At 40.7% G+C, this 115,343-nt stretch carries 101 protein-coding genes and 1 tRNA gene (2 of these 102 cut by a window edge); 53 read left to right on the top strand and 49 right to left on the bottom strand.

Features of this window, described 5'->3' with window-relative positions; translation table 11 throughout:
• Positions 1 to 52, top strand: partial view of an SLC13 family permease gene (locus tag FCN14_RS13915; RefSeq protein ID WP_138431899.1) — the final stretch only. Its footprint begins 1,763 nt before the window's first position; the window shows 52 of its 1,815 coding nt (coding positions 1,764–1,815); the start codon falls outside the window, past its left edge; the stop codon is at positions 50 to 52.
• Between the two features lie 36 nt (positions 53 to 88).
• Here the strand turns inward: FCN14_RS13915 and FCN14_RS16130 are convergent, their stop codons facing one another.
• Positions 89 to 253, bottom strand: coding sequence for a lmo0937 family membrane protein (locus FCN14_RS16130; RefSeq protein WP_138431898.1), 165 nt, complete (start codon positions 251 to 253; stop codon positions 89 to 91).
• A 79-nt stretch (positions 254 to 332) separates the two neighbouring features.
• Positions 333 to 911, bottom strand: coding sequence for an Ig-like domain-containing domain (locus tag FCN14_RS13905; RefSeq protein WP_138431897.1), 579 nt, complete (start codon positions 909 to 911; stop codon positions 333 to 335).
• A 421-nt stretch (positions 912 to 1,332) separates the two neighbouring features.
• Between FCN14_RS13905 and FCN14_RS16035 the strand changes: the two genes are divergently transcribed.
• Together FCN14_RS16035 and FCN14_RS13895 are read left to right on the top strand one after the other, a co-directional pair.
• Positions 1,333 to 1,458 (top strand): hypothetical protein, encoded by a 126-nt coding sequence (locus FCN14_RS16035; protein WP_281280662.1) that lies wholly within the window; start codon positions 1,333 to 1,335, stop codon positions 1,456 to 1,458.
• A 204-nt stretch (positions 1,459 to 1,662) separates the two neighbouring features.
• Complete coding sequence (locus FCN14_RS13895; RefSeq protein ID WP_138431895.1) at positions 1,663 to 3,159, top strand: M48 family metalloprotease; 1,497 nt, start codon at positions 1,663 to 1,665, stop codon at positions 3,157 to 3,159.
• 266 nt (positions 3,160 to 3,425) lie between these two features.
• Here FCN14_RS13895 and FCN14_RS13890 read toward each other — a convergent pair whose 3' ends face one another.
• From FCN14_RS13890 to FCN14_RS13865, 6 genes are all read right to left on the bottom strand, one after another.
• Complete coding sequence (locus tag FCN14_RS13890) at positions 3,426 to 3,887, bottom strand: sll1863 family stress response protein (RefSeq protein ID WP_138431894.1); 462 nt, start codon at positions 3,885 to 3,887, stop codon at positions 3,426 to 3,428.
• Positions 3,888 to 3,889: 2 nt separating this feature from the next.
• Entirely contained in the window at positions 3,890 to 4,543 is a 654-nt protein-coding gene (locus FCN14_RS13885; protein ID WP_138431893.1) for a DUF2959 family protein, read from the bottom strand.
• A 191-nt stretch (positions 4,544 to 4,734) separates the two neighbouring features.
• Entirely contained in the window at positions 4,735 to 5,259 is a 525-nt protein-coding gene (locus FCN14_RS13880) for a hypothetical protein (RefSeq protein ID WP_138431892.1), read from the bottom strand.
• Positions 5,260 to 5,273: 14 nt separating this feature from the next.
• Entirely contained in the window at positions 5,274 to 5,516 is a 243-nt protein-coding gene (locus tag FCN14_RS13875) for a YtxH domain-containing protein (protein WP_138431891.1), read from the bottom strand.
• 32 nt (positions 5,517 to 5,548) lie between these two features.
• Positions 5,549 to 5,704, bottom strand: coding sequence for a lmo0937 family membrane protein (locus tag FCN14_RS13870; RefSeq protein WP_138431890.1), 156 nt, complete (start codon positions 5,702 to 5,704; stop codon positions 5,549 to 5,551).
• A 64-nt stretch (positions 5,705 to 5,768) separates the two neighbouring features.
• A complete protein-coding gene (locus FCN14_RS13865; protein ID WP_138431889.1) occupies positions 5,769 to 6,416 on the bottom strand; it encodes a DUF2959 family protein in 648 nt (215 codons plus the stop codon).
• A 318-nt stretch (positions 6,417 to 6,734) separates the two neighbouring features.
• Between FCN14_RS13865 and FCN14_RS13860 the strand changes: the two genes are divergently transcribed.
• Both FCN14_RS13860 and FCN14_RS13855 read left to right on the top strand, forming a co-directional pair.
• Positions 6,735 to 7,295: a helix-turn-helix domain-containing protein gene (locus FCN14_RS13860; protein WP_138431888.1), complete on the top strand. Its 561-nt coding sequence runs from the start codon at positions 6,735 to 6,737 to the stop codon at positions 7,293 to 7,295.
• Positions 7,296 to 7,382: 87 nt separating this feature from the next.
• Complete coding sequence (locus tag FCN14_RS13855; protein WP_138431887.1) at positions 7,383 to 9,089, top strand: phosphoglucose isomerase-related protein; 1,707 nt, start codon at positions 7,383 to 7,385, stop codon at positions 9,087 to 9,089.
• A gap of 12 nt (positions 9,090 to 9,101) precedes the next feature.
• On the opposite strand, the gene FCN14_RS13850 is transcribed toward FCN14_RS13855, so the two are convergent.
• On the bottom strand, positions 9,102 to 10,340 hold the full coding sequence (locus FCN14_RS13850) for a sensor histidine kinase (protein ID WP_138431886.1): 1,239 nt from the start codon (positions 10,338 to 10,340) through the stop codon (positions 9,102 to 9,104).
• Between the two features lie 157 nt (positions 10,341 to 10,497).
• On the bottom strand, positions 10,498 to 11,604 hold the full coding sequence (locus FCN14_RS13845) for a fatty acid desaturase family protein (protein WP_138431885.1): 1,107 nt from the start codon (positions 11,602 to 11,604) through the stop codon (positions 10,498 to 10,500).
• 386 nt (positions 11,605 to 11,990) lie between these two features.
• Here FCN14_RS13845 and FCN14_RS13840 point away from each other — a divergent pair, with 386 nt between their 5' ends.
• The 10 genes from FCN14_RS13840 to FCN14_RS13795 all read left to right on the top strand — a co-directional run bounded on the left by FCN14_RS13840 (position 11,991) and on the right by FCN14_RS13795 (position 19,967).
• The gene (locus FCN14_RS13840) at positions 11,991 to 12,341 is read left to right on the top strand and encodes a cupin domain-containing protein (RefSeq protein WP_138431884.1); all 351 of its coding nucleotides are present in this window, start codon (positions 11,991 to 11,993) and stop codon (positions 12,339 to 12,341) included.
• Complete coding sequence (locus tag FCN14_RS13835; RefSeq protein WP_138431883.1) at positions 12,338 to 12,694, top strand: hypothetical protein; 357 nt, start codon at positions 12,338 to 12,340, stop codon at positions 12,692 to 12,694. Before FCN14_RS13840 ends, FCN14_RS13835 begins: the two co-directional genes overlap by 4 nt.
• Before the next feature lie 147 nt (positions 12,695 to 12,841).
• Complete coding sequence (locus FCN14_RS13830) at positions 12,842 to 13,435, top strand: sigma-54 factor interaction domain-containing protein (RefSeq protein WP_138431882.1); 594 nt, start codon at positions 12,842 to 12,844, stop codon at positions 13,433 to 13,435.
• Entirely contained in the window at positions 13,422 to 13,826 is a 405-nt protein-coding gene (locus tag FCN14_RS13825; RefSeq protein ID WP_171032945.1) for an AAA-type ATPase lid domain-containing protein, read from the top strand. The genes FCN14_RS13830 and FCN14_RS13825 overlap by 14 nt, the downstream gene beginning before the upstream one ends.
• A gap of 69 nt (positions 13,827 to 13,895) precedes the next feature.
• Entirely contained in the window at positions 13,896 to 15,383 is a 1,488-nt protein-coding gene (locus FCN14_RS13820) for a formate/nitrite transporter family protein (protein ID WP_138431880.1), read from the top strand.
• 440 nt (positions 15,384 to 15,823) lie between these two features.
• Positions 15,824 to 17,110 (top strand): tyrosine-type recombinase/integrase, encoded by a 1,287-nt coding sequence (locus FCN14_RS13815; RefSeq protein WP_138431879.1) that lies wholly within the window; start codon positions 15,824 to 15,826, stop codon positions 17,108 to 17,110.
• A gap of 5 nt (positions 17,111 to 17,115) precedes the next feature.
• A complete protein-coding gene (locus FCN14_RS13810) occupies positions 17,116 to 18,081 on the top strand; it encodes a hypothetical protein (RefSeq protein ID WP_138431878.1) in 966 nt (321 codons plus the stop codon).
• 76 nt (positions 18,082 to 18,157) lie between these two features.
• Positions 18,158 to 18,364, top strand: coding sequence for a helix-turn-helix transcriptional regulator (locus FCN14_RS13805; protein ID WP_138431877.1), 207 nt, complete (start codon positions 18,158 to 18,160; stop codon positions 18,362 to 18,364).
• Between the two features lie 27 nt (positions 18,365 to 18,391).
• Positions 18,392 to 19,186 (top strand): hypothetical protein, encoded by a 795-nt coding sequence (locus FCN14_RS13800; RefSeq protein WP_138431876.1) that lies wholly within the window; start codon positions 18,392 to 18,394, stop codon positions 19,184 to 19,186.
• 79 nt (positions 19,187 to 19,265) lie between these two features.
• Positions 19,266 to 19,967: a hypothetical protein gene (locus FCN14_RS13795; RefSeq protein WP_138431875.1), complete on the top strand. Its 702-nt coding sequence runs from the start codon at positions 19,266 to 19,268 to the stop codon at positions 19,965 to 19,967.
• A 56-nt stretch (positions 19,968 to 20,023) separates the two neighbouring features.
• On the opposite strand, the gene FCN14_RS13790 is transcribed toward FCN14_RS13795, so the two are convergent.
• Genes FCN14_RS13790 through FCN14_RS13775 form a run of 4 tightly spaced genes read right to left on the bottom strand, consistent with a single transcriptional unit; the run spans position 20,024 to position 23,822 of the window.
• On the bottom strand, positions 20,024 to 20,299 hold the full coding sequence (locus tag FCN14_RS13790) for a hypothetical protein (protein ID WP_138431874.1): 276 nt from the start codon (positions 20,297 to 20,299) through the stop codon (positions 20,024 to 20,026).
• A gap of 14 nt (positions 20,300 to 20,313) precedes the next feature.
• The gene (locus FCN14_RS13785; RefSeq protein WP_138431873.1) at positions 20,314 to 20,931 is read right to left on the bottom strand and encodes a hypothetical protein; all 618 of its coding nucleotides are present in this window, start codon (positions 20,929 to 20,931) and stop codon (positions 20,314 to 20,316) included.
• A 39-nt stretch (positions 20,932 to 20,970) separates the two neighbouring features.
• A complete protein-coding gene (locus FCN14_RS13780; protein ID WP_171032943.1) occupies positions 20,971 to 22,212 on the bottom strand; it encodes an McrC family protein in 1,242 nt (413 codons plus the stop codon).
• Positions 22,213 to 22,223: 11 nt separating this feature from the next.
• Positions 22,224 to 23,822, bottom strand: coding sequence for an McrB family protein (locus tag FCN14_RS13775; RefSeq protein ID WP_138431871.1), 1,599 nt, complete (start codon positions 23,820 to 23,822; stop codon positions 22,224 to 22,226).
• Positions 23,823 to 23,896: 74 nt separating this feature from the next.
• Between FCN14_RS13775 and FCN14_RS13770 the strand changes: the two genes are divergently transcribed.
• Positions 23,897 to 24,895, top strand: coding sequence for an HIT domain-containing protein (locus tag FCN14_RS13770; RefSeq protein ID WP_212747652.1), 999 nt, complete (start codon positions 23,897 to 23,899; stop codon positions 24,893 to 24,895).
• A 5-nt stretch (positions 24,896 to 24,900) separates the two neighbouring features.
• Here the strand turns inward: FCN14_RS13770 and FCN14_RS13765 are convergent, their stop codons facing one another.
• Positions 24,901 to 25,251 (bottom strand): nucleotide pyrophosphohydrolase, encoded by a 351-nt coding sequence (locus FCN14_RS13765; protein WP_138431870.1) that lies wholly within the window; start codon positions 25,249 to 25,251, stop codon positions 24,901 to 24,903.
• 550 nt (positions 25,252 to 25,801) lie between these two features.
• Here FCN14_RS13765 and FCN14_RS13760 point away from each other — a divergent pair.
• From FCN14_RS13760 to mcrC, 4 genes are all read left to right on the top strand, one after another.
• Complete coding sequence (locus FCN14_RS13760) at positions 25,802 to 26,344, top strand: hypothetical protein (protein WP_138431869.1); 543 nt, start codon at positions 25,802 to 25,804, stop codon at positions 26,342 to 26,344.
• An 816-nt stretch (positions 26,345 to 27,160) separates the two neighbouring features.
• Positions 27,161 to 29,770, top strand: a complete 2,610-nt coding sequence (locus FCN14_RS13755) for an NACHT domain-containing protein (RefSeq protein WP_138431868.1) — start codon at positions 27,161 to 27,163, stop codon at positions 29,768 to 29,770.
• Between the two features lies 1 nt (position 29,771).
• Entirely contained in the window at positions 29,772 to 32,381 is a 2,610-nt protein-coding gene (locus FCN14_RS15815) for an AAA family ATPase (protein ID WP_171032941.1), read from the top strand.
• Between the two features lie 4 nt (positions 32,382 to 32,385).
• Positions 32,386 to 33,414, top strand: a complete 1,029-nt coding sequence (gene mcrC / locus FCN14_RS13745) for a 5-methylcytosine-specific restriction endonuclease system specificity protein McrC (RefSeq protein ID WP_138431867.1) — start codon at positions 32,386 to 32,388, stop codon at positions 33,412 to 33,414.
• 122 nt (positions 33,415 to 33,536) lie between these two features.
• On the opposite strand, the gene FCN14_RS13740 is transcribed toward mcrC, so the two are convergent.
• The 7 genes from FCN14_RS13740 to FCN14_RS13710 all read right to left on the bottom strand — a co-directional run bounded on the left by FCN14_RS13740 (position 33,537) and on the right by FCN14_RS13710 (position 38,566).
• Positions 33,537 to 33,875: an ASCH domain-containing protein gene (locus tag FCN14_RS13740; RefSeq protein WP_138431866.1), complete on the bottom strand. Its 339-nt coding sequence runs from the start codon at positions 33,873 to 33,875 to the stop codon at positions 33,537 to 33,539.
• A complete protein-coding gene (locus FCN14_RS13735) occupies positions 33,868 to 34,221 on the bottom strand; it encodes a hypothetical protein (protein ID WP_138431865.1) in 354 nt (117 codons plus the stop codon). The genes FCN14_RS13740 and FCN14_RS13735 overlap by 8 nt, the downstream gene beginning before the upstream one ends.
• On the bottom strand, positions 34,205 to 35,119 hold the full coding sequence (locus FCN14_RS13730; RefSeq protein ID WP_138431864.1) for a GNAT family N-acetyltransferase: 915 nt from the start codon (positions 35,117 to 35,119) through the stop codon (positions 34,205 to 34,207). The genes FCN14_RS13735 and FCN14_RS13730 overlap by 17 nt, the downstream gene beginning before the upstream one ends.
• Positions 35,116 to 35,586: a hypothetical protein gene (locus FCN14_RS13725; protein ID WP_138431863.1), complete on the bottom strand. Its 471-nt coding sequence runs from the start codon at positions 35,584 to 35,586 to the stop codon at positions 35,116 to 35,118. The genes FCN14_RS13730 and FCN14_RS13725 overlap by 4 nt, the downstream gene beginning before the upstream one ends.
• A 3-nt stretch (positions 35,587 to 35,589) precedes the next feature.
• Positions 35,590 to 36,927, bottom strand: coding sequence for a RuBisCO large subunit C-terminal-like domain-containing protein (locus FCN14_RS13720; RefSeq protein WP_138431862.1), 1,338 nt, complete (start codon positions 36,925 to 36,927; stop codon positions 35,590 to 35,592).
• Positions 36,928 to 37,145: 218 nt separating this feature from the next.
• Positions 37,146 to 37,219, bottom strand: a tRNA-Arg gene (locus tag FCN14_RS13715).
• Positions 37,220 to 37,543: 324 nt separating this feature from the next.
• Entirely contained in the window at positions 37,544 to 38,566 is a 1,023-nt protein-coding gene (locus FCN14_RS13710) for an RluA family pseudouridine synthase (protein ID WP_138431861.1), read from the bottom strand.
• Between the two features lie 336 nt (positions 38,567 to 38,902).
• Here FCN14_RS13710 and recN point away from each other — a divergent pair, with 336 nt between their 5' ends.
• Positions 38,903 to 40,615: a DNA repair protein RecN gene (gene recN, locus FCN14_RS13705; RefSeq protein WP_138431860.1), complete on the top strand. Its 1,713-nt coding sequence runs from the start codon at positions 38,903 to 38,905 to the stop codon at positions 40,613 to 40,615.
• A gap of 103 nt (positions 40,616 to 40,718) precedes the next feature.
• On the top strand, positions 40,719 to 41,102 hold the full coding sequence (locus FCN14_RS13700; RefSeq protein ID WP_138431859.1) for a rhodanese-like domain-containing protein: 384 nt from the start codon (positions 40,719 to 40,721) through the stop codon (positions 41,100 to 41,102).
• 101 nt (positions 41,103 to 41,203) lie between these two features.
• Here FCN14_RS13700 and FCN14_RS13695 read toward each other — a convergent pair whose 3' ends face one another.
• The 5 genes from FCN14_RS13695 to FCN14_RS13675 all read right to left on the bottom strand — a co-directional run bounded on the left by FCN14_RS13695 (position 41,204) and on the right by FCN14_RS13675 (position 50,740).
• The gene (locus FCN14_RS13695; protein WP_138431858.1) at positions 41,204 to 41,617 is read right to left on the bottom strand and encodes a cupredoxin domain-containing protein; all 414 of its coding nucleotides are present in this window, start codon (positions 41,615 to 41,617) and stop codon (positions 41,204 to 41,206) included.
• Positions 41,618 to 41,894: 277 nt separating this feature from the next.
• Positions 41,895 to 44,750: an FAD-binding and (Fe-S)-binding domain-containing protein gene (locus FCN14_RS13690; protein ID WP_246043175.1), complete on the bottom strand. Its 2,856-nt coding sequence runs from the start codon at positions 44,748 to 44,750 to the stop codon at positions 41,895 to 41,897.
• Positions 44,751 to 44,997: 247 nt separating this feature from the next.
• Complete coding sequence (gene lhgO, locus FCN14_RS13685; RefSeq protein ID WP_138431857.1) at positions 44,998 to 46,200, bottom strand: L-2-hydroxyglutarate oxidase; 1,203 nt, start codon at positions 46,198 to 46,200, stop codon at positions 44,998 to 45,000.
• 123 nt (positions 46,201 to 46,323) lie between these two features.
• Positions 46,324 to 47,697, bottom strand: coding sequence for a RagB/SusD family nutrient uptake outer membrane protein (locus FCN14_RS13680; protein WP_138431856.1), 1,374 nt, complete (start codon positions 47,695 to 47,697; stop codon positions 46,324 to 46,326).
• Positions 47,698 to 47,716: 19 nt separating this feature from the next.
• Positions 47,717 to 50,740, bottom strand: coding sequence for a SusC/RagA family TonB-linked outer membrane protein (locus tag FCN14_RS13675; protein ID WP_138431855.1), 3,024 nt, complete (start codon positions 50,738 to 50,740; stop codon positions 47,717 to 47,719).
• A 229-nt stretch (positions 50,741 to 50,969) separates the two neighbouring features.
• On the opposite strand from FCN14_RS13675, the gene FCN14_RS13670 reads away from it, so the two are divergent.
• On the top strand, positions 50,970 to 51,542 hold the full coding sequence (locus tag FCN14_RS13670; protein WP_138431854.1) for a TlpA family protein disulfide reductase: 573 nt from the start codon (positions 50,970 to 50,972) through the stop codon (positions 51,540 to 51,542).
• 134 nt (positions 51,543 to 51,676) lie between these two features.
• A complete protein-coding gene (gene ahcY / locus FCN14_RS13665; RefSeq protein WP_138431853.1) occupies positions 51,677 to 52,990 on the top strand; it encodes an adenosylhomocysteinase in 1,314 nt (437 codons plus the stop codon).
• A gap of 287 nt (positions 52,991 to 53,277) precedes the next feature.
• Here the strand turns inward: ahcY and FCN14_RS13660 are convergent, their stop codons facing one another.
• Positions 53,278 to 54,273, bottom strand: a complete 996-nt coding sequence (locus FCN14_RS13660) for a carboxypeptidase regulatory-like domain-containing protein (protein ID WP_138431852.1) — start codon at positions 54,271 to 54,273, stop codon at positions 53,278 to 53,280.
• Between the two features lie 147 nt (positions 54,274 to 54,420).
• On the opposite strand from FCN14_RS13660, the gene gldC reads away from it, so the two are divergent.
• Entirely contained in the window at positions 54,421 to 54,759 is a 339-nt protein-coding gene (gene gldC / locus FCN14_RS13655) for a gliding motility protein GldC (RefSeq protein ID WP_138431851.1), read from the top strand.
• Between the two features lie 78 nt (positions 54,760 to 54,837).
• Here the strand turns inward: gldC and amrB are convergent, their stop codons facing one another.
• Positions 54,838 to 56,082 carry an AmmeMemoRadiSam system protein B gene (gene amrB / locus FCN14_RS13650; protein WP_138431850.1) on the bottom strand — a complete coding sequence of 415 codons (1,245 nt, stop codon included), beginning with the start codon at positions 56,080 to 56,082 and terminating at the stop codon, positions 54,838 to 54,840.
• A 1-nt stretch (position 56,083) separates the two neighbouring features.
• Entirely contained in the window at positions 56,084 to 56,797 is a 714-nt protein-coding gene (gene nth / locus FCN14_RS13645) for an endonuclease III (protein ID WP_138431849.1), read from the bottom strand.
• Between the two features lie 120 nt (positions 56,798 to 56,917).
• On the opposite strand from nth, the gene FCN14_RS13640 reads away from it, so the two are divergent.
• Positions 56,918 to 58,204 carry a spinster family MFS transporter gene (locus FCN14_RS13640; protein WP_138431848.1) on the top strand — a complete coding sequence of 429 codons (1,287 nt, stop codon included), beginning with the start codon at positions 56,918 to 56,920 and terminating at the stop codon, positions 58,202 to 58,204.
• 246 nt (positions 58,205 to 58,450) lie between these two features.
• On the opposite strand, the gene FCN14_RS13635 is transcribed toward FCN14_RS13640, so the two are convergent.
• The 3 genes from FCN14_RS13635 to FCN14_RS13625 are packed head-to-tail and all read right to left on the bottom strand — an operon-like array spanning position 58,451 to position 61,343.
• A complete protein-coding gene (locus FCN14_RS13635) occupies positions 58,451 to 59,872 on the bottom strand; it encodes an NAD(P)(+) transhydrogenase (Re/Si-specific) subunit beta (RefSeq protein ID WP_138431847.1) in 1,422 nt (473 codons plus the stop codon).
• On the bottom strand, positions 59,865 to 60,158 hold the full coding sequence (locus FCN14_RS13630) for an NAD(P) transhydrogenase subunit alpha part 2 (protein ID WP_138431846.1): 294 nt from the start codon (positions 60,156 to 60,158) through the stop codon (positions 59,865 to 59,867). The genes FCN14_RS13635 and FCN14_RS13630 overlap by 8 nt, the downstream gene beginning before the upstream one ends.
• A 54-nt stretch (positions 60,159 to 60,212) precedes the next feature.
• Positions 60,213 to 61,343: a Re/Si-specific NAD(P)(+) transhydrogenase subunit alpha gene (locus FCN14_RS13625; protein WP_138431845.1), complete on the bottom strand. Its 1,131-nt coding sequence runs from the start codon at positions 61,341 to 61,343 to the stop codon at positions 60,213 to 60,215.
• A 223-nt stretch (positions 61,344 to 61,566) separates the two neighbouring features.
• On the opposite strand from FCN14_RS13625, the gene trxB reads away from it, so the two are divergent.
• Positions 61,567 to 62,538 carry a thioredoxin-disulfide reductase gene (gene trxB, locus FCN14_RS13620; protein ID WP_138431844.1) on the top strand — a complete coding sequence of 324 codons (972 nt, stop codon included), beginning with the start codon at positions 61,567 to 61,569 and terminating at the stop codon, positions 62,536 to 62,538.
• A 51-nt stretch (positions 62,539 to 62,589) separates the two neighbouring features.
• On the opposite strand, the gene FCN14_RS13615 is transcribed toward trxB, so the two are convergent.
• Positions 62,590 to 63,012 carry a DUF4342 domain-containing protein gene (locus FCN14_RS13615; RefSeq protein WP_138431843.1) on the bottom strand — a complete coding sequence of 141 codons (423 nt, stop codon included), beginning with the start codon at positions 63,010 to 63,012 and terminating at the stop codon, positions 62,590 to 62,592.
• A 123-nt stretch (positions 63,013 to 63,135) separates the two neighbouring features.
• On the opposite strand from FCN14_RS13615, the gene FCN14_RS13610 reads away from it, so the two are divergent.
• The 11 genes from FCN14_RS13610 to FCN14_RS13560 all read left to right on the top strand — a co-directional run bounded on the left by FCN14_RS13610 (position 63,136) and on the right by FCN14_RS13560 (position 79,973).
• Complete coding sequence (locus FCN14_RS13610) at positions 63,136 to 64,680, top strand: YifB family Mg chelatase-like AAA ATPase (protein ID WP_138431842.1); 1,545 nt, start codon at positions 63,136 to 63,138, stop codon at positions 64,678 to 64,680.
• Between the two features lie 439 nt (positions 64,681 to 65,119).
• Positions 65,120 to 68,407: a SusC/RagA family TonB-linked outer membrane protein gene (locus FCN14_RS13605; RefSeq protein WP_171032940.1), complete on the top strand. Its 3,288-nt coding sequence runs from the start codon at positions 65,120 to 65,122 to the stop codon at positions 68,405 to 68,407.
• A gap of 51 nt (positions 68,408 to 68,458) precedes the next feature.
• A complete protein-coding gene (locus FCN14_RS13600; protein WP_171032939.1) occupies positions 68,459 to 69,937 on the top strand; it encodes a SusD/RagB family nutrient-binding outer membrane lipoprotein in 1,479 nt (492 codons plus the stop codon).
• Positions 69,938 to 70,088: 151 nt separating this feature from the next.
• Positions 70,089 to 72,524, top strand: coding sequence for a replication restart helicase PriA (priA, locus tag FCN14_RS13595; RefSeq protein ID WP_138431839.1), 2,436 nt, complete (start codon positions 70,089 to 70,091; stop codon positions 72,522 to 72,524).
• Between the two features lie 93 nt (positions 72,525 to 72,617).
• Complete coding sequence (locus FCN14_RS13590) at positions 72,618 to 74,564, top strand: CBS domain-containing protein (protein WP_138431838.1); 1,947 nt, start codon at positions 72,618 to 72,620, stop codon at positions 74,562 to 74,564.
• Complete coding sequence (locus tag FCN14_RS13585; RefSeq protein ID WP_138431837.1) at positions 74,554 to 75,507, top strand: succinylglutamate desuccinylase/aspartoacylase domain-containing protein; 954 nt, start codon at positions 74,554 to 74,556, stop codon at positions 75,505 to 75,507. Before FCN14_RS13590 ends, FCN14_RS13585 begins: the two co-directional genes overlap by 11 nt.
• Positions 75,508 to 75,584: 77 nt before the next feature.
• A complete protein-coding gene (gene scpB, locus FCN14_RS13580; protein WP_138431836.1) occupies positions 75,585 to 76,430 on the top strand; it encodes an SMC-Scp complex subunit ScpB in 846 nt (281 codons plus the stop codon).
• Positions 76,408 to 77,211, top strand: coding sequence for a pseudouridine synthase (locus FCN14_RS13575; RefSeq protein ID WP_138431835.1), 804 nt, complete (start codon positions 76,408 to 76,410; stop codon positions 77,209 to 77,211). The genes scpB and FCN14_RS13575 overlap by 23 nt, the downstream gene beginning before the upstream one ends.
• 68 nt (positions 77,212 to 77,279) lie before the next feature.
• Positions 77,280 to 78,155, top strand: coding sequence for an alpha/beta hydrolase family protein (locus FCN14_RS13570; RefSeq protein ID WP_138431834.1), 876 nt, complete (start codon positions 77,280 to 77,282; stop codon positions 78,153 to 78,155).
• Positions 78,156 to 78,191: 36 nt separating this feature from the next.
• On the top strand, positions 78,192 to 79,349 hold the full coding sequence (locus FCN14_RS13565; protein ID WP_138431833.1) for a tetratricopeptide repeat protein: 1,158 nt from the start codon (positions 78,192 to 78,194) through the stop codon (positions 79,347 to 79,349).
• A 132-nt stretch (positions 79,350 to 79,481) separates the two neighbouring features.
• The gene (locus FCN14_RS13560; protein ID WP_138431832.1) at positions 79,482 to 79,973 is read left to right on the top strand and encodes a metallophosphoesterase; all 492 of its coding nucleotides are present in this window, start codon (positions 79,482 to 79,484) and stop codon (positions 79,971 to 79,973) included.
• A 40-nt stretch (positions 79,974 to 80,013) separates the two neighbouring features.
• Here FCN14_RS13560 and FCN14_RS13555 read toward each other — a convergent pair whose 3' ends face one another.
• From FCN14_RS13555 to FCN14_RS13520, 8 genes are all read right to left on the bottom strand, one after another.
• Positions 80,014 to 81,015: an isocitrate/isopropylmalate dehydrogenase family protein gene (locus tag FCN14_RS13555; RefSeq protein WP_138431831.1), complete on the bottom strand. Its 1,002-nt coding sequence runs from the start codon at positions 81,013 to 81,015 to the stop codon at positions 80,014 to 80,016.
• A gap of 97 nt (positions 81,016 to 81,112) precedes the next feature.
• Entirely contained in the window at positions 81,113 to 82,105 is a 993-nt protein-coding gene (locus FCN14_RS13550) for a zinc-dependent alcohol dehydrogenase family protein (protein ID WP_138431830.1), read from the bottom strand.
• A 22-nt stretch (positions 82,106 to 82,127) separates the two neighbouring features.
• Complete coding sequence (locus FCN14_RS13545; RefSeq protein WP_138431829.1) at positions 82,128 to 82,565, bottom strand: DoxX family protein; 438 nt, start codon at positions 82,563 to 82,565, stop codon at positions 82,128 to 82,130.
• A gap of 13 nt (positions 82,566 to 82,578) precedes the next feature.
• Positions 82,579 to 83,706 (bottom strand): PQQ-dependent sugar dehydrogenase, encoded by a 1,128-nt coding sequence (locus tag FCN14_RS13540; RefSeq protein WP_138431828.1) that lies wholly within the window; start codon positions 83,704 to 83,706, stop codon positions 82,579 to 82,581.
• A 392-nt stretch (positions 83,707 to 84,098) separates the two neighbouring features.
• Positions 84,099 to 84,698 (bottom strand): DJ-1/PfpI family protein, encoded by a 600-nt coding sequence (locus tag FCN14_RS13535; protein ID WP_138431827.1) that lies wholly within the window; start codon positions 84,696 to 84,698, stop codon positions 84,099 to 84,101.
• Between the two features lie 75 nt (positions 84,699 to 84,773).
• The gene (locus FCN14_RS13530; protein WP_138431826.1) at positions 84,774 to 85,235 is read right to left on the bottom strand and encodes an NUDIX hydrolase; all 462 of its coding nucleotides are present in this window, start codon (positions 85,233 to 85,235) and stop codon (positions 84,774 to 84,776) included.
• A gap of 57 nt (positions 85,236 to 85,292) precedes the next feature.
• Positions 85,293 to 86,015: an SDR family NAD(P)-dependent oxidoreductase gene (locus tag FCN14_RS13525; protein ID WP_138431825.1), complete on the bottom strand. Its 723-nt coding sequence runs from the start codon at positions 86,013 to 86,015 to the stop codon at positions 85,293 to 85,295.
• The gene (locus FCN14_RS13520) at positions 86,012 to 86,959 is read right to left on the bottom strand and encodes a cobalamin-binding protein (RefSeq protein ID WP_138431824.1); all 948 of its coding nucleotides are present in this window, start codon (positions 86,957 to 86,959) and stop codon (positions 86,012 to 86,014) included. Before FCN14_RS13520 ends, FCN14_RS13525 begins: the two co-directional genes overlap by 4 nt.
• A gap of 356 nt (positions 86,960 to 87,315) precedes the next feature.
• Here FCN14_RS13520 and FCN14_RS13515 point away from each other — a divergent pair, with 356 nt between their 5' ends.
• On the top strand, positions 87,316 to 87,822 hold the full coding sequence (locus FCN14_RS13515) for a DUF4168 domain-containing protein (RefSeq protein WP_138431823.1): 507 nt from the start codon (positions 87,316 to 87,318) through the stop codon (positions 87,820 to 87,822).
• 54 nt (positions 87,823 to 87,876) lie between these two features.
• On the opposite strand, the gene FCN14_RS13510 is transcribed toward FCN14_RS13515, so the two are convergent.
• Entirely contained in the window at positions 87,877 to 88,482 is a 606-nt protein-coding gene (locus FCN14_RS13510; RefSeq protein ID WP_138431822.1) for a DNA-3-methyladenine glycosylase, read from the bottom strand.
• A 1-nt stretch (position 88,483) separates the two neighbouring features.
• Complete coding sequence (locus FCN14_RS13505) at positions 88,484 to 89,389, bottom strand: YihY/virulence factor BrkB family protein (RefSeq protein ID WP_138431821.1); 906 nt, start codon at positions 89,387 to 89,389, stop codon at positions 88,484 to 88,486.
• A gap of 122 nt (positions 89,390 to 89,511) precedes the next feature.
• Between FCN14_RS13505 and mutS the strand changes: the two genes are divergently transcribed.
• The 9 genes from mutS (at position 89,512) to FCN14_RS13460 (ending at position 102,493) form a co-directional block, all read left to right on the top strand.
• A complete protein-coding gene (gene mutS, locus FCN14_RS13500; RefSeq protein WP_138431820.1) occupies positions 89,512 to 92,190 on the top strand; it encodes a DNA mismatch repair protein MutS in 2,679 nt (892 codons plus the stop codon).
• A gap of 301 nt (positions 92,191 to 92,491) precedes the next feature.
• The gene (locus FCN14_RS13495; RefSeq protein ID WP_138431819.1) at positions 92,492 to 92,956 is read left to right on the top strand and encodes a GbsR/MarR family transcriptional regulator; all 465 of its coding nucleotides are present in this window, start codon (positions 92,492 to 92,494) and stop codon (positions 92,954 to 92,956) included.
• A 55-nt stretch (positions 92,957 to 93,011) separates the two neighbouring features.
• Positions 93,012 to 93,965, top strand: a complete 954-nt coding sequence (locus tag FCN14_RS13490; RefSeq protein ID WP_138431818.1) for an alpha/beta fold hydrolase — start codon at positions 93,012 to 93,014, stop codon at positions 93,963 to 93,965.
• 15 nt (positions 93,966 to 93,980) lie between these two features.
• Complete coding sequence (gene fabG / locus FCN14_RS13485) at positions 93,981 to 94,724, top strand: 3-oxoacyl-ACP reductase FabG (protein ID WP_138431817.1); 744 nt, start codon at positions 93,981 to 93,983, stop codon at positions 94,722 to 94,724.
• Entirely contained in the window at positions 94,724 to 95,713 is a 990-nt protein-coding gene (locus tag FCN14_RS13480) for a 3-oxoacyl-ACP synthase III family protein (RefSeq protein ID WP_138431816.1), read from the top strand. The genes fabG and FCN14_RS13480 overlap by 1 nt, the downstream gene beginning before the upstream one ends.
• A gap of 43 nt (positions 95,714 to 95,756) precedes the next feature.
• Complete coding sequence (locus tag FCN14_RS13475; protein ID WP_212747651.1) at positions 95,757 to 97,325, top strand: sodium/pantothenate symporter; 1,569 nt, start codon at positions 95,757 to 95,759, stop codon at positions 97,323 to 97,325.
• Position 97,326: 1 nt separating this feature from the next.
• Positions 97,327 to 98,826, top strand: a complete 1,500-nt coding sequence (locus tag FCN14_RS13470) for a class I adenylate-forming enzyme family protein (protein ID WP_138431814.1) — start codon at positions 97,327 to 97,329, stop codon at positions 98,824 to 98,826.
• The gene (locus FCN14_RS13465) at positions 98,819 to 99,904 is read left to right on the top strand and encodes an alpha/beta hydrolase (protein ID WP_138431813.1); all 1,086 of its coding nucleotides are present in this window, start codon (positions 98,819 to 98,821) and stop codon (positions 99,902 to 99,904) included. The genes FCN14_RS13470 and FCN14_RS13465 overlap by 8 nt, the downstream gene beginning before the upstream one ends.
• Before the next feature lie 75 nt (positions 99,905 to 99,979).
• Positions 99,980 to 102,493, top strand: a complete 2,514-nt coding sequence (locus FCN14_RS13460) for a TonB-dependent receptor (protein ID WP_138431812.1) — start codon at positions 99,980 to 99,982, stop codon at positions 102,491 to 102,493.
• Between the two features lie 80 nt (positions 102,494 to 102,573).
• On the opposite strand, the gene FCN14_RS13455 is transcribed toward FCN14_RS13460, so the two are convergent.
• Both FCN14_RS13455 and FCN14_RS13450 read right to left on the bottom strand, forming a co-directional pair.
• Positions 102,574 to 103,878, bottom strand: coding sequence for a M48 family metalloprotease (locus FCN14_RS13455; protein WP_171032937.1), 1,305 nt, complete (start codon positions 103,876 to 103,878; stop codon positions 102,574 to 102,576).
• Between the two features lie 10 nt (positions 103,879 to 103,888).
• Positions 103,889 to 105,988 carry a CHASE2 domain-containing protein gene (locus FCN14_RS13450; protein ID WP_138431810.1) on the bottom strand — a complete coding sequence of 700 codons (2,100 nt, stop codon included), beginning with the start codon at positions 105,986 to 105,988 and terminating at the stop codon, positions 103,889 to 103,891.
• A gap of 372 nt (positions 105,989 to 106,360) precedes the next feature.
• On the opposite strand from FCN14_RS13450, the gene FCN14_RS13445 reads away from it, so the two are divergent.
• A complete protein-coding gene (locus tag FCN14_RS13445; RefSeq protein WP_138431809.1) occupies positions 106,361 to 107,254 on the top strand; it encodes a GntR family transcriptional regulator in 894 nt (297 codons plus the stop codon).
• A gap of 56 nt (positions 107,255 to 107,310) precedes the next feature.
• Positions 107,311 to 109,299: a DEAD/DEAH box helicase gene (locus FCN14_RS13440; protein WP_138431808.1), complete on the top strand. Its 1,989-nt coding sequence runs from the start codon at positions 107,311 to 107,313 to the stop codon at positions 109,297 to 109,299.
• A 140-nt stretch (positions 109,300 to 109,439) separates the two neighbouring features.
• On the opposite strand, the gene mnmC2 is transcribed toward FCN14_RS13440, so the two are convergent.
• On the bottom strand, positions 109,440 to 110,222 hold the full coding sequence (gene mnmC2, locus FCN14_RS13435; RefSeq protein ID WP_138431807.1) for a tRNA (5-methylaminomethyl-2-thiouridine)(34)-methyltransferase MnmC2: 783 nt from the start codon (positions 110,220 to 110,222) through the stop codon (positions 109,440 to 109,442).
• A complete protein-coding gene (locus FCN14_RS13430; RefSeq protein ID WP_138431806.1) occupies positions 110,222 to 111,511 on the bottom strand; it encodes a DUF4097 family beta strand repeat-containing protein in 1,290 nt (429 codons plus the stop codon). Before FCN14_RS13430 ends, mnmC2 begins: the two co-directional genes overlap by 1 nt.
• A 156-nt stretch (positions 111,512 to 111,667) precedes the next feature.
• Between FCN14_RS13430 and FCN14_RS13425 the strand changes: the two genes are divergently transcribed.
• The 3 genes from FCN14_RS13425 to FCN14_RS13415 are packed head-to-tail and all read left to right on the top strand — an operon-like array spanning position 111,668 to position 115,002.
• Complete coding sequence (locus FCN14_RS13425; protein WP_138431805.1) at positions 111,668 to 112,858, top strand: M20 metallopeptidase family protein; 1,191 nt, start codon at positions 111,668 to 111,670, stop codon at positions 112,856 to 112,858.
• 60 nt (positions 112,859 to 112,918) lie between these two features.
• Positions 112,919 to 114,013, top strand: coding sequence for an NAD(P)/FAD-dependent oxidoreductase (locus FCN14_RS13420; protein WP_171032936.1), 1,095 nt, complete (start codon positions 112,919 to 112,921; stop codon positions 114,011 to 114,013).
• A gap of 23 nt (positions 114,014 to 114,036) precedes the next feature.
• On the top strand, positions 114,037 to 115,002 hold the full coding sequence (locus tag FCN14_RS13415) for an isoaspartyl peptidase/L-asparaginase family protein (protein ID WP_171032935.1): 966 nt from the start codon (positions 114,037 to 114,039) through the stop codon (positions 115,000 to 115,002).
• A 6-nt stretch (positions 115,003 to 115,008) separates the two neighbouring features.
• Here FCN14_RS13415 and FCN14_RS13410 read toward each other — a convergent pair whose 3' ends face one another.
• A protein-coding gene (locus FCN14_RS13410; protein ID WP_138431802.1) for a sulfite exporter TauE/SafE family protein crosses the window boundary here: on the bottom strand, positions 115,009 to 115,343 show its 3' end. It continues 337 nt past the right edge of the window; only the last 335 of its 672 coding nucleotides appear in the window; the start codon falls outside the window, past its right edge; the stop codon is at positions 115,009 to 115,011.

Below are 115,343 nucleotides of genomic sequence, written 5' to 3'. Positions count from 1 at the left end.
AACCTTGTGGACGCTGGTCATTATTCTGGTTCCCATCTTTTGGCCGATGTGAGGTATGTTTTTCAATTATATTTTTTTCGGAATGGATTTATGATGGGTTCGATCTGAAGATGGGAGTTTCTAGTCTCAATATTATAGCTAAGGTTGCTAAGCCTAGCAAAATATGTATATATCCACTCAGCCCAAATCCATATATACCGATTCCCCACGCAATAATTAATATTGCTGCTATGAACCAAAGTTGATTTCCCATGATGCTTTAATTTGAAATGTTAGAATTTTGCCTTTAAATCTTTAAAAGAGTTACTAAACTCAATATTACATCTATCTTTTTACCATTCCATATTTGGCATTTTTTTATCAATGTACATCGATTCAGATGTACCCATGGTTGTGAAACTCCAGGTATAATTGTTTTCAAGAGCAATATTTTCTGAACTTTTAACGCCCGTTGTTACGGTGAAGGTGTACAGAGCTCCCTCTTCTAATTCTGCATCAGGTGTGAATACAGCAACTTTATCGGAATAACTAATGGTTCCACCTATACTACTCGTCGTATACTGCCAGTTATTTTCAGTATCTTTCATTATTATAGGCTGGTCTGTTATTTGATCAAATAGCAGCACTTCATTGTAGTCTTCATACATTGTATCTGCATAAGTCGCATGTAACTGTAACGTAGCCCCGTTTATACTTTTGCCATCCATTTCACGGCTGAAGGTGATCTCGATTGCACTACCTAACTCAACATTTACTTCACCACCGTTGGGACTTGTTGCTAAAATGACCGGTGTTTCTGTTATAGGATCAACAATACTGGTTGAATCCTGTGCCATTAGAGCGGTAGAAAAAACGGCAAATAACAGAGCTGTGAGGGTGATATTTTTAAATAACTGTTTATTTGTTTTCATAATATTTTGGGTTAGCGTGAAGTAATTATCACGCCTTCAATATGCGCATTAATTGGCTGAGAGATGTTACAGCATCCCGGTTATGAGTTACAGATATCACTGAAGCTGAATGCCACCTATCATTCCTGACATCGTAAAACTATTCTTTAAATTCTTGTACGAAGGTAATTCTATCCTTCCGTATTTAAATACTAATCCAAAACTCGAACTCTCTTCAAAGACCTGTAATATATGTAACACTTCAAACTTAATGTGTAACGCATGACTGTATAAATGTTCTCAAATTTATTTATTAGAGGCATTTTACAATGTTCTGTCATGGGTAAAGCAAAAGTTAGAAAGAGAGAATATGAAAAAAACAATTGGCAGTATTTTAAGCATAGGCGGATTGATCGGCGTCATTTATTTTGGAATTCAATACATGAACAATTCTGAATCGTTTGAGCTGTTGGGAGCGGATGTCGCTGTAAGTACCGGTGATTGGGTTCCGATTCTGATATCACTAATTGTCTTTGTTGCAGGATTATTGATTTATCGATCTAAGTAGTCCGTAAGCCTTGTTATTGCTGATACTAATTGGTTGAGATAGTTCCTTAATGGACTCATCCAGCCAAACTGCGTTATACTATGATGGAGGTGGGTACCTAGTGGATGGAAAACTCTAAGGTGTAAACCAATCGTCGCACGCAGGCATTCACAGGCTGATTTGCGGGAAGTGCATACCCAAAAAAATAATTAGGAGAGATTAATTATGAGACCCATTATTTCAAATATATGTCTGATATTAGTTGTGGGGCTGTTGATTTCAGCCTGCAGTGTACAACAAAGTGCAATAAGCGGCAGCAAGCGGGCGTACGGCTATAGCTGGGACCAAGAAAAACAGATTGGCAAAGATGCCGACCAGCAAATTCAACAGCAATATGGAATATATGATAATGATGAGTTGCGGGCATATGTGGATAACATTGGGCAGGAGATGTTGGCCGTCAGTCATATGAACCGGCCTGACACACCTTCCGAGTATGAAGGGACGGACTTTTACTTTCGCGTCTTAGACAGCCCGGTCGTTAATGCTTTTGCCCTGCCCGGGGGATACATCTACGTAACCCGGGGGCTGCTGTCGCATCTTGACAACGAAGCCCAACTTTCCGTGGTGCTGGGTCATGAGATCGGGCACGTGATAGCCCGCCATGCCTCCCAACGAGCCTTCGAACAGCAGATGGGGCAAATTGCCCTGATCGGGGGAGCTATAGGCGGGGAACTGCTGGGGCTTCCCGGTGGTGATATCCTTGGTATTGGCAGTCAGGCAGCCCAACTGCTGTTTTTGAGCTACAGTCGCGATGACGAACGGGAATCCGATCGCCTTGGTGTGGAGTACGCCTCCCTGCAACAGTACAAGGCGGCAGAAGGGGCACAATTTTTTGTATCCCTGGAGCGGATGTCCAAGCAGTCCGGTCAAAGTATACCTGACTGGCAATCAACCCACCCCGATCCGGGCGAAAGGGCAAAGAGTATTCCTGAAATTGCTGAGCAGTGGAGGGCGAAAGGATATGAACAAACCATTGAAAATACCGATCAGTATATGGGTATGCTCGACAATATGATCTATGGCGAAAATCCACGGGAGGGATTTACCCGAAATGGCAACTTTTATCACCCAGAAATGAAATTTCAATTTCCCTACCCGGATGACTGGCAGGTGGTTAACCAGCGGTCACTGGTGGCGGTTGTCAGCAAGGATCAAGATGCTGTCTCGATTATGACGCTGGACGGCAAGTCGACGAGGGCAGAAGCCTCGGTTAATGAATTTTTAAATCAAGAGGGTATTACCACGGTAAGAAAAGAAAAAGCAGAAAGCAACGGTCTTAATGTGTTCCGGGCAGAAGCTACTGGACAAACTGAGGACGGAACCCAGCTCAAATTCTATCTCTATGCGATAGAGTATGAGGGCTCGATCTATCGCTTTTTAAACTATACCACAGTTGAGAAGTATGAAGCCTATGCTACCAGTTTTGATGGGATAACCAGAGGTTTTAGGAAGCTGATTGATTCAGATATATTGAATATTCAGCCGGTGCGTTTGCAAGCGGTAAAAGTCAACCGGACAGGCACCTTCCAGTCTTTCCTTCCACGGAACCTTGAAAGGTTTTCGATAACCGTTTCGCCAGAGGACCTTGCCATAATGAACCAAGTGGGACTCGATGAACAGATCAATGTTGGCACTTGGTTAAAATTTCCAAGCCAGTAACGAAGAAGCCATTACTGTTATCGATTAATTGATAAAGTGTTTGTTGGTGGCTAAAGCAGTACCCATTAAAAATCCAACACTCAAAGAGAGTGCTGTAATTATTTGATAACATCATCCGCGCAATTCACCAAGACTTCAGATGGATATCTTGTTTTAAATATTGACAAACAGAATCCAATAAAAAAAGGGCAGAGGTTTTAATTCTGCCCTACTTTTATTCACACTCTGATGAATGTTATCTAGGGTTTAAGGGATACCAATAACGATTATGATATTTTATCTTTCAGTTTATCAAGGGCTTCGACAAGGGTATTCATCTCACGGTTAAAATCAGTTTTAAAGGTTTCCCATTGCTCTTTTCCTTCCGCTTTATAAGCAGCGAGTTTCTTTTTCATGTCGCTGTTCTTTTGCTCGAGTGTTGCCAGTTGTTTTTCGTAGTCAGCTTTTACATCGGCTGTTTCATTGGCTATGCGGGCTTTGAAGGCTGCGATCGTTGAATCGTTGGCTGCAATTCTCTCGGATGTTTCTTTACGATACAGATCTATGGCGGCCTGGTATTCCCGGTTAGCTTCTTGCAACTCACGGTTGGCCTCAACTACTGTAGACTGTGCTTCTTCCACCTTTTGGTCCGTGTTGTTGCAGCCTGTTATAAGAACGACTGCAGCCAACATGGAAATCACAAATATTAAAGCTGATTTTTTCAATGTATTAGGATTATAAGATTTCATGATCAGTTGATTCCTGCTGTTTGTGACATTTCTGCTCGCGCATTCTGAATGGCCGTTTGTACATTCTGTATGGCTTGTTTCAAGCTATCCCCTTCACTAACGACTTTTTCAGAGGTCGAGGCAATAGCCGCGATTCCCTTTGTAGTGAGATCATTAGACAAGTATGTTTGGATCTCTTGTATATCAGATACGTACGTTTTGAACGCCTCGTTTACACCTATGCTATTTTCGGCAATTTTATCATAGATTTCTCCAAGTGCAGCTCTCCGTTCATCACTTAGTTGCTTAATTTTAGGATTTTTGTATTCAGTGCCCTCTTTTTGCCATTCCTCAAAATAATCTATGCCTTGTTCTTTCATCTTTTCGGCATGTTTGGCAAATTTCTTCTCCATGGCTACCATTTTTTCTACATTATTCTTGTAGGTTTCAAACGCACGTGTTATATCGGTTTGGTCAGACCTCATAAGTTCATCCATGGATGCTCCTGTAGCATCTAACTGACGGGAAACTTCTTGTATATCATTATCCATGGTTTCCATGGTTGTCTGTGTGTCCTGTGAACGTTGCATGCCTGTGGAAGCGCAACTGGTAATACCAAATGCAGTTATTATCAGCAGTGCAAAGTGCCAGGTATAAATTTGGTTAAGTAGTTTCATATTAAACTCCTTTTATTGTCCGCGACTGGCGGGACAGATGTGAATTGATTTCACACAAGTAATATGAGAACTCTAACCCTGGAAAGCATTACATATCACCGATGCAGGCTTATATATTTCACACATTTTACAGAAATTTTGGAAGGAGCAATGAAACGGAATTCCGTAAAAAGCCGGCAGGAATGAACATCTTAAAGCTTGTCCACAAGCAGTATCATCGCGGCTACAACGGTAGAGATAGGGCCTATAATCCGCATGTAATCGACAAAGGCCGGGCGTCTTTTTACTTCAATAGTAATAAAGTCATTCTCTTGCAAGACGAAATCACGCATCCCAGGTGGCAATTGTTGGGTATATCGAAACCTGAAATTGACCACTTCATCAATGTTCAGTTCTTTGTTTCGGCGGGATACATTGACCTCAATCCGTAATTTAGACCAGTCAAGTGTGGTTTCTCCTGTCCGGAAACTAACTGGTCCGCGTGCAAATGAGATCAGTTCGATGAGTGTGGTACCGGTGGGGATTCTAAATCTTCCGGGTGCGTTTACATCACCCCATAGATTAATCAATACCGACTCTTCACCCGGTTCGGATATTTGCACAATACCTTCAACGAGTCGATACTGCTGAGTAACAGGTCTCTCATCTTGTGCCCGAGCCGTTTCTGTAATTATCAGGCCACTAATAAGCATTGCTATGGCAAAAATTTGTTTCATTTCTCTACCACAAATTATTTCGCGTTTCCCCCCTCATTAACCATTCGTTCGGCTTCTTCACCCATTTTCTTTATCCGCTTTTTAACATTGGAAACAGAGTCTTTTATGGTTTCTTCTGCATTGTCTGCATAGTCTCTGGCTTTATCGACAATTTTCTTTCGCTTGGATGAGTCTTTGTAGGGGGTCAATAGAATCCCCACTACAGAGGTTAGTGCGGCACCGGCTAACAAGGTGAATAATACTTTTTTTGAGTCCATGATATGTTATTAAGTTGATGAATATATTAGTATTAAATTGGCTGTTTCCCTTGAATTACCCGGAGTATGATGGCAATAACGGCTATGACCAGCAGGATATGTATAAGCCCCCCGGCACTATAGCCGATGAAACCAACAAGCCAGCCAATAATTAAAATGACGGCTATGATATAAAGTAGATTTCCCATGACAGTTTATTCTTAGGTTATTGGTTTAATATTACCGGCACGAAATCGTTAACAGGTAGTTCATTTACATGCCGTTTCGGCTTTGAGACATTTCTTCTCGTGTTCCCTGAATAGCAGCTTGCACGTTTTTCAAGGCAACCATCAGGCTGTCTCCTTCACTGATAACTTTTTGGGAAGTTGGCGCAATAGCCGATATTCCTTTTGCAGTCAGATCATTTGAAAGGAACGCCTGGATCTCTTTCACATCAGATACATACGTTTTAAACGTCTCATTTATGCCGACGCTATTTTTAGCAATCTTGTCATACATTTCTCCAAGTGCGGCTCGTCGCTGATCACTGAGTTGCTGTATCCTTGGGTTTTTATATGCGGTTCCCTCCTTTTGCCACTCCTCAAAATAATCTATTCCACGGCTTGTCATTTCAGTTGCATGACGAGCAAATTTTTGCTCAACAGATGTTATTTGTAATACGTTATCTGAATAAGTGTCAAAAACCTTATTTAAATCACCTTGAGGGATATTTATTAAATTATCAAGAGACCTTCCTGTGTCATCTAACTGCAGCATTGCTGATTGTATATCATTGTCCATCGTTTGCAAGGAAACTCTTGCCGCATTGGAACGCTCCATGCTCGTCGAACTACATCCTGTAATCCCGATAAAAGCTAAGAGCAGCGCGAATACAAGAAAATATTGTCTGATTGGGTTCATAATTTGTCCCCTGTTATTAGTCTTAATACTGTAAATAAAATTTCGCCATTATACATCTGAAAAGCGTTATATCAATCTGCAAAAGGCTTACATATATCACGGATTCCGGATGAGAAATGACATTATCCAGAAGGTATTAAGATCTATATACGTCTGTTCTTGTTGGATATTATGAGTAATCGTATTCCATTATATTGTTGTTTATATTGAATATGAGTTCGTTTTGATTTGGGATAAATCCCTACATCAGGTAGAGTTATATATTTTTATATAGTCTCTTTAATAATTTCCTTGCTCAAGGTTAAAGAATGGCAAATTATGAAACTGTATATTAAATATATGGTAAGCCTGCGATGCAAGATGCTGGTCAAGGAAGAGTTAAAAAAACTGGGTATAGGCTGCATATCTGTTGAGCTTGGTATGGTTGAAGTTCAGGATGATATTACGGATGATCAGCTGGAAGAATTTGCGAAGAACCTGAAAAAATCCGGATTGGAACTACTCGACGATAAAAGGAATATCCTGGTTGAAAAGATAAAAAGCGTAATCGTTGAAATGATTCACTACGAGGATGAGGTCCCCAAAGTGAATGACTCCGATTATATTAGCGAAAAGCTTGGATATGATTATACCTACCTGTCCAATACCTTCTCAGAAGTAAAGGGAATCACCATTCAACAGTATATTATTATTCATAAAATTGAACGAGCCAAAGAACTGCTGTTGTATGATGAATTGACCCTGACTGAAATAGCCCATAAACTTCATTACAGCAGCGTGGCCCACCTGTCTAACCAGTTCAAAAAGATTACCGGTCTAACGCCCACCTATTTTAAGGAACTAAAAGAAAGACGCAGAAAGAATCTCGAGGATCTGTGATATATATAACTCTTTGAGTAGAGTCTATAATGCTTGCTCTGCTAAAAGTGCTCATCTTACCTGTCCAACTTTAATAACATCAAGCTGATGGAAGCAGTAATAAATAAGATTGAGTATGATCTAGGTTTTTATATGGCTTCCATAGAAAAGCGATTGCATTCTATGGAAGAAGATCAAATCAACGAACGAATATGGAACAGAGACACAAGCCTGTGGAAAGATGACGAAAAATCTAGAGCAGTGATTTCCCACTCCCTGGGGTGGCTGGATGCCGCCTCCCAAATGCACACAGCAGTCCCGGAGATTTTGCAATTCATTTGGGAAGTTCAAGCGGCTGGGTTCACCCATGTGGTCGTTTTGGGTATGGGTATTAACAGCCTGGTTCCGCAGGTTCTAAAAAGCATTTTTGGAAACGATAACAAGGGATTGGATCTCTCTATCATCAATACCACCGATCCCTCCACAATTCAAGCAATAGAGCAGAAAGTCTCTTTGGAAAAAACGCTCTTTATCATTGCTGATAAAACAGGAATAACGGCAGAGACGAGCGCCCTTGGAGAATATTTTTACAAAAAGCTGGAAGCAAATGAGGGTAAAAAAGCAGGCAGCCATTTTGTGGCAATTACAGACCCTGACAGCCCGATGGTAGAGAAAGCACGGGCATTACGCTACCGGCATATCTTTTTGAATTTTGAAGGTATTGGTGACCACTACTCTATACTGTCCTATTTCGGGATGGTTCCTGCCGCATTGATGGGGGGCAACGTGGAAGTGCTGTTGGAGCGGGCCATCTGGATGCAGAAGTCATGCCAAACGCATAATTTTCCACCAGAAAATCCTGCTCTTAAACTGGGCGCCATTATGGGCGAAATGGCACTTCAAAAACGGAATAAGCTAACCCTTGTACTTCCGGATTCACTCTCGGCTCTAGGCAAGTGGATTGAACAGTTGATTGCTATAAGCACAGGAAAAGAAGGCAAAGGTATTTTGCCTATCACCGGGGGAACACTGCTTGCCCCTTCGTATTACTCACACGACCAGCTGTTTGTGCATCTGAGCCTCCATGGGGAACATCAGCCTGAAGTAACAGAGAAGCTACATAGATTAATGGCAGCCGGTCATCCACTGGTCACGATTACATTAGAAAACAAATTGGACATTGCCGGAGAGTTTTACCGCTGGCAAATGGCTGTTGCGGTGGCCAGTGCTCTCATCGGGATAAATCCATTTGATCAACCAAATGTTGAGGAAAGTAAACAGCGGACCCATCAAATTTTAAGCAAATTTGAAAGGGAAGAAACTCTGCCCGTAATGGACTCTGCAATAACAGAAGGAAAGCTAACCTTCTTTACTTATCGCAATAAGTTTAAAGATACCGAAGATTTGTTGGATACATTTTTGAACGGTGAGTATGCCGGGGATTATCTTACCATCCAGGCTTTTCTTCCCGAGGAACCGCGTACCGACAAGCTTTTGCAGGAGTTCAGAGTGGTCCTCCAGCAGCGGCTTAAACGGGCGACAACGGTAGCTTACGGACCTCAGTTCTTGCATTCCACAGGTCAGTATCATAAAGGGGGTCCAAATACCGGGTTGTTTATTCAGCTGACAGCAGATGATGAGGTTGATATGAATGTACCGGGCAAAAAGTATTCATTTGGTACTTTTAAACGCGCCCAAGCCGATGGCGATTTCACCCTCATGTTAACTCACAGCAGGAGGATCATTCGGGTGGGCTTGAATGGGGATATTCACGAAGGTATGGCTAAACTAATCGATTTGGTTACACCGTCCTAGCTGACTGGTCGGCTACCCTTCTCGCTGGTTTTGATTTTCCTGCAAAGATGAAAGTAACTTTTCGAAGTTGTCGACCGGTATGGGTAACGTGACTAAAAACTGCGTTCCGTTGTTTTGGCCCGTTTTTACAGATATTGTTCCCCCAGTCTGAGCAACTACTTCTTTAATAAATCTAAGGCCTTGACCCACACTTTCTTTCCTATCGTTATCGGCCGCCCTTGCAACAGGCGTCCCTTTGTTAAAATCCATGAGTTGATCAGCAGTCATACCCTGTCCATTATCCGAAACAGAAATACATAGCATATTTTTATCGGTCTCATGGGTCATTGTAACTTTTATAGCTCCGTTTGGTGGCGTAAATTTAACGGCATTTGAGAGAAGATTGCTGGTAATTTGCAGCAATTTAAGTGATAGTGGCCGAGGTAAGTCAAGACTGGCATCTACTTTGTTTACAAAGGTTAGAGAAACTTCCTTTGCTTTCGACGGTGGGCGAAATAAGCGTTTTAATTGTTCAACACTATTAATGAATGGCGTTTTTTTCTGCTCTTGATACTCGTAATTATCAGTGTTTAAATCTTCCAAAACCCCATCAATTATATTAATAATGGTTTCGGCTGCTTCTTTTATCATGGTAATCTGCTGGGTAGGAAACTCAGTATGATCCTTCTTCTCGAGCAATAGATCAGAAACTCCTACTATACCACTGATAGGGGTCCGTACATCGTGGTTGATTTTATGAATACTCTCATGCAAAGTAGTAAATTTAGTTTTTAAGTCTCTGAATTGGCTCTCCAATTCAATGGTATTCATGACCAAAAGAGCAAGCTGTTGGAACTGCTCCTTTTGATCCTTTGAAACGCTTTTTGATTTGGTATCAAGCACGTACATAGATCCTATAGTTCTACCTGTTTTATTAGTTAGTTTTGCGCTACAATGATATTGAAAATATGGAGAGCTCTTTACGTAAGACTGATCTTTATAATGTTTATTCTTTGCCAGATCCTCTATTTCATATATTCTCCCGTTTTGTCTGATTGTATCGTAGCAGATCAAGTCTTTATAAACCGCTTCATCAACATTGTGCGCTACCGTATCCTGATAGTACGTATCAATAATATTGATTTCACAAACCGGCGCATCCATGATCTGTTGACCTAACTCTGTATATGTTTGCAGGTCTAGGTACTGTTTATTCGGATCTAGGGTAAGAGGGCTCGGTTGATGAGGTCGATCTGTTTCATGATCATTCATTTGGTTTGTAATTTATATGTTGAGAAGGCATCCAACTATGCCCGTTTTTTGTTCCTATAAATCTCCGATCCTTATATTCGTGTAAGTTCCTGTAGCAAACATATCATATAGACAGTTATTTGTTGTTACAGGAATCCAGGAAAAGGTTACAGATATTTTATATCTGAGCTTCTGAATAAGAAACTTCTGGATTTCCGAATTTTTTGAGGGTACGATAATGGGATGCCACTGCCTGGAAAAAGGTATCATGTTGATTGTATGGAATGCCAAATTCTTGGGCCGTTTTTTCAACAATCGGAGAGATAGCCGGATAGTGTACGCTGCATATTCTGGGGAACAGATGGTGCTCAATCTGAAAGTTCAGTCCCCCGACGAACCAGCACAACGGTTTGTTTTCACGCGCAAAGTTATTGGTGGTCCCCATTTCGTGAATCATCCAGTGTTCGTCAATCATGTTTTCTTCATCCGGAACTGGATGATCGGTCCCCTCGACGACGTGGGCAAGCTGAAAGATGACCCCAAGTATCAGCCCGGCCGTCAGGTGAAGGGTTGAAAATCCGATCAACAAGTGAACCCAGGTAATATCGAGTAGCAACATCGGCAGCACCAGCATATAAGTATAATAGATAGCCTTCGTTATAAAAAGGATGATCCATTCGCTTTTGGGATGGTTTTTGTTTTTGTAAGGACCAATATTGTCTTTTAGAAAATGCTTGTAATCTTTTACGAAGACCCAGAAAAAGGTGGCCAGGCTGTAAGCAAGGAAGGCAAGAATATGCTGCACGCGGTGGATAGGTTTCCACTCTGCGTGAGGGGAAAGCCGTATAAATCCGGCCACCTCCAGGTCTTCATCGTGTTCGTGAATATTGGTATAAGTGTGGTGGATAATGTTGTGGGTGATTTTCCAGATATAACCGTTTGCTCCCAGGAGATCAAAGGTAAATCCCAGAATTCGGTTGATATGCTTGTTGGAAGAGTAGGCCCCGTGCAGCGCATCATGGGATACAGAGAAGCCAATACCGGCCATCCCGATACCCATCAAAAAAGTTAAAAACCACATTGATAAAAGGGAAAGCTGCCCCGATATAATCAAAGCATACGAGCCAAAATAAAGGGTCAGCAAAACAATGGTTTTTATGACCATCTGCATGTTGGCATGCTTGGAGAGGTCATGTTCATCGAAATATTGGTCGACCCGTTGTTTTACGGTTTTACTGAATTCCCGACTGGTACTGTTGTTAAACGTTACTTTTTCTACGGACATACTCTTTAGATCTTTAATGCGAATTTCGAATTAAAAATGCCAAATTGTTACAAAAGGTGTTTTATATAAGTTTTGGGAGAAGTTACATATTTTACGTATTCGCAGCCCATTGAAAGATGAAACGGTATCTTGCCTCAAGTAATATAATACCGGACTATCGGGTTCCCGTAAGCCATCTCACTCCCTTATGATCTATGATAGCACTGCCTAAAGTTGGCCAATCCGTGATTTATGTAAGGTTTTCACCACAAGTCTGTAACGTACCCTATCCAAAATTTACAGACCTTAGTTACCTACAACCGATGGAAAAGAAATATAGACAGAATTGAGAATTAATGATCTGAATTTTTTACAAACCGGTATTTTATCAAATTAATCACAATCAGATGAAATCATTAGAGCTTGAAAAATCAAAAGCGATGATCATTGTTGAAATCATCGAGTACGTCCCGGATTCAGTAGTCATCAAAACGATTTTAAAAAAATCGACGGGGAATATTAATGCAGTCTCCATTGATACCGGAGAAAAGTTGGAGGAAAAAACCTCTCCGTTCGACACTTTTATTCAGATTATTGACGGGAAAGCGAAGATTGTCATTGATGGAAAATCAAAACTTCTGGAAACCGGGCAATCAATTATTATACCGGCCCATGCCCGCCACTCCTTCAAAGCGAACGACCGGTTTAAAATGATATCCACTGTCATTAAAAGCGGGTATGAAGAAAATACTGTATGAATTTGATACTTACATTAGAAAATTTCGAAAAAGCTCTTGCAGAAATTATAAAAGTTGATTCGGTAAAGGATGGTAACACTATGATAATAAGCAAAAATTTTATCGAAAAACTCATAGAAATGGTAAACATGCAATCTGTAAGGTTACACTTGGAAAGTGCCCAAAAAAATTACGTCTATGAGAAAAAAATAGTTGAAAAAGATTTTCTGTTCAGTGCCTACCGAAAAATAAAAGCGAGTAAAATGACGAATAAGGATTTGCGAGTTGCAAACCTGCAGGATTACACCACGGGACAAAACCTGACATCAGCAGGCATTGAACAACGACTTATGGAACTAGGCTGGAAAGGATAATACAATTTTAGTCCCTGAAATTATGATTTGAAGTAAGTAGAGAGTAAAGGCAGTGTCTTATGAGCTGCCTTTGATGATATGAAGGGAAGGCAGGACTACGAAATCTGTCTTCCCTTTTTTAATCATAGTAATAAAAAAGTTTAAACTATGACAAAGAATAACTTCCAAATACCTACGTTACTGACATGCAATAATGAAATGGTAGAGTTAGCCAATCAGGTCAAAAAAGTTGCTCAAACAGGTTGTACCACACTGCTGATTACCGGAAAAAACGGGACCGGTAAAGAAGTGATAGCCCGCCTGTTTCATTATTATGGATCTCGTAAAAATAAACCGATGGTCACTGTTAATTGCGGAGCTATACCTTCCGAGTTGGTTGAAAGTGAGCTTTTCGGTCATGAAAAAGGAGCTTTTACCGGTGCTCATGAGCGTAAAAAGGGCTGTTTTGAACTTGCTGATGGAGGAACACTATTCCTGGATGAGATCGGAGAGATGCCCAAACCGATGCAGGTAAAACTATTGCGGGTCGTGGAGCTTGGATCATTTCGCAGAGTGGGAGGAAAGGAAGAGGTACAAGTAGATATTTCGCTGGTTTCTGCAACTAATAAAATTTTGTCGGATGAGGTTGCCGCCGGGGATTTTCGGGAGGACCTGTTCTACCGGCTCAATGTCATTGAGCTCAATGTACCCCCCGTTGCGTCAGCGCAAAGAAGATATACCATTATTAGTGAATTATTATAAAGATCATTTTCTGCAACTTTATGGGAAAGAGACTATACAAATTTCCGATGAGTGTATAGAAACACTGATAGACCATGACTGGCCCGGCAACGTACGTGAATTAAAGAACGTAATTGAGCGGAGCTTGGTACTATTATCCGGTAACGGGGATATTGATCTTGAACAGTTGAAGGTTATCCAAAAGAAGAATGCTTATATGAGCAGTCAGGGAACCGTTGTTAATACTATTATCGAAATCTTGATTGGAACCAGTTTAGAAAAAATTGAAGAACAGGTTATCGGTCAAACGCTGAATTCCGTGGATAATAACAAGACGGAGGCCGCTAAGATATTGGGCTTTACACGGAAGACACTGCATAATAAATTAGACAAATATCGCAATGAAGAGTGAAATATTTGCAGAAGAAAGATAAGGTAGAAAACGATTTCATTATTTCGATTAATGATATAGAAAAGTTACATGAAGACAGACAGTATTAGAGAACAAATTGATGAGTCCCAAAGCGGTGCTCCTGCAGGAGGACAGGCCGTTCGTGATATATTTTCAACGGATGAAATTTTTCGTCGCATTGTTGCCACAGCTGATGAGGATTTTAGTCGGTCTACCCGCCTTCTTTTTTTAAGTGGTGTGGCTGCTGGATTGTCCATCGGTCTTACGTTTGTAGCCCGTGCTGCGATGACCACTGCTGTAGGTCCGGAGTCTTCGTTATTTCTTGGAAACATGCTGTATCCGTTGGGATTTATACTGATTGTGGCTGGGAAATATCAGCTGTTCACCGAAAATACGCTCACCCCTGTCACGCATGTGCTTACGCGAATTGCCAGCGTGCCTGCTCTACTGCGCGTTTGGGGTATTGTGCTATTTGCAAATGTAGTGGGTGCGGGGGCCTTGGCGTATGTGTTGGCCAATACGGGTATCTTTGCGGCCGAAGCGGCCGAAGTGGCCCGGGGGTTTGGAGAGCATGCCCTGAGCGTATCCTGGAATGATCTGTTTTGGAAAGGCGTATTAGCAGGATGGATTGTCGCCTCGATGGTATGGCTGACCCACGCCGTAAGAGATGCGATGGCTCGTATCGCCATTGTTTTTATACTGATGTATCTGATTCCTATAGCTGATCTGTTCCACTGTATTATCGGTGCTTGTGAGGTGCTTTATTTAATTTTTCAGGGATTAGCTGGATGGGGACAGTTCGGATATTTCTTCTCTGCCGTTACGTTAGGCAATACGGTAGGCGGAGTGATACTGGTGGCTATTCTCAATTATTCGCAAACGCGTCAAAGTCGCTTTCCCGATCGGGACTGCGGTCAGCTCGAGCTTACATGGAAAGAATGGCTGTTCGGCCGTAATACTACATTGCCGGATTTTGTTCGTCGCCCGCATTCCAATCAGAACCAAGAAGAAGAAACGGAGGATACCTTGCAGCCTCCTGTCATTGATGAAGATCACCAGCGTGGAAATCGCGATGCGGTAATTATCCTCTTGCAGTATGGGGACTATGAGTGTGAAACCAGTCGTCGAATTTATAAGATGGTAGACGAAATAATGCAGGAGGACAGACAAATCCAATATATTTACCGTCATCTACCTCTGAGCCGACGCCATCCGCATGCCGAAAATGCGGGCATGGCTGCAGAGGCTGCCGCTGACCAAGGCAAGTTTTGGGAAATGCATGACGAACTGTTTGACCATCAAAATCACTTGGAAGATGAAAACCTGCTGAAATGTGCTCGTCACATAAATCTGGATACCGACCGATTTCAGAAAGAAATGTTTGCCGAAGAGAACAGGAAACGCGTGCTTGAAGACCGGCGATCTGGAGTACGTAGTGGCGTGAGCGATACCAAAAATCTGTTTATCAATGGGCAGCGATTCGAGAAACCAATGACAAAAGACAATATCCGGCGGGAAATTGAACGCATTAAAATGACCTTGTCATCCGAAGTATAGAATACATTTATCGACTATAGATCCCTGATTTTTGTCTGAATAGATTTTAGTTAGTAGGTAACCTATTGGTCTCACCGCATTGTTCGGATTCTTTACGCTAATTTTCCTATACCCAAGGTAGCCAAGCCTCTTGTTACCCAAATGTTAACCAAATTTAAATTTATGCCTAATAGGTTGGAATTTTAAAAATAGCCCATAACTCATTGTGAGTCATGGCTTATAAGAAAGTACGCCCGAGAGGATTCGAACCCCTAACCTCCTGATCCGTAATCAGTTTATTCTGTTTTACTTACTATTCCGCGCCGTTATTAACTGGTACGATAAATCATTGAATATCATGTGTTTAGGGAGTATATTGATTCCATACTAATCCGAACTAGTAGTGATGGTGCGGAGAAAATCCTTGTACCAGCCTTGTACCAGAATGTAAAACACATGCTATGCCTAAAAAGCACTTAACAAGCCAATTCATTAAAAACTTAAAGCCAAGGGACAAACGTGTTGAGTACTACGACCAACACTTGATTGATCCTGAAACAAATACACTTAAACGTAAGGGGGTAAAAGGGCTATTACTTCGATTAACAAAGGCAGGTAATAAATATTTTTACTATAGCTATTGGTTCGATGAGAAATCGAAGCGATTCAAAATTGGAAGCTATCCAAATATTGGATTATCTGATGCAAGAGATAAGGCAAGAGACTTAGCTGCAAAAGTGAATAGTGGAATAGACCCACAGGCTGAAAAGAACAAAAGAAAGTACCAGCCAGAGAAACAATCCTTTAAGGAACTTGCAAAAGATTTTGAAGAACGCCATTTGCCGACATTGAGAGATTCAACTCGCTCAGAGTATAAGCGAATAATTGAAAATGAGTTACTGCCTGAGTTAGCAGATTTAGTCGTCACTGATATAACATCCCATCGTTTACGAAAGATTTTAGATGACAAGGCTATTAAAGACGGGTCACCTACGATGGCTAATAGAATAAGAGCTGTATTATCATCAATGTTCGATTTTGCTAAAAAAGTTATAGGTCTAAAGATCCAGGATAATCCTGTTAAGGGAACATCCACTTATAAGGCTGGAGAAAATAAAAGAGATCGTGTTTACGATGAAGAAGAGATTAAAAACCTGTGGAATCATTTCAACCAATTTGATCAGCCCATTAAATCAGTATTTAAGATGCTATTAATTACAGGGCAACGAAAAACAGAAACAAGCCGGATGAGATGGAATGATATTTCGGAGGTACGAACAGAAGATTTTCAGGGTATAGTGTGGACTATACCCGCAAAAGACGCTAAGAATAAGAAATCACATGAGGTTCCACTTTCTGAGATGGCTATGGAGGTTATTCAAATGATGAAGCCAATAAGTGGGGATAGTGATTATGTATTTGAGTCTCCAAGAAAAGAAAACAAACCAATTGAATGGCTAAAATCATCGGTAAAGAGGATAAAGGATAATTCAAAGGTTCCTGACTTCAGATTACATGATCTAAGAAGAACAGCCGCTACATATATGGCCGAGAATGGTATAAACCCAATGATTATTGGGAAGGTTTTAAATCACAAGGGTTTGGCAAGAGAAAATACAATAACGGCGCGTTATAACAGGGCAAGCTACTTAAAGCAAAAACAACAAGCTTTAGATCGATGGAGTAGCAAACTGAAAAATATTCTGTCCGACTCAGGATTAAAAGCAAATATTACAAGGATTGGATAATAGTTATGGATTATGTTTTTGAAACTGAAGAATACCTCAGTGATCTAATTTACGACCCAGATAAAATTGCAAGCTCGGCCGAGAGTAAAATGCTTAGCTCTGAATTAGCTGATTTGAAATCAGATGCACAAGAGAAATTAAAGGAATATGCAGAGGAGTTGGGGTTTCAAAAAGTTGAATTTTTGCGAGAAGAGTTTTGGAATGACCCAGACTTTGGAGATCGCGAAATCAATTATATTCTGAAAAATAACTTGTTAATTACAGAGTATACCAATCTAATAAACCATGAAATAGCTGAAGGCTCCAATCACGATTCAATTCATGATAAATTAGTCGAATGGTATTTTGAAACTCTAAAGATTAAATGTCATGATTTGATTGACATTTCAGGATTATTTGAAAGCTTTAGAAAAGAGCATAAGGGAAACAATCAGGATTCATTAAAAGATGAGGTTGATTCAAAGTTAGCTGTTTATTCAAGAAAGTATTTGATACAAGAAGTAGGTTATAAAGTTAAGTTATGCGAAAGGTTGTATCATAGTTTGCCGAATGAAACAACAGTATTAAGGATAATATTTGAGCTTGATTATATATTTTTTCGAAATGAAAGAGATTATGATCTTGACTTGTTGGAAGAGCTATACCGTAAGCGATATGAAGCTCTGAGATATCATAATCTTGAGAAACCTATTGTCGGAACAAAAACAAATGAGGAGCCTGAGATTATTGTAATCAAGTGCCAGGAAGCATTTGATAAGGGGATTGGTTATACAAAAAATGGTAAGATAGTCATCAAACAATTGGCTGAATATTTGCGCGAAAATACACGATATGCTTCAACAAGAGGTGCAGCAAAAGCATTAAAAATAAAGTTTCTAAAAGCTTGGTATCTTTTAGGTAATCCAGAGTTGATTAGATATGACATCGTTTTCAAGGGAGGCTCTTACTATATGATTGAAAAAATGAACTAATATTCGATCATTTACTGATTGCCCCGCCTCTTCTAGGTTAGTAGCAGTTCCAATTACAACCAAACAGTTACTAACTATGGAAAAATTAATTAGACCAAATGCATTAGCAGAAAAGCTTGGAATCAGTATTAGTACACTTTATGAGCGTATGAAAGAACCTGACTTTCCTAGAAAGGTACGCATTTCTAAACAAGCAGTTGGCTTTCGGGAAAGTGAAGTGATGGAATGGATTGAGGCCAATACTGAAATTATTCCAAGTGAACTTCCGGGTCGAAAAGGATAAATAGAAGACCTAGCTTGGAGGTTTATTATGTCGAATATTGGAAAGCGATTTACCAAACCATCTGTTTGGGAAAAACCTTATTTCACTCGGTTAAATTTAAAGCAGAGATTATTTTGGCTTTATCTGAATAATCGTTGCGATCTGGCAGGAGTTTTTCAACTTCATTTTCCAGTTGATAGTGCATACTTAGGTTTTAAAATAAGCGAAGAGTTCGTTACGAACTTTGTTGATGTTTTAAATAAGGATTCAACAAGATTGAAAAAGTTGAATGATCAAAGACTATGGCTAAAAAACTTTGTTCGTTTTCAACAGGCAGGAAAGGGAGGAACTTTATCATCCAAAAGTCCACCACATAAAAGTATAGTGAGGAAACTTAAAGAACATGGCATCTTTACCGAAGCTGTTGAGGATGATCCTGAATTATATAGTAACTATACCGATGATCTACCAAGGGAAAATATTACTACTTCTGAAAGCAATCTTAAGGGTAGTCTAAGGGTAAGTCAAGGGTTTGCTAAGGGTTATAGTAATGGTAAAGATATTAGTAAAGGTTCTAGTAATGGTAACAATATTGGTTTACCAGATGATTTAATTAATAAAGCAGAAAACATTTTAAGTGTTTTTCCAAACGTGGATAAAAACAGTGCAAGCTTTTCAATAATCACTGAAATTGGGGATGTATTTTCAATCTTAGAAGAAGAAGGCGTAAATGAACCTGAAAAATATCTGCTGGATGAGATAAAAAAAATAGATGAAGAAGAATTGAAACCACCGGATTTATTTTTTGAAGAAATTAAAAGATCAAAGGAAATACCATTTTAAGTGCTTGAAGCTGATTAGACTTTGTATGCCAATGTCTGAATGACCAAGAAATAATTTCAAACTAACAATTAGAACTATTATGGAAGAACCAAGAAATAAGGTTTTCTTAGATACTGAACTTTGGGAATATTGCTGGTTTCAGTCACTCCCAATGGAATATCAGTTTACTTACATCTATTTATGGACTGAGTGCGACAGGATTGGAGTATTGGAGCCAGATACAGTAAAGATGGCCATATTAGCTAAAGTAGATGAATTTGACTTAGAAACCTTTTATCAGAGGATAAATTCAGAGGAGGAAAAGATAAAAAAGCTTAGAAATGGTAATTGGTTGCTAATAGATTATCTGCCGTTTCAAGTGGAAATGATTACAGATAATATTGAAAAGCCACAATTCAACTATATTGAAAATGTAATCCTTCGGAGAATTCTTGTTAAATATCTTGAAAATAATCCTGGTAGAATCAGTACTGATGAAGTTTATGAGTTTGTGAATTTTAAGGTTTGGGAGGTTGGTAACGAAAAAAATGAAGCAGAAAAGGCTTTATCAAAAGTGATATATGGGGGGTTTATGAGTCTGATGAACTATTCTGCTAAATTCTTGGAAAAGTTAGTCAAACTTAATGGTGACCATATTACCGATTTATGCTTTCCCTCAACTATTTTGAAGTTACCTTATCAAGATGAAGTTTTTGGTCAAAGGTCAGATAAAGATTATGATCAAAAGTTAGGGGACTTGCCTGAGACAAATCCTAACTTGAATACAGACTCCCCCTTTTAATTACTATTAGGAGCATAAAATTTATGCGGCGCGCCGATAATATTTAATTGAGAAAGTTAAATATCTAGGTCAGAAACAAATACCATACCCAGAATGCCAAAGCTGGCTCCACCCGAATTAATTTTACAAAGAGAGAAAACGCCATAACTACGGTATTCAGTATTCTCTGATGTAAGATATCCGCCACCTAATGCGCCAGTTATTGGGTTTTGAGAGTTATACTTCTCTTTGATCCCTTGCTTATGGGATTCTTTGGAGGGATTTGTGACAGCCAGAATTAATGCTATGACCAAAAAAGTGATAATTTTTTTGGCTTCTTTTAATTTATTCATTTCTCAGAGGGGAATTATTGTTTAATCATGTTTTTGGTTGCCTTTAAAACTAAGTGGCTTAAATATATATTCTCTAAGACCTCAACAGGCGAAGGGTCACGTTTAAAAACCATTCGAACAATATTAGTCATATCAGAAATGAAAGCTCCAGACATTTGAGTAGGCAAGGGAGTTCCGGTGACCATTGATATTGAGCTAAACATTGATGTCATTTTATCAACTACTTGATCACTATTTGGGCTATTTTCTAGAGTTAGTAATGATTCTGATAGTGAATCAGCAGCAAATTGCATTGCCTTTTCCCAATTGTATTGCCAAGTTATTTTTCTGCCAGCAATGAAATCTCCTTTTGTGAACATGGCCTTGGTCCGAAGGTGAACAATAATGGATACTGTCAAAGAATCTCCTTCATGTTTCCGATTTATGGATGTAAGCCAAAGTGAAAAGTCTTCCCCCATTTCTTGATTTGAGGCCCAGTTGGCTTCTTCAATAGATTTTTTAACTGCTTGTTTTAATACCTGAAGATCCTGTTTCTCATCCAAGTCAGTTTTAACATCAAAGCTATACTGGGCAAAGGAAAGTGAATGGCAAAAAAAGAATATACCTATCCCAATGATTTTAAAAGCTCGCATAGCGTTTTCTGTAGATGGAGTTTATTAGTAAATCGGAATCTAATTGGTTCTTTTTTGTAAATCAAGCAACATCTCTTGACATGCTTGCCTGTTTATACCGTCATTTATAATTGGTAAAAAGTATATTAAACATTTATCCTTTTCTGGTATTAAACCAGATAATTTTTGAGGGATATGAAATTCACCCTCTAAATTACTCGTTGAGCCAGCCTGAGGATATAATAGAATACTAATATCACCATCGAAGTATTGATTATAAACATACATTTGCCGTAGGTCATTGACATCTGGATAGGCTTGTTGTAGAGATTTCCATTTGGTGTCAATGACATATCTAATGCCATCTATCTGTAAGACAATATCGGGCCGTATAGTACGTGTTTCCCAAAACTTTGTAGATACTTGGCGCTTTATAGTGATATTTTCATTATTCAAGGAATGTCTCTTCAGTCGGCGAAAGGTATACTCTTCAAAGAGCTCTTCCATATCGAATAGTAGTGCCAAAACGTTGTTGCCACCTACCTGGACATCAGGACTGTAGTTAAGTATCAACAATTTGGCAATCTCTAAAGCTTCGCGATATTTTTCACTTTTTCTATTGAATTCTAGTTTTTGAAAGATAGACTCATCAACTTGTAAATCGTCTACTTCTGGGAAACTCAAGTTGATGGACTTAACACGATCTTGAATATCAGGGCTATCACTTAAACTGGAAACAATCGAGATGGCTTTCGACAAAATTTGATTAACAACATGATTGTAAGAGTAGGCTTTATAGTTAACGTAAAAGCACTCCTTATGAAGAAGGTTTTTATTAATGTGTTGATTAAAGTCCATTTTCCCTTTAAGGGCATTTAGGTTCTCTGCCTTGTTTATATACTTCTTGAAAAGACCTGTGCGAATAAGGTATTCGATCTCACTTAGGAATAGCTTAAAATAAAGTTCAAGAATTGAGTTATTTTTGAGTTTCAGGCTGGCGAAAGTAGGAGCTGAGGGGGTTAGGATTCTGCATTCTCTAAACAAGTCTATCAAAAAAGAATGCCAAAGCTCCGATTTCTCATCTTCAATGCTATCAAGTTTGGGCAATATCTCAATAGTTAAATTCCCAACACTTATTACACCTACGTACTGGTTAAATTTAATGCCATTATAAATGGGGGTGAAATATTTGCTGCCTTTAGAGGAATTGAATTTCAGAAGAGCATTATACTGATCTTTGGTTAGTTTGCCCCTTTGTCCGGCATAAATTTTACTGCGTTCATAAACACGAATTGTTTTCACCGTAGATATACCTATTTTAGAATTTGGCTGAAGTCCCAATTATTTGAATCGGTGATTTCAAATATTTCTCGATCCCCGTAATCTTGAGCTAAATCTTGGTAATGATTAAAATCGGCAAAGATATTTGTCTGACCATTACTTTTTGCTCGGATAAAGGAATTTCCAAGTATCAAGCCAATCTTTCCAAGGTCAGAATAAAAGTATTCTTTCAGCAAGGGGATTAATCGGTCTTCAAATATTTGTTTCAAGTCCTCTTTGCTGGCACTTTTTTCTAAGGATAAAAAGTAACTGTGACCAATTTGATGTTCGTGATCAAGAAGACGGGTTATTCGGTTGTTAATAGTACGGAGTAAGTCCTCCAACGGAATATTGTCGATTTTTAGACCGTCTAGAAGTGTTGGGTTGGGTTGAACCTCATTAAAATTGAATCGTCTTCTTAAGGCTGTATCTAGAGCTTCAATACTGCGGTCTGCGGTATTCATAGTACCTATAATGTAGAGGTTGTCAGGCACGGTAAAAGAATCGCCAGAATATGGAAGAATTGTTGTTAGTTCCTCAGCTTTTCCTTTTCGTTTATCTGGTTCAATCAGTGTAATTAATTCGCCTAAGATATTGGCGATATTCCCTCTGTTTATTTCATCAATTATCAGTACATAATTATCGGAGGGGTTGGAAATTGCTTTCTCTACTAATCGTTTAAATATTCCATCTTTTACTTCATATTTGATGTCACTACCTCGATTGCTTTGGCCTCCATCAGATAAAATCGGTCGAATGCCTTCAATAAAATCTTCATAAGCGAATGACTGATGAAAAGTGACGAAATCTATTTGTCCTTTTTTGGCATAATTGTCAAAATGGACTCTTAGCTCTTGACGTTTACTCTCATCCTCATTAATTGCAAGGTCAACAGGTTTGTCCTCAATTATTGAAACTGCATAGTTTATGGTACTGAAGGTTTTGCCTGTACCTGGAGGACCGTAAAGAATAAGGTTTAAAGGGATATTTGAAGCGGGGACTGGTTCGCTCATCTTATTAGTATATTTTTCACCTTTCATATATAATTCTCCTTGGGTAGCCTGCTCACCAATTTTACTTAGATTGATATTGAAAACTTCTTTAGCAAAGGTTTCATAGGATCCATAATCCTCGATGATGTAGTTTTTTCGTTCATCAGAAAGTCGAGTGAAACCCTGAAATTCATAAAAGTATCTATCGTAATCGAGGCATTTGACTGGGCCTGGAAGTTCTATAGGTTTATAAAAGAAGTACATGTACTCCCATGTCTCCCCATTTTCACGCCCCCAAATTTTTTCGGCAAGGGCTGGATTATGTACTTTGTAAAAAATTCTTGATACGAAGTGGATATGCCCTTTAATATAAACAAGTACTAAATCACCATCCTCTATTGACTTCCAGTTTGGAATATTTCTCGTACCTGGTTGTGCTCCCCAAGCATAAAATTGATCGCTTTTTTGAGAAAGTTCATCAAGCTGCTCTTGGTCTAAATATTGTTCTAACAGTTCTTCTTCTATAGGTGACTTGACCGAAGTATCCAGATGCTCTCTTGCAGTAGGATTAGATGCTGTAAATATGTAGATGTCAGACATTTATGATGATCTATTTTTATGAAATTCGTTTATTAGTTATTAAATAAAGCGAAGTTTTAAAAATTTATTTATCAATGACTTATTCTGATCTTAAATCATTTATTGATGATAAAATGAGAATGTCTCATATCTATCAACCAGCAATGATTATAAAGCTGCTTGAGGAAGGAGGGCATTGCAGGGAGCGGGAAATTGCGAAGCATCTACTTAGCTACGACAAGTCCCAGATTAATTATTACAAAAATATTACAAACAACATGGTAGGGCGTGTATTGCGAAAGCATGACGTAGTTTCTCGTAATACCTCCGAAAATGTTTATAAATTGAATGGATATAGTGAACTGGATGATGAGGAAATTTCGATTTTGATAGACCTATGTGAAGAAAAATTATCTGCTTTTTTGGAAGCTCGTGGCGATAGTATATATGATCATCGAAAGAAATCATCAGGTGATATAAGTGGTACTATTAAGTACAAGGTTTTAAAGCGAGCTAGTTTTAGATGTGAATTATGCGGCGCGCCAGCAGATGAAAAAGCATTGGAAGTAGACCATATTTTACCAAGGAATCACGGAGGTAGTGATGACATCACCAACTTGCAGGCATTATGTTATTCTTGTAATGCTATGAAGAGGGATCGAGATGATACTGATTTCAGACCAATAAAAAATATTTACGATCATCGAAAGGAGAACTGCATTTTTTGTTCTATAACAGATGCTGGGATAGTAGCAAGCAATAAGCTATTCGTTGCGATAAAAGATGAATATCCTGTTACCAAAGAGCATACTCTCTTGATCCCAAAGCGACATACAGAATCATTTATTGATTTAACCCAACCTGAAATGAATGCTTATAGCCAGCTTTTGAAAGAGATAACAAGAGATTTAGAAAATGAGGATTCAACTATAACAGGATTCAATATTGGGAATAATGAAGGGAAAGCAGCTGGGCAGACCGTTGAACACTGTCATATCCATGTAATTCCAAGAAGAGATGGAGATACTGAAGACCCAACTGGTGGAATTAGAAAAGTAATACCGGGGAAAGGTGATTATATAACAAATGAGTAATAGGTTTATCTACGATTATATTTCGTGGCATTACCTTTTGATAACTCAATGGGGTACTTTTTTTTGTTGTCATCCAGCTTACTGTTAGCAGCTTGGATTAAATCAATATCCAGCTTTTGGCTCAACCTGATCAAATAAATAAAAATATCTGCTAGCTCATCCTTTGCTTCTTCCCTAAGATTATCATCGAGATTGTCTTTAAGAGATTCCTCTTCTTTCAGCCATTGGAATATGTCAAGCAATTCTCCTGACTCAGCACTTAAAGCCATGGAAAGGTTTTTGGGGCTATGGAATTGATCCCAGTCCCTTTTTTCGGCAAAGTCATTAACTTTTTCAATTAAGTTTTCAAGCCTCATTTTAAAATTACTGATTTAGTAGGATTTCGATTTTCCAATATTTAGTTGTTGTCGTCAATATAGTTAACTACGTCCTTTATTAATTGTTTGAGAATTAGTTATAAAAGCTTTCAAACCCCTTGCTAACTCTTTTTTGCCTTTAACCATACCAATAATAAAGCCAAGACAGAATATTAAACCCAGTAAATAATACATATAATGTAATGCAATAAAGGGATTTAGATCAAAAATTATTAAATAATGAGATTTTCTTTTTAAGTAAATTGCTTATTGAGATAAGGATTTATGACGCTCTAAGAATCCAATATTATTTTTGGGGTGAGTTTATTTAAGGGGGGTAGGGTCTACATATTGGCTTAGGGGCCCCCTTAAAAATTATTCATGCCAGGAAAAATGCCAGAATTTATTGAAATAGGTGCAAAAATGAAGTTAAGTACCTCTCATTATTCTACTTAAATATTCTCTTCAACAAATAGGTTTCTAAAGTTCTTTTACTTTAATAACACAATAAATCTAATCATTTATACACACATAAAATCATTTAAATAATATGAGTAAAGAAGAAATTATTGAAACGGTGGATGAAGTATTCAAAACCCAAAAAAGAGAGATTGCAGCTAATATAATTAAGGCGGCTTTTGAAAGATTAGTTGATGAGTCGAAGTGGTTTACGAGTATAGGATTAGCTTTATTAGGTTTTTTTACGGCTTTATTAGTGCAACTAAAATTGGCTGAGATTCAGCCGCTAAATTTTAATGCTATAGTTGCATTATTAGCTCTAATAATCTCGTTAGGATCTGGTTTCTGGATAAAATTATATTCTATGAAAGATGATATAGTGAAAAAACTAAAACCAGTCATTGAAGGATTGGTATTGAATAGTATCAAAGAGGAACTTGAGGATATTAATGGTTTTGAAATTGAAGAAATTTCTGATAACGAGATTGAAGACAAAAAAGGTGCGGAGGAAATAATAGATTCTATTTCTAACTCTCTTCCATCTGGTTTAATTATTATTCAGGGATCAACTCTATTTATTTCTGTCGTATCAGTATTTATTTATCTCATGCATTTCATCCTATTAAAGGCTTAACTACCGATATGACAAAAGAATAATCACTTTGATAAGTATGCTTTTTCAGCAATAAATATTTACCTGGTTATTGGAGGGTTAAGATTGTTTTAGGATGACTTTACATAATGCATCTAATACGACACGAAGATCGCTATTTAAACGGTTTAAATACGTTATGTAATAAAAAGTAGACGTAAGTGAGTGAAATTAAGCTTTATTTATGCCCTTCTGTCAGTACAAAAAGTATTTCTGAGGTAGTTATAAGAAAAGATTTTTTGACTATTTAAATAGCCTGGATGGCTTAAAGTACTACCTTTAGGCAGTTTAATAATCTTTTATGAATAGATTTACGGAATTGATTTTAAAAAAGTGCCTTAACAGCAATCTCACGTATACTTATAAAATTAGATCATAGTATCCTATGAATATTTAAGTTGACCTAAAACCCTGATATTTGCTGTTTTTAATGGGTAATTAACCCTTTGTCGTTCATAATCTTAGATCAATGAGATTTATGATTCATAAATCTTTACGAAATTAGGTCAAAAACAAGGAAATTAGCCACGTAAACGGTACAAACTACGGTCCTGAATGAATGGAATATAAACTTAGTATCATAAAACTTTATGATACTAAACGGCATTTAAATGCTTTTATCGTGCATTTCCTTTTAGAAATGGTTCAATGTAAAGAAAAGACAAAACTTAACATTTGTTATTCTCAGCTTACTAAAAAGAATTAGATCAGTTATTTAATAAGTCATATAATTTAAATGGAAAGGAATTTCGGTTTATCGAAGATAGCATAAGTAGTTAAGAAATGAATAAAAATTAGTTGGGATTGAAAGCGATTTGGAATTTTATTTTAGAATATGGCCTATTAGGTCTATTAGCATCTCCTATATTTGCATTATTTATACCCTCCATTCGAAAAAGTTGGCTAAGGTTTTATAACAAGTCCTATAGTAGATATTGTAGAGAGCTAGTAAACCGCTTCAAAAACGAAGAAGTCTTTGACAGTTTCCCAGATCTCAAATTAATAGCTAATTCAGCTTCAAGTTCTTTTAATGAATTATCATTAACTGAAATACTTAATGCGGAAGATGAAGTACACATTCAAGGGAAGCCTGGATCCGGGAAGACAAGCTTAGTTAAAAAATTCTTGATTGAGCTGTGTTCAGATCATCGCTTTATAAGACCAAAATGGATACCAGTTTATATTAAATATGCCAGCAATGACCTATTTAGCGAGATATTCAATTCACTTGTCGAAAGAGATCTGATTAAAAATCCCACTCATTTTGATATAGATTGGCTTAAGGATCAATTAAAAAAAGAACGCTTTTTAATCATAATCGATGATGCACACAATTTATTGTCAAATGAAGCTAAACGGGATCAATCAAAAATTGATAATCTGCTGGAGTACAAAAAGAACAAGTTTGTTCTAATAAGCAGAGATCATTATTCAGCTTGTCCTTTCCAGTTTAATTTATATGACATTCAAGATTTAGGTAACAATAGGGAATTAGCAGAGAAGATTTTAAAAGTGCATGCTGGTGAAGAAAGATTTAAGCGAGTCTGGATGCATCTGCAATATGGATATAAGAAAGAATTGTTGCAGTTATATGATACGCCACAATTGATAAAACTTCTTGCGAAAGTTTTTGATCAAGAAGAAAGGTTTGATGACAATAAATCTTTTTTATTTAAACGGTTCTTAAAGAGTAGGCACGATGAGGAGAATAGAAAGCCTAATAAAACATTACCCTTAGAACTAAAAGAGAAAGTTTTAGGGGCTGTTGCTTATGAGCTCTTTATCGAACTTGAAGAATCCGCCTATTCTGTTCCATATAATAAATTTCGAGAAGTACTAACGAAGAGCGTTCATAAAATTCAAAATAGGTTAGGTTATAGTGAATACTCTGTTGACTCAATATTGGAGGACTTGAAAGAAGAGGGGTTACTAATCCAAGTTGATGAAAGTATTAGTTTTGAACATGACCAATGGCAGGAGTTTTTTGCTGCTCTTGAAATTCATCATGAAGAAAAATCAATTAGTCCTTTTCTATCTAAAAATTTTGGCAGTGAAATTGCTCTATTTGTTAGTGGTTTTTATAAACTTGAAGAGGATTTAACTAAAAGAGTCTTTTGGAAAAAAATTTGGGAGGAGTTGGTCTCATCTGATTTCTTTTTAACCAAATGGTGTCGGGAGAATCGACAAACTTATACTGTGGGAGAGGTTGAAAAAGTCTATGAAAACTTTACCTATGATAAAAATGAGTTTGACGAAGCATATAATGGTGTATTAGTATGGTATGAAAAGATTATAAATCGTCACTTCCCAAATCTTGTGTTAAAGTTTGCTCCCAGAGGTTATAAGAATATCGGTTTATTGGTTGAGCAAAATGAAAGTGAGGCAGGGCAGCTATATGGGTACCGTCCTATTACTCCAAAAAATAAAGACAAAGTGGTAGTTACTGGTCAAAAAGAGATAATGAGGTTGATCGATGCTGATGATCCTGGGGAGACTGTTAACTACTATCGAAAAAAATACAATATAAGTTATTTACATTCCTATATCGGTACATCAGCGGTACAGTCCTATCCCGTTGAGTTTGCATTTATGGATGTAGAAAGTCAGTTATCAGATTTTGTACGAGATGGCGGTCTTATTGAAACAGAAATAATGGAACAAGAAGCCCTATACATTGAAGCTGTTTCTTTGAGTAAGATGTTGAAAGGTAGGCGAAGTAGAATTTCTAATACCTCAAAGCAATATGTCCTTACAATTGGTGAGCTTCTTGAAGGTTTGGATAAACTTAAAAGTGATAGGTTTCATAGTACTATTAAAGTTCCTGAATCGACCTTGAGCCATGGAGGTTTACCAAAGAGGAATATAGATTTAGAAGACTTCGAATCGAGATTAAGAAAGCATATACAAAGGAAAAAATTAGCTGGTAATGATAAAATAGTTTCTCCTAATGCGGACTTAATCGAAGTCATTAAAAGATATCGCCTTATTAAGGAGGAGTTAACTACAGAACATAGGAAGTTTTTGATAGAGAGATCGGTGTCCTTTTTTAAAGAGTTTTATCAAAGCTATAAAAAAGTTCTTGAAGTTAATTTCCCAACAGCAGCATCCCATTTTCGCACATCTTTCCCTGTCCAAATTTTCCTAATTCAAAACGGAGAAGATAAAAGGTTTGGAGAACAGCTTGTCTATTTTGATGTCAAGGAATTGAATGAAACTGTAGATGTCAAAATTGTAGCAGGGGAGGACAAAGAGAAACTGAAAGCTGAATACCAAGGATATTATGGAGTTGGTACTTATTGGGGATTAGAATCTTTTAGTAGAATAGAGCCTATTAGAAATGCAGTATATTCTCTAATTCAAGATGAGTATGAAAAGTTAAATAGGAAAAATGAACATAGGGTTGTTTAAAATGGAAAAACAATTTGAATATCTAATCAAGCTGGCCAAGGAATATAGAACCTATGAAAAAGATGACCAGGGTTTATTTGAGGCGATGAGAATACTGGGAAAAGACAAGCTAAAGAGTGTTTATAATGAATATGGTGATCCTACCCGAAGGTATCAGCCTGTTAATATGTTGCGTGCTGAGGTTGCCGGTAGGTTATTGAATGGAGAACATATTACCCCAGAGATAGTGGAAGGGATCAAAGGGAATATTGGAGACAAAAAAAGAGAGGAACTTGAACATGTTCCGGATGAACAGTTGGACAAAATGGAGGCATCATCAAAGCAGACAAATGCCTTTTTAGCTTGGTCAAGATATTGGCCTCTTTTCTATACTTTTTTCTATCGTGATACGGTGAAAGAAACGGTACGTCAGTATTTAAAACAGATTAGTAACCAGTTAATCAAGGACCTGGAATTAACTGATTATCAGATTCATACTGTTGATTTTAACGGTGCGCAAAACTTTGGTAGCAGTATATGTTGGTTAGCATTATATCCTATTCAAAAAGAGTCACACAAAGAGGCCTATCAATTCTTTGTTAGGTTTGGTAGCGAGCCCAAAGCTGGTTATATGGCTGGTGGTACGTTAGAGGAAACCCTTGATGAGAATCAACCAAAGGAAAAATTAAGGGACGTATCATCCTACTCTGAAATAAAAACCACTTTAAAGGAGCTTAAAGACGACATAATTCAACTCAATAGTGCTCCGAGAAGTTACTATAAGTATAGTCCAGGATCTCAGGCTGTTGATTGGGATCGTTTCCGTGATGAAAAAATGATTGGGATTGGTTATAAGGATCTTGAGCTGGGTGATATTACCGATGTAGGTAGTAGGCAGGAATTGAATAAAATTGCAGGATTAGATGAGGATGACAAAACGAATAAAACATGGAATGCCTGGTTATTTAAGACGGCGAATATTGGTGATATTATATTTGCCAATCAGGGCGTAAATAAAGTTTTGGGGATTGGAATCATTACTGGCGAATATGAATATCATGATAGTGATAAATATCCACACCAGAGGAAAGTAAACTGGCTTACAACTAAAGTGTATGAGTATAAGTCCGAAACCTATCAGAACTATACCAATCTGTTCCGACCAGATACTTTTAGTCCAACCAAAACCTGGCAGTTTATTTTTAGTGAATATGTACGCCTATATCCTGAGTTGTCAGAAGTTTTTGATGAGTATGACTTGGATTATAGTACTGTTTATAATAAGGTCCAGAACATTGATTCTGATATTGATGAGCAAACAGAGACTAACTATTGGTGGCTAAATGCTAACCCATCAATATGGAGCCTAAGCGATCAGAAGGTAGGAGACCAGCAAACCTACACTTCCCGTAATGAAAAGGGAAATAAGCGAAGAATTTACAAGTATTTTGAATCGGTTCAGCCTGGTGATCTGATAATCGGATATGAGAGCAGTCCGTCCAAACAGATTCGGGCTATCATGCAAATCACCGAAGAGCTGCATCAATCCGAAGATGAAGGGGAAGTCATTGAGTTTGAGGTTATTGAAAAACTCGAAGTCCCGGTAAGCTGGAACGAGTTAAAGAGTGATCCCAGCCTCAAAGACTGTGAGGTATTTATCAATAACCAGGGGAGTCTATTCTCTCTGACCGAGGAGGAGTATGACATTATCCGTGCGACCATCGATCAAAAGAATATTTCCGAAGAGCGGAAGTTGGAAAGTAGCAGCCGAAAGCCATATGATTTCGACGAAGATCCGGATAAACCCTTCTTGTCCAGAAGTAAGTTCGATGAGATTATCTCGATCCTACAACGCAAGAAGAACATTATTTTGCAAGGTCCTCCCGGAGTGGGCAAAACTTTTATCGCTCGAAAACTGGCATATCAGATCATGGGATATGAAAATGACTCCCAGATTGAAGTCGTACAATTTCACCAGTCCTATAGTTATGAAGACTTTATCCAGGGGTTACGCATAACCGAAAACGGCACAAATTTACGTAATGGAATCTTTTATGAATTTTGTCAAAAGGCTCATACCCACAAGGACCGAGACTTCTTCATTATCATTGATGAGATTAACCGTGGAAATTTGAGCAAGATCTTTGGCGAACTGCTGATGCTTATTGAAGCGGATAAAAGAAACAGCAGTTTTGCCACCAAGCTCACTTATGCCGAAGATGAGGAGGATACCTTCTTTGTTCCACCTAATCTTCACCTCATAGGGACCATGAATACCGCGGACCGCTCGTTATCTATTATTGACTATGCCCTACGCCGCCGTTTCGCTTTTATAAGCTTAGAGCCAAAATTTGAGGACAAATTCTTGGCCTTTCTTGATAACCAAGGTGTTTCCAAATCATTGCGCGGCCATATTCAGTCATCTGTAAAAAAAGTAAATAAAGTTATTAAACAAGATCTGAATGAAGGATTTCGGATCGGCCATAGTTACTTTTGCACGTTTAATAACAATCAAAGTGAGGATGAGTGGTACCAGGAAACGGTTGAGTATGAGATCAAACCTCTGCTTGAAGAGATCTGGTTTGATAATTCCGACCAAGTAAAAAAGATGCATGAAATACTAAACCGCTGATTACATGCAGATACCCGTTGAAAATATATATTTCCTACTATGCTATGCGTGGGATAAGCTTGAGGAAAAGGATCGGGTCAATGTATCTACCGACGGTCAACAGGATTTACTCGAACTCCTATCCCGGGTGTTAATTAATGGCTCCCGTATTCTTTTAAAGCGTGGGCTGGAACATGATTATGTAGCGGTTACGGAGGAAAATGTAGGCGTAAAAGGGAAGTTGGAAGTCAGCAAATCCGTTAAGCAAAACTCCTTTCAACGACTGCGCGCCGTTTGTAGTTATGATGAATATTCTGCTGATATACTCCATAACCAGATTCTCTATACAACCTTATTTAAACTGTTGTATGCAGCAGATTTGGATGAAAGTATCAAAGATAGTATCCGAAAGGTGCTACGACGATTCCCTCGGATTCAAATTTTAGATCTAAGCCCAATTGTATTTGATCAGATAAAGATCCATAGAAATAATCGATTCTATGAGTTCTTACTGAATGTCTGTCAGCTTATCTATGAAAACCAGCTTCCCAACGAAAAGGAAGGTACTTGGACCTTCTCGGATGTGACCCGGAACGAAAAGAAGATGGCTACGCTATTCGAAAAGTTTGTCCTGAATTTTTATAAAGTTGAACACTCTGAATGGGATGTCAGTGGAGAGTATATCTATTGGAGCTTTGATACCCATGATGATGCCAACCTGGAGTTCCTCCCCAGGATGGAAACCGACATTACCCTTCGGAAATCGGATGAAAAGATAATTATTGATACAAAGTATTATCAAGAGACGATGCAAAGCAGCTATGATACCGATAAAGTGAAGTCAGGAAACCTCTATCAATTGTATAGCTATCTCATGCATCAAGAGGATGGTACGAAGCGTAATTTTAGGACTAAGGGTATTTTGTTATATCCGACGATTTCAGAAGAGTATGATTTAGAGTACCGATATAAAAACCATCCAATTGAGATACGGACTATAAATCTCAATCAGCATTGGGAGGGGATCAAGGAGAGGTTGAGTAGTATTGTTTAATCAAATAAAAATAGTCCTAAACCTTTTGTTTTAGAGGTGAAATATATGCTTTGCTCCTTTTCAAAGTAGAAATGCAATTATTTAACCATCTCACTTGATAGTAGTCTAGTGTATGGAAGTAGTTAAGATTTATAGACTTTGAACTCGATTATTGTTAAGTGTTGTTCACTATTCATGTTCGGATAATGTTTGTGCAAGGCATCTTTTAATTCTTGGATTGAATTAAACCCATCTTTTTTTGCAACCTGTTCAGTAAGGGTGTTTAGAGTATAAGTATAATCGAGTCTTAGAATTTTGGCATCTAATTTTTCATTAATCTTATTGAAAATAAGGGTAATGTTAAGGCTGTCAGGTATCAATACTCCCTTTCTAACAGTAGATATTTTGTTCCCTTCGAGTATTTTTTCGTAATAGTTTTCATGGAAATAAAGATGCTTAATTTTCCTTTCGGTCTTATTCATCAATATCTAATTTAATCTTGAAAGCAATAATTTCGTTTTGATTCACGTAGTTTAAAATTAATGTCTTGGCATGATTGAGACTGTCTGCAAAAGGGAATATGTGTTTAAAATCTATTGAATCGAATAATTTTTCATAATCATCAAAAACTCTAACATTAGTAACGTTCCCCCATAAACTAGTGCCATTATAACCTTTTCTTAATTCCACTCTTCTTCCTGTACAGATATTATTCGGGTTGTACTGCCCCTTTAATTTTCTTACTTCCCATTTTTTCCCATGTTTAAACCATTTAAATGCTTCTTTGTTAAGTGGAACAAAGAGACGTTTATCAAATTTTTTTGACATAATAGTATCTAGCTACTTTTTCAGATCTTTCAATAAAATCTCCATCCTCATTTTGATATTGAATATTTTGAGTTTCATTCCACCCATCATCGTTCCGAGTTTTGTTACTTATATTCCCAGTATCAGTTTTGATTTTAACTGCGATTCGATCAAAGCCAGCCTTACATAGAAGGTCGTTTTCCTGGTCAAACTGAATATCAGTAACTGAATCTTCATCATTTGCAATATCATATTTTTTAAAATCCTGAATACTCCAAGTTGTCATTACTTCAATTTCATTCAATTCTCCATTTGGATAGATTTCTTTAAGTAAACTAGGTAATTGTTCGCAAAGTCTTCTAGCAATACCTTGCCCTTCATATTTTTCTACAGTTACGATTCTAGAAATCCATGCCATATGCTTTTTAGCATAATCTCTCTGTTCCTTATCTTCGTAAATTTCCTGCTTATCAGATAAGTATGCTGATCTGCCATTTGGGTTTGAATAGGTAAGTCTATGTACTACTACGAGACTTGCTATTTCATCATTGATTTTAGCCGTAAAAACCATTCCAACTGGAGTGTTTTTTACATAATGTCGTTCATATATGAGTTTAGTGCATTGGAAATATTCAGAATTATCATAAACTACTGAATATTCAATGTTTTCTTCGGGATAACATTTGCGGACCGGATAAGCTGATAAATTAACTACCGAATTATATGATTCAGAAATTTCCGAGTTTTTTAAAAAGGTTGATCCATTCTCAATTTCAAGCCGGTCAAATTTTTTATAATTCAAGCCAATTGGAAGTAAATAGTGTTGTAATTTATCATTGTCATTTTTCGCAATTAAAATGTTATTGGAAGTAGTTTTGAAAGTTAGTTTCGAGTTATTTTTTCTATAAATAGTAGTCATCTATTCCCCTCTTGGTATCTTTTGAAATTTATAACATGAATATTGATGTATTTCCAAAATACTGTACATGTTAGAGTTATTGGAACAAGAATTAAAATTAACAACCAAATACGCTGACTAATTACTAAAATCTTCCAACCCAAATCTGATGCTAAGGGAAACTGTACGTTTTGTAACAATGCATATAATGCAACGGAGAGAGCTGAAAGGATTATAAAACATATAATCCACTTTAGTAGGTTGTTAATCAGATAGAAGTCGTCAATTACATCTTCAACCTCGAGTGGAAGGTTAAAGACAAATCCTAAGCTCTCGTGTTTTTCTCTTGAACTTTCAATGTCTTTTAGTAGGTCTACTATATCCCTGTTAATTTTTAGAATACCTACTAGTTGTGCAGATAAGCCAACTAAACCAGCTCCACCTACTAGCTTATAAAAAGTTGCAAAGTCAACTAGTGAAAAATCCATTTTTTAAGATTTTATTCTTTTTATTGAAGGCCAGTTCAAACGCTGAAATTCTTTTTTTAAATCTCGATCTGCTTGAAAAGCATTACCAACTATCTGAGGAATTTCTTTCCAACTTCTTATTTCTGACAAATCTTTTTCTGAAGCCTCTTCCATTGTAGTGATATATTCATCTATGACATCTTTGACTTCATTACCTCCTGGATAAGCACTAATACCTCCTCCAATAAAAAATGCATAATTAAGATGGTTATTGAATCTCTTCCGTAAGTGGTAAATAGTATATTCCAGATATGTTGGTTGTATATCATGAGTTATTGTTGGTAATGTGGAATTTATATCATGTCCATCTATATCTTCTAAAAGTATTCTATGGTTGTTCTTAAATTCCTCAAAGTTTGCTAGGTAACCATAACGACTCCAGTCCCATTTAGGGGATCCCCCATATATGATATCGGCACCACATAGTCTACTCAATTTCAATACAACTCGTCTTGACAAGTTTCTAAAATTCAGACCATACACATCAGGAAAAACTGTCAGAGCACATTCTTCCTTAAACATTTTGATTATCTTTCTCAGATATAATAGTCCATCAAAACTTCCTACCATCACATCGTATTTGAATACACGAATCCCAGAATCGTAAGCTTCTTGTACTTTATCTTTAAGATGCTGTAAAGGAAAGGTTACATTGATTGAATATTTGGTTCCTTTATTGAAATCAATATTAGAAATGATATCAAGCCGATCTTGAAAGGAACAGATTTCAGGGTCAATAATTCTTTCATCGTCTTCAATAATGTCAGCCCTTGAATTACTTATATTTTCAAGCAGCTCTTTAAACTGAAGTTTATTTAAACCTAATCGTGGCTTTATAGAATAAGCTAGAAAAGGTCTATTGGAATTATCTAGTGTTTCACTAAGAAAATCATTTCTTAATGCATCGACTCCCAAATTGGGATGAGGAAAAAAGTCATCTACATATGATTTTGGAAATACAATATCCTCTACAGATACGCTTTTAAAACTTCTGTTTGATAAAATGTCACCTGCTATTGTGCCTATAAAATGGGCTAACCCTTCTGTATGGAAATTGAATTGTTTTGTTTTGAAGTAGACATCAATTAGGTACAAGTTCTTTTCAGATAGAGTGACGGAGTAGTTTGGTTCTAATTCTCGCCAATTTCCATCTTCACTTATAGTTTCTTTTATGGCATGTAGAGGGGAAGCATGAGTACCCCAACTAGAATCTTTACAGAACTGATCCATTATTTCATCAATAAGAGGTTTGTTCTGGCTCTTGGATGAAAGCTCAATCTTATAGGTTACTTTGATCGACATAAGAAGGAATTATTATGCTTTAATTTATTGAGTATGGTAAAATATTTTAGAATAAGGTTATAAAATTAGATCGGTTTAAATAAAGAAAAAAATAGAAGGGATATAGTCTTATTCCTTGTACCATTCTTGTACCAGAATAGAAGCTCTATTTATTATGAATAGATATATTAAAACAAAAAAGCCCCTAACTCTATATGAGTCAGGGGCTTATGAGAGAGTACGCCTGAGAGGATTCGAACCCCTAACCTCCTGATCCGTAATCAGGTGCTCTATCCAGTTGAGCTACAGGCGCATTTCAATAAGAGGCCAAAGATAGGCCTATATTTAAATTATATCAACAATTATTTTTTCAATTTTCTAGTCAACGACTTTTTACCCCCAATATCCGTTCTTTAACTGGAAGAAGCTTTTTAGAGGTTTAGCAGGTGATGCTTTGATTATTGAGCGTTGAACTTCAGAACAGCAAATGTCCTTCCTATAAATATTACGGGTAATAGCGCCTTGGTTTATCCGATATTAATACATTGATGGGAGGTAAGCTTCCCCATTTTTCGGACCACTTAAAAGTAGAAGATTGCGGTTAAGTTAGCAGTTCCATTAGTGTTTGGGACCCAGATTATGAATACAGCTGGTCCGGTTTACAGTTTTGTCGAAGCATCCCAAGCACCTGTACAAAATCGGCCGGCAGTTCAGAGTCGAACTGCATATCCTCTCCCGTTACCGGATGTTCGAAGCCCAACGTTTTAGCGTGCAGGCACTGCCGTTGCAGCAATTTGAATAAATTGATGAACATCTGCCTTCGGCTTCCGGTATTGGGTCCATAGCGTACAGAGTTGCCTCCATACTTTGGATCACCGAATACCCAGAGGTTATTATCAGCCAGATGTACACGAATTTGGTGGGTGCGCCCGGTTTCCAGTTTGAGTTCTAAAAGACTGAGATGGTCAAAATATTCGATCACCTTGTAATGAGTTTTAGCTTCTTTTCCTTTATCCCCTTCGCGAACAGCCATCTTCTGGCGGTTATGTGGATCGCGGCCGATATTCCCGGTAATAGTACCTTCCTTTTCATCCGGCGTGCCCCATACAATGGCCCAGTAGGTGCGTTCGATCTCTTTTGTGCGAAAATAGCTGCTCAGCTTGCGGTGAGTCTTGTCATCTTTTGCTACTACTAGCAGCCCGGTAGTATCTTTGTCCAAACGGTGCACGATGCCCGGCCGAATGGTGCCTTTTTCGGGTTCAGAAAGGTTATCGGTATGCCAGAGCAATCCATTGACCAGGGTGCCGGTCCAGTTGCCGTAGGCTGGATGTACAACCATATCGGCCTGTTTGTTTACCACGAGTAGCGACTCATCCTCATACACAATATTGAGCTCCATCTCCTCGGGGGTCGCTTCCGGGGGCTTGGGGATAGGAAGACGGACATCGATGATATCGCCTTCTTCAATATTATAGGATGGTTTTTCATTTGTACCATTAACGGTAATGTGATTTTCTTTTATAGCCTCTTTTATTTTTGTGCGCGAAGTATTTTCGATCTGGGAAGCCAAAAATTTATCCAATCGTGTTTCCAGATTATGCTCTTCTTCGGAAACTGTAAGCTGATATTCTTTAAATTCTTTTATCTCTTTTTCGGTCATCAGTAGGTTCTAAGGCCATATTAGTATTAGGAATTAATAAGGTACGAAATTTCTGAATTTTTTTTGTAAGGATTACCTTCCTCAAGGGTCTTACTAGTGACTCTTCATTAAGATAGATACCTTGAGGGAAAAAGATTTGGCTCCCACTTCGGTGGGAGCCTATTTTTTATCCAAAATTAATTCAGATAGGTCGGCAGATGTTATTTTTCAAGAGAGACGTCATTGTCGGCCTATTTTTTATTTCCCGTCTGTATTAGAATTTGAAAAAAAATGCTGTAACACAGACTTTATGCCTTCCGCTTTGTACATTAAGTGCCTGATAAAAAATTGACGCCTATGATACAATCACTATACATAAAAGATTTTGCACTTATCGATGAACTGGAGGTCTCTTTTCAAGAGGGACTCAATATTCTGACAGGACAAACCGGGGCCGGAAAGTCTATTATTATTGGTGCTCTGAATATGATATTAGGCGAACGTGCCGATACCAATGTCATTCGCCAGGGAGCCAGTAAAGCAATCGCGGAAGCTATTGTTAAGGTGGGTGACAATAATGAAATTAACAGGATTCTCGGGGAAAATGCTGTTGAAAAACGCTCAGAGCTTATTTTGCGCCGCGAAATTCGTTCTTCCGGAAGTCGCGGGTTTATCAATGACACTCCGGTAACTATTTCGGTGCTTAGCCAAGTAGGTGATTACTTAGTAGACCTGCACGGTCAGCACGATCACCAGATGCTGCTTAAGGAAGAAAATCACCGGACGGTAGTGGATGGTTTTGAAGAGGTGCATCCCGCACTGGAAGCCTACCAGCAATCGTACGCCGATATGCAGGAGCTACGCAAAGAGCTGCGATCATTAAAGAAGCGCGAACGGGAACTTGAAGAAAAGGTAGAACTGTATCGCTTCCAGGTGAAAGAACTCGAAGACGCGGAATTGGATCCCGATGAAGAAGAGGAGCTCGAAGCAGAGATGCATTTGTTGGATAATGCGGAAGAGCTTGATCAAAAGGCGGGGACTATTGTGGAAATCGGGGATGCCGATGAGGTTAATGTAATCAGTCTGCTTAATCAGATTAAATTGCATTTAGAAGATATCGCCCGTATTGAACCTGAGTTTGAAAGCTATCGAGAAGAGATATCTTCGGCGCGTATAAGCATACAGGAGACAGTACAGTTTGCACAACGATACCGTAATAAAATTGAATTTAATCCCAATAGGCTGGAGAAACTGCGAAAGCGCCAAAATCAGCTGAATAGCTTGCAAAAGAAATATCATCGCAGTATCCCGGAACTGATCGAGTACTTAGAGGAGATCAAGGAAGAACTAAGCCTGGCTGAGAATTTTGATCTTGAAATTGAGAATTTGGAACAGGTGATTGAATCCCAAGCGGTAAAGCTGGCTAAAAAGGCGCAGAAATTACACAACAACCGCAAAGAAGTGGGCAGCCACCTTTCCGAAGAGATTGAGCAGGAACTGACTAAGCTGGGTATCCCTCATGCAAACTTCGAGGTGCGGGTGGACTGGATACATACTTCGGAGCAGCAGGGTTGGCTCACCATTGACGGACAGCCCGTAGAGTGCACCGAGCATGGGTGTGATGATATTCGCCTCTATATTTCTACTAATAAAGGTGAGGAGCCCAAACCGCTGGCTAAGATTGCCTCGGGTGGGGAGATTAGTCGGGTAATGCTTGCTCTAAAATCTATTATTGCTCGGGAGCAGAGTCTGCCGGTAATGATTTTTGATGAGATCGATACCGGCATCAGTGGTGAGATCTCTGAGAAGGTTGGCCGTACGATGCGCAGGCTTTCAGAGCGCTGCCAGATTATTGCTATTACGCATCAGCCACAGATTGCCAGCCAGGCTCACAAACATTATAAGGTTCAAAAGATGGAGCAGAACGGACGAACGGTATCGAAGATAATCCCATTGGATGAGAACGAACATATTACCGAAGTAGCCAGTCTGATGAGTGGGGAAGATATTACTGACGCGGCCTTGGAGAGCGCCCAGGAATTGATAAATAAAAACACCTTTAAAAATTAGTTGCGGATCTGCACGGAGAATTATGGATTTTTTTAATCTAACTATTGACTATATATAATCTGTTTTAACTCTGTATCAATCAGTAGCCAAAGATGAAGCTATTATGGGAAAACATCATTCTGACAGATTTGTTACTCTCGTTGACGATGCTAAAACGCGCATCGAAGAAGTTACTCCTGCTAAAGTAAAGAGGAAACAGGACAGTGAAGAGGATTTTGTGCTGTTGGATGTGCGCGAGCAGGATGAATGGGAGGATGCTCATATCGTTAACGCAGATTATATCGGGCGAGGGGTTATTGAACGAGATATTGAAGAAGAATATCCCAATATGGAGGAGGAGCTGGTGCTTTATTGCGGCGGCGGTTACCGATCGGCACTGGCAGCAGATAATCTCCAGAAGATGGGTTATAGAAACGTGAAGTCGCTGGCCGGCGGATTTCGTTCCTGGGTTGAGGCGGGTTATCCTATCGAAAAAAAGGAGCAATAAAAGGGGTATAGCGATAGTCCCGTCCTATGGCAAAGTGATAGGAACAAAAAATCGGTGCAGCTATCGGAGAATGAAGTTATTGAATATGGTATGTGATTAATTTAGTAATCGTCACCACCACCATTATTTGATGGATTACCTGTTTTAATATCATGAGTGTGATCTTGATTGTTAATCCAAATGACCTCGGTATTGGGAGCTACTTCAAGGTTCTCAGGAACAAACTTATTATTTTCCATACTGACGGTATCTCTATCTACTGTTTTAGCATTGGATGTAACAGTAATTTGTCCCTGCATATCTGGGATATGAATGGTGCAGTAATATTCGACTACTTCCTCCTCCGAAAAGGTGTAAGTAAATGTTTCGCCCGGGCCAATGGTTCCACTGTCAAAGCTCGCAGATTGACCACCCTCTTCGCCTGAAGAAGTCATTGAATCTCCACATCCTGCAAAAAAAAGAAGTAGTGATACAATGATACTCAATATGATATTTCGCCGGTTGTTATTAAACATGTCAAAATTTCTTAATTGTGGTTAGCGTATTGAAGCTCCTTTACTGTCTATACAGCAATTTTGTACCGAGGGTTGCCTTTGATTGAAATTATGCAACTTGTTTTTTGAAAGGAGCGTGAGCGGAGGGGGGGATGGCTTTCTACAGCTCCAATATCAAATATTGGAGTTGCATCGCAAGAGATAAGTACTAGGATATCTCTGTAATATGCTAAAAGATCTCATGATAAATAATTATCACCAAGATAGCATACTGCTAGGTGCTGTCATGTGTACCTTTTTAACCTAGAAACTGTACTGGATGCAATGCATTTCTACCGGTGCCATCAGCTATTTGGTGACGACACGAAAAGCCGGGTGCGCAGATAAGAGCTTCATCCGGGAGCTCGCCTAAAGATGAAAAAAGGCGCTGGTTTCCGATCTCCATAGAGACCTCATAATGTCCTTTCTCGTAGCCAAAGCTGCCAGCCATTCCGCAACAACCGGTATCAAGAATCTTGGGTTGATACCCCCGAAGTTCGAGTAACTTTTTAATGTTTTTGTGTCCCGCCAGAGATTTCTGATGGCAGTGCCCATGTACATATACTGTTTGCTGACCACCATTATGAATACCGGTCCCATTTTCTTTTAACACTTTTGCTGCAAACTCATCAAAAGTAAAAGTATGATCAGCCACGTTTTTTGTCTGTGACAACTGGTGGTCGTCACATAAATCCAGGTATTCATCACGAAGGGTGAGTATTTCCGAGGGTTCCAGACCAATGATGGGCATTTCATCGGAAGCATAAGCCGCCAGCCTGGGGAGATTTTGATCGAGGAGGTCTTTGGCATGATCGAGCATTCCTTTAGATATCTGGGGACGCCCCACTTCATGGAAATCCGGTACATGAACCCGGTAGCCCGACTCTTCCAGGAAACGAACCGCAGCTTTTCCCACTTCAGGCTCATGGTAATTAGTAAAGATATCAACCAGTAAAACCACCTTTTCTCCATCGACTCTACTGGTATAGTCATTGTTAAACCAGTTCATAAAGGTTTCGGGTGCAAAAGAGGGGAGGGTGCGTCGTTTGTCGATTCCCAGAAATTGCTCAAGTAATTCTTTGATTACGGGTTGGCTCATGAACCAGTTCGATACCTTCGGAAAGTAACTGGCCATGGGGTATAGTTTGGCTGCCTGGCCAAAGAAACGCTCTTCCAAGTCAATGCCGTGCTTTTCGTGCCAGCCCTGGGTAAACTCTGCTTTCATCCTGGCCATATCGACATTAGCAGGACATTCACTCTTGCAGGCTTTGCAACTTAGACATAGATCGAGAGCATCTTTGAGCTCGTCAGAGCTAAAGGCGTCCTGTTTTTTTCCAGCAAAAAGCTGTCTGAATAAGTTTGCACGTCCACGGGTGGTATCTTTCTCCTCTTTAGTAGCCATATAACTGGGACACATGGTGCCGCCGCTATCAGCAAGTTTACGGCAAACGCCGGCCCCATTACAGAGTTCCAGGGCATGCCCAAAGCTCCCCTCTTTTCGCCAGTTGAAATGGGTATCGGGATTGGGGCGCTCATAAGAAGGAGAGTAGCGCAGATCTTCTTCTAGTGGTTTGGGATTGGTGATTTTTCCGGGGTTAAAGATATTTTCCGGATCCCATATCTGCTTAACTTGCTTTAGTAATGGCATCATCTCGGAGCCGAGCACTTTTTCAATATAGGGGGCACGGGCGCGACCATCACCGTGTTCGCCGGAAAGGGAGCCACGATAGCTGCGGACCAATTCGGCAATATCACCGGCCATACTTTTCATTTTTTGTATGCCCTCAGGATCTTGCAAGTTAATAACAGGTCGCAAATGCAGTTCTCCTACAGAAGCATGGGCATAGAAAACACAGTCTGTGTTATGGTTATCCAGGATTTGTTGGAAGTCATCAATATAGTCAGGTAGGTCAGGGACGCGCACGGCCGTATCCTCACAAAAAGTGGGGGTTCTTCCTTTTGAGCCTAGTCCCATCAGTAGCCCAAGTCCGGCTTTACGCAAGTTCCAAACACGTTCTTTTCTCTTTTCATCAGTGATGATAGGTGTTGAGTCACTAAGTTCTAATTGGGTTAGTCGTGTTGCCAATTTTTTGGCTTTGTTCACAAGCGCTTGTTGGTTGTGCCCATCAAACTGGATGATTAAAATACAGTGTGGTTCCCCTTCGAGGAAAAACCGGTTCTTCCGCTGTTCAATATTTTCTTTGGTGGCATCTAAAATAATATGGTCAACCAGTTCAGCAGCAGCCGGTTCCATTTTTACCGCTTCTACAGTAGCTTCCAAAGCTTTACGAATGGTAGAGAAATGTGGAACCACGATAACTGATTCTGGGTCCTTTTCTACTAAGTTCACTGTTGCGGAACCGGTCATGGCCAGGGTGCCTTCGCTGCCACATAATAATTCAGCCATATTGAACGGGCGTCCATCTTCTACAAACGGCTGCATTTCGCACAAACGATCGAGTGCATAGCCGGTATTACGCCGCCTAATATCGGGATGTGGGTAGCTGGCAAGAATCTCATCCCGGTGGTTTTCAACCAGGGCTGTAATCCCACGATAGATCTCCCCTTCAAGGGTATCAAGCTGCTTTTTTTTCTCTAGCTCTTCCGGTGTCAGCGGTTTAAAGGTAGCCCGAGATCCATCACTTAGCACCGCATTAATTTCAATAATATGTTCGCGCGTAGTGTTGTGCTTAATAGAAAAGATACCACAAGAATTATTCCCAATCATGCCGCCAATCATACAGCGGTTGGTAGTAGCAGTATCCGGACCGAAAAGAAGGTTATGTTTGTCAGTCGTTCGGTTTAAGGAATCTCGTATCACACCGGGTTGTACGGTAGCCTGCTTTTTTTGGGGATTGATCTCAATTATTTCATTCATATTGCGGCCAACATCCATAACAATGCCGGGGCCGGTAGTCTGGCCTGCGAGGCTGGTCCCTGCCCCACGCGCAGTGATACTTACCCCATGGTCTCGGGCATGTTTGACTATTGCAGCAATATCGGTTATTGAGGTAGGGAAAGCGACACTTTGAGGCAACTCTTCATAGCTGGAAGCGTCGGTAGCATACAGTCGCCGCGTTTGTTCATCCGTTACAATATGCAGGTCTTGCTCCATAAATCTGGCTGTTGATGTAGTTGTGAAGCCGATATGAGATCGCACTTCATTAATCTATACCTGCAAAGATGGTGAAACAAGATCAGCATGACAAGAATTGTTATGTAGGGTGGGTCACAGAAAAGCTGTAAAGTGAACAATTATATGTAAAATAACCCAGTAGCGTGTCTTTATTAAAAGGTCACTAATATAATATATGTTAATCGGCTAGTTGTCTGTGTTACTCTGCAACTGTGTCGCTTAAAAACTAAAGTGAAAAAGAGTCTTCTGCCCGTTTCACGATTTCATCACCAATGGCCAGGCCCGCAGTAGCGGCCGGACTGGGAGCATTAAGAACATGGATCTCATTTTCGGTGGCCTCATAATGGAAATCATCAAGGATTTCGCCATTCGGTTTCAAAGCCATCGCCCGAACTCCTGAAGGAGAAGGTTTTAAATGTTGAGGTTGAATAGCAGGGATCAGTTTTTGTAACCCTTTCACAAATGCTTTCTTTGAAAAAGAGCGATACCATTCGTCAAGACCCATTTTCCAGTGCTTTTTTGCAAGCTTCCAAAAGCCGGGAAAATTCAGGGTTTCAATTGTTTCTTCCAGGTCAAAAGAGATTTTATCATAGCCTTCTCGTTCAAAAGCGAATACGGCATTGGGTCCACATTCAATAGCCCCATTCACCATCTTGGTAAAATGTACTCCTAAAAATGGGAATGCAGGATTTGGCATAGGATAGATAAGACCGTTTACAAAGTGCTTGGCCTCCGGTTTTAATTCAAAGTATTCCCCGCGAAAAGGCACAATTTGAATGTCAGGGAATACCCCTGCAGACTCAGCAACATGATCACTATACAAGCCGGCACAGTTAATGAGGTAGCGGCTATTAAAGGTGCCACAATTGGTTAGCACAGACAGGTTTTTGCCATTGTTACTAATTTTTTTTACTTCTTTGCCGCAAGCCACGGTATGACCTCGTTCTTCTATAAGATCACTCAGCTTCTTACAAACGCCAATATAATCGACGATGCCGGAGCATGGCACATGGATTGCTTTTACACCGGTGGTGTAGGGTTCTATGTCATTAAGTTCTTTGGGCCCAATTTTTTTGATTCCTTCAATGCCGTTTATTTTACCGGTCTCGAAAATACCGTTCAGACGGGAGATATCTTCTTCCTCAGTAGCAACAATAACTTTGCCGCAAATTTCATAATCAACCCCATGTTTTTCACAAAAATCAACCAGCTGGTGACGGCCTTCGACACAGTTTTTTGCACGATAGCTATTGGGGTCGTAGTAGATACCGGAGTGAATAACCCCCGAGTTGTTTCCGGTTTGGTGGGCCGCTACTTCATCTTCTTTTTCAAGGACCAGTATATTAGTATCTGGAAAACGTTCAGATAATTTATAGGCTGTTGAGAGCCCGACGATACCTGCACCGACAATAAGAAAATCGTATGTCATTTGGTTGATAATCTGTTCGTCACTTAAAATGAGCCGCTAAAATACAAAAACAGTGGGTAGGGGTAAAAATAAAAAAAGCCGGAGTGATTAGCTCCGGCCTGATGATAGTTTTAAATATAGGTGTTATAGGTTTTCACTTTCCGGTATCGGAAATGATGCCCAGACGTTATCACCGGAACGGTCGAGTGGTAGATTCCCCAACCGATTGTACCGACGCATATCCACCCAGCGGTGCCCTTCGAAGAATAGTTCGTATCGCCGCTGACGCAGCATTTCATCTTCGAGAGCTTGTTGTGTTTGAGCTCCACCGTAGTCAGATAGTCCTGCTGCATTGCGAATTATATTAATATCATCTTCTGCAGCAGCCAAATCAGGAGAACTTCCGTTGATGTTGGCTTCTGCACGAATAAGAAGCAATTCCGCATTTCTGATAATTGGCATTGGGGATGTTTGGGTTTTGTAAACAAACAGGCCATAATCACTGGAAAGCCCATCAAGGCTAGCAGTGTTTACGTCGCCGTTATCATCTACGCGCAAAATGGCTTTATTGCCAACTACCCGGTTGTCTCCACTTTCGGCATCCGCTACAAATGAGGGGTGAACTACGTAACTGTCACCGGCTCCGGATTGCGGATTTGAAAACAATGGGTTAGTCACATCATTAGTTGCAGTGGAAAAGATATGATATACACCATTTTCGAGATCTCCGCTGGCATCCACAAATGAGTTATTGACAAAGCCCAGAGCATCGTCGAAATTCCCGCGGTACACGGCAACCCGTGCTCTCAGGGCTTGGTTAAACTCTAAAAAGGTGGAAGGACTGTTAAAATCGGCAAAGCCATCTGACAAAGGGAAAGAGAATTCACTTCCGGCATTTGAAAGATGCGTAGCAGCTTCATCAAGAAGGTCAGCAATCAGCTGATAGCTGTCAGCTTTGCTCAATAATGGACCAGTAGTGAAGAAATCCGTTTGATTTTGTTGACGAATCCCGTTCTCGTTATGCATCGTTAGGGCCATAAGGTATTGATAGGCCTTAATGGTTTTGGCAAATCCAAAGATACCGTTTCGTTGTGCTTCACTTACTGCATTGTTGTCAGTAATGGTTTTTACTGATTCAATGAGAATATTGGCATTACGTATGCTGGTATAGAACGCTGCCCAGGGGCGTGTGGTATAGAAAGAACCGGCATCCAGTTCAGAAGAACCGCCGCCCAACAGATCCTGGGTGTTGCGTGGTTCAGCTGCTAAAAAGCGATACATTTCCCGACCGATCATACCAACGTTGATGTGGTAGATACGAAGGTCGGTTCTCAGGCTCGATTCAGTACCCGTTACAAGAGTGTTAATCTCAGAAGGGCTCGGATTTTCGACTACTGTTTGTAGTGCCGTGTTATTCGGATCCGGACGATCTTCAATGTTTACAACATTACAGCTTACAAAAATCAAGGCAAGCAGTAATACAAAAGCGATCGATATACGATGTTTAATATTGTTCATAATAGTCAATGCTTATAAATTAAAAATCGATATTAAAGTGGAAGTAGTACTGCTTGGTTGAGGGATAAGGTGTCACCTCAATACCTTGAGCAATGGGTTGGTTACCAAAGTTGGAAACTTCGGGATCATAGCTGCGATAGGGGGATATGGTAAACAAGTTTGTTGCAGATACTCCAAAGCGTACCCCTCGTATAGCTGAACTAATGCCTTCCAGTGTTGAAACCGGAACATTATAGTAAAGCCCAATTTCTCTCATACGAAGATAGGACCCATCCTGAACAAATTGTCGGGTAGTAACCCCCAGCAGACTGGCACGCTTTACCCCGTTCTTAGTATCATCTGTAATACCACCGGCTTCGTTAACAAAGTCGGGGAAGGTAAGATCGGTATCATCATAATCGGCGGTGGTACCATTAAGGTCCGACAGGAGTTCGGTGAGGTTGATAACGTCGCCTCCTTTTTTCCAGTGTAGCATAAAGGAGAAGTCTACATTCTTGAGTATGTTTAGTTGGTTATACCAAGAAAGCTGAAAGTCGGGCTCACCATCACCTAATTTTTTAGTAGTAATCTCTCCACTAAAATTACCGTTGCTGTCTTTGACAGGATCAATACCCACAATTTGTGTAGCTGATTTCCCTTCTTCTATGCGATAAACACCCAGTGATGTTCCGAAACCACCTACATCAAAGGCAGGAACAGAGAGGTCTGTTACCTCAGAAACATTTTTGGAGAAGTTGAATGTGGAGTTCCAATTGAGGTTGTTACTGCGAACGGGAGTAAGGTCCAGGCTGACTTCAATTCCCCGGTTGCGTAATCCTCCTCCGTTGAAGCTTTCAAAACTAAAGCCGGTAGATGGTTCCAGTTCGCGCTGTAGAAGTAGTTCCGAAATATTTTTCTGGTATACGGTAACGCTTAGGTTCGCTGTTCCTTTCCATGCGCTGATATCAAAACCGGCTTCCAGTTCTTTCTGGCGCTCTGGTTGAATATCATCGGTTCCCCGTGTATTGGTGATTAATATTCCCCCAGATCCACCTATGTTAGACGGGCCCAGCGAAGTAAACTTTGCTCCGAAGGTAGAAAGGTTTCCTGTTTGTCCGTATGCTGTACGGAATTTTAAATTGTCGATGGGGCCATCGCCATCCCAAAAGTCCATATTGGAAATATTCCACGCGAATGATGCTTTGGGATAATAAAATATCTGATTCACATCTCCATTACGATCCGATTTGTCGCCACGTAATCCTACAGTGGCAATATAGGTATCATCGTAGTTAAGCTCTTCCTGGATGAAGAATCCACGATCTCGCTGGAATACTCGGTTTTGATTATTGGTGATACTTACAGTTTGATCTACATTGGTTTGGGTACCTAAAATACCTCTACCAACAGTAGAAATGGTGTTCTGGTCGTTATTAAATGAAGTATATCCACCTTGCGAGACCAGTGTCATATCTTCGGAAAGGCTGTAGGTATGAACCAACATTAATGATGTGTTGGTATTCAGGTTGTTGGTATTGGTTTCTACCAGGGTGCCCGGTTGAGCGCTGATGCGTTCGAACTGAAGGTCACTTGGGAAGATCAGTTTATTGTTTTGACTAAAAAAGTCAACGCCGCCCTGGAACTGGAGCGTCAGGTAATTTCCATCTTTTTGGAGAATGTCATATTCAGCCTTAACGGAAGTCAAAACACGGTTAACGTTCTCATTGTTTGAAAATAGGTCGCGTGTTTGCAGTTGATTTGCCGTATTAAAAGGATGTGCAGGGTATACACCATTTTTAGGGCGCAAATCAACAAAATTTGGAGTGGCTACCATCGAAACTCCAAAAGTAGTTCCGGTATTGTCGTTACCGGTAAGTCCACGTCTCGATTCCGAATGGATGTAGTTTGAGGAAACGGAGACATTAAATTTATCGGTAAATTGATGGTCCACATTGGCCCGGATCGATTGCTTTTCATAACCGGTAGTCTTAATAATACCCTCATCATTTTGAAGCATTCCGCTCACATAGATCGAAGTAGATTCATTTCCAAAGCTACTGCTGACCTGGGTTTTGGAGAGTACCCCTTCCTGTCCATACATGAGTTCTTCATAATCCAGGAAGCGATCGTTGGCTTTGGCTTCATTAAAAAGCGCTTTTCCTTTAGGACCGAAGGTCGAGTCAGCAGTTGCTTCTGTAAATTGGCGCTGTCCCAGCTTTTTCTGGATGGTAGTAAAGCCAATAGACTGAGTAGCACTAAATTGGGCCTTCCCTCCACTGCCTCTTTTGGTTGTAATAATAACCACACCACCGGAGGCTCGTTGCCCGTAAATGGCGGCTGCAGACGCACCTTTGAGTACTTCAATACTTTTTATTTCATCTGGATTCAGATCGGCCACCCTATTTACAGGGTTATCCTGGTTCGAAGAACTACCGCCGGCTGCTGCTTGTGTCACGGCATTAGAACCGTTGGCAATAGCGTCATTATTCAGATAAACCCCATCCACAATATAAAGTGGTTCTGAAGAACCGTTAATAGTAGTAACACCGCGTAATTTTACAGAGATACCTCCACCCGGGGCGCCGGAGTTAGAGCTAATATTAGCACCTGGAATTTTTCCATATAGTGTTGAGCTCAGGGTTTGCTTTGGTGAGGCTCCTACTAACTCTTCCGCATCAACAGAGGTAACGGCGTTTGCTAAGTTTTCTCGTTTTACGGTAGAAGCCAAACCGGTTACAACAACTTCTTCTAGGTTGGCAATATCGGGAGCTAATGAAATAGAGAGCCTATTGTTAGAGGTGCTTACTTCTACCTTTTGCGTAATATAGCCTACATAAGTAACACGAAGAACGGCTGATTCTCCCGGTAGTTCTAAGCTAAACTCGCCATCTATATTAGTAGTAGTACCTTTTTGGGAAGCTTTATGAAAGATGTTTACCCCAATAAGAGGTTCTTCACTTTCGGCATCAGTTACGGTTCCGGTAACGGTAAATTGAGCTACTGCTGAATGTGTGCTAAGTAGCAACACAATCATAAAAGCGCATTGTATAACTTTTTTATTCATAGCAGATATATTAGAGATTAGAACAGAAAGATTGATTTAGTATAATAAATAGTAGAAATATGGGGTTGTTTATTAAATTAATTTATGTTTATCCCGTTGTTATCATAATAATTATAGATTATATAAAGAAAAAGCTAAAAAAATAATTTTATAGAGAGATTAGTTATTTCTTAAATAACCTTATATTAAAGCTTAATTCATCGGCAAGGTATTGGTAAATAAAATATTTATGATCAACTTAGGATTTCGGAAACTTCTCTGTGTGTTGTTGTTTAGTTTATTGGTTGGATGCAGTCCATCGGAAAAACCCCAAGAAGAAAAAGAATCAGAAAAAACGCAGCCCCAAACGGATGCAGAATTTGTAGAACAAGCAACGTTTACTGATCTGCAGGGAAATGATGTCGCGGTCTCTGATTATAAGGGAAAAGTGGTAATGATAGATTTCTGGGAAACCTGGTGTAAGCCCTGCCTTGCCAGCTTTCCAACGCTCCAACAACTGCAAGAAGACTATCCCGAGCGGTTTGTAGTCCTGGCAGTGACACCCGGTTTTACAGATAGCCGGGAAGACGCCCAATCTTTTTCTGAGGAACATGACTATAGTTTTACATATTTGATGGATTCAAATAAACTACATCAAAAGTTAGGTGTTCAGGGTATTCCATATAAAGTTTTTGTAGATGCAGAAGGGAACTTTATCAAGAAGTCAATGGGTAGTTATGGGCCTGATGAAGACTATAAGATAATTCAAAAACTCATTAAGAAGCACTCCGGATCGGAAAAGGATACTACCGCTGCCAATTAAGTTATTATCTTTATTTCAGTAGCAATGGACAACAATAGTTTCAGGAATTTATTTGTTGGCAGTTATGTTGAGTAACGCAGATAATTCTTGTATTTTATGAGACTTTCACAAAACAGAAAATAAGTAACATATCTATGGCACAGAAGGTAAAAGAAAAACTTCCTTATAAGGTAAAAGATATTGGTTTAGCTGATTTCGGACGTAAAGAGATTCGGTTGGCCGAAGCAGAAATGCCCGGATTGATGGCGCTTCGCGAAGAGTATGCGGATGAACAACCGTTAGCCGGGGCACGTATTGCTGGATGTTTGCATATGACGGTTCAAACAGCGGTGCTCATTGAAACATTGGTTGAGCTTGGCGCTGATGTACAATGGTCATCTTGCAATATCTTTTCTACTCAGGATCATGCAGCAGCGGCTATTGCTGAACAGGATATCCCGGTTTATGCATGGAAGGGTATGAATGAAGAAGAATTTTGGTGGTGTATTGATCAAACGATCTTTTTTGAAGATGACAAACCGCTAAATATGATTTTGGATGATGGCGGTGATCTGACTAAGCTTGTTCATGAAGAGTATCCCGAGCTTCTTGACGGTATTAACGGGATTTCTGAAGAAACAACAACCGGTGTTAACCGTCTCTACAAAATGGCAAAAGAAGGCACACTCGGTGCACCTGCCATTAATGTTAACGACTCTGTTACTAAATCGAAGTTTGACAACAAGTACGGTTGCCGAGAGTCTTGCGTAGATGCCGTGAAGCGAGCTACAGATATCATGTTGGCCGGTAAGGTTGCTGTTGTTGCTGGTTTCGGTGATGTAGGTAAGGGCTCTGCTGCTTCATTGCGTGGTGCCGGTGCACGTGTCATTGTTACGGAGATCGACCCCATATGTGCTTTACAAGCGGCAATGGAAGGCTATGAAGTGATGAAGATGGATGATGCCATCCCGAAAGCGGATATCGTTGTTACGGCAACAGGAAATAAAGACATTATTACCGGGCGTCATTTCAAGAAGATGAACGATAAAACCATCGTTGGTAATATCGGGCACTTCGATAATGAAATTGATGTAGCTTGGTTGAAAGAAAATGCTGAGCAAGATAACCTGAAGCCTCAGGTCGATCTGTTTGAGCTCAATGAAAATGGTAAAGAAATTATCTTGCTTTCTGAGGGTCGCTTGATGAATCTTGGAAACGCAACAGGACATCCCTCTTTTGTAATGTCCAACAGCTTTACCAATCAAACATTGGCACAGATCGCATTATGGCAACGTCCTGAGGATTTCGATCTAGAAGTAAGTGTACTTCCAAAAGATCTGGATGAAAAGGTAGCGCGACTACACCTCAAGAAAATTGGTGTTGAGCTCGAAGAGCTTACGGATGAACAGGCTGAATACATCGATGTTCCTAAAGGGGGACCATATAAGCCTGAACACTATCGCTACTAGGATGATACGCTCTGACCAATGGTAGAATTGCTATTGATTTCTTGAAAATAATTAAGCCCCGACAATTTTGTCGGGGCTTAATTATAGGAAATAATAAGCACTAAACTGGATCTCTAACCAGGAAATTTAGGCGCATGCAAAGCGAGGCAAAAAAAGTGCAGGAAATAGTAAATAGCGTACATTTTCAAACTTCTTGCATTTCCAACGCTTCCCGCCTGCTGTCGAGATAAACTTTACAGCAAAAATACACTTCAGTAATTTTACTCACTATTTGGGAGAAGTTCGGGTTAAAAAGAATCGAGTGTTGTTTGAGCATTATCGCCATAGTCAACTAACGTAACACCATAAATGAGGTTTTCTCCTTCTTGTACTGTTTCATATCGAACGGTACCACCTGGTATATCCTTTACTCGCCAAATTTTAAGATCAATTTCAGGCACAACCCCATATTTAATTAAATCTGCTGTAAAAGTACCCTTTGGTACTTCAATAGATACATTTTTTTCGGTGATTGCCCCTTCCACAGATTCTGCGGTAAGTTTATTTGGTTGGCTATAATAGTTTTCAGTAACAGGTTTTTCCTGTGGCTCACTGTCGCCAACTTGTTCCCGATATCGCAGAATAGATGAACGGTCTTTTTCAAAAAGTACTTCAGCGGTATAGGTGTTTTCTCCATCATTAGTCATTTGTATTTGCCACCATTGCTGTCCGTTATCCTTTTCTTTGAGAAATGCTTTTTTCATGACCATAGCATTGTCTGTATCTCCAGAAGATATTTTCCATTTTGTCCATTCGCCTTCTTGGTAATCGGATAGTTCCATGCTATAGCCATAACTATTGAACATATATCGGAACATCATGGTATACATCTGGGTAGATCCCATCTGTGTAAAAGCATTACCGCTATAGGTTACCTGTTCCGCTAGATGTATTGTTTTAGTATCTCCACGATCTGAGGGCAGGGTAACTGTTGTGGTGCTTGGATTATGATTTTGTGCAAAAACGGTAACGGTATGAATCCCTACCGACCCAAAACGAATGGTTGCTATTCCATCAGCGTTAGTGGCAGTATTATTGCCATTGTTTGATTCAACAGTAGCTCCTTTTATCGGTTGGCCATCAGCATCAACAACTTTAAAGCTTACCTCGTTGACCGGAATGCGATTAAGCATTTGGGCGCTGGGACTACAAGCAGACAATAGCAATCCTATCCCTAATATAAGAGCCAGCTGTTTTGTAAAAGCGAATCTAAATTGACTTCTTTTTTTCATACTTTTCTCCATGATATTTTAATTCGTTTATTAGCGTTTTGTTTAGGGTAATTAAAAGAATAAGAATGGCATTGTACTCTCATAACCTGATTTTATCCTAAACAATCTGTTAATCACTAACCTGCAAATTATTTATTTGAAAGTAAAATAAGCACAGCTATGGCTGACCAGAAAAAAGAAATTAGTATTACAGTAGAATTAGATGAAAATAATGTTCCCGAAAAGATCGATTGGAATGCGACCGATAAAGAGGGGGAAGGTATTGCCAATTGTAAGGCAATGTTGTTGTCGATGTGGGATCCCGAAAAGCAAGATACCCTGCGGTTAGATCTCTGGACGAAAGAGATGACAAAGGAGGAGATGAAAATATTTTATCATCAAACGCTTATTACAATGGCAGAAACCTTTGAAAATGCTACAGAAGAGCACGGGATGGCAGAAGATATGCGTGATTTTATCTCTTATTTTGCTGAAAAAATGGAGATTCTAAAACAGTAGAAATATATAATTTTATCATCTCGTCACATCGCTTTGTGTTGTGGCGAGATATAGCTAGGGTTAGAAAGGATATGTATTTTAGTAGTAAAGTATAGAGCCAAAAGTGACAGCACTTTCGCGTTCTTGTTCATCCCAAAGATCATAACTCAATACTTTACCCTCAAGGTTTGGGATAGTTTTTAGAAAAGTATAGAGCGGGGGGAAGCCACAAACACGATAAGGATCCAGGTCTTGCTTCATAAGTTCTAAAAGCTGATTGTGTTGTTGGGAAGCACCATAATCTAAAAACTTCTGGTCGAACTGCTTAACACCCTCGAACATGGTCGAAGCGGGGTTGGTATCTCCAAACTTTTTACCGATATGGGATAAGTCGCCACTGATTAAAAAGAAGGTATCTTCATCATTTGCGTACTTATTGTTTAGCAGAGAGGTGAATTTCTTGAGCTGTTTCCCGAGATGCCCATCTTTCATATAGAAGAGATCGTCTATGCCACTCGTTAAAAATGGGACGACCGAAAAATCATGATCCCACAGGTAACTTAAAAATAGCAGGTGTAGTTCTATACTGTGCTCCATACGGTGCGCACGATCTTGAATCGTAATACCGTGATCTCCATTGGTATTTTTGAGATCAGAAATAGCTTCTTTATCCCTTGGTATGGTAGAGAGGGGGAGCTTAAAGTCTTTATTGACCAGAACAAATGGGTTGTTCTGGTATATGTCGGGATATAACCCGGAATAGTGGGAAGTAGCTAGTACTACAACACGTTTGGGTGTAAGATGTTTAAGGGGGGCAAAAGCTTCTACATAGCTGTTTAGTGCTACACGGGGATCGATATGGGGGGCATATAATGCTTTAGGATTTTTATCAGCCGTACCGTTTTTAGGAGTATAATTATTAAATGCTTCGTTTAGATAGTTTTTTAGCTCTGTGGGGTCAGCGGGGTACGAATTGCCTGCTGTTACGGATTGATGAATTGTAGATTCTTCATATTCCTTTTCTTTTCTATAAGCATGCTGTTCAAAGTGAGTTGATTGAAGAATCCTGTTTTTATCCAGGAACTGCACAAACTCCAGCAGGTCATCTTTGCTCAGGTCTTTACCCAGAAATGGTTCCAGGTCGTTGATACTTTTTTCCCCATCTAAAAGATTGAGAACAGTACCCGCTTGCTTGTGAAGTGCCATTTCCGGTGTGGCATAGCCCCGTTGATCATAAAAATAGAGATACGATCGCCCATTCTCTTCGACAGGAAATATTTGTAGATCTTTGCGTAATGGTGGAATCGGGGCCGTAGTAGAATCAAATAGGGAATTGTTACTCATGCTATTCTGCTGCTTCTCTCATCTGTTGACATTCACAGTTAATACCGTACTCTTCACAAAGAGGATGTTCCGGCGGTTCTGAAATTCGAGCTTTACAGGCGTTTCTTCCATGATGTATCATGAGGTGCGAAAGTTCTGTCCAGTGCTCTCGGGGAAATAGAGCCATCAGGTCCTGTTCTATCTTATCGGTGTTTTTTTCATGTTCTGTAAGTCCATATCGGTTCGAAAAACGGCGCACATGGGTATCAACTACCACTCCATTATTAATGTTGAACGCATTTCCTAATACTACATTTGCTGTTTTTCTTGCTACACCGTAAAGTTCCAGAAGGTCGTCCATTTTTTGGGGAACTTCTCCCTTATGTTTTTCCACGATAGTCTGCGATGATTGTTTGAGTGCTTTAGCTTTGTTTCGGTAGAACCCGGTGGAGCGAACTAACTCCTCAAGTTCTTGGATCGGGGCATGGGCCATTGCCTCAGGGGTAGGATAGGCTTCAAACAGATCTGGTGTCGTTTTATTAACTCGAACATCAGTACACTGCGCACTTAATATAGTGGCACAAAGCAACTCAAAAGGATTTCGGTGATCAAGAGCACAATGAGGGTTGGGATAATGTTGATATAGAACGTCTAATATTTCTTCTGCCCGTTTTTGTTCTTCATCGGTTTTCTGAGGGAGTTCGGGCAGGTCTTCGTACTGTTTTTTATTGGGCATTCGTTATAGTCTTATTTCTGCAATTCAATATATAGCGAAAATATGGAGCCTAGTTAAGGTAGATTTCTACTATACTTTTATACTACCTTTAGCTTCATAAAATAAATGAAAACAATCATAATGTCTCTAACAAAAGATAAAGCTAAAAATTTAGTATCAAGTCCATATGCGTGGCTTGTGCTTGGGTTACTCACGCTCATCTATATTTCCAGTTTTGTCGATCGGCAAATTATTGCCGTTTTAGCTCCACAAATTCAACAAGAACTTTCGCTCAGTAATTTCCAGGTAGGTTTGCTTTATGGTACTGCATTCTCTTTTATTTATGCCCTTTGTGGGGTCCCCATGGGGCGGCTTGCTGATATATATTCTCGTAAAATAATGATTGTCACTGGCCTGGTGGTTTGGAGCCTAATGACCGTTATAAGTGGTTTTGCAAACACACTTGTTGCCTTAATAGTAGCACGGTTTTTTGTTGGAATGAGCGAGTCAGCTCTTAGTCCGGCCGTCTATTCCCTGCTCTCAGATTATTTTCATCCTACCCAGCGCGCAACGGTATTTTCTATATATGCAGCAGGTATTTTTATAGGAGTTGGTGTTGCTTTTTTAGGAGGAGGAACTATTGCGCAGGCATATGACTGGCGAATAGCATTAATTGCCGTAGGGGCGCCGGGTTTGCTGATTGCCGCGATTGCATGGTTGGTTGTGCGAGAACTGCCTCGCGGTATTATGCAAACCAATCAGCGATTTGAAACTCGACAGAGCTTTATAGAAGTAGTGACCTATATTCTTAGTAAGAAAACAATTCGATACCACTTTTTAGGTTTTTCTTTTTTAGCTTTTACCGGTTATACGATATTAGGATTTGTTGGCATTGTGTTAAAAGATATACATAATTCGGCTTCACTCACTCCTCAATATGGCTGGTTTATGCTGACAACAGGAGTAAGTGTAATGGCTTCAGGAAAGATAGCAGATTGGTTGGCTAAAAAATGGAATGCATCATACCGTTTTGTAATGGGGATGGTGGCTGGATTGGCTTGCTTGCCGCTGTACTATCTTGGTTTATTTGCAGAATCAGCAACAATGGCCTTGATTTTAATAGGCAGTGCTAATGTAATCTCCTCCTCATATAATGGTGTTGCAGCTGCATTGATTCAGTACTTAGTGAAGCCCAATATGCGAGCGTTAGCCGGTGGGCTATATCTATTTGTAGTTAGTGTGGTTGGGTTTGGTGTGGGGCCGCCCCTTACCGGTTGGTTGATGGATACGATATTTACCGGTCATTATGGCCCTGCCAAAGCATTAATGCTAGTGTTTACATGCTGTGGTGTACTGGGTAGCCTTTGTTTTTGGAAGGCAATGCAGAGTTATCATTTAGATGAAGAAATGGAGCAGGTTTTAGGATAGCATACGAAATGCATGATATGGGATCTTAATTACGGGAACTAGTGCCTTTTTAATATTCGGACTTATGATTTTGCTTTACTGATTTGATAAACTGGTACAACTTTCTGCCAAGCAGATCTAATTTATTACTAATCCGTTTGAATCTATTTTACCCATATAAAGATTTTGTATACAGATAGTATTGTTATAATTACTTGTCGAAACAATTTCGCATCCCTGCCCCGATTTCACGCATCCTGCATCTTGCTACACTTCATTCAATGATTGTGTAATAGCTTGCAGCGAATCCTTAGCATCGCCAAAGAACATCTGGTTTGACTCTTTGTAGAAAAGTGGGTTGTCAATACCAGCAAAACCAGGGCTTAGACTTCGTTTAAACACAATTGTTCGCTCAGCATCAGCAACATTCATAATAGGCATGCCATAAATAGGACTTCCGGGTTCTGTTTTTGCTGTTGGATTGACCACATCGTTAGCCCCGATTATCAGTACTACATCCGTTGATTTAAAGTCAGGGTTTATCTGTTCCATATCATAGAGCTGATCATAAGGGACATCCGCTTCGGCTAGTAGTACATTCATATGCCCGGGCATACGTCCGGCTACAGGGTGGATACCGTATTTTACCTCAACGCCCTTCTGTTCCAGCTTGTCAGCAACTTCTTTGAGTACATGTTGTGCCTGGGCTACGGCCAATCCATATCCGGGTACTATAATGACTTTATTGGCATAAGTACATTGAATAGCTACATCATCAGCAGTTGTCTCACGAACAGTTTTATCCGTATCGGTTGCCGGACCACTGCCCGAGGAGTCGCTGCCACCAAATGCTCCAAAAAGTACGTTACCGAGGCTGCGATTCATCGCTTTGCACATGATATTAGTGAGAATAAGACCTGCGGCCCCAACAAGAGCTCCACTGATAATGAGCAGGTTATTGTTGATCACAAATCCGGCCATTGATGCTGCAATGCCTGAGTAGGAATTGAGCAATGAGATGACAACCGGCATATCAGCTCCACCAATGGGCATAACGGTGAGTATTCCCAAGAGTAAAGCGATGCCGAAAATGAGCCAGAATACGAGTTGATTAGATGGATCGTAGGTAAGCCAGCCAACGAGAACCAGGGTGCCAATCGTTAATAGGGCATTAAAGAAATTCTGTCCGGGAAAGGTCACCGGGTTCCCGCTTATGAAGCCTTTAAGTTTTCCAAAAGCGATAAAGCTACCGGTAAAGGTAATAGAACCTATTAGAATACTGAGTCCAATTGTGACAAGGTCTTGACTGGCAAGCATCGCAGGATCACCAACGCGGACAAATTCCCCCCATGCAACAAGGGCAGAGGCACCACCGCCAAATCCATTAAAGATAGCTACCATTTCGGGCATTGCAGTCATTTCTACCTTTTTTGCTGCAAAGGTTCCGATAGCAGAGCCTACTACTATGCCTGCTATAATGAGTTCATATGAGATAATCTGTTGATCAAAAAGAGTGACAACAACACCAATAAACATTCCCAGTGCGGCCATTTGATTTCCTGATCGCGCGGTAGCAGGAGAACCAAGCCTTTTGATTCCCATAATAAATACGCCGGTAGCCAGCAGATATATAAGTTGTATGATATTCGGCAGTACCGCCTGAACTGAAGGGGGTAGAAAATCACTCATCGTTTTTATCTTTTTTCTTGAACATTTCCAGCATGCGGTCGGTTACCATAAAGCCGCCTACAACGTTAATGGTTGCGAATACAATGGCCATAAAGCCTATAATTTGGGCAAATTCATGATCAACTTGCCCAGCAATTACCAAGGCACCGATAATGGTAATACCCGATATGGCATTTGCACCCGACATAAGTGGAGTGTGTAAGGTGGGTGGCACTTTTGAAATGAGCTCAAACCCCACAAATGAGGCCAGCACAAAAATAAAGAGATTAAATATGAGTCCAGACATAATGCTTAGTTATTTTTAAAAAAGACATCCGTAAGGCCCTGTGTCCTCTGGGTTCTATTCTGATTTTAGCATGGGACTAATAATTTCACCCTGATGCGTTATTGTTGTATTGAGTGTGATTTCATCTTCGAAATCAAATGTTGGTTCACCCTCGCGCAGTAAATGTTTTAACAAGGCCATCATATTTTTTGAATACATTTGGCTGGCATGGTATGCAAGCATACTTGGGATATTAAGCGGACCAACGATATTAACATCATTGATAACAGTGGTTTCTCCCGGTTTCGTAAGCTCACAATTTCCTCCTTGTTCTGCTGCCAAATCTACAATAACAGCACCTGCATGCATATCTTGCACCATCTCTTTGGTAATGAGCAGTGGGGCAGGCTTGCCGGGAATGAGCGCCGTTGTGATAACAATGTCAGATTTTTTTACGTGTTGGTGAATAACCTGTCGCTGACGTTCTTGCTCATCTTCGGCAAGTTCTTTGGCATAACCGCCTTCCGTTTCTGATTCTTCATCAAGGTCTGGAACTTCAACAAAAGTAGCACCGAGGCTCTCAACTTGTTCCTTAACGGCCGGTCGTATATCAAAAGCCTCAACAACAGCTCCTAACCGTTTAGCAGTAGCTATTGACTGTAGTCCGGCAACACCGGCTCCTAAAACCAGAACTTTGGCCGGTGCGATAGTACCTGCTGCAGTCATCATCATAGGTAGGTAGCGATCTAATTTGTTGGCCCCAATAAGTGCTGCTTTATAACCGGCAATAGAACTCATTGAGGAAAGAGCATCCATATTTTGTGCCCGAGAGATACGGGGTATAGCATCCATCCCCAATGCGGTAATCTCTTGTTCTTTAAGCTGGGTGACAGTCTCTTCATTTTGGAGAGCCCATAGGAAACATATTAAAATGCTTCCTGCTTTCATCTGTTCAATATCTGTTTTAGGAGGTGTTTGAATACTAATCAATATATCTGCTTCGCTAAAGAGTTGGCTGCGATCAGATATTATTGAAGCCCCGGTTTCCCGGTAGTTTTCATCAAGATAATTAGCGGCTTTGCCAGCATTACTTTGAATACGGATATCCAAACCTTCTTCACAGAGTTTTTCTACCGTATCGGGGGTTAGAGCAACCCGCTGTTCACGCTCACCTGTTTCTTTTGGAATAGCTAAAATCACGGTCATCACCAACAGTTTTAAGTTAAAGCATAACTTATCGAAAACTTAGAGTATTGCAAATGGATAATATCATAAGATTCGTAAAGGTTGTGGAGTCTTTTGAGTCGACTCATAACGGGAAGTCAATTGACTAACCTTATAAAGCCAATAGAAAATTTCGACTCAATCCTTTGAGCTAAATTTTGTACCTTTGATCAAATAATCTAAAAAACACTTTTGAATTGTACTGATGGAAGATATTGCTGGAAAAACATTTGATGTAATTATCGTTGGAAGTGGTCCTGCTGGGTTAACGGCAGCCCTTTATGCTGCACGGGCTGATCTGAATCCTCTTGTTTTTGAGGGGCCTGAACCTGGTGGCCAGTTAATGCAAACAACGGATGTTGAGAACTATCCGGGCTATCCTGAAGGGGTGATGGGGCCACAAATGATGCAGGATTTTCGTGCCCAGGCCGAACGCTTTGGTGCTGACTGTCGGTATGGGATGGTAACAGATATCGATTTTGATGACCGTCCGTATAAAATTGAAGTCGATGAAGAAACAGAAGTATTTGCAAAATCGATTATCGTTTCTACAGGAGCTTCAGCTAAATGGCTGGGACTGGAGAGTGAGCAGGAGATGCGTGGGAAGGGGGTTTCAGCCTGTGCCACATGCGATGGCGCCTTCTTCCGAGACGAACATGTTATTGTAGTGGGTGGTGGTGATACCGCAATGGAAGAAGCAACTTTTCTTACTAAATTTGCAAGCAAAGTTACCGTGCTTCATCGCCGGCAAGAATTACGAGCTTCTAAAGCGATGCAGAATCGCGCATTTAATGATGAGAAGATTGAGTTCATGTGGGATACCGAACTCAAAGAAGTTCTGGGTGAAGAAGCTGTTAAGGGGGTAAAAGTTATTAATAATGAAACTCAGGAAGTGACTACCCTCGATGATGTAAAAGGAGTCTTTATTGCTATTGGACACAAGCCGAATACCGACCTTTTTGAAGGTGTTATCAAGATGGATGATGTTGGATATATCGAAACGAAAGGACAGTCAACAAAGACCGACTTGCCGGGAATTTTTGCCTGCGGTGATGCTATGGATCCTGTCTATCGTCAAGCAGTGACAGCTGCAGGCACTGGATGCCGCGCAGCTCTTGATGCCGAACGTTTTTTAGCTCATGCTGAAGTTGAAGAGGAAAAAGCAGTAGCTGAGTAAAATACTAGTTAACAGCGATCCATAGCTGATGAACCAATTTTTGTTTATCGGTTATTGATCGCTGTCATCTTTCCCTACCGTTTTGTCAGTTTCTCCATGGGAGTTTTTCTTATTTTTTTTCTCTGCCTCATTTTCATCCTCATCATCACGGATCTCTATAAAATCTGCTTCAACTTCATATTCATCCTCCGATTCTTCATTTGGGTAGCGTTCCACAATGACTTTTACGTCATTGGAAAAAAGTACGAACATGCTGATGGCCGATACAACGGGGGCTATCGATGTTAAAAGAGCCGCTCCACCCACACCTACCGTTAATTGTGACTGAAATAGAACTTTACCATCTTTGTTCTTAATAAGGATACGTCGTGCATTTCCTTTTTTAATAATTTTTTTTACCTGGGAAATGATTTCAGAAACAGTCCCTTTAATTTCTTCTGTAAATGTTTTTCTGGATTTTTCTGATGTTTCCATAATATTCTCACTTATTTTTTGCTAGTATTCTTGTGATCAAATTAATTCTTCTTTTGTAAGGAATCATCTGCCACAGGGTCTTACTACGTTAAAGAGTAAAAAAAGATTCATCAGGAGAATATTATGTTATCACGTGTTTATTGTGCTTCTACTATTGGTGTTGATGCTCGCCTTATCGAAGTTGAAATTCATATGTCGCCCGGGGGCATGCCTAAATATTTTTTAGTGGGCTTACCCGATCGAGCGGTAAGCGAATCCAGCGACCGTATAGAAGCAGCACTCAAAAACTCCAATGCAGAATTTCCTGGTGGACGTGTTACCGTGAATTTGGCACCGGCCGATCTGCCGAAAGAGGGAAGTGCGTTTGATCTACCGATCGCAGTAACGCTGCTTAATGTTTCTGGGCAAATAAAAACGGATAAGTTGGAGAACACAATTATCTTAGGAGAGTTAGCCTTGGACGGCCAATTGCGTGCTGTTAAAGGAGTATTGCCCATGGCTGTACAAGCACGTAATAAAGGACTGGAAAACATGATTGTACCCAAGGAGAATGGTCCCGAGGCTGCTGTTGTAGATGGGATTGATGTGTTTGCATTTTCTCACTTAACGGAAGTAATGGAATGGTTAAAAGATGAAAGTTCTCATTCTGCGATGGATGTAAATGTAAGGGAAATGTTCAGTAGAAACGGGAAAGGGGAGATTTTGGATTTTAGCGATGTGAGAGGACAGGAGAATGTTAAAAGAGCACTTGAAGTTGCTGCCGCCGGCGGACATAACGTTGTGATGGTAGGTCCTCCCGGATCAGGTAAAACGATGATGGCTCGTCGCTTGCCTACTATTTTGCCCCCGTTAACGTTAGATGAAGCCTTGGAGACCACAAAAATACACTCGGTAGCGGGATTGTTGCCCGGCGGTGAAGCATTGGTGACCCAGCGCCCCTTTCGTTCTCCGCATCATACCGTCTCGGACGTAGCATTAGTCGGTGGGGGAAGTATTCCGATGCCGGGTGAAATATCAAGGGCACACAACGGGGTATTATTTTTGGATGAACTGCCTGAATTCAAAAGAAGTGCTCTCGAGGTGATGCGTCAACCATTGGAAGATGGGAGCGTCAGTATTTCGCGTGCTCGCATGAGCGTTAGTTATCCCAGTCGTATTATGTTAGTAGCTTCTATGAACCCATCCCCAACAGGAGACTGGTATGATCCGACTGATCCCGGCGGGGCTTCACCAGCACAAATGCAGCGCTATTTAAGTAAGATCAGTGGGCCAATGCTCGATCGTATTGATCTACATATAGATGTGCAAAAGGTGAGTTATGAAGAGCTCTCCAGTGAATCTAAAGGAGAGCCATCAAAGGCAATTCGCCAGAGAGTCATCAATGCGCGTAAAATACAGACTAGGCGCTTTGATGGTATCGAAAATGTATATTGCAATGCACAGATGAGCACAAAGATGTCGCGCAAGGTATGTGTTTTAGACGATGCCAGTGCACAGATGGTAAAAAAAGCTATTACTTCGTTGGGCCTTTCGGCTCGTGCATATGATCGTATTCTTAAAGTTTCTCGCACAATTGCCGATCTCGAAGAGGAACCAGATATTGTTCCTAATCATATTGCCGAAGCCATTCAGTACCGTAGCCTAGACCGAGAAGGGTGGCTAGGATAACAATAGCATTAGTAAGGTCGTGACTGTCTTTAATCTATCAATAACAATAGCATTAGGTAAAATTAATTTGAAGTAAGTGTTAATAATTGCTATAAATAGGTGCGTTATTAGAGAATTTGTCTTAAGTCAAAAGTTTATAGAGTAATAAGAGCAGCTAGACCTACTATTCAAGTGTCATCTTAATAAAGGCATGTAGTAAACACACTTAGCCACAGGCACTAAACGCAGTACAAATTTTCATTAGAGTTTTATATCAAATTGCTTTGGCTTGGGTGGGTATTATGCTCTCCTAGGACAAATGTAATAGAGCTCATTATACTGGGATGGATTAAAATTTACACCTCTGAAAATAGGTGTGGTACGTCTTTTCTGCAGTATTGGGGTTCTTTAAACAACAGTAATACTACAACAAAAAAAGCTAATCAACATGAGGTTATCTATGCTTAGAAAGTTACTTTTTACGGCAATAGCATGTCTTTTGGCTATCGGATCTGCGTTTGCGCAGACTGCTAGTATAAGTGGGACTGTTATTGACGCAAGTTCGGGAGAAACTTTACCAGGGGTAAATGTATTTTTGCCTGAGTTACAACGGGGTTCACCCACTAACGCCCAAGGTGAGTTTGAAATATCTAATATTGAATATGGCACTTATACTATTCGTGTTAGTTTTATCGGTTACGAAACTAATGAACAGCAAGTAGAAATAGATCAAGCTAATACAAAACTAGAAATTCAATTAGCATCAAAACAGATGCAGTTGGATGATGTTGTTGTAACAGCTTTTGGACTTGCCCGGGAAGAGCGATCTGTCAGTTATTCTGTTCAAGAGGTGAGCGGTGAAAATTTGACGATGGCTAGTGAGGAAAACCTTGTTGGATCTCTTTCTGGAAAAATATCCGGCGTGCAAGTTATCGGATCTCCCGGTGCATCGTTAGGGGGATCAGAAAAAATTCGTATTCGTGGTGAGTCAGGTCTCTCTGCAAGCAATCCACTATTTGTTGTGGATGGTACACCTATTAGTAATAGAAGTTTTAACATTAATAATCGTGACTTCGGTAACCTAGCACAAGACTTGAATATAGGTGATGTTGAGTCTATTTCTGTATTAAAGGGAGCATCAGCTTCTGCCCTATATGGGAATCGTGCTGCTGATGGAGTTATTGTTATAGAAACAAAGTCTGGCCAGGCAGGACAATCGGCGGATATTGAATTTACGAATTCAACTGTTATTTCTAAGGTTTATAAGTTGCCCGACTATCAAAATAAATACGCAGGGGGTTACAGTGGCGAGCTTGTGAATTATACTGATCCTGAAACAGGTAATTCAGTTCCAGGACTGGAATATGAAGCTGATGAAAGTTGGGGGCCTCCTATGGAAGGACAAAAATATCGACCATGGTATTCTTGGTATCACGGTGATTTTACTGGTGATGGGAAGGATGATTATGGTACTACTACTACTCTTGATCCTAATCCGGATAATGTCAGAAATTTTTATGATACCGGAGTGAAAGTATCAAACAGCTTAGCAATTAGTGGGGGTTCTAAGAATGGGACATATCGTGTATCAGTTAAGGACCTCAATAAAACTGGAGTAATGCCTAACTCCAAGTTGGACAAGACGTTTTTAAATTTTAAGGGATCATTAAAACACGGTAATAGCTTTGAGTCCCGTGTATCATTCAACTATATAAAAACGGAATCCAGAGGGCGTGCTTCTCAATCTTATTCTCCACTGACAGGTAATGTAAATCAAATGTTTAATCAGTGGTTCCAGCGTCAATTAGGTATGGATGAGTTGAAAAACTATCGTCTCGAAGATGGTTCTATTGCAACTTGGAATATCATTGATCCAACTGCAGAAAACTTGACTCCTCAATATTGGAACTCACCTTATTTTACTACACATGAAAATGTTCCTTTTGAAGATCGAAATAGGGTATATGGTAACTATACATTGAATTACAATATCACAAAAAACTTGCAGGCTACTGCTCGAGTACATGCCGATGTATATGGTTTTAATGTAGAGGATCGTATCGCTTCAGGTGGTTTGAATACGGATTGGTATAGCGTACAGCAAAGAAGTCGTAGAGAAATGAACTATGAAGGTTCATTACAGTACTCTAAGGACTTTGCAGATTTTTCTGTCGAAGGTTTCGTTGGAGCAAATCTAAGACAGCAGAAGTACAAGTTTGTACGTCAATCAACACAGGGAGGGCTGACTGTTCCCGGTCTGTACAATATTGATGCTTCTGCAGACAGGCCATCAACTGCAAATGAAACACAAGAAAAAGAAGTTCGCAGTGTATATGGGACAGTAAATATTGGCTGGAAAGATATGTTATATGCTGATATTACATTGCGTAATGACTGGTCATCCGCTCTGCCCGAAGATAATAATTCGTATTTATATTATGGTTTCTCAGGTAGTTTTGTTTTTACAGAGCTGTCACTATTTGATAATATAGATTGGTTAACTTACGGTAAAATTCGTGCATCCATGGCACAAGTGGGTAATGATCTTGATCCATATCAAGTGTCAGGGAACTATAATGTTCAGCCACCACGGGGAAGTTATCCGGCGATGAGGGTACCACAGACAAGGTCCAACCCTAATTTAGAAGCAGCTATTTCTACCGACTATGAGCTCGGTACTGACTTGCGGTTTTTGGAGGGGCGGCTAAGATTAGATGGTACTTGGTATCAGTCTGTTAGTGAGAATGAAATTCTTAACCTTCAGCTTTCGGCAACAAGTGGTTACGATCAGTTGCTAGTTAATGCTGGTGAGTTCGTTAAAAATGGAGTCGAAGTCCAATTTGGTGGTACACCTATTGAAAAGGAGAACTTTACTCTCAATACTACTTTTAATTGGGGGAAGCTCCTCAAAAATGAGGTTGTCGAATTGGCTCCCCAAATTAATAGCCGCTTATTGGATAATGCCAGGTTCATTTCTCAACTTTACGCTCGGGAAGGGGAAACTTGGGGTAAAATTGTAAGTAATGGTTATAAACGTCATAAAAACGGGGAGCCCATTTTTAATCCCAAGACTGGCGGATATAAAACCGCTACTAATGTAGATCACGGTACTATTCTACCCGATTGGAATGGTGGTTTCCGAGCTGACTTTAAATATAAGAACTGGTCACTCGGTGCTTTTATTGAATTCCAAAAAGGAGGTCAGTTCTATTCTATGTCCAAAATGTTCAATAATTATGCTGGTCTTGGTGCGGCAACTGCTGGTACAAATACCTTGGGCAATCCATTGCGAAATCAGTTAAGAGATAAAAATGGCAATGTACCGGTAGATGGAAATGGAGACCCTCTTTCAGCAATTCCATTGGATCAAGCAGGTGATGATTCAGGTGGTATCTTGGTTGAGGGGGTAGATGAGAACGGTGACCCTGTACAATACATGGCTTATACACGGGACTTCTACTATACAGAATTCATCAACCAGGAAGCTTATCTCTACGATGCAAGTTATATCAAGTTAAAGTCTGTTAGCTTAGGATATAGTTTGTCTGGCAGTACGTTAGAATCATTACCTATTGAAAGTGTTAATATCTCTGTACATGCACAGAATCCATTGATTATTTGGGCCTCTGTTAATGATGTCGATGCTTCCATTATTCAGGAAAGTGGAAATGATTTTGGTGGATGGTGGGAAGGAGGTTCTTTACCCGGAGCACGATCTATTGGCTTCACCGTAAATGTCGGACTGTAGAGAGGGATTTAATTCATGAAATTTTTTGAACAAAAATTAAATATTTTCGTTATGAGAAAATTAATTGGAACACTTTTTTTGACCTTATGGATGGTCGGATGCAGTGATTTCGGGGACTTAAATAATGACCCCAATAATCCTGCAGAACCACGTACTGATTTGCTAATGACGGATGCACAGCGAACGATTGGCAGTTATGTCGGTGCTGTTACGGGAACACTGTATTCACAATATTTTTCTGAAGTTTATTATACAGACTCGTCTGTTTATACAACAATTAACTTTGACTTTAGTGGATGGTATGCAAATACCAACAATAATGGGCAGACTGGTCCATTGACTAATTTGCAAACAATCATAGAACTAAACAATAATGAGGATACAGCAAATAATAGCAATGTAATAGCCGGAGGAGGCACCCAAAATCAATTGGCTGTGGCTCGTATTTTAAAAGCCTATTTCTTTCACACAATTACTGATCGTTGGGGGAGGGTTCCATATTCGGAAGCTCTTAAGGGGCAGGGGAACGTAACTCCGAAATATGATTCCATGAAATCAATTTATCAGGGTTTGTTGAAAGAGCTTTCTGAAGCCGTTGCTCAAATGAATGGAGAGCCTGGCCCTACTGGAGATTTTATTTTTGGTGGAGACATGGGCCGTTGGGAAGCATTTGCCAATACTCTTCGAATGAGAATTGCCCTTAGAATGGCTGATAAAAATGGACAGGATGCCCAACAAGCATTTGAAGATGCATACAATGATGGTATCATCCAGGAAAGTGTTATGTTTCCGTATGGAAGCAACAATGATAATGAAAACCCTTGGTATGATCGTTACGAAACACGAATTGACTATGCTATTTCCAAGACAATTGCTGATACAATGAAGAATTATGAGGATATGCGTTTAACCGTGTATGCTGCAGATTCTGCCAACTCTGGCCCGTTACAAGGAGATGGTTCTCATGGATTGGATGACATTGAAGGCTTCCCTTATGGGCTATCACAAAGTAGCGCCGCTGAAATTGGCAATACCAGTCGTTCTTTGCCCGGTAACCAAATCCTTCAGCAAGATGCAGAGCTGCCAATTCTTACAATGGCCGAAGTTCATTTTGCACTCGCTGAAGCAAAGGAGCGAGGATGGAACGTACCAGGAACAGCTCAAGGTCATTATGAAGCAGGTATTGAAGCTTCTTGGAAGCAATGGGGCGTTTACGAAAATCAAGACTTCAATAACTATTTATCAAAATCAGATATTGCTTATGATCCTGGCCAATGGAAACAACGTATTGGTTTTCAAAAATGGATCGCTTTATTTCCTCTAGGTTATGAGGCTTGGGCTGAGTGGCGGCGATTGGATTATCCAGCATTAGATCCTGCACCTGATGCAGTTAATGATAGTGGCGAAATCCCCGTACGCCAAGCATATCCAACATCTGAATCTGAGCTTAACACCGAAAATTATAAAGCGGCAGTTAAAGCACAGGGATCAGATGGTTTAGATACAAAGCTCTGGTGGGATGTAAACTAAGTGGTTTATAAGTAGTATTTACTACTAAGCCCCTTCCTCGGGAAGGGGCTTTTTTTATTTTTGCTACTAAAAGAGTAAGCTTTATTTATGATTGATTCGGGACAATAAATTGAATATGATGCCCTGCAATTATTAATGAGTCTTGAAACAATTGCCAACATACGCTGATATCGTTTTTCCTACGGCTGTAAGACAGTCTTTTACCTATAGTTTGCCTGCATCTCTTGATGAAAAGGCACAAGTTGGTAAAAGGGTATGGGTACCCCTGCAAAAGCATAAGGCAATCGGCATGATTGTTAAAATCCATAATGAAAAGCCGGAGTTTAATACTCGGGAGGTTCAGCAGGTACTGGATGAAAGGCCTGTACTATCCCAGGAAATGCTTAGGTTAACACGCTGGATCTATCGTTTCTATTATTGCGGGTGGGGCGAAACTATCCAGGCTGCCCTTCCGTTAGGGCTCAATTTTTATGCTGAGGAGTATTTAAAAGTTACTTGTAGCGATATCCCCAGTTATCTGGATGAGCAACAAAAAGAGATTATAGAAGAAATAACAGCCCAAAACTCTTACCAATTAAAAGAAGCACAAAAACGATGGGGAGATGAAACTATTAAAAAGTTGGTGGGTCAAAAGCTGTTAGAAATACGAGAAGAACCGGTGACGAAGATGAGTCCCAGCACAGATAAATTATGGGACTGGACCGATAAATTCTCGCCTAAAAAGATTGATGAATTTATTGAAGAGTATAAAGAAGCGGATAAATTCCATAAATGGATACAAGCCCTTGAGCTGTTAACTGAGCTTGGCTTACCTGAGTTTCAAAAGGAACTTACTAATTATGATCTGTTGGAGCACTATACCTTGCAACGTATTGCTAAAGAGGGATTAATTGCTGCAGAAGAAGTAGAAGCGAATAATGTTAGTTTAAAGCTGGATCACGATCCAAGTCAGTTAAATAAGCTGAATGAGGAACAACTTGCAGCATTTGAAGAGATAAACGAGTCACTAGTGGCGGATAAGTTTGCCAGCTTTTTGCTCTTTGGGGTGACAGGAAGTGGAAAAACAGAAGTTTATATTCATGCGCTTAAAAAGGCTTTAGAGCAAGGAAAGGGCGGCTTGGTATTGGTTCCCGAAATCGGGCTTACCCCACAGATTGTAAAGCGGTTTTATACTATTTTTGGGGATGATATTGCGGTGCTCCACAGCCGGTTAACCAATCGTGAGCGTTATGATGCTTGGAGAGCTTTGCAAAAAGGAGAAAAGCGCATAGCAATAGGGGCACGTTCTGCAGTTTTTGCCCCGGTGCAGAATTTGGGGATTATTATTATAGATGAGGAACATGACTCTTCTTATAAACAGGTAGATCCTGCCCCGCGTTATCATGGCAGGGATGTAGCAATAATGCGTGCTCATATCAATGGTGCAGTAGCAGTTATGGGGTCAGCAACTCCAAGTATGGTTTCCTTACATGGTGCAAAAAAAGACAAAAGCAAACTCCTAACACTAAGCGAGCGTCCGTTTGAAGCTACAATGCCCGATGTTGAAGTATTAGACTTAAAACAGTATCGGTCGGCAATGAAAGGGCCCATTGCTATTCCGTTATATGAAGCTACCAAAGAAGCAGTAGGACGGGGAGAGCAAGCAATATTTTTGTACAACAGAAGAGGTTTTTCATCATATATCCAGTGTGAAAGTTGTGGTGATATTCCGAAGTGTCCCAACTGTTCGGTGAGTCTCACTTTTCATAAATCCAAGAAACAACTTAGGTGCCACTATTGTGGGTATTCACAGCACCAGCCCCGACACTGTAGACAGTGTGGCAATAAATCGGTAGCCCCACAGGGTAGTGGTACGCAACAGCTCGAAGAGCAGGTAGCCAGCCTGTTCCCTAAAGCAGAAACATTGCGTATGGATTTTGATACTACTTCGGCTAAAGATGCGCATTCGAATATTTTGAAAGCTTTTGGTCGCAAACAGGCAGATATATTAGTTGGAACTCAGATAGTGGGCAAGGGGCTGGACTTCCCGGATGTAACCGTGGTAGGGGTTATTGATGCTGATACCGAATTAGCCTTTCCTTCCTTTCGCTCGAGTGAACGAATGTATCAGTTGTTAAGCCAGGTGGCAGGACGTTCGGGGCGTGCGGGAAAATCCGGAAAGGTATTTTTTCAAACCTGGCAGCCCGATCATGCAGCGATACAAGCTGCACAAAAACATGATTTTAAATCTTTCGCCCGCAAAGAACTGGGTTATCGAAAGATGTTGCAGTACCCGCCTTATTCAAGGATTGTGCGATTTGCTTTTAAAGGGAAAAAAGAGTGGATGGTACAGAAAGTTGCCGAAGCGTTTACAGAAAGTTTAATTAAAATAATAGGGAAATCAGAGTCCCTGCTGGGGCCTTCTCCCGCAGCAATAGCGAGAATGCAAAACTACTACAGGTGGGAAACCTTTATTAAGATTTCACCGGATAATGGAGCTACGGCTATAGAACGACTTATTGATGCAACTTTTGAACACTATGACAAGCAAAAACCCAAAGGGGCAAGTTCAGTGCGAATTAATGTAAATGTTGATGCCTTAGAGTAAAAAGATTTGGAATGTTATAGACTTGCATTCTGTATAATAAATTCGATTATTACAAGCATAAACTTATGGTATCAGTAACTTAACCAGATACTTATGGGCGAATCACGAGTAAAGTTAGCCGACAGTCAGGAAGAAGTACAGCGTTTTATGAAATATGTGCTCAAAGATTTGCGAGCACTGGATCGGATGCTGGAGGAAGGTAGTTGGTTTGAGACAGATCCAATCAGAATTGGGGCCGAACAGGAACTTTGCCTTGTAGATCAACAGGCAAAGGCATGGCCTCGTTCTATGGAGATTATGGAAAAGCTAAGTGCTGATGATGCAGGTGACTTTACCACTGAATTTGCAAAGTTTAATTTAGAGATCAACCTTAAGCCTCTGAAGTTTAAAGGGGGGTGCTTGTCCCGTATGGAGGAAAACCTGCAAAAGAAGGTGGATCAGGCACGGGAGGTTACTGAAGCACTGGGGGGAGAAATTTTGCTCACCGGTATTTTGCCGACTATTCGCAAGATGGATGTCGACTTGAAAAATATGACTCCCCTTCAACGATATCGGGCACTTTCGGAGGCTATAATGTCGTTGCGGAGTGAGGATTTTGACCTTCGAATACAGGGTATGGATGAGCTGTTAATGAAGTTTGATTCGCCCTTGTTAGAGGCCTGCAATACCGCTTTCCAGGTTCATCTGCAGGTAGCTCCAGAGGAGTTCGTCACAAAGTATAATATAGCTCAACTTATTACAGCTCCGGTACTGGCAAGTACCGTGGGCTCCCCAATTCTTTTTGGCAAACGGCTTTGGAATGAAACGCGTATTGCACTGTTTCAACAGTCTGTAGATACAAGAACCGTAGGAGATCACCTCAGAGAGAGTAGTCCAAGGGTTACATTCGGCAATGAATGGGTTGAGGAGAGTATCCTCGAAATATTTCAGGAAGATACTGCGCGTTACCGGGTCATGCTCAGTTCTGAGGTTACAGAAGATGTGGGACAGATGCTTGATGAAGGAACTCCTCCTGCTCTTAAAGCTCTACAGGTCCATAATGGGACTGTTTATCGTTGGAATCGTCCTTGTTATGGTGTGATTGATGGTAAGGCCCACTTACGTATTGAGAATAGGGTATTTCCCTCGGGACCTACGGTAACCGATGAAATTGCAAATTCAGCCTTTTGGCTGGGGTTGATGAACAAAATGGAAGATTATTATCCAGATGTTTCTGGGAAGATGGATTTCGATGATGCTCGAATGAATTTTGTAGCAGCTTCCAAGCTTGGGCTTGATACCAAGTTTCGCTGGTTCGATGATAAACGTATCAATGCTGTTGATCTCATTACCGAAGAGTTATTGCCTATTGCTCGTGAAGGTTTGGAAAAAGCGGATATTGATGATGACGACATTACTGGCTATCTTGAAACCATTGAGAAACGCGTGGAATCAGGCCAGACGCCCTCGTATTGGATGCTGAATAACTACGCTTTACTCATGAAAGAAAACCAGTCGAAAGAACAGAGTTTGGCCGCTATGACAACGGCCATGATCAAAAATCAAAAGAAGGGAGAGCCGGTTCATAAATGGGGACGGGCACGAATGGAGGATCTGGAACACTGGCAACCTTCAAATTTGATTGTTGAAGAGTTTATGACCACGGATCTGTTTACCGTTCAGAAGGATGATATCCTGGAATTTACAGCAAACTTGATGGATTGGCGGCGTATACGATATGTTCCGGTTGAGGATGATAAAAAACAGCTTGTGGGCCTCGTTACCATGCGGATGATATTCAACGCTTACAGTAAATCGGTAAATCATGATGAAGAGGTTGTTGAATCGGTAGAGGATATTATGATTGCTAATCCTATTACCATTCATCCCGAAGCTTCTATAATGGAAGCCATGGATATTATGGAAACCCAAAAGATTGGTTGTCTCCCCGTGGTGAAAAATAATCGACTAGTTGGCATTATTACAGAACAGAACTATATGGCAATTACAGGGCGGTTGCTTAAAGTACTACATTCGAACAACAATTCTGATGAACAATAGTATCGCAGAAGAAGTAAAAACTGAAGATATTAATGAACGAATCATTGGTTCTGTTGAAGGTGATCCCGATGGTCCTACTGTGGTCATCTTAGCCGGTATGCACGGCAACGAATCAGCCGGGGTAGAGGCCGTGAAGAATATAATTCGAACTCTTGATGGCATAGTCCCCCCCATTGATGGATGTTTGCTGGGGCTGCGAGCTAATATTAGTGCCTTGCAGCATAATGTGCGTTATATCGATGAAGATATGAATCGCATCTGGTTTCCATCCATTGTTAATGAAGTCCAAGAAACGCCTGAAGCGGAGCTGGAATCCAGTGAACGGGTGGAGATGAAGCGATTATTGGCTGCACTTGATGGTATTGATGATAAGACTAACGGACCGGTAATAATGGCTGATATACATACCTTTTCGGCCGACGGTTGGATGTTTACGATTACCAATTCTGATCCCAAGCAGCGTAAGTTGTTATCCAATCTTCACGTGCCTATGGTTTTTGGAATCGAAGAATCTTTACTAGGTACTGCGCTGGGATATTATCAGAAACAAGGCTATATCTCTTTTGGGTTAGAAGGCGGTCAGCATACCCACCAATTAACCGAGTATAATACCACAGCTTCGCTTATGTTATTATTGCAGGCCGTAGGTTGTATAGAAGAACAATATGTGGATCAGATTGAAAAATATGAAAAGCATATGCGTTCACACACTAAATATCTACCGGTAGAGACCGAATTAGTTTATCAGCATATTATTGAAAATGGTGACGAGTTTCGGATGCGGTCTGGCTATAAAAATTTTCAGCCGATTAAGAAAGGTGAACGGCTTGCCACTGATAAAGATGGAAAAATTGTCGCACGGTGTGATGGATATATCCTGATGCCCTTGTATCAGAGTCAGGGTAACGATGGATTCTTTATTATCAAAGAGCACGAGAGTTAACTTTTTTTGTTATTTTAGTAAGCGCTTGAAACGGGTTATTAGCTAAAGCATAGAATTCCCATCAATTAGAAAAGGTTATGGAAGATTATCAATTTGTTGACGGTACCCGCCTATCATCAGTGATTGAATCGCTTATTTTTGCCAGCCCAGAACCAATTTCGGAGGAGAAAATTTGCGAAATTATTGCGAAAGGTGAAGAAAATTTGGGACTTGAAACAGATGCTGTCGAACCATTTATAGATAAGTTAAATCAGCGCTACGAAGAAAATGGATTGGCTTTTAGGATTGATTATGTAGGCGGGGGATATACTTTTGCCACTAAAAAACGATATGAACCGTGGTTGAGCATTTTTCAGCATGAAAAAGCATATCGTAAGCTTTCACAATCGGCTATTGAAACTCTGGCTATTGTGGCTTATAAACAACCGGTAACAAAGCCAGAAGTTGATGATATTCGTGGCGTTGATTCTGGATATATTTTGCGACAGTTACTGGAAAAAGTGCTGGTAGAAGTATCTGGTAGGCTTGATGCTCCCGGAAAACCGTTGCTTTATCGAACAACAAAACATTTTTTAAAACATTTTGGCATCAATAGTATTGATGAGTTACCAAAGCCGCGAGAAATTGAAGAAATTCTTAAGGATGATGATATGGCGGAACACCGTCAGTTCCTTTTTGATCGTCAACTCGAACTTAAGGAGCTCCAGGATAAGGTGGAAGATGAGGATACCGCTGAAACGGCTATGTCTCTTATTGAAGCTGTGGATAATATCGACGAAGATGAGGTCGAAATTCCTAATTTAGAGGAGTATACTGCGGAAGAGCTTTTGCTGGATGAGAACGATGAGAATGAAGAAGAATCAGAAGATGAAATTAATGATACTGAAGAACAGGTAGATCATGAGTCGAAGGAAGAAGAATAGGCCATCGAATAACAAGAATGAGCCGTTACACCAAGCTGAACAAAATTATGATAAAGATGAATTAATTCGCTTAAATAAATATATCGCACATTGCGGTTTTACATCACGGCGTAAGGCAGATGACTATATTGCTGCGGGTAAGGTGGAGGTAAACGGGGAGGTTGTTACCCAGATGGGTGTTAAAGTGCGAAGAACGGATAAGGTGGTTGTTGAAGGACAAACACTGAGTCTCGAGAAGTTTGTTTATATCTTGCTCAACAAGCCGAAGGATACGATTACAACTACTGATGATCCGCGTGGACGTGATACAGTTATGGATAAGATTGAAGATGCTACCGGCAAGCGCGTATATCCTGTGGGGCGGCTGGATCGCCACACTATGGGGCTTTTGCTGTTAACGAATGACGGGGATCTGGCCAACCGGCTGATGCACCCTAGTTACCAGGTACGTAAAACGTATGAGGTTGAAACACTCCCAGGCTTAAAGGACGATGAACTTCAAAAACTACTGGATGGTATTGAATTGGAAGATGGCCCGGCCGAAGCTCATAAGCTGAGTCGAACGCCAGATGGTTTTGTAATGTCTATTTTTGAAGGCCGAAATCGCTTGGTACGCCGGATGGTAGAGTATTTTGGTGCTGAAGTCACGAAATTGAAGCGAGTTGAATATGCCGGACTTACCCTTAAGGATGTGAAGATGAGCCGTTGGCGCTACCTGAGAAAGAAAGAGATTAATGCACTCCGAAAGATGGTAAAGCTCGATCCACTCAACTTTGACTAGCAGTGATATTGAATCTGCAATAGTTGCAGATCTTAAATAAAAAAATAAGTAAACAGTAATTGAGAGCAATGAAATCATCAGCGATCACTAAAGAATCAGGTTCTGTTTCATCCAATGAAGGGCTCCCCATCTATTATGATTCTTACCTACCGTCAAAAAGTGTGGAGGAACCTTTGCCCGTTGTTATTTTTCTGCATGGGTTTAAAGGGTTTAAAGATTGGGGAGCATTTCCCGAAGCATGTGCTAAAATAAGTGAAGCCGGTTTTGCAGTGGTAGCAATGAACTTTTCGCTGAACGGTGTAGGGGAGAACATGAAGGAATTTGATCAATTAGATCTTTTTTCTCGTGAAACTCTGAGCCAAGACCTCGAAGATGTACGATCAATGATATCTGCTATTCAAAATGAGCAGGTTTTTCCTGCTGGAATTAGTGTTGATACCGGTAATATTGGATTGCTGGGGCATTCTCGCGGTGGACATACAGCTGTTGCAGCAGCTGCTGAATATGCTGAAGTCGCAGCAGTTGTTACATGGTCGGCAGTATCCGATTACAATGCACGTTGGAGTGATGAAATGATATCAGACTGGAGCAATAAGGGTGTTACGGAAATTCTGAATGGTAGAACCGGCCAGGTTATGCCGGTCAAAGATGTGGTTTATAAAGATGCTAAAGAGAACGCCGATCGGTTAATGGCAGTAAAACGGGCTCGTGAGCTAACAGTACCAGCGCTCTTTATTCACTCAAAAGATGATGAGGCCGTTTCTTATGATAATGCCGAACAGCTCTATAGAAATTGCACGTCTGATCACAAAGATCTCAAGCTTATAGAAAATTCGGGACATACCTTTAATACCGCTCATCCATTTGATGCGGATGATTTTCCTGAGGCATTTAAGCAAGCATTACACTATGCTATTGAGTGGTTCCAAAAGTACCTGCAATAATTCAACAAGTGTTTTGTTAATAATGAAAAAGCAATAATGAACCGATTTATTATTCTTATTGTACTTTTTATGAGTGCAATAGGGTCTGTTCAAGCCCAGGTACCAGAACTTATAAATGACCCGGAATTTCATCCCGATGCTAAAGCAGCTGTAGATTCAATATATAACTTTAACTTTGACGGGGCGCATGCCCATCTTGCCTCATGGAGGGACAAATACCCTGAGCACCCGATTTGGATGCTATTGGAAGGGATGGAATACTGGTGGAAGGTGCTTTCTGACTTGGAGGATACTTCCCATGATGAGCGGTTTGTCAATATCATGAAAAAGGTGGACTACCAAGCCGGAAGATTCCTTCACAAATACCCTTCACATGCCGATGGTCTGATAGTTCGGACTATTAGTAACGGCTATCTGGCTCGGCATAATGCCAATCGCAGTAATTGGGTGACCAGTATGCGATATGGTCGCAAAGCAATGAGTGCTCATCAATATCTTAAGGAAAAACAGCCCAACCTTGCAGACTTGAAGTTGGCAGAAGGGCTTAAGCTATACTACACCGCTTATCTGCCAGAGGCTTATCCCATTGTTAAGACCATATCTTGGGCTTTGCCATCCGGTAATAAAGAAAAAGGACTGCAATTGATTGGAGAAGCTTCTGAAGAAGCTATATTTGCACGGGGAGAGGCGACCTATTTTTTGGGAAATATTAATTACAATTATGAGAAAAGGTATAACATTGCTGTTCGGAAATTTGAAGAGCTCTATAACAAATATCCCAATAATAACTACTACGCCCGAATATTGGTTAAGAGTTACTATAAGCAGCATCGCTATAATAAGGCCTTTATGGCGATAGAAGAGATTTTGAATCGTTGGAAAAGAAATAAACTTTCACATCTTAAAGTGATGCAGGAAGAGCTGTTGACATGGAAAGGACGAATTCTGGAAAAGAAAAATAAACCGGAGCGGGCAGTCGAAGCGTACAAAAAGGCTTTTGCTATAAGTTCGAACTTACCCAACTTTTCGAAGCGATCCTTTTATACTGTTTCAGGTTATCTTGCCGGCAAGTTACTTTTCAGCCAAAATAAAGTAATTGAAGCTAAAAGCTATTTGAAAAAAGTAGGTGATGCCGAGGTAGATAATAAGTATAGAGACCAATCTGAAGAATTATTAAAAAAAATAAGGGACTAATTCGTTTTTAATACCTTGATAAAGTGACGTTGCTTGTTAAGCTTATAAAGCATGTCAATGTTATTGTGTATTGCGTAAATATTTGGTAATTAAATTGATTTTTTTTAAAAATAAAGTTCTAAATAAGATAACATGTTACTAGGATTATTATCAGATTCACATGACCATGTGCTACATATTAAGCAGGCGGTAACTATTTTCAAGGATGAAAGTGTTGACTTAGTACTGCATGCGGGAGATTTTTGCAGTCCTTTTACTATACCGCCTTTTGAGGGCTTACCGCTGAAAGGCGTTTTTGGTAATAATGATGGGGACCATTATTTGTTGTTAGAAAAGTTCAAGGAGATTGGTGCTGAACACATGGGGACCTTCGGGGAGTTTGAGTTATCAGGAGAACGTATAGCTCTTTATCATGGAACTGATCACCCAATTACTACTGCTCTTGAAGTGTGTAGCAATTATGATATTGTGGTTTCAGGGCATACCCATAAGAAAAAAGCTAAAATTGTTAACGATACCCTCGCCATAAATCCGGGTACTGTGCACGGTTTTGGAGGGGAGGCAACCGTAGCGTTGGTTGATACCGAAACAATGAAAGTGGACTTTAAAGAATTAACAGGGTAGAAGTATCTATTCGAATACCTCTACCCTATTTAAAAATAGTTTATTTGAGATTGTTACAAACAGCCTCAGTAAAGCTCTGGGTAGTTCCACTGCCGCCAATGTCTTGCGTGCAGACAGATTTATCTTCCAGAGTATAGTAAACAGCCTGTCTAATTCTATCAGCTAATTTGTTTTCATCAATATGCTCTAGAAGCATTAACCCTGAGAGCAAGAATGCAATAGGATTCGCTTTGTTTTGACCGGCGATGTCAGGTGCTGAGCCATGAACGGCTTCAAACATTGCGGCATCGTCGCCGATATTAGCAGCGCCTGTAAGCCCAAGCCCGCCAACCAGACCAGAAGCCAAGTCGGAAAGAATATCACCGAAGAGATTTGTGGTAACAATCACATCAAACTCTTCGGGACGCATAACCATCTGCATTGCCATGTTATCCACAATCAGATCTTCATACTCGATATCGGGATAATCTTGGGCAATTTCTTCACCAACTTCCATAAATAGGCCACAGGTGAATTTTAGGATGTTTGCTTTGTGAACAAGCGTAACTTTTTTACGCCCTTTATTTTTGGCGTATTCAAATGCTGCACGTATTACTTTTTCGCTGGCCTCACGAGTAACAACTGCAATGCTTTCGGCATGGCTGTCTTGTTCAACCCACTGTTCTTTACCGATGTAAAGTCCCTCAGTGTTTTCACGAAACATAACCAAGTTAACATCTTCAAACCGGCTGTGAATATGAGGTAAGGTTTTAGCCGGACGAATATTGCTGTATAGTTCAAACTTTTTGCGCATAGCAACATTCACAGAACGAAACCCGGCACCCACTGGGGTGGTAAGGGGGCCTTTAAGTGCGATACGATGTTTTTCGATCGCGGCAATGGTTTCATCGGGCAAGGGGTTACCTAACTCTTCTTGGGCGGTAAGACCGGCAATGTGTTCAATCCAGTTGATGTCGGCACCGGCCTCATCAAAAATGGTTGTTACTGAGTTAGTAATTTCAGGGCCAATTCCGTCTCCGGGAATTAAAACTATATCATGCATGTGGAGGAGTACATTTAGAAAGGTTTCAAAAATATTTTGCAGAGGCCCCAAATATACAAAGAATACTGCGTGATGTCAGTATATTTTGGAATATTAGTCAGTCTTCATTGATTTTTAATACTGCCGAGCCTTCAAAATTCCCTTCGCGAAGGTCATTTAAAGCCTTATTGGCATCTTCCAGGGGGTAGCTGGTAACTTTTGACTTAATAGGAATTTTGGGTGCTAGTTCCATGAAATCAGTACCATCTTGACGAGTAAGGTTGGCTACTGACTCTATGGAGCGTTCTTCCCAAAGGTCACTATAGGTAAAACCGGGAATATCGCTCATGTGAATACCAGCACATACCACCTTGCCCCCTTTTTTAATTGCATTAAGGGCTTTGGGAACCAGCGGGCCTACAGGAGCGAAAATAATAGCGGCATCCAGCTTTTGGGGAGGCATGGTGTCAGATCCGCCCGCCCATGTAGCGCCTAAAGAACGGGCGAAGTTTTGTCCTTCTGTATCACCGGGCTTGGTAAAGGCATATACATTTTTTTGTTGATGCAATGCAACTTGTGTTAGGATGTGTGCTGCTGAACCAAATCCATAAAAACCAATAGTCTGGGCATTGGCTGTTTTACGAAGTGATCGGTAACCGATAAGCCCTGCACAAAGCAGGGGAGCTGCTTGCAAGGTTGGATATTGTTTGGGAATAGGGAAACAGAAATGGGCATCGGCAACGGCGTACTCCGCAAAACCGCCATCTATATTATAACCGGTAAATAGGGCATTGTTACAGAGGTTTTCTTGACCTTTTTTACAGAATTCACAACTGCCGCAGGTGTATCCAAGCCACGGTACTCCCACTTTATCCCCTACCGAAAAGCCAGTGGTACTGGAGCCAACTTCTTTAACGATACCTACCACTTGATGTCCTAATATGAGTGGTAGCTTAGGGTTGCTGAGGTCACCATCTATGATATGCAGATCGGTACGACAGATTCCACAGCTTTTAACTTGAAGCAAAAGCTGGTCTTCGCTAGCTTCGGGCTTGGGCAGGTTCTGCAGTTCAAGTGGTTCTCCAACAGTACGTAAAACCATTGCTTTCATAGTTGGAATCTCCGACTAGAAGTTAATATCGTGACCTTCGACGCTTTTCCTGTAGCTTTTTGTCCAGGCTATATTTTCCCGGATCAATTAGGAGCAGGCTCAGAAAAACGATGGCCATTTCAATGCTATGCGAGTAACTGGAAAAAGAATCGCCTGCCCCCAAATCTTGAATTGTTGCCACGAGCATTACAATTAGTAAGAAAAAAGCAGTGGGAGTAAAAAAAAGCCCCGCTATTAAAAATATCCCTCCAAAAAATTCCGTAACTCCGGCCATGAATCCAAAAAACATAGGGGCAAAATCAATCCCGAGATATTGGACAGCAGTGCCAACCTCTGCCCACATTTCGGGACCGCCAAACATTTTTGGATAGCCATGGATAATAAACATGATGCCAAGCCCAAAACGCAATATTAACAGCCCAGCATCTCGAAATTCATTTCTTTTTCGTTTATTGATCATACAAGGTCATTAATTATGAATTATAAGTGACGCGATAAATAGTGCCGCTGTGATCATCGGAAATTAAAACAGATCCATCAGATAGCTGTAGCAGATCAACCGGGCGCCCCCATACTGCTTCTTGTTCTTGTAACCAACCGTTGATAAAGGGCTTGTAGGAAGTGGGTTCCCCGTTTTTTAAATTTACCTTTGTTATACGATAACCGATTTTTTTACTTCTATTCCAACTTCCATGCTCTGCTATTAATATTTGGTTCTTAAAAGAATCAGGAAACATATCTCCGGTATAAAAGATCATTCCAAGGGGGGCAACATGGGGTCCCAGCTCTTGGGCCGGAGCTTTAAATTCAGTGTCTATGTGCTTGGCAGTATCCCCAAATTTCGGGTCTTGAATGTTATTTCCGTGCACATATGGATAACCAAAATGCTGCCCCTTTTTAGTTAGGTGATTGAGTTCACAGGGAGGACGATTATCTCCCATCCAATCACGGCCGTTATCGGTAAACCAAAGCTCGCCAGTTTTAGGATGCCAATCAAAGCCTACTGAGTTACGGACCCCTTTAGCGATAATTTTACGGTTAGTGCCATCAGTATTGATGCGAGTAATGGTTGCAAAAATATCTTTATCAGGATTGCAGATATTGCAGGGTGCGCCAACGGGAACATACAGTTTTCCGTCAGGTCCAAAAGCAATGAATTTCCAGCCGTGATGACCATCAGTAGGATATTGCTCTGTTATAAGCTTGGGTTCAGGTGGATCTTGAAGGTGGGAATCAATATTGGTTAACTTCAGTATTTTGCTGACCGCACCGATATAGAGGTCCCCTTCACGGTATGCAATACCACTGGGCAACCGTAAATTTTCGGCAATGACGTAAACTTTGTCTGCTTTAAAGTCATTATTTCTATCGGCGATAGCATAAACCTTTCCTGCATTACGACTACCGGCATAGATAGTACCATCATCTCCTCGGGCTAACTGGCGGACATCAGGTAGATCTTCTGCATATACCTCAACTGAAAAATCTTCGGGTAGAGTAAGCTTCTTAATAATATTCTCGGATGGGGGTGTAGAGCTACAACCTAATATCATAAATAGCAGAAGCCCCCATCTTGTAACGCTTTTAATTCTATTGACCATGCCTTCAATTATGTTTTAGCCAATATGCGTAAGTGTCAGTTTCTTAATAGCTTAGCATTATACAATCCTTTCAGATTAATATCGAATAATGAGTGCAATATGTTATTTAAATAGTTGTAAATATGCATATGTTACACGCTCATCTCAAACTCCACAATTTTCAATAATTAATAAGTAATTGAGGTTTCTTGTATCTGATTATAATAGTTTAGCGTTGCACGATTAGCCGATGTGGATAAGTGTTTATCTGTAATGTTGTATAGTACAGAAGAAAGTAAGGATGTTGCTTAGAGGAAGTACGAAACCGAACGCCGAAAAAATATGGGATAGATCATTTTATTTGGTAATAAAAAAGCGGGGAGGTCATTTCTCCCCGCTATTAATAAATAATACTAGGCAGTGGCCCTTTCTTTATGAGTAATTTTTGTACCAAGTACATCAAGGAAAGCTGAAAGCCATTTAGGATGGCCCGGCCACGCTGGTGTGGTTACCAGGTTTCCATCAACAACAACTTCCGTTGGTTCTACTTCTTTGTAATGGGCTCCGGCTGCTTCCATTTCCGGACCACAAGCGGGATAAGCGGTGAGTGTTTTGCCTCTGATTACATCTGCGGCTGATAGAATTTGAAGCCCGTGGCAAATGGCAGCTACCGGTTTATTTTTTTCGAAAAAATGCACTACCATGTTCAAGACATCTTTTTCGAGACGTAAATATTCGGGTGCACGACCACCTGCTATCACTAATCCGTCGTAATCGCTTGGGGTGATTTCATTAAATGTTGCATTAAGAGTGAAGTTGTGACCCGGTTTTTCTGTGTAAGTTTGGTCGCCCTCAAAGTCGTGAATTGCAGTTTTAACAATGTCGCCCTCTTCTTTGTCGGGACAAACGGCATGAACGGTATGACCTACCATTTGCAGGGCCTGAAAAGGAACCATAATTTCATAATCTTCACCAAAATCTCCGACAAGCATCAATAGTTTTTTTCCTAACATTTTGTTTTCCTCTCAGTTTATATGTGTTTACGATCTGTTGTGTATTATATAACTTTTGTAGTTGCAATAGCGTTCTTATTTACTGCAAATAGTGATGAGTCGATTAATGAATGGTCGCTGCGCCGGGTTGATTTTTTTTCGTGCTTCAAAAGGGCCAAAATATTCGATGCGATCGATCTCAGGAAATTCTTCCGTTTTTCCTGAGTCTGGTGGCCACTCAATTTCAAAATAATTGGGCGTAAAGATAAAATCATCAGGTATTTGATATTCTACAGCCCATGCATGCACGGTTTTTCCCCCTTTTTGGGTAATGGTATTTAGTTCCAGAAAATCGCCTTCAGGTATAAACCCAAGCTCTTCTTCAAACTCTCTTTTAGCTGCTTTTAAAGGGGGTTCGTTTTTTTCTATTTCTCCTTTTGGTATAGTCCATGCCCCTTCATCTTTATTCCACCAGTAAGGCCCGCCGGGATGGGCTAAAAGTAATTGAAGATGTGGTTTTCGACTAAATAAGAGGATGCCGGCACTGGTACTAGACACGGTAGGGTTGAGGATTGTTTAAGTTGTTGGTTCTAATGAAAACCAAGTATAGCGAAATTACATCCGATTCCACACCCAGTGGGGTACTAATTTTAGCAGCCATACTACATATCGCCATCGTTTTGTGACATATGCACGATGTTTTTTCTTTTTAATAGCATCAGCTATCTGGTTTGCAGCTTTGTCGGTATCGGAAACCCAGAACATCCCTCTTTTGCCTTCTGTCATTTCGGATTCCACGAAACCGGGTATAATAGTTGTGACTGATATATCAGCATCAGTATGGTTCGCTTTTTGTCGATACCCCTGCAGGTAGGTATTCATGAATGCTTTAGATGCACTGTAAGGGGCACTTAATCCCCAGCCGAAAAAAGAGGCAACCGAGGAGATACCGATTATATGCCCATGTTCCTGACGGTGAAACATAGAAAAGCTATAGGCAGCCAAGTTGGCGAAACCTCTTACATTTACATCAATGACATGCATATCTCCCTCGTGGCTTACCCGTTTTTGAAAATTTGAAACACCGGCATTAATAACAATGCTGTCGATACCATGCATGCGTTGCTTTAGAAGTTCCAGCTGATCAATGGCGTCATCATAGTCGGTAACATCCATATAAGCTGTAGAGATACGTGTGCCTAACTCTTGTTTTAACGATTCGAGACGTTCAACGCGACGACCGGTGGCACCAATTGTATGCCCCCGATTATGGAGTTCTACTGCAAGAGCTCTACCAATACCTGATGTTGCACCGATAATGGCTATCTTTCTACTCATATTTGTTGAATTTTTTTGTGAAATTGATGTTTTGCAAGGTTAATCCAGCGCCCCGAATTCTGGTTGGGTTTTTCAAAAGATGCCGGATGCATGATTTCAGCTAAAATACGGGTAGATTCTACAAGCCTTGGACCCGGGCGATTAAAAAAATGATTCCCGTCTGCTACAAAAACTTGTTTATTACGTACGGCATCAAGTTCTTTCCATCCTTTTTGGGAAGTAAGAGGTGATAATTCAGAAAGACTTTGATCAATATCATATCCACAAGGAATAATAGTAATAATATCGGGATTCCATTTTTGTATTGACTTCCACTCAAGCCAAGGTGAATGCTTACCCGCTTCAGCTCCAAGGGCCCGTCCGCCAGCCAGTTGTATAAGTTCGGGCACCCAATTGCCGGCTGCCATAAGTGGATCCAGCCATTCGATGGCTAAGATATCGGGATGATTCAGTGTGGTTGTTTTGTTCTGAATATGCAGTAGTTCTGATTTCATTTGTTGCATTACCTTTTCGGCCTGCTCAGAGGCATTGATAGCCTCAGCAATAGTCCGTATAGAACGTACCACGGATGATAAATCTGTGGGTGAAACGGATATTACTTCAACATGATCACCAACAGAAGATTGGACAGCTTTTTTTACCTCATCCAATGATACTGCACAAACTTCGCAATGGTCTTGTGTGATTATAACGTCTGGATTTAGTTCTTTCAGTTGTTCCTGGTTGACCCTATAAACCGATAGTCCTTCTTGCAATAGTGCTTTTACCCGTTGATCAATTTCATAGCTTGTACCGTCAGGATTGAATTTAGGTTCGGTACAGACTGGGAGTTCAGAAATGCCATCGGGGAAGTCACACTCATGGGAACGTCCTACAAGCTTATTTTTTCTTCCGAGTGCAGCAACAATCTCGGTAGTACTTGGTAAAAGAGAAACAATGCGCATAGTCAACAAATTGTTCTATGATATAGGTCAGTTTAAAACAGGCAGTTTGGAAATTTAGGACTGACTGTTAAAATGATGTTAAAAAGTAATTATTTGATAGAGATCTCAAGTTCTAAAGTCCGAGATTCTCCAGTTTCATTACCAATAAAAACAGCGGTAATTCAATATTCAACTTGCAGGATATAGTAAGTACGATTGAGGACAAATTTTTTTAGCTTTGTTAGCTTTTTCAAATATTTATTTGGTAAACAGGTTAGAACAGCGGGTTGTTTTAGATCGGAACAAAAAATCGATATATTTGTTCGACTACTATCGAATAGATTTATCTAATCGCAATTTACTACCAAATATACTATATGAAGATTTTTAAACGTTCTGCCGTTTTCATTCTTGGCTTCTTTCTTATTGCAGGTGCTGCATTTGCACAAGGACAACAGATGAAGCAGCAACAAGCCGCCCAGCCCGACAGTATTTCTGATAAAGAGCTGAAAAAATTTGCTACTGCCAGCCAAAAGATGCAAAAGGTAAATGGTGAAATTCAGCAAAAGATGATGGCTGAAGTAAAAGCTGCACTTAAAGATAAAGAGATGGATGAGAAACGGTTTCAGCAGATTATGATGAGCAAGCGTAATAAGAAGATGGCTGATTCTATGAATGTGACACCTCAGGAAGAACAAACAATTAAGGAAATTCAGCCTAAGTTGATGAAAGTTCGGCAAGGTGCTCAGCAACAGATGATGTCCGTTATTCAGGAAAGTGGATTGCAACCACAACGGTTTCAGGCAATTATGCGTGCTGTGCAGTCTAATCCTGAAGTGATGAAGCGTTTCCAAAAAATTGCTCAAGATACAATGAAGAAATAACCTTTTTCGATTTTACTTACTGAGCCCACTCCCATTTTATCGGGGTGGGCTTTTTTATTTTTTGCTTATCCATGGAGTTTCTTTGGGATAAAAACGCCAAGGGAGTTGAGCGTCTTCACCGGCGTAATCAACCCCAATACGCTTAGTTGCGTGTATTTGATCGGGATTAAAAACGATTCCTCGATCTTCAATCCATATGGTTTCACTGAAAAGGGAAGTACCATCGTGGTTAGTTGTAATGTTTAATGCTTGACTAAGGCGACCCGGCCCTGCCGTTAATTCGGGTGATGCTTTTTGGAAACTCCGTCGTTTTAACATGATGTCAATACCATCCACCGGTTTAATTGCCCGTATTAGTACGGCATCCGCCTTGTCTTCTATATTGGTAACCACATTGAAAAGGTGATGAATGCCATAGCACAGGTATACATATGAAATGCCGCCGACTTGGTACATCGTCTCGGTACGTTTTGTTCTGGTATCACCATCAGCGTGGCATGCAGGATCTCCACGGCCACAATAAGCTTCAGCTTCGGTGATGATGCCACTCGTGATGGTTCCTTCAAAAGAAGTACATAGAACTTTCCCTACCAATTCTCGGGCAATAGTGACAACATCAGTTCGCCGATAAAATGCAGGAGGTAGTTTTTGGTCGGTCATACTAGGAGATAGTTGTATATGGATTCTCCGGGATAGAGGGTTCGCTAAGGAAGTGTTCTTGGTATGAGCGTGCAACAATCGTACTGATAACAAAAAGAATTGCTGAATAGAAGGCCCAGATGCCAATAATTACTAAGATGGTATATCCCTGGTAAAAATAGCGATATGCGCTGAGGGCATATTCCAGGTAGTAGCCTACGCCGAGCTTGGCAGCTTCAAAAAGCAAGGTGTAGATACCTGCAGCCAATAGTGCTACTTTAGGCTGCATACGTTTTTCACTGATATACCGAAAAATGGTATAAAAAAGAATAAGAGTAAATACAATGGGAATAAGAACATTTAAGAAATCATATACCCAGCTTAGTTTAATAACCATTTCAGTAAAGGGGAGCCCAATTTGATCAAAAGAGAGCAGGGATGTCAGTGATATAATTAAGCTAAAGAATAAAAACACACCGCCAACCAATCCGAAAGTAAAAAAGTTATATACCATTTCTAAAATAGGGTGCCTGCGATCTTCATATTCAAATATATCAAACACTACATGTTTGAGGGTATGGAAAAAACCTTGTGAAAAGAAGATAAGGATAACGGTACCGACTATTCCAAAGATCCGGCGGGCTCCTACAAGAGGTTTAAGCAGGGTTTCTAAGGTGATGGCACCCCGATAGACATCACCGGATTGCGACTCATAAGTAAAGCTTGGGAAAAGCTCTCGTCCGTATCGAATAATCTCTGCAAAAGCATCTTCATATGAAAGTACGTACCCAATAATGGAAATCATCAGAAGGATAAAAGGAATAGCACAGATAAATAGATTAAAAGTTATTGCTGACGCACTAAAAAAGACGTCCTTCTTTTTGATCAATTTTACGATGAGCCGCCAGAAATTCTTATACTTCTGCACTATAAATGAATACTAATTATTAAGTCAGCTTATAATTATTGCACGGTACGCCGAATACCCAGTCGGCTGCTGTACCGCTTTAATAGTACTGAAAAATTTAAAAATAAAATAACTGCTTGTCGATGAGTACCAAAACAAAATCACTTACCCCGTTGATGCGTCAGTATCATGATATTAAGGATGAACATGAAGGGGCAATTTTACTTTTTAGGGTCGGTGACTTTTATGAAACCTTCGCTGATGATGCAGAACTGGTTAGTGAGGAGCTGGGTATTACATTGACAAAGCGCAATAACGGTAGTGATCAAACGCCTCTTGCCGGTTTCCCCTATCACGCGCTCGATACGTACTTGCCCAAACTGGTAAAGAAAGGTTACCGGGTTGCAGTATGTGAGCAGGTCGAAAATCCCAAAGAAGCAAAAAAAGCAGGTCGAAAGATTGTTTCACGAGAGGTGACTGAGATTACTACTCCCGGTGTTACTATGTCTGAGAAGCTTCTGGAACATAAGCGTAATAATTACGCAGCTGCAATTTACTGGGAAGGGAAGACCGCCGGTATCGGCTTTGCAGATGTTTCAACAGGTGAGTTTGCTCTTAGTGAAGTGCCGAAAGAACAGCTTGGCGATCTTTTGCAATCAATAACACCAGCTGAACTGCTATTGCCTCAGAAGCTAAAAAATAATGTACCTGAATACCTTTTGGACTACAATATGACCTTTGTTGAGGATTGGGTGTATGAAGGCGATTATGGTTATAACTTATTAACTGATCATTTTGAGACGCATTCTCTCAAGGGTTTTGGGGTCGAAGATCAGGATGTAGCTCATGTTGCTGCCGGCGCGCTAATGCATTATATCCAGGAAACACAGAAAGCTTCGCTGGGACATATTAAGCGCCTGCACAAGTTTGAGAATAATGAATATATGGCGCTGGATGGCTCGACCAAGAGGAATCTGGAACTGATAACCTCTATCCAGGATGACGGCAGTGAAGGAACATTGATCTCAATTTTAGATGAGACGAATACGGCTATGGGAGGGCGTATGCTGCGCAAGTGGATAATGCGGCCCCTCAAACGAATGCAGCCGATACGGGAACGCCTTAATGCGGTAGAAGCTTTAAACGTAAATCATGAGGTGCGCGATAAGCTTCGCGATGAACTAGATCAGGTGGGTGATCTGGAGCGACTTATTTCACGAATCTGTGTAGGACGTGCAACCCCCCGTGATTTAGTGAGCCTGAAAGAGTCGCTAGCGCAGGTACCCCGTATTAAGATGCAGTTTAATCAGCTTGAGGAACCACTGCTTGTTGATATTTTGGAACGCCTGAAGTTGTTAATTGAGGTGCAAGAAAAAATTGAAAATGCGATTGGAGAAGAACCTCCTACGAGCGTGCGAGATGGCGGAATTTTTAAAGATGGTTATAATGAAGAACTGGATGAGCTGCGCAATGTAGCCAGAAACGGGAAAGATTTTATTGCCGATACGAGAGATGAATTGGCAGCGGAAACGGGTATCGATTCGCTGAAAATTGGTTATAATAAGGTGTACGGCTACTATATTGAAGTAACCAAGACCCATACCGAAAAGGTGCCCGAGCATTTTATACGAAAGCAGACCTTGGTAAATTCAGAGCGATACATCACCCCGGAGCTCAAAGAGGTGGAAGAGAAAATTCTTTCATCTGAAGAACAAAGTAAATCGTTGGAATACGATCTTTTTGAAGAACTTCGCATCGAAATCGCGGGTTTTGCTGAAGAGGTTCAACAGGTAGCAGTAGCTTTAGCCGAGTTGGACTGCCTACAGAGTTTTGCCGAGGTTTCGTATCATAACAACTATTGCAAACCTGCTATTGCTGATGATCAAAAGATCGATATTACCAAAGGACGTCATCCAGTTGTAGAAAAGACCTTGCCGCCGGGCGACCCATTTATTCCCAACGATATCCATCTTGAAAATGAAGATGAGCAGATCCTGATTATAACTGGTCCTAATATGGCGGGTAAAAGTATTATCCTGCGACAGACCGGTTTGATTGTGCTTTTGGCACAAATTGGGTGTTTTGTGCCGGCCGATGAGGCACATATCGGCTTGGTGGATAAGATCTTTACTCGTGTGGGAGCTTCGGATAATCTGGCCGCAGGGGAGAGCACCTTTCTTGTAGAGATGAATGAGGCCGCAAATATTTTAAATAATGCAACACGAAACTCGCTGATCTTGCTGGATGAGGTCGGTCGTGGAACCAGTACCTTTGATGGACTTAGTATTGCATGGTCATTGGCCGAATACCTGCATAATCAGCCTTCAGTAGCGGCTAAGACGCTCTTTGCTACACATTATCACGAGCTCAATGAGCTTGAAAATATGTATGACCATATTGTGAATTACAATGTGTCGGTGAAGGAGCATGATGATAAGGTGATTTTCTTGCGTAAGCTTGTCCGTGGGGGAGCTGATCACAGCTATGGAATACAGGTGGCCGATATGGCTGGATTGCCTTCTATTGTGATAGAACGGGCAAAGGAGATTTTGCAAAACTTGGAAAGCCATAGCTTAGATGTGACCGACAGCAATGGCACTCTTGAAGAAGGAGCCAAGAAAAAGAAGGCTGCGGTAAAAAAGGCAGCCCAAGAGCTAGATAAACAGGAGCAGATCGATCAGATGTCGCTGTTCCAAACACAGCTCGACCCGCACGTAGAGCAGCTTATTGATAAGATTGAGGCCTGTGATCCCAATCGCATGACCCCTATTGAATCGCTGATGCTGGTCTCAGAGCTTAAAAAGCTGGTCGACAAGCGATAGTAACCGGCTAGTTGCGAACGGTTGGTTATTGGAACTGCCTTAGAGTAAGAAAAGCGAGCTTTGCAAATCTTCGCCTCTTGCTGGTAGTTCTGCCGTCGATGCTTATAAACGCTTTAATGGGATTGCAACTCTCTTGGAGCTTATGTGATGATAAGCCGGTAACTGATAGCTCTTCAAAATCATTGAAAAATATGTTTGCAAAAATTTGAAAAGTTTCAAATTATAGAGGCACAGAGCAAAATCATTTCTCAACTTATATAATCATAATTTTTTCACAGATATGTCCAAACAACCCGAACTTATGCAACAGATAGTAGCCGATTTTGCAGAAGGGTATAGTAATTTTGGATTAAATCCATTAATGGGACGTATTGTAGGGTTACTGATTATATCAGAAGACCCACAATCATTGGACGATTTTGTGGAGAAGCTGGAGATGAGTAAAGGTCCTATCTCGCAAATCTGCCGCAGGCTCAAAGAGCGGGGACTTATTGAGAAGGTGTGGATTCCCGGAGATCGAAAAGATTACTATAAAACTGCTGAAGATATCTTTGGGAAGGCGTATTCCAACCAGGTAAACAAGATGCAAGACAATATTGAGATTGCTGAAAAGTATCTGGCCCAAGTTAAAGGGATGGATTCCTCATCAGCAGACTATGTAGAAAAGCAGATGAAAATGATGAAATCCTTTTATGAACTGATGGATGAGTATAACAAAAAATTTATGAAAGCTTGGGAAGAACAACACGAAGAGATTTCGGAATAATTTTTTTAAAATTTAACGTTTGGAACTTTTCAAATATTTAATAAATTGAGTTTGTATGAAAGAAAAGCTTCAACATATAGCATTACTTGGGTTTTTGGGAATCACTTTACTCATTCCTTTCTCCCTTCTTAAGGGACAGTCGCTGCAATTTTCTGATCTCGACTACCCCTATTCGGTTGAATACCAGCAATTGGGTACTGGAGATCGTATTGCCTATACAGATGTTGGAGAAGGGCCGGTTATCATGATGGTCCATGGCCTTGGAAGTTACATTCCGGCATGGAAAAAGAATATTCGGATTTTGCGAAAGTCATTTAGGGTTATCGCTGTAGATTTGCCAGGTTTTGGTAAGAGTTCAAAGAATGTAGCTGATTATAGTATACCGTTTTTTGCTGAAACGGTGGTTCAGTTACAAGATTCGCTGGGTATCGAAAAAGCAAGCTGGGTAGGGCATTCTATGGGGGCACAAATTTCCTTGCAGGCCGCATTGAGTCATTCAGAAAAAGTATCAAAACTGATATTGCTAGCGCCTGCAGGATTTGAAAAGTTTACAGAACAGGAGGGGCAGATGATAAGCAGCTTTGTAACTCCATCTTCCATTAAGGCAACACCAGATTCATTGGTGCGACAGACGTTTAAGACTACTTTTTGGGATTTTCCTGAAGAGGCAGAGTTTATGATTGAAGATCGAATAAAGATTCGAAAGGCTAATAATTTTGATGGATACGCACGAGCGTATGCAGCATCGGTGAAAGCGATGTTAATGCATCCGGTTGCGGATAAATTGCATAAAGTGGAGCAGCCAACGCTAATCATTTTCGGTAAGCAAGATGGCCTTATTCCTAATCGACAGGTACATCCCAAATTAACGACAAGAAAGGTAGCAAGCTTTGGTCATGATAAATTGCCCAGAAGTGAGTTGCAGATGATAGAAAAAGCCGGTCATTTTGTTCACTTTGAGCAATCAAAAATGGTAAATGGAATGATTATAAGTTTTTTAAATAAATAATATCGATTGCAGTTTATGATGGATTTTGAAAATAAGGTAGTGTTGATAACAGGTGGAGCCGGTGGTATCGGTCGGGAAACTGCTCAGCAGTTTATTGATAGAGGAGCAAAGGTGGAAATTTGGGATATGGCCGAAAAGGCCGGTAAGGAATTGGCTCAAAAATGGACTGATGAGGGGAATAATGTCCATTTTGAGAAGTTGGACGTTACTAGTTATGAAGCTGTAAAGCAAACGATGTCTGAATTACAGGAGCGGTGGAGCAGGCTGGATGTGCTCGTAAACAATGCAGGAATTACACGGGATGCAACGCTTAAAAAAATGGATCCAGACGAGTGGCAGCAAGTCATGGATGTTAATTTAAATGGGGTCTTCTATTGCGGAAAGGCGGCATCTGGGTTAATGCGAGATCAGGAATCCGGGGTGATATTAAATGCCAGCTCAGTGGTAGGATTATACGGTAATTTTGGGCAAAGTAATTATGTGGCTACAAAATCGGGTGTAGTTGGGCTTACCAAGACATGGGCTCGAGAGTTAGGACGCAAAGGTATTCGGGTAAATGCAGTAGCCCCCGGCTTTATTGAAACGCCCATGGTCGATACAGTGCCTGAAAAGGTACTCAATCAGCTTAAAGATCAAACACCGCTGGGACGTCTCGGCAAACCAAAAGATATTGCAGCTGCTTATCTCTTTTTAGCATCGGATCAAGCCGAATATATTACGGGAACCGTTATACAGGTAGATGGGGGATTAGTAGTATAATGAGACACTCTAAGATTATCGCAAGTGGTTCTTACGCCCCAGATAGGGTTATAAAGAATGAATGGTTTAATAAACTGCTTGGAGAAGATGTTGACACTTGGCTACGTGAAAATTTGACGATTCGTGAACGCCGCTGGATGGAAGAAGGACAGTCTACGAGTGATTTATGTGTACAGGCCGGTCAGGAAGCCTTAGAGATGGCCGAATTGGAACCAGAAGATATTGATCTGTTGATAATTGCAACAGATACACCAGATTTTATTTCCCCTTCTACTGCATCAGTAGTACAGCATAAGATGGGCCTTGCCAATGCTACTTCTCTAGATACTAATACCGCCTGTGCGGGCTTTCCTACCGCACTATCATTGGCCAATAGTATGATGGTAACAGATGCTACTTATCAAAAAGTAATGGTAATGGGAGCTTATGGGATGAGTCGATTTTTAAATATGGATGATAAGAAAACGGTAACGTTATTTGCTGATGGAGCCGGTGCTGTTATTTTGGAACCAACAGATGAAAAGCGAGTTGGTTTTTTAGCATCCGACTTGCGTACCAAACCAGAGTATTATAAACATATGGGGATTTATGGTGGCGGGGCAGCGGCACCCGCGGCCCGGAGTGAGACGAAGGGAGGTTCTCAATGTCTTCAGTTTGTCGAAAAGTTTCCAAAAGAGATAAATCCACGTATTTGGACAGATATGATTCGCAAAATGGCTGAGAAAGCAAAATTTAATACTGATGATATTGCCGGTGCTTATATGACTCAGATAAATATTAACCAGATTTGGGAAACTATGGATAACCTCTCTCTGGAGCGTGATACAGCCCCTACTATTATGGATCGCTTTGGGTACACTGGTTCGGCAGCCATTCCCATGGTTTTTGATAAAGCACTACGAGATGGGGCGGTTAAGGATGGTGACCTTTTGGTTTTTGTTGGTTCGGGTGGGGGGCTTCACTTTGGAGCTTGTGCTTATCGATGGTAGTTAGATAGTAGCAGCGGCTTTACCACAATAAGTCAAAATTATAATGCAAAAGTATATAGATATGGACCTAGCATCATCCACAATGGTTACAGCAGGTTGGATTCTGATTCTCTGTTATGCCGCGATCATACTCTATTTCGTAATTAGAGGGGCCGGACAAACCAAAGAGTTGGATGATTACGCTTTGGGCAGTATGATGTTTTCGCCTACTGCAGTGGGGCTCTCATTGGCAGCATCTATCACTAGTGCAGCAACTTTTATAATTAATCCAGGTTTTGTTGCCCTGTACGGATTTAGTGGTGTTATCGCCCTGGGCCTAGCCCTTCCGCTGGCAACTTTAGGATCGTTGATCTTATTCACAAAGGGATTTCGAAGCTATGGGGCTAATGTCAAAGCGTTAAGTATGGCCGACTGGATTCGAAAAAAATACGATAGCAGAAGGTTTGGCATCTTTTTCGGATTCTTATCGTTGCTGCTTATAACTTTTATTGTGCTGATTTGCGTGGGACTTACCAAAGTGCTCTCCAGTACGTTAAATCTGCCAGAACTTTATGTACTCACCGGTATTATCATATTTATTTTCGGATATATGATGTACGGGGGGGCCAATTCCATGGTATATACAAATACTATCCAAGCGGTGCTGATGGTGATTGTGGCATTTATACTGTTGGGCTCCGGATACGAACATTTTAGCAATGGCATCTCAGGCTTTTTGGATAAACTGAATGCTATCGATCCCAAACTAACGCAGCTGACTAATGATAGTAGTTTCCTGTTTCGAGATTACTTTGAAATATTTGTGGCTCCCTTTATTGTAGGTATTGCCATTGTTTGTCAGCCGCATATACTTACGAAATCGTTGTTACTTAACAATGAAAAGGATGTGAACCGGTACCTATTAGTTGGCATAGCGGCTCAATTTTTATTCTTTTTGGTCGTCATCGCAGGATTATACGCGCGTATAAGCTTTGCTGATTTATCAGTTAATGGAGAGGCATTGCCAATGGATGGTATCATTTCGGCCTACGTTGTTAAAGAATTTACGGTAGCGGTAGCACTTATTATAGTTTTGGGATTGATTTCAGCAGGTATCTCTACACTCGAAAGTCTAATACAGTCCCTGTCAACCTCTATTACTAATGATATTATCGGCCCCTTAGGGGGATCATCACTATTTGAACGAGAATTGTGGGGCTTGCCGGCAAAACTCGTTTGTAATCGTGTGGTAATTGTAGCCATGGCTATTGTTGCCGCAATACTTTCATGGCAACAGCTCATGAACCCCAAATTAAGCGTAGGCATTTTTGCTCAAAATGGTGTTTATGCCTACTTCTCAGCAGCCTTTGTACCCATTTTAATGGGGATGTTCTTTCGTGATGTACCCAAATCTGCTCCCATTTGGGCATCGGTAACAGCAGTCATTGTGCATTTTACGGTGTATTATGGACAGATAAGAGTTCCTTTTTCAGAAGCGGACGGAGAAAATCCAGGAGTGGCAGCAGCCCTGGCGATTATTAGTGCAGTAGCTGTTGGTTTTAGCATATACGCCACAAAGAACAGGGGACTTACTCTGAGAAGTGAGAAAACGGAATCAGCAGTAGCACAATAATATGTATTATAACGATTGGCTAACAAAACGGAAGCGGCATACGCCCCATAAAGAGGCAGTAATCGATACCTCTTCGGGTAATCGATATACGTATGAGAAATTGAATGAACAGGCCGACCGATTGGCATTTTACCTCCAGCACAATCAGGGTCTTGAAGCAGGAGATCGCTTGGCCGTGGTATCCAAAAACAACATAGAATATATAGTGTTGTTCTTTGCATGCGCAAAAGTCGGGGTCATTATGGTCCCGTTGAACTATCGGTTACCCAAAGCGGGTCTCATGGAATTAGTTGAGGACTCTAAGCCGCATCTGCTGGTGTATGCTGATAAATTTAAATCGGTGGTGAAAGAGGCCGGTAAGGAGTACTCACTATTGTCTATAGACACCATACAAAATGTTCTGAAGTCCGAAGGAGGCAAACTGGAGCTATACCATGCCAAAGCCGAAGAAATCGCAATGATTCTCTATACTTCTGGTACTACCGGTCGTTCAAAGGGGGCAATGATTTCATGGCAGCAGGTTCACTGGAATTCCCTCAATACTGAGATCAGCCTCGGGCTCACGTCCGATGATTCTTCTTTTGTAAATACTCCTTTTTATCACACCGGCGGTTGGCATGTATTACTAACGCCGTTAATTCATCATGGGGGCAAGCTGGTACTGCAATCAGAATTTGATGCAGCAGCATGTAACAATCTGATAGAAGAAGAGGAGGTTAGTATACTGTTTGGGATCCCCACCATGTTACGTATGATGATGGAGGAAGAAAGTTTTATGAATACTGATTTTAGTAGTGTCCGTTTTGCTATATGTGGTGGTGAATCATGTCCCGTTCCTATTATCAAAAAATACCAAGAGAAGGGAGTACCCATTCGTCAGGGCTATGGCCTTACCGAAGCCGGCCCCAATTGTTATTCGCTTCCTGCCGAAGATGCTATCCGTAAAAAAGGGTCAGTAGGCTTTCCAAATTTCCATATAGGGGTCAAAATTGTTGATGAGCAAAATGAGGAAGTATCCAGAGGAGAGGTGGGGGAACTCTTGATGAAAGGACCGCATGTGTTTTCAGGTTATTGGCAAAATTCAGAAGCTACAGACCAAGCCCTTGATGAAGGTTGGTTGCATACAGGTGACCTATTCCGTTGTGATAATGATGGTTACTATTATATGGTGGGGCGCAAAAAGGAGATGTATATCAGTGGCGGTGAGAATGTTTACCCGGTTCAGGTAGAGAAAGTAATTTATGAGCACGATGCAGTAGCACAAGTAGCCGTTATTGGTGTGCCGGATGAACAGTGGGGAGAAGTCGGCTGTGCCTTTGTTGTGGTACATGATGATGCTGTATTATCAGAAGAGGTTCTGTTATCGCATTGCCGGAAATATTTAGCGGGATATCAGTTGCCCAAACATATTGCGTTTAGAGATGAACTTCCGGTGGGGGACTCTAATAAAATTCAGAAACGGGATCTGGAAGAGGAATTTAGGTCATTGAAGCATGAATGAAATCACTCATCTTAAGGGTGTCACTTCTCGGTTTATAACTACCGAAAGAATCCGGATGCACTTGCTTATCGCTGGTGAAGTAGCAAGTCCGCCTGTGTTATTTTTGCATGGAAATACCTGTTCTTCAACTGTCTGGGAGCCGTTAATGAAGGCTCTATCTGATAAATACTACTGTATAGCACCCGATCTGCGTGGGTTTGGGCAGACTGAAGACCAAATTATTGATGCTACAAAAGGAATAGAAGATTGGGTTGAGGATCTGGCTTCATTAGTTAATGCCTTGGAGTTATCGCATTATCATTTGGTAGGCCATTCTCTGGGAGGGTTTGTATGCTGGGGGATGATTGATCGAATGGCAAATTTTATTGACACCGTAACACTTATTTCACCGGGACCGCCCATGGGGTTTGGAGGCATTCACGAAGCCACGGGAATCGCAAATAATAAGGATTATTCCGGTTCAGGGGGCGGTATTGTGGTTGATGAATTTGTGGAACGTCTCAGGGCCGGAGATCGGTCGACAGAAGATCCTTTGTTTTCACCAAGGAATACAATGAACAGGCTTTTTTGGAAAGAAGGGTTTCGGGCGGAGCGAGAAGATGAAATCTTGTCAGCCATGCTCCAAATTCATACTGGAGAAATGAAATATCCGGGTGATTACAGGAAATCTGATTATTGGCCGGGGGTAGCGCCCGGTAAATATGGGCCGGTAAATGCGCTTTCTCCCAAATACAATACCAATTTACTACAGCAATTTGTAGAGGCTAGTCCTAAGCCACCACTGCTCTGGATTCACGGAAAAGATGACAAAATTATTTCCGATCAGTCATATTCTGACCCGGGGTACCAGGGAAAGTTGAAGTTAAGGAAAGGTTGGCCGGGTAGTGATAGCTATCCTCCACAACCGATGATAGCTCAAATTAAATATGCATTGCAGCAATATCTGGGGCAAGGGGGGAAAGTTGATAAAAAGTTCATCGATGATTGTGGACATACACCCTTTATAGAAAAGCAAGGAGAGGTACTTGATACCATGGTGGGGTATTTTGAGAGTAAAAATAACGATTTACGTAATTAATGTTTGAAATTTTCCAAAACTTTGATAAACATGAAAAGAAATAAACGGTAACATAAATAATAAATGGGGATTATTATGAGAAAACTAGTAACTATTACATTGTTCTGTGCCTTGATGTTTATAGCATCAAGTGCCTGGGCGCAAAATAGTGGCACTATAACGGGGACGGTTACAGATGAGGAAACCGGAGAGGTCATGCCCGGGGTTAATGTATCTTTGGTAGGCACCACTAAAGGTGCGGCCACAGATAAATCAGGAATTTACAAGATTACTGACCTTGCTAATGGCCAATATAGAGTAAAAGCCACTTATCTTGGTTTCGGGTCATTTGAGAGTGATCCTGTTACTGTCGAAGCAGGGAAAACAGTAACTGTGGATATTCAGCTGGAGAAGACCGTTTGGTCTGGGAATGAGGTGGTTGTATCAGCTTCAAAGGGGAGGAGCGCAGAAAAAATTACAGATGCTCCTGCTACAATCGAGGTTATTGACGATCAACAGCTTTCGCAGTCTGCTTCGTTTAATACCGGGGAGTTGCTCTCTAGGTTAAAAGGTGTTGACTACGTTCGTACTGGTGTTTATGGAACAGGTATCAATGTACGTGGTTTTAACAGTGCTTTTAATACGAAGGTATTGCAAATGACTGATGGTCGGCTTTCTACGTTAATTGCTACTGAGTTACCATTCGGTTTGATGGAGCCTAAGATAAAAGAAGACATAGCCCGAACAGAGGTGGTGTTGGGTCCTTCTGCAGCATTGTATGGCCCTAATGCTCATAATGGTCTTATCAATACCATATCCAAGGATCCCAGGAATACTGAAGGTACCACTGTCGTGGTAGGTGGAGGTAGCCAAGAACAGTTTACAGGACGTTTACGTTACGCTGATGAAATAACTGAGGGGGTAGGTCTGAAAATAACCGGAGGATATACCCGTGGTAAAGAGTTTGCTTATACCGACACCGTATATTTTGGTAGCCAGGCATCTCGTGAAATAGGATTGGAACCGGATTTTGATGTGCTCAAAGGAGAAGCAGGACTGTATTTCGATGTAGGGGACGAATCAGACATTATTTTGAATTACGGGGGTAGTAACAGTAATTATATTGGGGTGACAAATGCCGGAAGAAATAATATCAAAGACTGGCAAGTTCATTACCTGCAAGGACGATTTAGTTCAGAAAACTTGTTTATGCAGGTAAACCACACCTGGAGTAAGACCGATGATACTTTTGCAATGAACCAGCGAACGCAAAATTACCTTACATTCAAAAATGCCGGATTCAGTGAAGAAGAGGCGCGGGAACGTTCATTTACGGAGCAATGGGCTGGTAGTTCGCCCAGCAATGGAGTAGCCCTAGATCGGGGTTCGGTTTTTAAAGATGATTCTAGGCGTTTGGCAGCAGAAGTCCAGTATAATAACAATATCGGTAACTTTAATTACATTATTGGTGCACAATATCAACGAGACATCGCAAACAGTAAGGGGACATACCTGCTGGATAGTGATGGGAATAGTGATATTGTTATCAACCAAATTGGGTTTTCTGTTCAATTGGAAAAAACGCTGGGCTTTGGTGGTCTAAAAGCTATATTTGCAGCTCGAGGGGATAATCACGATAAATATGGATTCAACTTTATCCCTAAAGCAGGATTGTTACGGGTAGGGGAAAAGGGCACTTGGCGATTTACCTACGGCAAGGGAATTGCAGCTCCTACAATCCTAAACATGGAGATGAACCTATTTGGGGGTATCGTATTGGGTAATGGTGAAGGGTTTACACTTAGCGATGGTTCAACAATTGATCCCATTGATGTGGAAACTATACAGACTTTGGAGTTGGGATATAAGGGAACTCCACTTTCAAATCTGTTTGTAGATGCTAATGCGTATTATAATTTCTCCGAAGACTTTTTAAGTCCCTTAAACAATATTGTTCCTCAAGCATTCTCAGGTGGTCCTATCGTTACAAAAAGAGGCGACCAGCCTATTAGTGAACTCCAGAGCGGTATTGTACAGCCTGGTGACTTTGTGCTCACCTATTTAAACTATGGTAAAGTTAATACTTATGGTTTTGATCTGGGGCTGAATTATTTCATTAATGATGAAATAAGTATTAAGATGAATTACTCATATTTTGATTTTTCCTTGGATAAAAGTGATCTGTCCAATGATGCGAATGGAGATGGTGAGGTGCAGACCACAGACTTGCCTATTAACACCCCAAAAAACAAAATAAGTCTCGGGCTCAATGTTAATAAAGACAAGTTTTTTGGAAGCATATTTGGACGCTGGGTTCAGAGTTATAACTTCTTCTCAGGAATCAATGTAGCATCAGAGACAAACAGAGATATTACCGTAGGTGGTGATCCTGTTGTTGAAAATGCACGGGTAGGCAGAGACTGGAATGACGGTCCTTTGGGAGGCTTTGTAAATATTGATATAAGTGGAGGTTATAAGTTTAGCGATTATGTAACTGTGTCGGCACAGGTTACTAATTTGTTTGGATCCGAAGTCCGAGAGTTTGTTGCTTCTCCAACAATTGGGCGAATGGCGATGATTGAATTGAAAGCTAACCTTCCTACATTTTAATCACCTTATACCATTTTATTTAATGATGGTTACATAAAACAGTGTGAAATAAAAAGGCAGGGCACTAAAAGTCCTGCCTTTTATATATCCCTTACCATTTGTTGGAATGTTGATGTGTGCTGGTTTCCAAAGCCGGACGATATATTAAAATCTTGAAGGTGTTTTTTAACTTTAGTAATTCTTTTTCGCAACGAAGTACCTTCCCATTTTACAAGGCCAATACCTCGGTCAAAATCTCCTTGACGGTCATAAATTCGCTTTAGCAGTTCAAGTCCCTGGTAAGCGTCGTATCCTGCCCTATAGGTATATGCAAGTCCCCAGTAATCGGCTTCATATTCATATTCATTAAGGCGATCTTTAATCGTGTATTCGTAAACTTGGTTAGCCCATTTCGTTAGTTCTGCTTCTGTTTCAATATACTTTTGATCTCTATTTTGTCCTGTCTCTTCATTTAATTCTTCGAACCCTTCTTCAGCTCTAATTTTTGGTTCCCGTTTTTCTGTTTCTTTAGCACCGTGATTAAAGACAATATGTGCTAATTCATGAGCAACGAAATAGGCAAATCCTGCTTCATTCTTCATAAGTTGAAGCGCCCCCTTGGAGACAAAGATACTGCCGTTTGGAGCGGCAAAGCCTGTGATTTTGTTAGTCTCCAGAATATAGACCTGAACAGTGGTTTCATAGCGATGAGAGTTTTCAGCTATTACTAATGCAATATGAGTTAAATACTGCTGTAAGGCTTTATCTTTTAGGAGTCCTCGCTGGGCTATAACATTGGCAATGCCCCATCCTGCTTGTTCTCTTTGAGGGTTTAAGGCAGGGGCCTTACCAGGATCTATTGCGAGTCGTGATTGTGCCTTGGCCCAACTCCAGTTATCTAACCTTTGATTTCTGAATTGTTTGTAGGCAGCTTTATCTACATAACTATCAAAGTTCTTAAGAAGGTTCTCTTCTTGAGCAGTTGTTTTCTGGGAAGTAAAGCTTTGGGCAAATCCTTTTACAGCAGCTGCAACCTGGGCCCGTGAGGCATACGGATCACTAGCAGTATCATTTTTTTTATCGGAGAGTTCATCAAAGGCATTCTCTGCAGTCTCTTTTAAGGAGCCGTTATCATCAGGTTCTTTTTTTTGTTTTTGTGTATAAACAGAACGCTCCGGTATCCACCCTACCTCTTTTGGGGTCTTAACTTTCAACCATTGCTGCTCTCGTTCTAACTGTTCCACTTCTGATCCGGGTTGTAGCCTGAGAAGTAGTTTATAGTATGAGCCAGGCCCATTACGCATATCTACACTGTTCTTGATGTTTAATGTTTTTAATGCAATGGTTGCAGCAATTCCTGTAACTAGAAGAAAGATGAACGAAGGTACAAGGTACTTTCGAAACATAGTTGATTTGTTATTTTGTTTTGAGGTGGAAAACGCCATCCCAGTTGGCAGGGGGCGGTTCTTTAATGAATTTTTGACATCTCTCGATATACATGAGCGAAGGACCGTCTTCAGGCAGTAATTCTGTTACTTCTCTGAAAGCAGTAATAGCCTCATTCCAATTTCTATTGTAGTAGTGATTTAAGCCATTCTGGTAGAGATACGTTGCCTTATTAAGCCTTTCAAGGTTATTTGGTGATTCTTTATCTGCCATAAGTTCATAAACGCGTACAGGTTTTGTTTTCCCCTTAACGACTAGCATATCAAGTGGGCGGCATACAAACTGCTTTTTTACTAATTCATAAGTTTTTTCAGAAATCATAGCGCGACTCCCATAGTTCTTATTTGCTGCTTCGAGTCGGGCTGCAAGGTTGACTGTATCTCCGAGTACGGTATAGTTAAAGCGATTATATGAGCCAATATTTCCTACAATCATATCACCGGTTGCAATACCGAAACGTGCATGGGTATCAGTATTTTGTGGAGTCATCTGATTAACCTTTTCAAGCATTTTTATGGTACTGCGACAGGCGAGTTCCGCATGATTTTCCTGGCTGATGGGAGCCCCCCAAAATGCCATAACAGCATCTCCAATATATTTATCTACTGTTCCCGAGTGGTCAAAAATGATGTTTGTCATAGCCCCAAGGTATTCATTCAGAAAGGATACCAGTTCTTCTGGAGGTTTAGACTCAGAAATGCTGGTAAAGCCGGCCAAATCTGAAAACATAACCGTAAGATGTTTCTTTTCTCCTCCTAATTTTAACAACTTGGGTTGGGCAATAAGCTGTTTTACAAACTCAGGTTGTACGTATTGACCAAAAGCAGATCTTATCTTTTTCTTTTGTTTTTCTTCGGCAAAATATTTGTATGCTGCAGAGCCACTATAAGTAATCACCCCCATTACAAAAAACATACCGGTAGGAATCCAGATTCTGCTGAAGCTAAAAAGTGCCAGTCCGGATAATAAAATCAGTATTAATATTCCGATTGTTATTGAGGCCCCCTTTGTTGGACGGCTGTATGCAATTAAAATTGGTATTCCAACACATAGCAGTAACAGAATAACACCGTTCAGCCAGGAAGGAGGCTGGGTTATAAAATTCTCTCCTATAAGGTTGTTTAGGATAGTGGCCTGAATTTCCATGCCGGGGAAGGCTTCCAGGGAACTCATAGGTGTGCTTTTAATATCTCCAAGTCCAGCTGCAGAGGCTCCTATAATCACAATTTTATCTTGAAATACAGATGGCGGGAGTGGGACGGTTGCAGTAGAATCTCTCATTTTCTGGATGGCACTCTGAACAATAGCATGAAATGAGTAATAAGGAAAGGTACCCTCCTGTACGCCTCCTTTACTATACCAGTTGATAAGATAGTCTCCGTTTTCTTGAAGTGGGACAACTTTATCTCCAACTTGCAGTCCCTGTTTTTTCCATTCCAATTTAGGTTTGCCATCAAGTAATTCTAGATAAGCTGCCATTGATAAAGTAGGTACATATCCTTTATGAGCTAAGCTATCAAAAAGGTGTACTGTTCGGATCAACCCGTCCTCATCGGCAGACATAACAGTATTGCCCATACGCTTGGTCGACTGGGCTAGCTTTTGTATCGGCCTAGATGTAAGCAGGTGCGGTTGTTGATATGGGCCCTTATCATTTATTTGATAGTGTTTAAGCGCAGCATACTGATTGACGGCTGCACCAATAGAATCTTGAGCTGCTGTTGATTTAAATGCAAGAATACTGTTTTGGGCATTCTCAAGCGATTGTATAAACCGTTTATCGCTTCGCGTGCCAGAGATATTACGGCGATCAAAATCCGGGGTATCAAAAAGAATATCATATATAATGAGTTCGGCTCCCGATTGCGACAGGTAGTCTGTTGTTATTTGATAAAACTCTCGGGGCCAAGGCCAATACATCCCATTTTTATTAAAATAGGAGAGGCTTTTTTCATCTATGCTAACAAGTACAATCTTTTTGTTCGGATCTTCTTGCTGGAGGTATCGGAACTTAGAGTCTAATATTAAACGGTCAAGTGCATCAAAAATACCTGTTGAAAATCCCAGCAAGCCAATCAGAAAAAAACCGGCAGCTAATATCGCCAGGTGTGTTTTTTTTGATAAGTTGCGAATATTTACCCCTTTTTTGCCCTAATGAATATGAACCATCTTAATGAAGGTCGCTAACAATTTGAAGTAATATGGCTGGAAAAGCAACTATGTTTTTAAAAGGATAGGAGTCTGTTCAACTTAGTTGAATATACTTTAAAAACGACAGGGTTGACCAAGTTTAGAGCTATTTTTGTTAACGGTTCTTCTGGTAGTGTCAAAAAGGTATAATTCTAGATGTAGAAAGATCTTAAAGATTAAAACGAACTGTGAGAATGATCATTCTAACACCTATCTTTAGTGCTGTAAACTTTAAAAAGAGTATGTCTATTTTTGAAAACTTCTGCCAAATATATTGCTGACCGTATTCGCTTAATGATTGCTACCAAGCAATTTCGCGTGGGTGAAATGTTGCCCTCTACCCGTCAATTGGGGCAGCAGCTTGAATCTAGTTTCCATACCGTACGGAAAGCATATCATATTTTAGCTGATGAAGGTCTCATACGCGGAGAACGTGGGAAGGGCTTTATCGTAGAACGCCAGAATACGAACCTTGATAAGGCTGATCGTTTGGAAGTAGGGGCTGAAAAGATGCGTAAACTGCTGGAGGAACTGATCGGTTACGGACTCGATGAGACAGAAATTGATGAGTTGTTTCAAGAACAGCTAAGTTTTATGGATTGGCCCGACCGTATTGAAAGTTGTGCCAGTATAGGGGTGACGGAAGAGTTAGGACGTATGGTCGCCGATGCCATTAAAGATGAAGTTGGGGTTCGAAGTCGGATCCTTAAGTCTAATCAATATAATGAAACGGTTAAGTATGATGCGCTATTTGTACCAATTCAGTTGTTAAATAAATTCCGTGACTTTTCTGAAAAAGGACGGTTACTGCCTATTGTTTATAGCATTGATCCGGACACTTTATTGTCATTGGTAGATCGTGCAGCTATTGATACTATCGGACTCGTAACAGCTGAAGACCAGACCATCCCCCAAATTATTGATGAGCTTAAGGTCAGTATTAATTTTAGCGGTTCATTTGTAGCAGGCGCTACTTATGGGGAGTCGCTCCCTCTTTTTGTTAGAGAAACAGATTTAATATTGTATACCTCACAAAGTGCTAAACTTGTGGAGAAAAAAATTCCCGAACGACGTCGTATCCAGCTCGAATACCGGATTTCTGAGCAAAGCGCGAAGACCATTCGATCAGAACTCTGGGATCAATAGGAATAACTGCGTGTTGTGCCAAAATTTGTGAATATCTTAATTACTTAGAATTTCAGATGAGCAGCAAACAAAAAATATCGGGCCTGATTGAGCAGGCACTTGAGGCAATTAATGCCGAGATCGAGACCGTTCGGGAGCGACCGGCTCAAGATGTACTTTTCGACGGCAGGCGCCTAGAAGACCATCCGCCCAATACGTTTTATTATGAATTTGAATCTCGTAATAAGTCACTTCGTTTTGCTGAGGTGATACAGGGAGAGCTGGAAGATCATGATGACGAGCTTGAACTCTACCCGGTAGAGGTGGGAGACAAAAAAGTGGTGTTGCATTTTCCTCATAATTATGGAGCCACCGTACCCAAGGTGAGTGTGGAGTGGGAAAATGATTTTGTACTTCGCAAGCTACGTAGCGAACTGGAGCGCTTACTCGGTGACGATAAGAAAGAAGAACGCGAACGAGTAGGCAGTTTGTTTTATCCCGATGCTGATGAGCATCATACTGATGACGAAAGTACTCGCGTATTGGATGACAGCCGTCGAAATGATTCGCAACATGAGTCACTTATCAAATCACTGCAAAATGAAGTGCTCTATGTATGGGGCCCCCCGGGCACGGGTAAGACCTCGACATTGGGCTTTATGATTGCAAATTATCTTATAAAGGGGAAGCGAGTGCTTTTTGCAGCGAATACCAATCGGGCTGTGGATGTAGGCCTGTTAAGTGCTTTAAAAGCGTTGACATCCGCAGAAAAAGATCATCTGGAGAAGAAGGTAACCCGATTTGGGGAGATGGCGCTGGATAGCGAGCGATTAGAATCAGTGCTGTTTGATCAGCATATCGAAAAGAAGAAACAACAACAGCAAGAGAAGGCTGCAACCCTGGATAACTTATTAGGGAAGTACCAGAAGCTGCAGAAGGAGATCGACAACCTGATGGAGCATGGTGAGGAGGTACCCCAAGAGCTTGATGAGGAGATCAACAGGCTGGGAGAGCGTGTGGATAAGCATGGGGGTGAGATAGCACTGGAGGAGAAAATAGAGAGATTGATTACCGTAAATGAACGCTTTGAGCTCAAAAAAAAGCAGCTGGTGGCAACGACACTGGCTAAGGTCTGTACTTCCGACCTGTTTGATGGGCAACATTTTGATGCGGTGGTTATTGATGAGGCTTCGATGGCCAACTTACCCTACTTGATGGTATTGGCTGCGAAGGCGAAGAATCATATTGTGGTGGTTGGTGACCCTATGCAGTTACCGCCTATTGCGCTGACAGATGATAAACAGGCCCGAAATTTCTTGGAAGAAGATATTTTTACTTTTGCTTCGGATGCCGAGACCACGGAAGATCTATTTGACTGGCATGATAAAAACCGTCCGCTTACTACCTTTTATGATACGCAATACCGCCTTAATGAAGATTTAGCTGAAGTATTAAGTACGGTCTTTTATGAAGGGCGTTTGAAGACAGCCCAGCCGGATGAGGATCCTGATCCAATTATTACCCCCCAAAAGAGCAGCAACACAACGGTCAATGTTATCGATAGTCAGAAATATGGTCCCAGGCTTACGCAAAAAGATGAGGGTAAAGGATTTCAACCGATGAATGAGGTGCACAATCATATTCTCATAAAGATGGTAAAACGTCTGGTAATAAAGAACCAGGTGCCGGTTGAAGAGGTGGGTATTATTGTGCCATTTCGGAGTACGGTCTATGATATTCGACACGCTCTGTACGAAAATGATCTGGGGGTTGTTGAGGTAGGAACAATACATACGTTTCAGGGGCGGGAAAAGGATGTTATAATTTTTGATACAGTGATGAGCGGTGAGCAGCAGTATGGCCGACGACGCCATTATTCTGTTCGCCCTTTTGATGAAGAAAAGAATGGGTTGGCTGTTCCACGGTTACTGAATGTTGCTTTTTCTCGTAGTAAAGAACGGCTGGTGATTTTAGCAGACATGTCTCATATCAACAAGATATATGCAAACAAGTTTCTGGGTCGGTTGTTACATCGGTTTCAGCAGAAGGAGGGAAGCAGTAATTAGCTTTTCAGTGATTGGACTCCAGACTAAGCATAATGCTGAATGCCATGGAACACTATTAATGAGGCTGATTATCTGCGTTGGTAGGAAGTGAAATGGGATACTTATCTGTTTATTCCCAAAAAGCCAGGCTGAAATGTGGGTTAGTCGAAGTCTCCTTCTGCGTAGCGGCGCGCATATCGTTCTTCATCGATTCGATTTAGGTTTTGCAGCTGGTCTGAATTCAGTGCCCCGATAATCATTTCTCTTTTACCCAGCGCCCCTTGAGTTTTGGCAAGTTTCCAGCCTGCCCATGCCATAGCGCCCTGCACTTTTGAAGCTGCACAGTAGGTAGATAATATGACGTTGCTGGCACTTATATTGCGAGTTTTTTTAAATACTTTTCCGGTCCAAAGCGCGGGATTGGTATCGGGAGAAAAAGCATCGTGAAATATATAGTTAGCGCCAATATTGCTCTCGGGAAATTCAGAAAACATCCCATTGAAAAGGTGAACAGTAATATTGTCGAGGGGAGTAAACTGGTTTATTCCTTTATCAAGGTTGCCAAAGATATTAAGTAGTTCCTTTCTTATGGGAGGATGGTTCAGATGTTGATGATAATTAAGATTACGGGCCGTTTGGAGATCAAGGGGAAATCCTTCTACAGAATAATAGTTGATTAGACTGGAGGAATCTTTGGTTAAGTAATAGTCCAGCAATAGCATCAGGTTGAGGCCGGTACCAAATCCAATTTCAAAGATAGTGATCTCTGCATCGTTATCTAACGCATCTATAAGACCCGTCTGGTGAAAGAAAACATACCGACTTTCAGCTATTGCTCCATTAGGGTTATGATAGTGTTGGTCAAATTGAGAAGAATAAACGGTGTGAGAACCGTCACGGGTAACAACAAGTTTATTGTCTCCCTCAGGGGTATCATCAAACATTATTTATTAACATTAATATTCACATTCCCAAATCCGCAACTTGCAACCACATCAGTACCACCTCCATTAATTGTACCGGAAATGCTACCTTTATTTTTAGTACCGTTGAAGTTGAACAGGTCTGCCATTTCTATGGCAGATCCTGAAATATCGAGGTTTGCTTTGATATTTTCAGGTAACAAAAGTGAAATATTTCCTGCTGAACTTTGTAATTTGATAGGTCCGTTGGCCTTCATAACTGTTGCAGTGATGTTTCCGCCTGAGGTTTTAGCATTTGCCATACCCTTTAGTTGGGTTATTTCTATATGTCCGCCGCCGGTTTCGGCTTTTAATGATCCCTCTACGTCGGTTGTTTTAATATGACCTCCACCCGTAGTAAGACGCATAGTGCCTGAAAGTTGATTGCCTGTTATATGTCCCCCTTGTGTTTTAGCTTCAATATTTCCATCAATAGTATTGAGTTCAATATGCCCCCCCTTTGTCTTGAAGAGATAATTGCCGCTGAGGCTACTTGCATTGACGTGCCCCCCGGCCGTTTGCGCATCTATATGGGCTGTTGAGGGTAAAGAGAGCGTAGTCTCCAAATTAATTTTATCAGGTAAATTTGAACTCTCAGTAGGGGCTATTTTAAAAAAGGCATTTGGGCTATCCAGCTGTTTCTTGATTACGAATTGCTTGGATAGAACCGCAGGGTCTTCTAGGGTGCCAGTTGCCTGTAGGGTTATTTTCCCTGTAGATTTTTGGGTGCCAATAATATTGATGTTTCCAAAAGCCAGGTTAAGATTCAGTGATTTAAGTTGAGATGCTGAGAACGTTTTTTCAAAAGCATAGACACCTGGTTTCACTTCTGTCCACTTAGAATCCTCAATATTATAATCTTTGTTGATATAAACTTTTTTATCCTGAAGTTTGATGTCGAAGTTGGCTTCTTCCACTTGTTTAAGTTCATGCTCAAGCTTTTTGAGACTTGCTTCTATATCACTTTCCTTTAGTTTCTTGTCAATTATATCATTAATGTTGTTGAGATCAATTTCCAGATGTTCAAGGTCCTTTAACTTCTTAAGTTCTTTTAGTTTGTCAAGATTTTTAAGGTCTTTCAGGTCAATAATAATTGAACTGGGTAGGTCTGTGGGCTGCGATGTCTTTGGTAAGGCAGTTGGGTTAGCCTCTCTAACTCCTCCGTTTTTTGGAGCCTCAGAAGTATTGTTTTTATCAGCCAGGTAAATACCGATGATTATAAATGCTAAGCCGGCTAATACTATTTCCCACGTTATTTTTCTTCTGTTCATGATCTGGTTTTCATTGATTTATTACCTACCTAAAGTATACAATGTCTCTTTACGAATTTATTTATAAGATGTTACATAAATAGGTCTATAGACTTGTAATATAATTTGTATAATTCACAACCCTTATTATAAAGCAGGAAAAAATAATATTTAGTTATGGAATTTAGTAAGCTAAAGCAACGGGCCAAAACGTATCTTGATGATATTATAGCTATGCGACGCCACTTGCATCGTAAACCGGAATTAAGTTATCAAGAGCATAAAACAACTTCCTTTATCGTAGAAGAACTGGAGGAACTTGGTATTAACGTTGATCGGCCATTGCAAACAGGTTGTGTTGGAGTTCTTGAAGGAGGTATAGAGGCTGATAAAGTTGTCGCTTTACGTGCAGATATAGATGCGTTACCGATAACAGAGGAAGGTAAGCATAAAGAGCCCTTTATTTCTGAAAATTCGGGAGTCGCCCATTGTTGTGGGCACGACGCCCATACTGCCAACATGCTGGGAACGGCCCGGTTGCTCTCGGAGATAAGAGATCAGATTGAAGGAACTGTTTTGTTTATATTTCAGCCTGGAGAGGAGAAGTTGCCTGGTGGCGGCCGGTTGCTTTGCGAAACTGGTTACTTGCAGAAAAAAGGTGTAGACGTTATATATGGATTGCATTCATATCCCGATTTGGAGCCAGGCCAGATTGCACTCCGAAAAGGAGCATTAATGGCACGCCCTGATGAATTTCGTGTTGAACTTATAGGCAAAGGTGGGCATGCCGCTTCTCCTCACGAAGCAATTGATCCCATTGTAATGGCATCGCAGTTTGTGAATCAGATTCAAACAATTGTCAGTCGTAATGTAAACCCCACAGAGCCGGCAGTGGTAACAGTTGGGAAAATAGATGGGGGTTCTGCTCACAATGTTATTCCTGCGAAGGTTGATATGTTGGGTACTGTTCGTACCTTTGGTAAAGAAATCGCAGATATGATTCGGGATCGGATTGAAGCAACTGCTAAAGGGGTTGCTGAAGCTACTGGCGGCGCCTATACCTTTGATTTTGACTATGGATATCCTGCCGTTATTAATACCGAATGGGCAGCAGAAAATGTTAAAGATGCCGCAACTGAACTGTTGGGAAATGGAAATGTAAAGCTGCTGGAAGAACCTATAATGGCAGGTGAGGACTTTGCATTTTATCAACAAGAATTCCCCGGGGCATTTTTCTTTTTAGGAAGTGGTAGAGAAGAAACAGGATCAACCTATTCCTGGCACCATCCACAGTATAATATTGATGAAGATTGTTTTATCACCGGGGCTGCACTGATGGCTTCACTTGTATTTAAACCGTTATCTTAGCCTGCTGTTTATATCGTGCATAATTGATTGGCGTCTGGATTTTGAAAAATGAGGTAAATGATGAGCTACAATTTTTCTTTTTGGGAGGAGGATTCCTTATTACAATCCTTTGACATTATTATTATTGGAGCAGGTATTGTGGGGTTGTCGTCTGCGTTATTTTATAAAAGAGCCCATCCCAGTGCCAGGGTAGTAGTGCTGGAACGGGGATTCTTGCCCAGTGGAGCCAGTACCCGAAATGCTGGTTTTGCTTGTGTGGGATCTATCGGTGAACACTTGGCAGATATTAAGAAAGAATCACAAGATATTGTAAAAGAGCGCATTGTTCGGCGATATCGAGGGCTTGAACGTCTCAAGGAGGTGATCGGGGAAGAGGCAATAGGATACCGGCACTGTGGCGGCTATGAATTCTTTACTTCTGGTGATACATTCAATAGGGTGTCATCAGAAGTAGAGCGCTTTAATAGCTGGATGGAAGAACTAATTGGGGAGAGCCAAGTGTATACCCCTACCAAAATGGAAGGTTATTCTGTTATTCAGAACAGATTGGAAGGGTCATTGCATCCCGGTAAGATGATACAGGCGCTGGTGCAGAAAGTAAATGCCGCAGGCATAACTATTAAGTGGAATAGCACGGTTGAAAAAACAACTGCAGATGGCAAAGTCTATATTACTAAGGGGCCGACGTTGAAAGCCGGTCAGGTATTGCACGCTGCAAATGGTTTTATACGTAAGTTGATTTCGGATTTGGATGTTGCCCCGGGGCGTGGTTATGTGCTCGTAACTAATGAACAAAAAGAGTTGCCTTGGAAAGGAATTTTTCATCATGATCGAGGCTATGTCTATTTTCGTAATGTCGGTCAAAGACTGCTTATTGGAGGGGCTCGAAATATTGATAAAGAACAGGAAGAAACGGAGCAGTTTGGAGTAAATCCCAAAATTAAAAAGCAGTTGATACAGTTCGTGGATGAGGTTTTACAATTACCCCAAAATTGGGAGATTGCGTCCGAGTGGTCCGGGATTATGGGTTTTAGTTCTAATAAGTCCCCTATCGTTAGACAGGTTGATAATCGGCGATTTGTGGCAGCGGGCCTCAGTGGCATGGGCATTGCTATTGGGATGGATGTGGCAGAACAAGCAGTAGAAATGTTATAATATTTATTTAATTAAGTACGATCATGATTAGTAGAAAAAACTTTTTGAAAATTTCGGCTCTCGGTGGCTTGTTCCCTTTTCAAGACTGGGCGTCTTCATCCCATTCATTTTCTGGAAAAATAAAGAAGCCGATAGTCATTTCAACGTGGAGACATGGAGTGAAAGCCAATAATGCAGCCTGGAAAGTGCTCAATGAAGGAGGTTCAGCTTTAGATGCTGTAGAAACCGGGGTGCGGGTAACCGAAGCTGACTCTGAGGTGCGAACCGTAGGGTATGGCGGACGGCCGGACCGTGATGGTTTTGTAACTCTTGATGCCTGCATTATGGATGAGCAGCAAGAGTGTGGGTCGGTGGGAGCGATACAACATATAATGCACCCCATATCTGTGGCTCGTAAAGTGAAAGAGAATTCTCCCCATGTGATGCTGGTCGGGCAAGGTGCTGTTGATTTTGCTTTGGATCAAGGGTTTAAGAAGAAAGATTTACTCACAGAAAAGTCTCGAAAAGAGTGGGAGCAGTGGAAAAAAAATGCGAATTATGAACCTAAAGTAAATATTGAAAACCACGACACCATTGGCATGCTGGCACTAGACAGTGAGGGGAACCTGTCGGGAGCTTGTACCACAAGCGGAATGGCGTGGAAAATGCATGGGCGTATTGGAGATTCGCCCCTTATTGGAAGTGGGCTATACGTTGATAATGAAGTGGGAGCCGCATCCGGTACTGGAGTAGGAGAAGAAATTATTAGAGTGTGCGGTAGTCATCTTGTGGTTGAAAATATGCGGCGCGGGGATAGTCCTGAACAAGCTTGTAAAAATGCGGTAGAACGAATAGTAGCAAATAAAGATACTCTTGAAAATACGCAGGTTGGTTTTATTGCCATTAGTAAGCAGGGACAGGTTGGTGGATACAGCATTCAGCAAGGGTTTAATTATGCGGTGCATGATGATACTGATAACCAGCTTATTGACTCCAAATACTTGGTCTAGCGTTTCTTAGAGAATTGGGCTAATAAAAGGAATTCCTAACCCTAGCCCACGCAATATTAGAATAATGCCAACCAGCGCAATAAAATAGGGAGAGAGTTGTCGTAATTTTTTTCGGAAGGCCGGGGGTACCAATCCGCCGGCCAAGCTAATACCCAACATGGCCGGTACCGTACCTAGCCCAAAGCCTGCCATAAAGAGGGTACTGCTTTGGATGCTGCCAAAGGTGAGGGCCGTTGCCAATCCCATATACACAAACCCACAGGGTAGTAAACCATTTAATAAGCCAATAAGGAAGAGGGACCATATTCTTCCATTATTGAACAGCTGTTTGAAATGTCGAC

It is taken from the genome of Fodinibius saliphilus (assembly GCF_005869845.1).
In the GTDB taxonomy this organism is placed as follows: domain Bacteria; phylum Bacteroidota; class Rhodothermia; order Balneolales; family Balneolaceae; genus Fodinibius; species Fodinibius saliphilus.
Note: the sequence above shows the minus strand (reverse complement) of the source record. Positions and strands in the feature narration are given on the sequence as shown.

Coding starts and splice junctions, on each gene's coding strand:
- FCN14_RS13875 (WP_138431891.1), bottom strand. CDS start 5,516: ATGGACTCAAAAAAAGTATTATTCACCTTGTTAGCCGGTGCCGCACTA.
- FCN14_RS13885 (WP_138431893.1), bottom strand. CDS start 4,543: ATGAAACTACTTAACCAAATTTATACCTGGCACTTTGCACTGCTGATA.
- FCN14_RS13805 (WP_138431877.1), top strand. CDS start 18,158: ATGGAAAAATTAATTAGACCAAATGCATTAGCAGAAAAGCTTGGAATC.
- FCN14_RS13865 (WP_138431889.1), bottom strand. CDS start 6,416: ATGAACCCAATCAGACAATATTTTCTTGTATTCGCGCTGCTCTTAGCT.
- gldC (WP_138431851.1), top strand. CDS start 54,421: ATGGCTGACCAGAAAAAAGAAATTAGTATTACAGTAGAATTAGATGAA.
- FCN14_RS13575 (WP_138431835.1), top strand. CDS start 76,408: ATGAGTCGAAGGAAGAAGAATAGGCCATCGAATAACAAGAATGAGCCG.
- FCN14_RS13520 (WP_138431824.1), bottom strand. CDS start 86,959: ATGCGCATTGTTTCTCTTTTACCAAGTACTACCGAGATTGTTGCTGCA.
- FCN14_RS13470 (WP_138431814.1), top strand. CDS start 97,327: ATGTATTATAACGATTGGCTAACAAAACGGAAGCGGCATACGCCCCAT.
- FCN14_RS13690 (WP_246043175.1), bottom strand. CDS start 44,750: ATGGAGCAAGACCTGCATATTGTAACGGATGAACAAACGCGGCGACTG.
- FCN14_RS13555 (WP_138431831.1), bottom strand. CDS start 81,015: ATGCATGATATAGTTTTAATTCCCGGAGACGGAATTGGCCCTGAAATT.
- mnmC2 (WP_138431807.1), bottom strand. CDS start 110,222: ATGTTTGATGATACCCCTGAGGGAGACAATAAACTTGTTGTTACCCGT.
- FCN14_RS13550 (WP_138431830.1), bottom strand. CDS start 82,105: ATGAAAGCAATGGTTTTACGTACTGTTGGAGAACCACTTGAACTGCAG.
- FCN14_RS13770 (WP_212747652.1), top strand. CDS start 23,897: ATGACTTATTCTGATCTTAAATCATTTATTGATGATAAAATGAGAATG.
- FCN14_RS13615 (WP_138431843.1), bottom strand. CDS start 63,012: ATGGAAACATCAGAAAAATCCAGAAAAACATTTACAGAAGAAATTAAA.
- FCN14_RS13830 (WP_138431882.1), top strand. CDS start 12,842: ATGACAAAGAATAACTTCCAAATACCTACGTTACTGACATGCAATAAT.
- FCN14_RS13725 (WP_138431863.1), bottom strand. CDS start 35,586: ATGGATTTTTCACTAGTTGACTTTGCAACTTTTTATAAGCTAGTAGGT.
- FCN14_RS13775 (WP_138431871.1), bottom strand. CDS start 23,822: ATGTCTGACATCTACATATTTACAGCATCTAATCCTACTGCAAGAGAG.
- FCN14_RS13680 (WP_138431856.1), bottom strand. CDS start 47,697: ATGAACAATATTAAACATCGTATATCGATCGCTTTTGTATTACTGCTT.
- FCN14_RS13545 (WP_138431829.1), bottom strand. CDS start 82,565: ATGATCAATAAACGAAAAAGAAATGAATTTCGAGATGCTGGGCTGTTA.
- FCN14_RS13720 (WP_138431862.1), bottom strand. CDS start 36,927: ATGTCGATCAAAGTAACCTATAAGATTGAGCTTTCATCCAAGAGCCAG.
- FCN14_RS13590 (WP_138431838.1), top strand. CDS start 72,618: ATGGGCGAATCACGAGTAAAGTTAGCCGACAGTCAGGAAGAAGTACAG.
- FCN14_RS13735 (WP_138431865.1), bottom strand. CDS start 34,221: ATGTCAAAAAAATTTGATAAACGTCTCTTTGTTCCACTTAACAAAGAA.
- FCN14_RS13440 (WP_138431808.1), top strand. CDS start 107,311: ATGAGCAGCAAACAAAAAATATCGGGCCTGATTGAGCAGGCACTTGAG.
- FCN14_RS13565 (WP_138431833.1), top strand. CDS start 78,192: ATGAACCGATTTATTATTCTTATTGTACTTTTTATGAGTGCAATAGGG.
- FCN14_RS13795 (WP_138431875.1), top strand. CDS start 19,266: ATGGAAGAACCAAGAAATAAGGTTTTCTTAGATACTGAACTTTGGGAA.
- FCN14_RS13605 (WP_171032940.1), top strand. CDS start 65,120: ATGCTTAGAAAGTTACTTTTTACGGCAATAGCATGTCTTTTGGCTATC.
- recN (WP_138431860.1), top strand. CDS start 38,903: ATGATACAATCACTATACATAAAAGATTTTGCACTTATCGATGAACTG.
- FCN14_RS13540 (WP_138431828.1), bottom strand. CDS start 83,706: ATGGTCAATAGAATTAAAAGCGTTACAAGATGGGGGCTTCTGCTATTT.
- FCN14_RS13465 (WP_138431813.1), top strand. CDS start 98,819: ATGAATGAAATCACTCATCTTAAGGGTGTCACTTCTCGGTTTATAACT.
- FCN14_RS13700 (WP_138431859.1), top strand. CDS start 40,719: ATGGGAAAACATCATTCTGACAGATTTGTTACTCTCGTTGACGATGCT.
- FCN14_RS16130 (WP_138431898.1), bottom strand. CDS start 253: ATGGGAAATCAACTTTGGTTCATAGCAGCAATATTAATTATTGCGTGG.
- nth (WP_138431849.1), bottom strand. CDS start 56,797: ATGCCCAATAAAAAACAGTACGAAGACCTGCCCGAACTCCCTCAGAAA.
- FCN14_RS13420 (WP_171032936.1), top strand. CDS start 112,919: ATGAGCTACAATTTTTCTTTTTGGGAGGAGGATTCCTTATTACAATCC.
- FCN14_RS13515 (WP_138431823.1), top strand. CDS start 87,316: ATGAAGATTTTTAAACGTTCTGCCGTTTTCATTCTTGGCTTCTTTCTT.
- FCN14_RS13460 (WP_138431812.1), top strand. CDS start 99,980: ATGAGAAAACTAGTAACTATTACATTGTTCTGTGCCTTGATGTTTATA.
- ahcY (WP_138431853.1), top strand. CDS start 51,677: ATGGCACAGAAGGTAAAAGAAAAACTTCCTTATAAGGTAAAAGATATT.
- FCN14_RS15815 (WP_171032941.1), top strand. CDS start 29,772: ATGGAAAAACAATTTGAATATCTAATCAAGCTGGCCAAGGAATATAGA.
- FCN14_RS13475 (WP_212747651.1), top strand. CDS start 95,757: ATGCAAAAGTATATAGATATGGACCTAGCATCATCCACAATGGTTACA.
- mcrC (WP_138431867.1), top strand. CDS start 32,386: ATGCAGATACCCGTTGAAAATATATATTTCCTACTATGCTATGCGTGG.
- FCN14_RS13430 (WP_138431806.1), bottom strand. CDS start 111,511: ATGAACAGAAGAAAAATAACGTGGGAAATAGTATTAGCCGGCTTAGCA.
- FCN14_RS13535 (WP_138431827.1), bottom strand. CDS start 84,698: ATGTTAGGAAAAAAACTATTGATGCTTGTCGGAGATTTTGGTGAAGAT.
- scpB (WP_138431836.1), top strand. CDS start 75,585: ATGGAAGATTATCAATTTGTTGACGGTACCCGCCTATCATCAGTGATT.
- mutS (WP_138431820.1), top strand. CDS start 89,512: ATGAGTACCAAAACAAAATCACTTACCCCGTTGATGCGTCAGTATCAT.
- FCN14_RS13625 (WP_138431845.1), bottom strand. CDS start 61,343: ATGACCGTGATTTTAGCTATTCCAAAAGAAACAGGTGAGCGTGAACAG.
- FCN14_RS13480 (WP_138431816.1), top strand. CDS start 94,724: ATGAGACACTCTAAGATTATCGCAAGTGGTTCTTACGCCCCAGATAGG.
- FCN14_RS13860 (WP_138431888.1), top strand. CDS start 6,735: ATGAAACTGTATATTAAATATATGGTAAGCCTGCGATGCAAGATGCTG.
- FCN14_RS13890 (WP_138431894.1), bottom strand. CDS start 3,887: ATGAAATCTTATAATCCTAATACATTGAAAAAATCAGCTTTAATATTT.
- FCN14_RS13495 (WP_138431819.1), top strand. CDS start 92,492: ATGCAACAGATAGTAGCCGATTTTGCAGAAGGGTATAGTAATTTTGGA.
- FCN14_RS13840 (WP_138431884.1), top strand. CDS start 11,991: ATGAAATCATTAGAGCTTGAAAAATCAAAAGCGATGATCATTGTTGAA.
- FCN14_RS13585 (WP_138431837.1), top strand. CDS start 74,554: ATGAACAATAGTATCGCAGAAGAAGTAAAAACTGAAGATATTAATGAA.
- FCN14_RS13610 (WP_138431842.1), top strand. CDS start 63,136: ATGTTATCACGTGTTTATTGTGCTTCTACTATTGGTGTTGATGCTCGC.
- FCN14_RS13845 (WP_138431885.1), bottom strand. CDS start 11,604: ATGTCCGTAGAAAAAGTAACGTTTAACAACAGTACCAGTCGGGAATTC.
- FCN14_RS13640 (WP_138431848.1), top strand. CDS start 56,918: ATGTCTCTAACAAAAGATAAAGCTAAAAATTTAGTATCAAGTCCATAT.
- FCN14_RS13895 (WP_138431895.1), top strand. CDS start 1,663: ATGAGACCCATTATTTCAAATATATGTCTGATATTAGTTGTGGGGCTG.
- FCN14_RS13730 (WP_138431864.1), bottom strand. CDS start 35,119: ATGACTACTATTTATAGAAAAAATAACTCGAAACTAACTTTCAAAACT.
- FCN14_RS13870 (WP_138431890.1), bottom strand. CDS start 5,704: ATGGGAAATCTACTTTATATCATAGCCGTCATTTTAATTATTGGCTGG.
- FCN14_RS13820 (WP_138431880.1), top strand. CDS start 13,896: ATGAAGACAGACAGTATTAGAGAACAAATTGATGAGTCCCAAAGCGGT.
- FCN14_RS13810 (WP_138431878.1), top strand. CDS start 17,116: ATGGATTATGTTTTTGAAACTGAAGAATACCTCAGTGATCTAATTTAC.
- FCN14_RS13815 (WP_138431879.1), top strand. CDS start 15,824: ATGCCTAAAAAGCACTTAACAAGCCAATTCATTAAAAACTTAAAGCCA.
- FCN14_RS13670 (WP_138431854.1), top strand. CDS start 50,970: ATGATCAACTTAGGATTTCGGAAACTTCTCTGTGTGTTGTTGTTTAGT.
- FCN14_RS13415 (WP_171032935.1), top strand. CDS start 114,037: ATGATTAGTAGAAAAAACTTTTTGAAAATTTCGGCTCTCGGTGGCTTG.
- FCN14_RS13600 (WP_171032939.1), top strand. CDS start 68,459: ATGAGAAAATTAATTGGAACACTTTTTTTGACCTTATGGATGGTCGGA.
- FCN14_RS13850 (WP_138431886.1), bottom strand. CDS start 10,340: ATGAATGATCATGAAACAGATCGACCTCATCAACCGAGCCCTCTTACC.
- FCN14_RS13790 (WP_138431874.1), bottom strand. CDS start 20,299: ATGAATAAATTAAAAGAAGCCAAAAAAATTATCACTTTTTTGGTCATA.
- FCN14_RS13880 (WP_138431892.1), bottom strand. CDS start 5,259: ATGAAACAAATTTTTGCCATAGCAATGCTTATTAGTGGCCTGATAATT.
- FCN14_RS13855 (WP_138431887.1), top strand. CDS start 7,383: ATGGAAGCAGTAATAAATAAGATTGAGTATGATCTAGGTTTTTATATG.
- trxB (WP_138431844.1), top strand. CDS start 61,567: ATGGAAGATATTGCTGGAAAAACATTTGATGTAATTATCGTTGGAAGT.
- FCN14_RS13695 (WP_138431858.1), bottom strand. CDS start 41,617: ATGTTTAATAACAACCGGCGAAATATCATATTGAGTATCATTGTATCA.
- FCN14_RS13510 (WP_138431822.1), bottom strand. CDS start 88,482: ATGACCGACCAAAAACTACCTCCTGCATTTTATCGGCGAACTGATGTT.
- fabG (WP_138431817.1), top strand. CDS start 93,981: ATGATGGATTTTGAAAATAAGGTAGTGTTGATAACAGGTGGAGCCGGT.
- FCN14_RS13760 (WP_138431869.1), top strand. CDS start 25,802: ATGAGTAAAGAAGAAATTATTGAAACGGTGGATGAAGTATTCAAAACC.
- FCN14_RS16035 (WP_281280662.1), top strand. CDS start 1,333: ATGAACAATTCTGAATCGTTTGAGCTGTTGGGAGCGGATGTCGCTGTA.
- FCN14_RS13630 (WP_138431846.1), bottom strand. CDS start 60,158: ATGTCTGGACTCATATTTAATCTCTTTATTTTTGTGCTGGCCTCATTT.
- lhgO (WP_138431857.1), bottom strand. CDS start 46,200: ATGACATACGATTTTCTTATTGTCGGTGCAGGTATCGTCGGGCTCTCA.
- FCN14_RS13455 (WP_171032937.1), bottom strand. CDS start 103,878: ATGTTTCGAAAGTACCTTGTACCTTCGTTCATCTTTCTTCTAGTTACA.
- amrB (WP_138431850.1), bottom strand. CDS start 56,082: ATGAGTAACAATTCCCTATTTGATTCTACTACGGCCCCGATTCCACCA.
- FCN14_RS13785 (WP_138431873.1), bottom strand. CDS start 20,931: ATGCGAGCTTTTAAAATCATTGGGATAGGTATATTCTTTTTTTGCCAT.
- FCN14_RS13525 (WP_138431825.1), bottom strand. CDS start 86,015: ATGAGTAGAAAGATAGCCATTATCGGTGCAACATCAGGTATTGGTAGA.
- FCN14_RS13835 (WP_138431883.1), top strand. CDS start 12,338: ATGAATTTGATACTTACATTAGAAAATTTCGAAAAAGCTCTTGCAGAA.
- FCN14_RS13570 (WP_138431834.1), top strand. CDS start 77,280: ATGAAATCATCAGCGATCACTAAAGAATCAGGTTCTGTTTCATCCAAT.
- FCN14_RS13710 (WP_138431861.1), bottom strand. CDS start 38,566: ATGACCGAAAAAGAGATAAAAGAATTTAAAGAATATCAGCTTACAGTT.
- FCN14_RS13635 (WP_138431847.1), bottom strand. CDS start 59,872: ATGAGTGATTTTCTACCCCCTTCAGTTCAGGCGGTACTGCCGAATATC.
- FCN14_RS13765 (WP_138431870.1), bottom strand. CDS start 25,251: ATGAGGCTTGAAAACTTAATTGAAAAAGTTAATGACTTTGCCGAAAAA.
- FCN14_RS13800 (WP_138431876.1), top strand. CDS start 18,392: ATGTCGAATATTGGAAAGCGATTTACCAAACCATCTGTTTGGGAAAAA.
- FCN14_RS13905 (WP_138431897.1), bottom strand. CDS start 911: ATGAAAACAAATAAACAGTTATTTAAAAATATCACCCTCACAGCTCTG.
- FCN14_RS13425 (WP_138431805.1), top strand. CDS start 111,668: ATGGAATTTAGTAAGCTAAAGCAACGGGCCAAAACGTATCTTGATGAT.
- FCN14_RS13675 (WP_138431855.1), bottom strand. CDS start 50,740: ATGAATAAAAAAGTTATACAATGCGCTTTTATGATTGTGTTGCTACTT.
- FCN14_RS13560 (WP_138431832.1), top strand. CDS start 79,482: ATGTTACTAGGATTATTATCAGATTCACATGACCATGTGCTACATATT.
- FCN14_RS13490 (WP_138431818.1), top strand. CDS start 93,012: ATGAAAGAAAAGCTTCAACATATAGCATTACTTGGGTTTTTGGGAATC.
- FCN14_RS13660 (WP_138431852.1), bottom strand. CDS start 54,273: ATGGAGAAAAGTATGAAAAAAAGAAGTCAATTTAGATTCGCTTTTACA.
- FCN14_RS13740 (WP_138431866.1), bottom strand. CDS start 33,875: ATGAATAAGACCGAAAGGAAAATTAAGCATCTTTATTTCCATGAAAAC.